Annotated in this window: 93 protein-coding genes, 4 tRNA genes and 4 pseudogenes (2 of these 101 cut by a window edge); 49 read left to right on the forward strand and 52 right to left on the reverse strand. The window is 70.0% G+C overall.

Annotated features, from left to right (window positions below; all coding sequences use genetic code 11):
- Nucleotides 1-2,140: the start of an NACHT domain-containing protein gene (locus PV396_RS21740; RefSeq protein WP_319206933.1), read on the reverse strand. It extends 2,855 nt beyond the left edge of the window; only the first 2,140 of its 4,995 coding nucleotides appear in the window; its start codon is at nt 2,138-2,140; its stop codon lies off the left edge, out of view.
- Between the two features lie 191 nt (nt 2,141-2,331).
- On the opposite strand from PV396_RS21740, the gene PV396_RS21745 reads away from it, so the two are divergent.
- The 6 genes from PV396_RS21745 (at nt 2,332) to PV396_RS21770 (ending at nt 10,548) form a co-directional block, all read left to right on the forward strand.
- Entirely contained in the window at nt 2,332-3,615 is a 1,284-nt protein-coding gene (locus PV396_RS21745) for a toll/interleukin-1 receptor domain-containing protein (RefSeq protein WP_319206936.1), read from the forward strand.
- Between the two features lie 2 nt (nt 3,616-3,617).
- Nucleotides 3,618-4,607, forward strand: a complete 990-nt coding sequence (locus PV396_RS21750; protein ID WP_319206938.1) for a MoxR family ATPase — start codon at nt 3,618-3,620, stop codon at nt 4,605-4,607.
- Nucleotides 4,608-4,612: 5 nt separating this feature from the next.
- Entirely contained in the window at nt 4,613-5,590 is a 978-nt protein-coding gene (locus PV396_RS21755) for a hypothetical protein (protein ID WP_319206940.1), read from the forward strand.
- Nucleotides 5,591-5,670: 80 nt separating this feature from the next.
- Nucleotides 5,671-7,887, forward strand: a complete 2,217-nt coding sequence (locus PV396_RS21760) for a hypothetical protein (RefSeq protein WP_319206942.1) — start codon at nt 5,671-5,673, stop codon at nt 7,885-7,887.
- 1 nt (nt 7,888) lies between these two features.
- Nucleotides 7,889-10,228: a toll/interleukin-1 receptor domain-containing protein gene (locus PV396_RS21765; RefSeq protein WP_319206944.1), complete on the forward strand. Its 2,340-nt coding sequence runs from the start codon at nt 7,889-7,891 to the stop codon at nt 10,226-10,228.
- A 2-nt stretch (nt 10,229-10,230) separates the two neighbouring features.
- Nucleotides 10,231-10,548, forward strand: a complete 318-nt coding sequence (locus tag PV396_RS21770; RefSeq protein WP_319206946.1) for an NIPSNAP family protein — start codon at nt 10,231-10,233, stop codon at nt 10,546-10,548.
- Between the two features lie 50 nt (nt 10,549-10,598).
- Here PV396_RS21770 and PV396_RS21775 read toward each other — a convergent pair whose 3' ends face one another.
- Nucleotides 10,599-13,241: a hypothetical protein gene (locus PV396_RS21775; RefSeq protein WP_319206948.1), complete on the reverse strand. Its 2,643-nt coding sequence runs from the start codon at nt 13,239-13,241 to the stop codon at nt 10,599-10,601.
- 246 nt (nt 13,242-13,487) lie between these two features.
- Here PV396_RS21775 and PV396_RS21780 point away from each other — a divergent pair, with 246 nt between their 5' ends.
- The 4 genes from PV396_RS21780 to PV396_RS21795 all read left to right on the forward strand — a co-directional run bounded on the left by PV396_RS21780 (nt 13,488) and on the right by PV396_RS21795 (nt 17,922).
- Nucleotides 13,488-14,429, forward strand: a complete 942-nt coding sequence (locus PV396_RS21780) for a hypothetical protein (RefSeq protein ID WP_319206950.1) — start codon at nt 13,488-13,490, stop codon at nt 14,427-14,429.
- Nucleotides 14,430-14,533: 104 nt separating this feature from the next.
- Nucleotides 14,534-16,072 (forward strand): class I adenylate-forming enzyme family protein, encoded by a 1,539-nt coding sequence (locus PV396_RS21785; protein ID WP_319206952.1) that lies wholly within the window; start codon nt 14,534-14,536, stop codon nt 16,070-16,072.
- Nucleotides 16,073-16,165: 93 nt separating this feature from the next.
- Complete coding sequence (locus PV396_RS21790; protein ID WP_319206954.1) at nt 16,166-17,272, forward strand: GAF domain-containing sensor histidine kinase; 1,107 nt, start codon at nt 16,166-16,168, stop codon at nt 17,270-17,272.
- Complete coding sequence (locus PV396_RS21795; RefSeq protein WP_319206956.1) at nt 17,266-17,922, forward strand: response regulator transcription factor; 657 nt, start codon at nt 17,266-17,268, stop codon at nt 17,920-17,922. Before PV396_RS21790 ends, PV396_RS21795 begins: the two co-directional genes overlap by 7 nt.
- A gap of 287 nt (nt 17,923-18,209) precedes the next feature.
- Here the strand turns inward: PV396_RS21795 and PV396_RS21800 are convergent, their stop codons facing one another.
- Both PV396_RS21800 and PV396_RS21805 read right to left on the reverse strand, forming a co-directional pair.
- The gene (locus PV396_RS21800; protein ID WP_319206958.1) at nt 18,210-19,229 is read right to left on the reverse strand and encodes a hypothetical protein; all 1,020 of its coding nucleotides are present in this window, start codon (nt 19,227-19,229) and stop codon (nt 18,210-18,212) included.
- A gap of 138 nt (nt 19,230-19,367) precedes the next feature.
- Entirely contained in the window at nt 19,368-20,843 is a 1,476-nt protein-coding gene (locus PV396_RS21805) for a beta-1,6-galactanase (RefSeq protein ID WP_319206960.1), read from the reverse strand.
- Nucleotides 20,844-21,084: 241 nt separating this feature from the next.
- Here PV396_RS21805 and PV396_RS21810 point away from each other — a divergent pair, with 241 nt between their 5' ends.
- The 4 genes from PV396_RS21810 to PV396_RS21825 all read left to right on the forward strand — a co-directional run bounded on the left by PV396_RS21810 (nt 21,085) and on the right by PV396_RS21825 (nt 24,248).
- Nucleotides 21,085-21,933, forward strand: coding sequence for a class E sortase (locus tag PV396_RS21810; protein WP_319206962.1), 849 nt, complete (start codon nt 21,085-21,087; stop codon nt 21,931-21,933).
- A 92-nt stretch (nt 21,934-22,025) separates the two neighbouring features.
- Nucleotides 22,026-22,349 (forward strand): DUF6412 domain-containing protein, encoded by a 324-nt coding sequence (locus PV396_RS21815; protein ID WP_319206964.1) that lies wholly within the window; start codon nt 22,026-22,028, stop codon nt 22,347-22,349.
- 142 nt (nt 22,350-22,491) lie between these two features.
- On the forward strand, nt 22,492-23,289 hold the full coding sequence (locus PV396_RS21820; RefSeq protein WP_319206967.1) for a YidC/Oxa1 family membrane protein insertase: 798 nt from the start codon (nt 22,492-22,494) through the stop codon (nt 23,287-23,289).
- 101 nt (nt 23,290-23,390) lie between these two features.
- Nucleotides 23,391-24,248: a fumarylacetoacetate hydrolase family protein gene (locus PV396_RS21825; RefSeq protein ID WP_319206969.1), complete on the forward strand. Its 858-nt coding sequence runs from the start codon at nt 23,391-23,393 to the stop codon at nt 24,246-24,248.
- Here the strand turns inward: PV396_RS21825 and PV396_RS21830 are convergent.
- The 4 genes and pseudogenes from PV396_RS21830 to PV396_RS21845 form a co-directional block, all read right to left on the reverse strand.
- Nucleotides 24,235-24,705: pseudogene (locus PV396_RS21830) on the reverse strand (hypothetical protein); the annotation flags it as partial. The gene PV396_RS21825 and the pseudogene PV396_RS21830 overlap by 14 nt on opposite strands.
- 157 nt (nt 24,706-24,862) lie before the next feature.
- Entirely contained in the window at nt 24,863-25,750 is an 888-nt protein-coding gene (locus PV396_RS21835; protein WP_319206972.1) for an LLM class F420-dependent oxidoreductase, read from the reverse strand.
- Nucleotides 25,751-25,877: 127 nt separating this feature from the next.
- Complete coding sequence (locus PV396_RS21840) at nt 25,878-26,420, reverse strand: heme-degrading domain-containing protein (RefSeq protein WP_319206975.1); 543 nt, start codon at nt 26,418-26,420, stop codon at nt 25,878-25,880.
- The gene (locus PV396_RS21845) at nt 26,417-27,499 is read right to left on the reverse strand and encodes a Gfo/Idh/MocA family oxidoreductase (protein ID WP_319206977.1); all 1,083 of its coding nucleotides are present in this window, start codon (nt 27,497-27,499) and stop codon (nt 26,417-26,419) included. Before PV396_RS21845 ends, PV396_RS21840 begins: the two co-directional genes overlap by 4 nt.
- 56 nt (nt 27,500-27,555) lie before the next feature.
- Between PV396_RS21845 and PV396_RS21855 the strand changes: the two genes are divergently transcribed.
- From PV396_RS21855 to PV396_RS21885, 7 genes are all read left to right on the forward strand, one after another.
- A complete protein-coding gene (locus PV396_RS21855) occupies nt 27,556-29,172 on the forward strand; it encodes an ROK family transcriptional regulator (protein ID WP_416071452.1) in 1,617 nt (538 codons plus the stop codon).
- A gap of 53 nt (nt 29,173-29,225) precedes the next feature.
- A complete protein-coding gene (locus PV396_RS21860; RefSeq protein ID WP_319206979.1) occupies nt 29,226-29,651 on the forward strand; it encodes a hypothetical protein in 426 nt (141 codons plus the stop codon).
- 151 nt (nt 29,652-29,802) lie between these two features.
- Nucleotides 29,803-30,618, forward strand: coding sequence for a hypothetical protein (locus tag PV396_RS21865; RefSeq protein ID WP_319206981.1), 816 nt, complete (start codon nt 29,803-29,805; stop codon nt 30,616-30,618).
- Nucleotides 30,619-30,748: 130 nt separating this feature from the next.
- Nucleotides 30,749-31,528 (forward strand): HAD-IIA family hydrolase, encoded by a 780-nt coding sequence (locus PV396_RS21870; RefSeq protein WP_006373991.1) that lies wholly within the window; start codon nt 30,749-30,751, stop codon nt 31,526-31,528.
- A gap of 151 nt (nt 31,529-31,679) precedes the next feature.
- Nucleotides 31,680-32,300: a hypothetical protein gene (locus tag PV396_RS21875; RefSeq protein WP_319206985.1), complete on the forward strand. Its 621-nt coding sequence runs from the start codon at nt 31,680-31,682 to the stop codon at nt 32,298-32,300.
- Nucleotides 32,301-32,306: 6 nt separating this feature from the next.
- On the forward strand, nt 32,307-32,978 hold the full coding sequence (locus tag PV396_RS21880; protein WP_319206987.1) for a class F sortase: 672 nt from the start codon (nt 32,307-32,309) through the stop codon (nt 32,976-32,978).
- Nucleotides 32,979-33,484: 506 nt separating this feature from the next.
- Nucleotides 33,485-34,510, forward strand: a complete 1,026-nt coding sequence (locus PV396_RS21885; protein ID WP_319206989.1) for a glycoside hydrolase family 6 protein — start codon at nt 33,485-33,487, stop codon at nt 34,508-34,510.
- A gap of 196 nt (nt 34,511-34,706) precedes the next feature.
- Here the strand turns inward: PV396_RS21885 and PV396_RS21890 are convergent, their stop codons facing one another.
- From PV396_RS21890 to PV396_RS21900, 3 genes are all read right to left on the reverse strand, one after another.
- The gene (locus PV396_RS21890; RefSeq protein WP_319206991.1) at nt 34,707-36,644 is read right to left on the reverse strand and encodes a galactose oxidase-like domain-containing protein; all 1,938 of its coding nucleotides are present in this window, start codon (nt 36,642-36,644) and stop codon (nt 34,707-34,709) included.
- Nucleotides 36,641-38,683 (reverse strand): glycosyltransferase family 2 protein, encoded by a 2,043-nt coding sequence (locus tag PV396_RS21895; protein ID WP_319206993.1) that lies wholly within the window; start codon nt 38,681-38,683, stop codon nt 36,641-36,643. Before PV396_RS21895 ends, PV396_RS21890 begins: the two co-directional genes overlap by 4 nt.
- 513 nt (nt 38,684-39,196) lie before the next feature.
- Nucleotides 39,197-39,270: transfer RNA gene (locus PV396_RS21900), tRNA-Lys, on the reverse strand.
- Nucleotides 39,271-39,451: 181 nt separating this feature from the next.
- Between PV396_RS21900 and PV396_RS21905 the strand changes: the two genes are divergently transcribed.
- The 6 genes from PV396_RS21905 (at nt 39,452) to PV396_RS21930 (ending at nt 47,479) form a co-directional block, all read left to right on the forward strand.
- Nucleotides 39,452-40,963 (forward strand): peptidoglycan-binding protein, encoded by a 1,512-nt coding sequence (locus PV396_RS21905; protein WP_319206995.1) that lies wholly within the window; start codon nt 39,452-39,454, stop codon nt 40,961-40,963.
- Between the two features lie 116 nt (nt 40,964-41,079).
- Nucleotides 41,080-42,207: an SPFH domain-containing protein gene (locus PV396_RS21910; RefSeq protein ID WP_319206997.1), complete on the forward strand. Its 1,128-nt coding sequence runs from the start codon at nt 41,080-41,082 to the stop codon at nt 42,205-42,207.
- A gap of 121 nt (nt 42,208-42,328) precedes the next feature.
- Nucleotides 42,329-42,934: a lytic polysaccharide monooxygenase gene (locus tag PV396_RS21915; protein ID WP_319206999.1), complete on the forward strand. Its 606-nt coding sequence runs from the start codon at nt 42,329-42,331 to the stop codon at nt 42,932-42,934.
- A 113-nt stretch (nt 42,935-43,047) separates the two neighbouring features.
- The gene (locus PV396_RS21920) at nt 43,048-43,587 is read left to right on the forward strand and encodes a DUF3592 domain-containing protein (RefSeq protein ID WP_319207002.1); all 540 of its coding nucleotides are present in this window, start codon (nt 43,048-43,050) and stop codon (nt 43,585-43,587) included.
- Nucleotides 43,588-43,627: 40 nt separating this feature from the next.
- Entirely contained in the window at nt 43,628-45,280 is a 1,653-nt protein-coding gene (locus tag PV396_RS21925; RefSeq protein ID WP_319207003.1) for an AMP-binding protein, read from the forward strand.
- A gap of 228 nt (nt 45,281-45,508) precedes the next feature.
- The gene (locus PV396_RS21930) at nt 45,509-47,479 is read left to right on the forward strand and encodes an SGNH/GDSL hydrolase family protein (RefSeq protein WP_319207004.1); all 1,971 of its coding nucleotides are present in this window, start codon (nt 45,509-45,511) and stop codon (nt 47,477-47,479) included.
- Nucleotides 47,480-47,556: 77 nt separating this feature from the next.
- Here PV396_RS21930 and PV396_RS21935 read toward each other — a convergent pair.
- The 7 genes from PV396_RS21935 to PV396_RS21965 all read right to left on the reverse strand — a co-directional run bounded on the left by PV396_RS21935 (nt 47,557) and on the right by PV396_RS21965 (nt 52,762).
- Nucleotides 47,557-47,630 (reverse strand) — tRNA-Lys (locus PV396_RS21935).
- A 102-nt stretch (nt 47,631-47,732) separates the two neighbouring features.
- Nucleotides 47,733-48,497, reverse strand: coding sequence for an IclR family transcriptional regulator (locus tag PV396_RS21940; RefSeq protein WP_319207005.1), 765 nt, complete (start codon nt 48,495-48,497; stop codon nt 47,733-47,735).
- Nucleotides 48,498-48,698: 201 nt separating this feature from the next.
- The gene (gene ehuA / locus PV396_RS21945; protein WP_319207007.1) at nt 48,699-49,484 is read right to left on the reverse strand and encodes an ectoine/hydroxyectoine ABC transporter ATP-binding protein EhuA; all 786 of its coding nucleotides are present in this window, start codon (nt 49,482-49,484) and stop codon (nt 48,699-48,701) included.
- Entirely contained in the window at nt 49,474-50,124 is a 651-nt protein-coding gene (gene ehuD / locus PV396_RS21950) for an ectoine/hydroxyectoine ABC transporter permease subunit EhuD (protein ID WP_319207009.1), read from the reverse strand. The genes ehuA and ehuD overlap by 11 nt, the downstream gene beginning before the upstream one ends.
- Complete coding sequence (ehuC, locus tag PV396_RS21955; RefSeq protein WP_319207011.1) at nt 50,121-50,789, reverse strand: ectoine/hydroxyectoine ABC transporter permease subunit EhuC; 669 nt, start codon at nt 50,787-50,789, stop codon at nt 50,121-50,123. The genes ehuD and ehuC overlap by 4 nt, the downstream gene beginning before the upstream one ends.
- On the reverse strand, nt 50,786-51,715 hold the full coding sequence (gene ehuB / locus PV396_RS21960) for an ectoine/hydroxyectoine ABC transporter substrate-binding protein EhuB (protein WP_319207013.1): 930 nt from the start codon (nt 51,713-51,715) through the stop codon (nt 50,786-50,788). The genes ehuC and ehuB overlap by 4 nt, the downstream gene beginning before the upstream one ends.
- A gap of 78 nt (nt 51,716-51,793) precedes the next feature.
- Entirely contained in the window at nt 51,794-52,762 is a 969-nt protein-coding gene (locus PV396_RS21965; protein WP_319207015.1) for a D-2-hydroxyacid dehydrogenase, read from the reverse strand.
- A gap of 172 nt (nt 52,763-52,934) precedes the next feature.
- Between PV396_RS21965 and PV396_RS21970 the strand changes: the two genes are divergently transcribed.
- Entirely contained in the window at nt 52,935-53,639 is a 705-nt protein-coding gene (locus PV396_RS21970) for a decarboxylase (protein ID WP_319207016.1), read from the forward strand.
- Nucleotides 53,640-53,841: 202 nt separating this feature from the next.
- Nucleotides 53,842-54,960, forward strand: coding sequence for an LLM class flavin-dependent oxidoreductase (locus tag PV396_RS21975; RefSeq protein WP_319207018.1), 1,119 nt, complete (start codon nt 53,842-53,844; stop codon nt 54,958-54,960).
- 530 nt (nt 54,961-55,490) lie between these two features.
- On the opposite strand, the gene PV396_RS21980 is transcribed toward PV396_RS21975, so the two are convergent.
- Nucleotides 55,491-57,419, reverse strand: a complete 1,929-nt coding sequence (locus PV396_RS21980) for a putative bifunctional diguanylate cyclase/phosphodiesterase (protein ID WP_416071453.1) — start codon at nt 57,417-57,419, stop codon at nt 55,491-55,493.
- A 450-nt stretch (nt 57,420-57,869) separates the two neighbouring features.
- Here PV396_RS21980 and PV396_RS21990 point away from each other — a divergent pair, with 450 nt between their 5' ends.
- Nucleotides 57,870-59,312, forward strand: coding sequence for a M6 family metalloprotease domain-containing protein (locus PV396_RS21990; RefSeq protein ID WP_319207021.1), 1,443 nt, complete (start codon nt 57,870-57,872; stop codon nt 59,310-59,312).
- A 70-nt stretch (nt 59,313-59,382) separates the two neighbouring features.
- Here the strand turns inward: PV396_RS21990 and PV396_RS21995 are convergent.
- The 7 genes from PV396_RS21995 to PV396_RS22025 form a co-directional block, all read right to left on the reverse strand.
- A tRNA-Lys gene (locus PV396_RS21995) sits at nt 59,383-59,456 on the reverse strand.
- Nucleotides 59,447-60,130, reverse strand: a complete 684-nt coding sequence (locus PV396_RS22000) for a hypothetical protein (protein ID WP_319207023.1) — start codon at nt 60,128-60,130, stop codon at nt 59,447-59,449. The genes PV396_RS21995 and PV396_RS22000 overlap by 10 nt, the downstream gene beginning before the upstream one ends.
- A gap of 155 nt (nt 60,131-60,285) precedes the next feature.
- The gene (locus PV396_RS22005; protein ID WP_319207025.1) at nt 60,286-60,684 is read right to left on the reverse strand and encodes a hypothetical protein; all 399 of its coding nucleotides are present in this window, start codon (nt 60,682-60,684) and stop codon (nt 60,286-60,288) included.
- Nucleotides 60,685-60,851: 167 nt separating this feature from the next.
- A complete protein-coding gene (locus PV396_RS22010; RefSeq protein WP_319207026.1) occupies nt 60,852-62,201 on the reverse strand; it encodes an AAA domain-containing protein in 1,350 nt (449 codons plus the stop codon).
- Nucleotides 62,202-62,397: 196 nt separating this feature from the next.
- A complete protein-coding gene (locus PV396_RS22015) occupies nt 62,398-64,017 on the reverse strand; it encodes a hypothetical protein (protein WP_319207028.1) in 1,620 nt (539 codons plus the stop codon).
- On the reverse strand, nt 64,008-65,222 hold the full coding sequence (locus tag PV396_RS22020; protein WP_319207030.1) for a hypothetical protein: 1,215 nt from the start codon (nt 65,220-65,222) through the stop codon (nt 64,008-64,010). The genes PV396_RS22015 and PV396_RS22020 overlap by 10 nt, the downstream gene beginning before the upstream one ends.
- A complete protein-coding gene (locus PV396_RS22025; RefSeq protein WP_319207032.1) occupies nt 65,173-66,138 on the reverse strand; it encodes a phosphatase PAP2 family protein in 966 nt (321 codons plus the stop codon). The genes PV396_RS22020 and PV396_RS22025 overlap by 50 nt, the downstream gene beginning before the upstream one ends.
- Nucleotides 66,139-66,427: 289 nt before the next feature.
- Between PV396_RS22025 and PV396_RS22030 the strand changes: the two genes are divergently transcribed.
- Complete coding sequence (locus PV396_RS22030) at nt 66,428-67,024, forward strand: histidine phosphatase family protein (RefSeq protein ID WP_319207034.1); 597 nt, start codon at nt 66,428-66,430, stop codon at nt 67,022-67,024.
- A gap of 145 nt (nt 67,025-67,169) precedes the next feature.
- Here the strand turns inward: PV396_RS22030 and PV396_RS22035 are convergent, their stop codons facing one another.
- A complete protein-coding gene (locus PV396_RS22035) occupies nt 67,170-68,618 on the reverse strand; it encodes a hypothetical protein (protein WP_319207036.1) in 1,449 nt (482 codons plus the stop codon).
- Nucleotides 68,619-68,908: 290 nt separating this feature from the next.
- Here PV396_RS22035 and PV396_RS22040 point away from each other — a divergent pair, with 290 nt between their 5' ends.
- Nucleotides 68,909-69,367 (forward strand): hypothetical protein, encoded by a 459-nt coding sequence (locus tag PV396_RS22040; protein ID WP_319207038.1) that lies wholly within the window; start codon nt 68,909-68,911, stop codon nt 69,365-69,367.
- Nucleotides 69,368-69,431: 64 nt separating this feature from the next.
- Nucleotides 69,432-70,301, forward strand: coding sequence for a fused MFS/spermidine synthase (locus PV396_RS22045; RefSeq protein ID WP_319207040.1), 870 nt, complete (start codon nt 69,432-69,434; stop codon nt 70,299-70,301).
- A gap of 18 nt (nt 70,302-70,319) precedes the next feature.
- On the opposite strand, the gene PV396_RS22050 is transcribed toward PV396_RS22045, so the two are convergent.
- The gene (locus tag PV396_RS22050; protein ID WP_319207042.1) at nt 70,320-70,877 is read right to left on the reverse strand and encodes a hypothetical protein; all 558 of its coding nucleotides are present in this window, start codon (nt 70,875-70,877) and stop codon (nt 70,320-70,322) included.
- 120 nt (nt 70,878-70,997) lie between these two features.
- Between PV396_RS22050 and PV396_RS22055 the strand changes: the two genes are divergently transcribed.
- Together PV396_RS22055 and PV396_RS22060 are read left to right on the forward strand one after the other, a co-directional pair.
- Nucleotides 70,998-71,702 carry a response regulator transcription factor gene (locus tag PV396_RS22055; protein ID WP_319207045.1) on the forward strand — a complete coding sequence of 235 codons (705 nt, stop codon included), beginning with the start codon at nt 70,998-71,000 and terminating at the stop codon, nt 71,700-71,702.
- 38 nt (nt 71,703-71,740) lie between these two features.
- Entirely contained in the window at nt 71,741-73,120 is a 1,380-nt protein-coding gene (locus PV396_RS22060; RefSeq protein ID WP_319207048.1) for a HAMP domain-containing sensor histidine kinase, read from the forward strand.
- A 235-nt stretch (nt 73,121-73,355) separates the two neighbouring features.
- Here the strand turns inward: PV396_RS22060 and PV396_RS22065 are convergent, their stop codons facing one another.
- From PV396_RS22065 to PV396_RS22080, 4 genes are all read right to left on the reverse strand, one after another.
- Nucleotides 73,356-74,786, reverse strand: coding sequence for a GH1 family beta-glucosidase (locus PV396_RS22065; RefSeq protein ID WP_319207050.1), 1,431 nt, complete (start codon nt 74,784-74,786; stop codon nt 73,356-73,358).
- Between the two features lie 155 nt (nt 74,787-74,941).
- Complete coding sequence (locus tag PV396_RS22070) at nt 74,942-75,856, reverse strand: carbohydrate ABC transporter permease (RefSeq protein WP_319207052.1); 915 nt, start codon at nt 75,854-75,856, stop codon at nt 74,942-74,944.
- Complete coding sequence (locus PV396_RS22075) at nt 75,853-76,872, reverse strand: sugar ABC transporter permease (protein ID WP_319207054.1); 1,020 nt, start codon at nt 76,870-76,872, stop codon at nt 75,853-75,855. The genes PV396_RS22070 and PV396_RS22075 overlap by 4 nt, the downstream gene beginning before the upstream one ends.
- A complete protein-coding gene (locus PV396_RS22080; RefSeq protein WP_319207056.1) occupies nt 76,869-78,197 on the reverse strand; it encodes an ABC transporter substrate-binding protein in 1,329 nt (442 codons plus the stop codon). Before PV396_RS22080 ends, PV396_RS22075 begins: the two co-directional genes overlap by 4 nt.
- A 416-nt stretch (nt 78,198-78,613) precedes the next feature.
- On the opposite strand from PV396_RS22080, the gene PV396_RS22085 reads away from it, so the two are divergent.
- Entirely contained in the window at nt 78,614-79,669 is a 1,056-nt protein-coding gene (locus PV396_RS22085; RefSeq protein ID WP_319207058.1) for a LacI family DNA-binding transcriptional regulator, read from the forward strand.
- A gap of 85 nt (nt 79,670-79,754) precedes the next feature.
- Here the strand turns inward: PV396_RS22085 and PV396_RS22090 are convergent.
- The 4 genes from PV396_RS22090 to PV396_RS22105 all read right to left on the reverse strand — a co-directional run bounded on the left by PV396_RS22090 (nt 79,755) and on the right by PV396_RS22105 (nt 82,745).
- Nucleotides 79,755-79,827 (reverse strand) — tRNA-His (locus PV396_RS22090).
- Nucleotides 79,828-79,940: 113 nt separating this feature from the next.
- Nucleotides 79,941-80,546, reverse strand: coding sequence for an oligoribonuclease (gene orn / locus PV396_RS22095; protein WP_319207060.1), 606 nt, complete (start codon nt 80,544-80,546; stop codon nt 79,941-79,943).
- Between the two features lie 247 nt (nt 80,547-80,793).
- The gene (locus PV396_RS22100; RefSeq protein WP_319207062.1) at nt 80,794-82,062 is read right to left on the reverse strand and encodes a helix-turn-helix domain-containing protein; all 1,269 of its coding nucleotides are present in this window, start codon (nt 82,060-82,062) and stop codon (nt 80,794-80,796) included.
- 386 nt (nt 82,063-82,448) lie between these two features.
- Nucleotides 82,449-82,745 (reverse strand): hypothetical protein, encoded by a 297-nt coding sequence (locus PV396_RS22105; protein ID WP_319207064.1) that lies wholly within the window; start codon nt 82,743-82,745, stop codon nt 82,449-82,451.
- 347 nt (nt 82,746-83,092) lie between these two features.
- On the opposite strand from PV396_RS22105, the gene PV396_RS22110 reads away from it, so the two are divergent.
- A complete protein-coding gene (locus PV396_RS22110; RefSeq protein ID WP_006376589.1) occupies nt 83,093-83,620 on the forward strand; it encodes a universal stress protein in 528 nt (175 codons plus the stop codon).
- Between the two features lie 291 nt (nt 83,621-83,911).
- On the opposite strand, the gene glmS is transcribed toward PV396_RS22110, so the two are convergent.
- Both glmS and PV396_RS22120 read right to left on the reverse strand, forming a co-directional pair.
- A complete protein-coding gene (gene glmS, locus PV396_RS22115; protein ID WP_319207066.1) occupies nt 83,912-85,729 on the reverse strand; it encodes a glutamine--fructose-6-phosphate transaminase (isomerizing) in 1,818 nt (605 codons plus the stop codon).
- Nucleotides 85,730-85,775: 46 nt separating this feature from the next.
- Nucleotides 85,776-86,033, reverse strand: a complete 258-nt coding sequence (locus PV396_RS22120; protein ID WP_319207068.1) for a hypothetical protein — start codon at nt 86,031-86,033, stop codon at nt 85,776-85,778.
- A gap of 164 nt (nt 86,034-86,197) precedes the next feature.
- On the opposite strand from PV396_RS22120, the gene PV396_RS22125 reads away from it, so the two are divergent.
- Nucleotides 86,198-87,769 (forward strand): metallophosphoesterase family protein, encoded by a 1,572-nt coding sequence (locus PV396_RS22125; protein ID WP_319207398.1) that lies wholly within the window; start codon nt 86,198-86,200, stop codon nt 87,767-87,769.
- 97 nt (nt 87,770-87,866) lie between these two features.
- Here the strand turns inward: PV396_RS22125 and PV396_RS22130 are convergent, their stop codons facing one another.
- The 8 genes from PV396_RS22130 to PV396_RS22165 all read right to left on the reverse strand — a co-directional run bounded on the left by PV396_RS22130 (nt 87,867) and on the right by PV396_RS22165 (nt 97,592).
- On the reverse strand, nt 87,867-88,718 hold the full coding sequence (locus PV396_RS22130) for a DUF4429 domain-containing protein (RefSeq protein WP_319207070.1): 852 nt from the start codon (nt 88,716-88,718) through the stop codon (nt 87,867-87,869).
- Between the two features lie 50 nt (nt 88,719-88,768).
- A complete protein-coding gene (locus tag PV396_RS22135; protein WP_319207400.1) occupies nt 88,769-90,538 on the reverse strand; it encodes an IucA/IucC family siderophore biosynthesis protein in 1,770 nt (589 codons plus the stop codon).
- An 11-nt stretch (nt 90,539-90,549) separates the two neighbouring features.
- On the reverse strand, nt 90,550-91,095 hold the full coding sequence (locus tag PV396_RS22140; protein ID WP_319207072.1) for a GNAT family N-acetyltransferase: 546 nt from the start codon (nt 91,093-91,095) through the stop codon (nt 90,550-90,552).
- Nucleotides 91,092-92,396: a lysine N(6)-hydroxylase/L-ornithine N(5)-oxygenase family protein gene (locus PV396_RS22145; protein ID WP_319207074.1), complete on the reverse strand. Its 1,305-nt coding sequence runs from the start codon at nt 92,394-92,396 to the stop codon at nt 91,092-91,094. The genes PV396_RS22140 and PV396_RS22145 overlap by 4 nt, the downstream gene beginning before the upstream one ends.
- 10 nt (nt 92,397-92,406) lie before the next feature.
- Entirely contained in the window at nt 92,407-93,852 is a 1,446-nt protein-coding gene (desA, locus tag PV396_RS22150) for a lysine decarboxylase DesA (RefSeq protein WP_319207076.1), read from the reverse strand.
- Nucleotides 93,853-94,002: 150 nt separating this feature from the next.
- Nucleotides 94,003-94,878, reverse strand: a complete 876-nt coding sequence (locus PV396_RS22155; protein ID WP_319207078.1) for a siderophore-interacting protein — start codon at nt 94,876-94,878, stop codon at nt 94,003-94,005.
- Nucleotides 94,879-94,994: 116 nt separating this feature from the next.
- Nucleotides 94,995-96,074, reverse strand: coding sequence for an ABC transporter substrate-binding protein (locus PV396_RS22160; RefSeq protein ID WP_319207080.1), 1,080 nt, complete (start codon nt 96,072-96,074; stop codon nt 94,995-94,997).
- A gap of 261 nt (nt 96,075-96,335) precedes the next feature.
- Nucleotides 96,336-97,592, reverse strand: coding sequence for a right-handed parallel beta-helix repeat-containing protein (locus tag PV396_RS22165; protein WP_319207082.1), 1,257 nt, complete (start codon nt 97,590-97,592; stop codon nt 96,336-96,338).
- Between the two features lie 318 nt (nt 97,593-97,910).
- Between PV396_RS22165 and PV396_RS22170 the strand changes: the two genes are divergently transcribed.
- The 6 genes and pseudogenes from PV396_RS22170 to PV396_RS22195 all read left to right on the forward strand — a co-directional run bounded on the left by PV396_RS22170 (nt 97,911) and on the right by PV396_RS22195 (nt 103,157).
- Nucleotides 97,911-98,297: a hypothetical protein gene (locus PV396_RS22170; protein ID WP_319207084.1), complete on the forward strand. Its 387-nt coding sequence runs from the start codon at nt 97,911-97,913 to the stop codon at nt 98,295-98,297.
- A gap of 152 nt (nt 98,298-98,449) precedes the next feature.
- Nucleotides 98,450-98,836, forward strand: a complete 387-nt coding sequence (locus PV396_RS22175) for a hypothetical protein (protein ID WP_319207085.1) — start codon at nt 98,450-98,452, stop codon at nt 98,834-98,836.
- Nucleotides 98,837-98,868: 32 nt separating this feature from the next.
- Nucleotides 98,869-99,201 (forward strand): annotated as a pseudogene (locus PV396_RS22180) (hypothetical protein); the annotation flags it as partial.
- A 210-nt stretch (nt 99,202-99,411) separates the two neighbouring features.
- Nucleotides 99,412-101,043: pseudogene (locus tag PV396_RS22185) on the forward strand (IS200/IS605 family accessory protein TnpB-related protein).
- 5 nt (nt 101,044-101,048) lie between these two features.
- Nucleotides 101,049-101,300, forward strand: a pseudogene (locus PV396_RS22190) (hypothetical protein); the annotation flags it as partial.
- A gap of 84 nt (nt 101,301-101,384) precedes the next feature.
- Nucleotides 101,385-103,157, forward strand: coding sequence for a hypothetical protein (locus PV396_RS22195; protein ID WP_319207086.1), 1,773 nt, complete (start codon nt 101,385-101,387; stop codon nt 103,155-103,157).
- Between the two features lie 110 nt (nt 103,158-103,267).
- Here the strand turns inward: PV396_RS22195 and PV396_RS22200 are convergent, their stop codons facing one another.
- On the reverse strand, nt 103,268-103,573 hold the full coding sequence (locus PV396_RS22200; RefSeq protein ID WP_319207089.1) for a hypothetical protein: 306 nt from the start codon (nt 103,571-103,573) through the stop codon (nt 103,268-103,270).
- A gap of 497 nt (nt 103,574-104,070) precedes the next feature.
- Entirely contained in the window at nt 104,071-105,417 is a 1,347-nt protein-coding gene (locus PV396_RS22205) for a hypothetical protein (RefSeq protein WP_319207091.1), read from the reverse strand.
- Nucleotides 105,418-105,530: 113 nt separating this feature from the next.
- On the opposite strand from PV396_RS22205, the gene PV396_RS22210 reads away from it, so the two are divergent.
- Complete coding sequence (locus PV396_RS22210; protein ID WP_319207093.1) at nt 105,531-106,835, forward strand: molybdopterin-dependent oxidoreductase; 1,305 nt, start codon at nt 105,531-105,533, stop codon at nt 106,833-106,835.
- A 346-nt stretch (nt 106,836-107,181) separates the two neighbouring features.
- On the opposite strand, the gene PV396_RS22215 is transcribed toward PV396_RS22210, so the two are convergent.
- Genes PV396_RS22215 through PV396_RS22225 form a run of 3 tightly spaced genes read right to left on the reverse strand, consistent with a single transcriptional unit; the run spans nt 107,182 to nt 109,525 of the window.
- A complete protein-coding gene (locus PV396_RS22215; RefSeq protein WP_319207096.1) occupies nt 107,182-108,114 on the reverse strand; it encodes a class I SAM-dependent methyltransferase in 933 nt (310 codons plus the stop codon).
- Nucleotides 108,111-108,755: a DUF2064 domain-containing protein gene (locus PV396_RS22220; RefSeq protein ID WP_319207098.1), complete on the reverse strand. Its 645-nt coding sequence runs from the start codon at nt 108,753-108,755 to the stop codon at nt 108,111-108,113. The genes PV396_RS22215 and PV396_RS22220 overlap by 4 nt, the downstream gene beginning before the upstream one ends.
- Entirely contained in the window at nt 108,752-109,525 is a 774-nt protein-coding gene (locus PV396_RS22225) for a glycosyltransferase family 2 protein (RefSeq protein ID WP_319207100.1), read from the reverse strand. Before PV396_RS22225 ends, PV396_RS22220 begins: the two co-directional genes overlap by 4 nt.
- A gap of 104 nt (nt 109,526-109,629) precedes the next feature.
- Here PV396_RS22225 and PV396_RS22230 point away from each other — a divergent pair, with 104 nt between their 5' ends.
- Both PV396_RS22230 and PV396_RS22235 read left to right on the forward strand, forming a co-directional pair.
- On the forward strand, nt 109,630-110,457 hold the full coding sequence (locus tag PV396_RS22230) for a response regulator transcription factor (RefSeq protein WP_319207102.1): 828 nt from the start codon (nt 109,630-109,632) through the stop codon (nt 110,455-110,457).
- A gap of 2 nt (nt 110,458-110,459) precedes the next feature.
- A complete protein-coding gene (locus PV396_RS22235; RefSeq protein ID WP_319207104.1) occupies nt 110,460-111,572 on the forward strand; it encodes a HAMP domain-containing sensor histidine kinase in 1,113 nt (370 codons plus the stop codon).
- 114 nt (nt 111,573-111,686) lie between these two features.
- On the opposite strand, the gene PV396_RS22240 is transcribed toward PV396_RS22235, so the two are convergent.
- Nucleotides 111,687-112,694, reverse strand: coding sequence for an NAD-dependent epimerase/dehydratase family protein (locus tag PV396_RS22240; RefSeq protein ID WP_319207106.1), 1,008 nt, complete (start codon nt 112,692-112,694; stop codon nt 111,687-111,689).
- A gap of 255 nt (nt 112,695-112,949) precedes the next feature.
- On the opposite strand from PV396_RS22240, the gene PV396_RS22245 reads away from it, so the two are divergent.
- Complete coding sequence (locus PV396_RS22245; RefSeq protein WP_319207107.1) at nt 112,950-114,116, forward strand: polyprenyl synthetase family protein; 1,167 nt, start codon at nt 112,950-112,952, stop codon at nt 114,114-114,116.
- On the forward strand, nt 114,113-114,640 hold the 5' portion of the coding sequence (locus tag PV396_RS22250) for a biliverdin-producing heme oxygenase (protein WP_319207109.1). 162 nt of this gene lie beyond the right edge of the window; 528 of the gene's 690 nt are visible here — the first part of the coding sequence; it begins with the start codon at nt 114,113-114,115; the stop codon falls past the right edge of the window. Before PV396_RS22245 ends, PV396_RS22250 begins: the two co-directional genes overlap by 4 nt.

Below are 114,640 nucleotides of genomic sequence, written 5' to 3' on the forward strand. Positions count from 1 at the left end.
CTTCGAGTTCGGCGTCCGTGCGGGGCGGGAGAAGGCGCGCCGCACGCTCCAGCACTTCCTGGCGCACCGACGGATCGATCTCGAACGCGAACTCGAGACAGGACAGAGCCAGCAGCGTGAGGCGGGACGAGACGCCAACGTCCGTTTCGCCACGGGACAGCAACCGCGTCAGAAGCTCGGCCCGCTCGCTTGGGCGGGACTGGGCGACAGCGAACCGGAAAACGTCCTCCCACCGAACGTCGTCGGCATTCCTGACGAGCAGGTCGAAGTCGCCCTCGGCCACGACGGCCCTCGCCGCCAGGTAGTCCCGGAGGGTGCGGCTGACGAAACTCACCATGCCCGCGGCCGGTTCGTTCAACAGGCCGCTGCGTGCCAGAAGGAGATCGAAGAGGCTCCTCGCGTCGTCGGCGACCGGCAGAGCGGGCAGAGCCTCGTCAATGAGCTGGACCACCGCTTCCTGTGGTGCGTCCATTCTGCCGTTGCGGACCAGCCAGTAGGCGATCCGTCCAAGGAGCAGCAACTGTGACTGCTCGGAGAGCTGCGTGGAGACATCGATGCCCCGCTCCCGGTCCCGCCGCGACAGCAGCATGGAGAGCGCCGCCTGGTACAACTCGATTTCTCCCGAAGGAAGAGACCCTCTGCGGTCGGTGTGCAACGCACAGACGAGGCTGCACATGAGCGGACTCGTCGCGAGCCTCCGCAGGGTGGGACTGGAGTGGAACGTGGTCAGCAGCCGTGCTTCGAACTCGTCGAGGAGTACCGCCTGCTGCGGATCCGTACTCACAGCCCGGGCTGCGTCATGCCAGCGCGTGATGAAGCCGACGATGTCGTCGTCGCTCATCCGGGAGACGGCGTACGAGGTGAATCCGGCTTCCGCGAGCCACGCGTCGTCCACAGCGGAAGGGCGTGAGGTGATCAGCCAGTAATTGGCCGGGAAAGCGGTGAGCAGGTCGGTCAGCCAGCTCTTCACCCGCGCCCGGTCGTGTTCCGCGATCTCGTCGACACCGTCGACGAGCAGCAGTCCGCGCCCGGCTGTCAGTACCCGATCGACCCAGCCGGCCGGCTGGGTACCAGCGAGTGGGGATCGCGTCGTCGACAGGAACTCTTCGGGCAAGGGAAGTTCACCTTGCCGAACGAGCGTGCGCAGAGGGAGTAGGAAGGGCACGCGGTCCTGTAGGTACCGCGACTCCGGATCCTGTCGGGCAGCGGTCACCACAAGCCGTTGCACGAGCGTCGTCTTCCCTGACCCGGCCTCACCTCGCAGGAGTATGCGAGGGTGCCGGGTCAGTGCCTGCTCGACGGGGACCCGGGGGGCCGGCTCCGAGAGAGCACCGGCGTCCTGGACGGTCTCGGTGGCTCTGAGTTCGAGGTAAGCCTCATCCAGCGGCCAGGTCTGCCGGGACCGGTCGTTGAGGTCGAGTCCGAAGATGGCCAGGTAGCTGTGGCGCTTCTCCAGATAGTCGGCGTAGCGGCGTTCGAACGTGAGGTCCGGCGAGAGCGTCAGAAGCCGTGGCCGCGCGTGGAGCTGGGAGATGAGGCCGGGCTGGTCGAGAAGGGCTGCTGCGGGGAGTACCCGCAAGTCGTTCGGCCGGTTCTCGGGATGGCTGGTGATGATGCCGATGAAGACATCTTCCGCGAAGACGGCGGCGCCTGACATCCCGGCCCAGGGGCTGGACCAGGGGCCGGGCGTGGCAGGCAGGTACTGGGGGGTGAGAACGTAGCTGCCGCTCAGCAGCCCTGCTCCCGGCCGCAGGGCGCCGGTTATCTGTTCCGTATCCAGGCTCCGCCCGCTCGCCGAGCCCTGGACCGGGGCGAAACCGATCGCCTGGCAGTCGGACACAGGTGTGAGCGACCCCGGCTTCCCCCAGTTCAAACCGCGGAAGCTGGTCAGGAGCCCCTGCGGGAGGATGTCCTCCCGCGCGCGCAGCAACGCGGCATCGCAATCGTCCTCATGACCCGACCAGACGAGATCACAGTCGACAAACCCAAGCCCACCGACGGCGGCGATTCGAATGTCTCCGCCGCGCCGTACGACGTGCGCGGCGGTCAGGACGAGCCGGGGCTCGATCAGGTAGCCGCTGCCTTGCGAGCCCGCTACGAGCACCGCAGCGACGCGCTCTCCGGCGGGACCGCCCAGCACGTTCCCATCACCCCCAGTCGTGCGGCGTGTTGCGCTCCGTAGATGCGGTCATCGTATGACGCGTCGTTAACTTACGTCTCCCCCATGGGCTTTGCCCGTCGCCAGGCTGTCGGCCAGAATCATGTCGTGCAGGCATACGGGGGCGAAGCCGCGACGAGGTCCCTGACAGAGCGGAACGGGGTGCCGTCGCCGTGACCCAGGTGTTCATCAGCCACAGTTCCAGGTCGGACCCACTCGCCGAGAAGGTGCGCGAACAAATTTCGAAAGGCCTTGCGGAGAGGAACTACGAGGTCAAGGTGGACACCGACGCCCTCAAGCCGGGTGACGACTGGTGTCCGACGCTGTACAAGTGGCTGGCGGAATGCGACGCGGCGGTGATTCTTTTCAACCAGGAGGCCATCGATTCCTTCTGGGTGAGACGCGAGGTCAACATCCTCATGTGGCGCCGGGCCCTGAACCCCGGCCTGCTGATCATTCCCGTGCTGATCGGCGGCCTGACGTCGTCGGTCCTGAAGGACAACGGATTCAGTGACGTCCTCCCCGTGGAGTTCGCGCGTACGTCTCCCGAAGTGGCGGACGAAACCGCTGTCGAGCGGCTGGTGAACCAGGTTCTCGAGGAATTCGGCACGCTTCCGGACCTGAGCGGCGAGCCCGACAGCATGCGGAAATGGATCGGTGTGATCGCGGACTACCTTGAGCGTACGGACAAGAAGGCGGCCCTGACCGAAGCGGGCCGCGCCCTCGGAATAGCCGACGAACATCTGCAAAACAATGCGCAAGCAGGCGTCGGCCAGTTCCTCGCCCAGCAGATGCTTGACGCGGCCCCGGGTGAACACCTCAAAAAAGCCTTGTGGAAAATCGCGCCCTATCTCGACGGGGACTCGCTGCAGCGGCTCATCACCCAGGTGACCCCGGCCTGGATCAGCGGCGAGGTGGCCCGTCATATTCTGCCGCCGGTGCCCGGCGACGCATCGCACCGGCGGACCGTGGCGCTGAACGCGTGCGAGAGCGGGACAGCACGTCAATTCGTCGACCGGGCAATGTGTCTGGATTTTGGTCACTACTGGATCGGAGCCGCCGGCGGTGTGCCGGTGGGCGAGGACCTGGTGCTGGAGACCCTCGACCAGTGCTTCAGCGCTGTCAGACGCATCCTGGGGATGCCCCCTGACTGGCCTCTTGAGAAGCTGAGGTTCCGGCCGGACTGTTTTCATTTCCTGACCCTCGCCATGCACAAGCTGAAACCGGAAACCGTTGCGGAAGTCGTCGAAGAGCTGCATCGCGTGGTTCCGCAGCTGATCATCATCCTTCTCACCGGGGACAACCCGTCAACCGCGGAATCCCTACGGGAATTCCGTCTGGACGAAGTGATCGTCCTCTCCCCGCCACTCGGTCCGGATGAGGAAACGCTCGGATTTCAACTGGCCCATGATCTCCGGTCGATCCCCGATCGGCTGAACGGCTATGGAGGCAACTGATCATGCCCGACGAAGGTCCCGCACGGACGGAACGGGACGGCAGCCCGCGGCTGTTCGACTCCCCGGACCGCCGGGACGGCCACGTGTATGTCATGCTCGACGACGTGTCGCTGGCGGTGAGAGTCGCTCTGGCGACCGGCCGTCCCCTGCTGCTGAGGGGCGATCCAGGCTCAGGCAAGTCCTCGCTGGCTCCGTCCATCGCACTGCGCCGGGGCTGGCGCTACTACGAACATGTCGTCACCTCCCGTACCCAGGCAACCGATCTTCTGTGGACCTATGACCACGTGCGCCGCCTGAGCGACGCTCAGGTACGTGCCCCGGGACATCCGCTGGTGGATCACCGTTATGTCACCCCCGGACCCCTGTGGTGGGCTTTCGCGCCCAGGTCCGCGGCGCGTGCCGACGACCCCCGTCCGGACCGCAGACACCGCGAGGATCCCTTCCACAAGATCAACGAGACGCGGTCGCCCCACCATGCGGTCGTGCTCATCGACGAGATCGACAAGGCCGAGCCGGACATGCCGAACAGTCTTCTCGTGCCGCTCGGTTCGAACGAGTTCACCGTCGCCGAGACAGGAGAACAGGTCCGGAAGGAGCGAGCCTCCAGCGCCGCGGGTGACGCGGAGAATCGCCACCTCGTCATCATCACGACCAACGAGGAACGTGAACTCCCACAAGCGTTCCTTCGCCGTTGTGTGGTCGCCTGGCTTCCCCAGCCCGACAGTGGCCGTCTCGTGCGGATCGCACAGGAGCATTTCACGCAGTACGACGGCGGGTTCACAGAGACGGACAGGGAACTCGCCGAGAAGCTGGCGGAAGAACTGAAGAACGCCCGTGCCACGGCGAAGAAGCAGGGCCTGAGGCCACCAAGTACAGCAGAGTATCTGGACGCCCTTCGTGCCTGCCGCAGCATTGGCATAAGCCCGGACGACGAGCGGTGGGACCTGTTGCAGCGACTCGTTCTGCTCAAGCCCCAGCAACCGGACGAGTGACGGCCATGCGGAGCGATGTGTGGATCGGCGATCTGCTGCGGGCACTCCCTTTGGTCGAGGGGCAGGGCGAGGCAGCCCAGCGAAAGATCGCCAGGCTCCTGGGCTTCGACCTCGTCGCCCAGGACACCGACTCGCAGACCGCTGGGGCGGACGCCGGCCACCCGGCGGCCGGTGAGGTCACCGGCCCGGCTCTCCTTTCGGAGGAACGCACGCCGGAGACCGCTTCCCGTCCTCGAACGCCCGACCTCATCGACCGGGGCACGGTCGGCGAGGAGAACTCACTGCCGTTGCTCGTACCTTCGGGCCAGGAGCCCTCCCGTGCTCACGAGTGGACCGCTCCCTCTCTCCCTCTGCCGGACAGGAGCCGTGTCCGGATCCCTCTTCCGCACGAGCCTCTGCTCGCCCCTCGCTCGACATCGGCCATGCTTCACCGGGCACTGTCCAAGCCTGTGGAACAGGGGCAACTGGATGTTCGGCGGGTCGTCGACCGGCTTTCCAGGGGGCTCCCGCTCGAAACTCTTCCGCGTCGTCCCGTCCGCACGCTCCGGTTCGGTGTACAGGTCTTGGCCGATCTCGGACTCGGCATGGAACCCTTCAGCCGGGATCTGCACGACACCATCGGCCAGGTGACGGCCACCGTCGGGCGCGAGCACACAGAGGTCGTCTACTTCGACCAATGCCCTGTTCGGGGGGCCGGTCCGGGGCCTCGGTGGACCTGGGGGGACTATGCGCCTCCGGCAGCCGGCACCCGGGTACTCATCCTCAGCGATCTGGGGACGGGCGGTCCGAGCCTCGACCCGCGCCGCAGCACCAGAGCCGAATGGGAACGTTTGCTTCAGCTGCTTTCGTACGCGCAGTGCACGGCCGTCGCCTTCGTGCCTCTGCCCGAGAAACGCTGGCCGTCGTGGGCGGCCAATCTTTTGCCGCTTGTGCCCTGGGACAGGCAGACCACTGTCGGCTGGATCGCGGCACATATGACGTGAGCCGGGGAAGTCGGGGGGGCGATGAAATGATGCGATCACCTGATACAGGCGCTTGTCGTGGGATCTAATGACGCATGGCCGTGAACAGACCAGTTCCCGACATCGCTGTGGTGGCCGTGGCCGAGGATGCTGCCATCGATCAGGCCTTACGCGATTTCCTCAGGGCCGCGGGGTTGCCCCTGGCCGACGACGGGCCCGCCGACGTGGTGGTCGTCCTCATCTCAGCGGCATCGGTGGATGATCCCGAGTGGCGGCAGCGGGTCGAGAAGCACCGGGGGGTGCGGCTCATCCCGGTCCGTGTCGATGGGGTAAGCAGTAGCCGGGCGCCCGAACATCTGCGCCCCATCAACTGGGTGACGTTGAACCCCGCCTCGCCCGTCACCGCCTTCGGTACCGTCCTCGCCGCCTCCCTCAGCGACCCCGAGCACGTACGTGAACTGCGGAACCTGCGCGCTCAGACCGAGGCCTGGGTCTGGGGAGACCGACGCCCGGACCGCCTCATCGCGGATCACCGACAGGCGGCCGAGGCCCACGAACTGATGGCCGTGCTGCGTGAGGACGGCTATCTCGACACCACAGGAGTCGTCGGCGAGTTCGTCGAGGTGTCATACCGGCACACCAGGAAGGCGAGAAACCGGAAACGGCGGCGGCGCGTCTTCGGTCTCGTGTTCGGCGCCGTCATGGCGCTCATCGTGGCCGTCACGCTGCCGCGCATCCTGAAGGTCAGAGGAACGGACTTCAACGCCCTTGTGTCCTTCGGGGATCCCGCGAGCGCACGCGTCCTGCCCGAGTGGATGTCGTTGCAGTCCGCCTCGTTGTTGCTGCGGGGCAACGCCCACCAGAAGGCGCTGGCCCGTCAGACGCTGACTTCGCTGCTGTCCGTGCAGTGGTCGCTCGGCGGCCCTGCCCTGGGGCTCGGTGATCGCTCCGAGACCCTCGACGGACTGGCGGTGCTGCCCAACGGGCGTCAGGCGGCCCTGCTCGTACGCAATGTGTCGGACGGCGTCGCAGGCCTCGGTCTGTACGACATCCGCGAGGGAGAGGTTCGCTGGCAGGTACGCCTAGGGCCGGGGTACGCGGACATAGCCGCCGGAGCCGATGGCCGTACGGTCGTGGCGGTGGGGAACAAGGGCAGTGCCGTCGTCGATCTGGATTCCCGGAAGGTGCGACGCCTCGCCCACGTGGAAGACGGATACGCGACCGTTCGCCTCACCCGGCAAGGCGACGTGGTCGTGGGACGCGCCCACCAGCTCGTCGTCGGCTCAGTCGCGGACGGGCGGTTTCGCACGGTCGGCGCCCGATACGACAGCCTGCTGGACGTACAGGCGACCACAGACGGCGGCGCCCGGGCTCTGGTGACCGTGGCGCCTGGGCGGTATCGACTGCTGAACGCGCTCACCGGGGCCGTCCTGGCAAGCGCAGATGTCAACAAACCGCTCATCGCGGCCGGTGCTGTCGCACCCGACCAGACGTACGCGGTGTTCACCGGAGCCGACCGCCAGTTGTGGCGGCTCAGCAGTGGCGGCCACCCGGCTCCTACCAGTATCGCCGTGCCCGAACGGACCGAGACAGTCGGCCTGTTGAGTGGTGGACGGGTGATTGTCGGTGGACAGGACCGGCCGGCTCTTGTCATTCGCCTGGCTGACGGCGGTGAACTCGGGGTGGTGTGCCGAGATGTGCCCCAGCTGGAACATCTGTACATGTCCCCCTACGGGGATCTGCTCGGCTGCTGGGGGCCGTACAACGCCACTCTTTGGCAGGCGCCGGCCGGACCGCGACGCGAACTCGCCGCTGACGGCGACCTGCGTACCGGAACCAGCTCGGTCGGCAGAGCGATCGAGGTGCGCGGTGACGGTGGCCGTGTCCTGGTCGAGCCGAGCGGAGGGACGGGCTTCGCGATGCGGCTGTTCACCGATGATGTGGTGGACGCGTTGGCCCTGTCGCCCGACGGCTCTCAGTTGGTGGCAGCGACAGGGCGTGGAGACGTGGCCGTGGTGTCCCTGCAAATGTCGGACGGTTACGCGCGCGTGGTGGCACGCTGGCGGGTTCCGGCCGCTGTTCCCGCTGTGGCCGTCGGTTGGTCGGACGCCACCCCACTGGTGAAGGCGCGGGACGGCAACATCTGGCAGGCGCCCTCCTGCCCCGGCTGCACCACCGACGAGGGGTTGATCGCTCGTCTCAAGGCACGTCTGTCCGGCTGTTGGACTGCCCGTCAGCTCACGAATGTGGACGACGACACCCGCCGAGTGCTCGGTGTGAGGGAATGCCGTCCGTCGCCTGAACCGGTGGAGGACTGAAGTGCTGCACCACGTCTTCATCTCCTACAGCAGACGCGACAGCGCGTGGGTGGATCCGTTGGTCCGAGGGCTCACGGAAAACGGCGTGAAGTGCTGGATCGACCGGGAAGGGATCCCCTTCTCGGTGCCATGGCGCGAGGAAGTGGAGGACGCGGTCCAGGCATGTGACCTGTTCCTCGTCTGCGACTCCGAGGACTGGCGCACCTCACCCGCATGTGCCACTGAGGCGGCCTACGCGCTGCGGTTCGGAAAGGTGCGCCTGGAAATATCCGTCGGCCAGGACTTCCGCGCCGCGGTGGAACAGACGGCCCGCGCCTGGCGCCACGCCACCCGGCGGCACGGAACGGCGACCGAACTGTCCGTCAGGGCCAGGGACTGGCACGGCGACGGTCGTACGAGGAAAGGGCTGGCGTCCTGGCGGCTGCGCCGGCGGTTCGAGGTGCTGCACAAAGATCGCACCCTGTCACAGATCGAGTTGGCCTATCTCACCGCCAGTCGGCGCCGTAACCGGCGCCAGGCAGCGGTGTCCGTGGCCCTCACGCTGCTTCTGTTGGTGGCGTACCTGTCCGGCAGGGTCGCACCTGGTGTCGAGAAAGAGGTCAACAAGCGGCTCGCGGAGCAGGCCACGCGATACTTCAGCACCCTCGCCGCGCTGACTGTGATCAAAGACGATCCCTACGAGGGACTTCAACTCGCCGCCGGCCTCGGGGACAACGAATCCTTCGCGGACGCTGAGGTCCTTGAAGGGGCGCTGGAGGTGGACCTGCCCGACGACGCCTTCACCCTCCCCGGCGAGGGCCGGCGATTCACCGACCCGACAGTAGGCGCCCAGGTACGTGTCACCGCAGGGGACGGCACGATCTGGGGCAGGGGAGCAAGCGACCGTACACGACGGTCGGCGGCTCGGTCGCCCGGCAACGCGGCTGATCCGGCGGCCGGTGCCGGCACCGCCCCTGAGGTGAGTCTGCGCTGGCAGGCCGGCAGAGCAACGATGCGGGTGCTGCGCCAGGGCAAGCCGTGGCGCGCTGTCGTCCTCGAGTCCGCTGTTCGGGCGGCTCAGCTGTCACCGGACGAGAGGTGGGCTGCAGTCGCCACGGATGCCGGAGTCGCCCTCGTCGATCTCGTCCGCGGCACGGTTCGGGACGTCCTGCGTGGGGCGCCCGGGCCGGTGACGAGTCTGGCGTGGACGGCACGGGGCGACCGGGTCTGGGCATTGACCGGCCGGTCCGTCGTCTCCTGGGACGTCGCCGACGGAGACGTGGTTCTCGACCAGCCGGAAGAGTGGTTCCAAGACGTTTTCCCGGCAAGCGACAACGCGCACTTGTGGGTCGCGAACCGGGACGGCGAACTGCGTCTCTTGGCCCGTGCCTCGGGAGCCGTCGTTCGTTCGCTGAAGGTAGGGGGTTCGATCAGTTCCGCCGTGAGCGACCCGAGTGGGAAGGCGGCGGCCGTCGTAGGCACGGACAACTCACGGCTTTGGACCGTCGACCTCACTACGGGCACCGCACGCACCGTCGGGATTCCGTCCACATGCTCGACCGCTCGCCCCGTCTACTCGCGTGACGGACACACTCTGTACGTGCCCTGTCTGCAAGGCGACGTGCTTGTTGTGGACGCCCGCTCCCGTCGGGTGGCAGGCAAGATCGACGTGCCTGAGCGGGGTGCCACCGCTGTTGCCTTGGCGCCGTCCGGAAACCACCTCTTCCTCGCCACGGGCGGGGGCCATGTCTACACCGTCGACATCGGCTCGAAGTCAGCACCGGAATTTGTGTACCGCGTGTCGTGCGGGCCTTACATCAATGCCATCGCTACCGCGCCCGGTCCCCGGATCCTGCCGGTCGGCGAAGGAACCGGCCTGACCGGCTGCACCCAGGTTGCCCGTACCAAGGACGACGGCACCTACCGGTGGGACGCGTTCATCGATTCCCCACCCGACTCGGTCCTCGCGCTCGCAGCCGCATACGACCCGACGGCGAAGGCGTTCGCCATCGGCTACAGCGATGGGTCCGTCATCCTCCACCCCAGCGACAACATCATGCCGCGCCAGGTGCTGTCCCATATCGCCGGAGGTGTGCGCTCCATGCTCACTCTCCCGACGGCGGGGCCCGGGGAGAAAGCGGGGGATCTCTACGTGGCCACTCGGGCCGGACTGCTGATCCGCATTCCATGGTGCACGGATTGCCTGAGCAACAAGGCCATGGCACACGCGGCCGAGGAGAGGTTGCGGCAGGCCGAATCCCTCGGTCTGTACACACCTTCAGCGGCCTCACCTACGCCTTCGCGCGCACAGGAGAGCATGCCGACAGCGGGGGTGTCGACGACCGGGCGGCGCATCATGTAGGCATGATCACCGTTCATCTGACTTACGAGATCGACGCCGACAAGATCGAGGACTTCGAGGAGTACGGTCGCCGCTGGGTCGGGCTCGTCAACCGTTTCGGCGGGACGCACCACGGCTACTTCCTGCCGAGCGAGGGCGACAGCGACATCGCCTACGCCCTCTTCTCGTTTCCCAGTCTCGCCGCGTACGAGCGGTACCGCACGGACAGCGCGTCCGACCCGGAGTGCCAGGAGGCGTTCGAACTGGCTCGGCGTACGCGGTGCATCAAGCGGTACGAACGCCGCTTCCTCCGGCCGCTCGAGGGCGTTTCCCAGGGCTGACTTGCTGACAGTCCGGCGTATCACCGGATCGGCGGGCCCCGCTCCCCGCATCACGGAGTCGTGCCCCCGCAGTTGCCCCCGCATGTCACCAACTCCCCTCCGCCTCCCACGAGTTGCCTCAGCAGTCGATCCCGCAACAGAATCAACCGCTTGTCCGTCGAGTACCCCCGGTGGCCGTCGATCGGCGGGAACACCGGCTGTTCCTCGGTGCGTGGGCACAGGTCGAACGTCGTGCCCTCGCCGCGTTCGGCGTCGTCGCTCCACTGGACGTCCACGCATCCCATGTCCATCGGGCCGCCCAGGGGGTCGGTGTCCCGCCAGACGTTGATCCACGCGCCGAGGCGCTCCCTGGTGCCGCAGGGGGCGAGCCAGCGGATCGAGTCGACGCAGACGAAACCCGGGTACTGGCGTACGAAGTGCTTGCGTACCGGGCAGCCCGAGCTGAGCAGGCCGATGCGCAGCCGTTCGTCGGACTCCAGCTGCCAGACCGCGGCCAGCACGAGGACCGCCCCCATCGACTCGGCCCGGATCAGCACCAGCCGGTGGGGGTCTCGCAGGAGGAACCGCAGTCGGCGTACCAGCTCGGGCACCGCCCGCACCGTCCAGGACGGTGGGGCGAACGGGTGCACGGCGCGTGGCCAGAACGCGCCGAACGCCCAGGCCAGACCGGCGTTCTGGCGCATCTCCGGGCGGAGGGCCAACGTGCGGAACGCCAGCACCATGAGCGTGGCGAGGGCGGCGAGCAGCGGGATGCTGGCCATGCCCAGCAGGTCGTAGAGGAAGGTGCTCGCACCGTCCCGGGGGTCGTCGACCCAGTCGACGCGGTCGAACAGCACGATCAGGGTCACGACGGCGAGCGCCGTCAGCCCCGTCAGCCAGTCCAGTTCCCGCAGCAGATAGCAGTGCCGCCGCCGGGCCGCGGTGACCTCGCTCAGATGACGCCGGTCGTCCTTCTCCAGGCGGGCTTGAGGGCGATCCGGCTCCTCGGACCCCGGTGGGTCGGAGCGGGCGGGCAACGGCAGCAGTCGTACGACGACACTGATCGCCGCCCAGCACACCGCCGCGATCAGCAGCACCGGCAGCAGGATCATGCCCATGCGTTTCACGGGCTCGGTGACCACCGGCCCCTCGTGTTCGCCGGCCAGTCCGGAACTCGCCCACTGGCCCAGCGCCACGGTGTAGATCCAGCCGAGGAAGCAGGCGTGCACGGCGACGGCCACCCCCGCGTGCCCGAACAGGGCCATGTCGCGCCTGCTACCGCCCGTGGGCAGGAACACGCTGCCGAGCAGCAGCAGGAGGATCCCGATGCCCTGCGTCACCAGGAGGAGGGTCGCCTGCCCGTCGATCCCGGGCAGCCGGCCCGTCACCGTCCAGTCCCGGTCGGGCCACAGGCAGTAGAGCACCGCCGCCACGTTGACGCCGCCGCAGCAGATTCCCGCGAGGACGGGGTAACGCGTCGGCCAGAGCGGCAGTACGGCCACCTCGTCGCCGTAGCTGTCGCCGTAGCTGTCGTCGGCGTCGTGGCCGTCGCCTCGGCCGGTTTCGTCGTCGGCGGGGCGGGTGAACTTCTTTCCCTCCAGGTACGGGACCCGTGCCACCCACGCGGCCCGCCATGACGCTTCGGGCAGCCTGATCCCGAACCTGCGGTGCAGCACCGGCACGGACATGACGACGACCAGGGACATCGCGGAGATCACGCAGAACAGCACGATCCCCAGGACTTTCGCGAGGCTGCCCCGCGGACTCTCGTGCAGGGGAGTCCAGGTGAGGAGCGCCGCCGTGGTGAGCAGCCCCGCCCACACATGCTGGGCCGCTATCCCGGGGTCCCTGCGGTTGTGCTCCCAGAAGCCACGCAGTTCCAGCGGATGTCCGTCCTCGCCTTCGGCGGACCGTCTGCGCCGCGCGTTCTCCGTCTCGCGCGCGCTCACGGTCTCCAGCACCGGCAGGTATTCCTGCTTGGTGTCCCGGGCCACCAGGAGCAGTACGAACACCACGACGGCGGGTACGAGAGCCGCCACCGCCAGCGCCGCCTGCGAGCCGCCCGGCAGGCCCCGTACCGCCGCCACCGCCTGCTCGCCGCACATCGCGGTCGCCGCTTCCGGGGAGCACTGCCAGGCGAACTGGTCCATGGCCACCTGGCCGAAGGTGCCGACCACCAGCACGGTGAGCGTCAGCGCGAGGAGCCGCGCCCCGAACTCGTACAGCGCGCCCGCCGCTTTGGTCAGCCGCCCGTCCGCGCCCGACGGCCAGCGCGGCTGCATCCAGGCCACCCGGTTGACCAGCAGGAAGGGCAGCAGGAACAACCAGAGTGCCCGAGAGGCGCCGCCGATGGTGAGCCTCGTCCAGTCGTAGACCTCGCGGACGAGCGGTTGCCCCGGTGTGCCCGGTACGACCCCGGTGTCGGGCTGTCCGGCCCGGTACAGCCCGGCCTTGTTGTCGCCCGAGATCCGGTCGACCCCCCTGGGCCACAACAGCGCGTCCCGGTCCACCGGGCCCAGCCCCGGCACCAGCAACTCGACGACCTCGACGACCTCGACGGCGCCGGCCTCCGGCTCGCCCGCCCCGGCCGCCGTCCCGTCTCCCGCCGCCCCGTCTCCCGCCGTCCCGTCCGTCGCCGTCCCGTCCGTCGCCGTCCCGTCGGTCTTCGTCCCGTCCGTCTTCGTCCTGATCCCGGCCTTCGCGACGTCCCCCATCGCGGGACCCCCGTCCCCCGTCGTGCCTCACGTGTGCCTGTGGACACGGTGACAGGGCCAGGGATGTCACGCAATGGCGTCGAAGTACGAGAAAAACTCACCCTCCGTACAGAGTTGACCAGTTGGGCGGGCAGCCGAAGCGGCCGTCGGCGCCCGCCCCCGCCACCGGCGTGATTTCTTACGCAAGGGCCTTACCGGCCACGGCTACCATCCGCGTCCTCAATGTGATGGCGATGGGGGACCCTGATGGGCATATTCCGACGCGGAGACCGTCGTGACGGGACGGATGTGCCGCGCGACGCCGAGTTCACCTTCCTTTCCGAGGCGGAGGGCGCCCGGCTGCGCGCCCTCGTCCGTGAGGCGTTCGCGCAGCGAGGTATCGAGGTGACGGTCGAACCGGGGCGCGTGATCACGCACCTGGGCTGGCGGCTCGGCCTCGACAACATCGCGGCCGTGTGCCACAACGACAGCCGTGGCCCCCGGCGTTGGCAGGCGCTCGTGGACGAACACGTCGACCGTGTCGTCCGTTCGCTGAACGGGCCGCAGGCGCTCAAGGCCCTGCCCCGCGAACAGCTCCTGACCCGGCTCCACCCCCGTTTCATCTCCAGCGATCCCAAGAGGCTGAAGGCCTTCGGGTACGGTCCCCCCTCGGTCCCGGGGCTGCTGGAGGTGCTGGCGCTCGACCTCCCGCAGACCGTCGACATGCTGACCGGGGACGCCCTCTCCGAGCTCGGTGAGATGACGGCCCTCCGCGACCGGGCGTTCCAGAACCTCCGGGCCGTCCGCGTCGACAAGCACGAGGTGCTCCGGGACAAGGACGGCACCCGCGTCGACGTGCTGACGGGCGGCTCGTACTTCGTCGCCAGCCTCGCCCTCGTCCTCGACGAGGTCGTACGCCGCTACGACAAGGACGCCTCGGCGGCGCCGCACGGAGTCCTGGTCGCGCTGCCGCACCGGCACCAACTCGCCTTCCACGTCGTCCGCGACGCGGGAGTGGCCCCCTCGCTGCAGGCCCTGGCCGGCTTCGCCGCCAGGGGGTACGAGGAGTCGCCGGGCGCGCTGAGCCCCTCGGTGTTCTGGTGGCACGAGGGGAGGTTCACCCACGTCGCCAGGCAGGACGGTGCGCGGCTGAACGTCGAACTCGACCAGGAGGCAATGGAGCTGACCGCCCGATTCATGGGCGCCTAGCAGGCACCCGCATAGTTGTCTCGCGGAGCCCGTCTCACCCATTCGGGTGTGCCTGACCGGCTGGATCTGCGGTCTCCTCGGTCCAGAAGACGAGGAGGTGCGCGGTGGACGATGTGGTCTCGCCCGGAGGCATCCTGCGCCATGCGGCGGCGCGCTACAACGACAAGGTCGCGCTGGTGACGGCGGCCCGCACGATGACGTACGGCGAACTCGACACGGAGAGCGACCGGGTCGCCGCCGCGCTGAACGCGCGCGGTGTGCGGCCGGGGCAGCCCGTGTCCCTGTACGCGCAGAACCGGTGGGAGTGGGTCGTGGCCTACCACGGCGCGCTCAGGGCGGGGGCGGTGGTGAACCCGGTGAACGTCATGCTCACCCCGGAGGAGCTGGCGTTCGTACTGCGTGACTGCGACGCGGCCGCGGTGTTCACCAGCTCCGCGCAGGCGGCCGAAGTACTGGCGCTGACCCGGGACCTGCCGCAGCCCGACGGCCCGGGCATCACGGTCGTGGCGTTCGACGAGTCGCCCGAGGGAGCGGTCGGTTTCGCCGAGCTGCTCGCCGACGACGGGCCGGTCCCCGCCTTCGCCCCGGACCCGGCCGCCCCCTGCACGATCGGCTACACCTCCGGCACCACCGGGCACCCCAAGGGCGCCGTGCAGAGCCACCGGGCCGTGCTGCTCAACTGCGCCCTGACCGCGACGATGCACGGCCGTACGTCCGCCGATGTCGTGGTGACCGCGCTGCCCGCCCCGCACGTCTACGGCAACGTGGCGATCAACGGGACATTCCTGGCCGGCGGCACCGTGGTGCTGATGGAGCGGTTCGCCGCGGCGGAGGCGCTGCGGCTCATCGGCGAGCACTCCGCGACGATGTTCGAGGGCGTGCCCGCGATGTACGCGATGATGCTCGCCGACCCGGCGCTGGCGACGGCCGACCTGTCCTCACTGACCCGGTGCACCGTCGGCGGCCAGACCATCCCGCTGTCGACGATCGAGCGGTGGCAGTCCCGCTCGGGCGCCCCGCTGATCGAGCTGTGGGGGATGACGGAGATCGCGGGACTGGGCACCACCCACGCCCTCCACGCCCCGCCCGTCCCCGGCTCGATCGGCGTGTCCCTGCCCGGCGTGGAGGTGCGCGTCGCGGACCTGGACGACGTCACGCGCGACGCTCCGCGCGGCGAACCCGGCGAGCTGATGGTGCGCGGCCCGATCGTCATGCTCGGCTACCACGGCAACCCGCGGGCCACCGCCGAGACCATCGAACCGGACGGCTGGCTGCACACCGGCGACATCGCGTCCATGACCGACACCGGCCACGTCTTCATCGTCGACCGCCGCAAGGACATGATCATCACCGGCGGTTACAACGTCTACCCGGCCGAGATCGAGCGCGTCCTGGCCGCGCACCCCGCCGTCGCCATGGTCGCCGCGGGTCCGGTGCCGGACCCGGTCAAGGGCGAGCTGGCCTGCGCGTACGTGGTCCTCGCCCCGGGAGCGCACACCACCGAGGAGGAGCTGCTCGCCTTCGCCGGGCGGTCGCTGGCCGCGTACAAGCGTCCCCGCGCGGTCCTCTTCGTCGACGACCTGCCCAAGACGTCCACCGGCAAGATCATGCGCCGCGAGCTGATCAAACGGTACGAGCGGTGACAGGCGCGGCAGGCGCCGTGACAGTGGCGGCAGGGCCGTGACAGTGATGGCAGGGCCGTGACAGTGACGGCAGGTGCGGTGTTTGATGACGAGATGCCGGACCATCGCCCCCTGCTCGAGCTCAGCGAGCAGTACGCGGAACTCCTCGTCGCGCTGGATCGCGGGGAGGCTCTTCGCCGGGCCCTCGCGCTCCTCGCGGACGACGCGGAGGTGGCGTGGGCGGCCCGGCCCGGCGCGGGGGAGGCGCTGAGCATCGAGCAGGTCGTCGGCCAGCGGACCGGCATCCTCCGGGCGCTGCGGGTACCGCCCGGCACGGGCCTGACCGGCAAGGTGCACCGGTCGGGGCGGGCGGAGTGGGTCGACGACTACTTCGGCAGCGTCCGGATCACGCACACCTTCGACTCGCACATGGCCACCGAGGGCGTACGCAGGCTCCTGGCCGTGCCGCTGCTCCGGGACGGCGAGTCGCTGGGCGTGCTGGCCGTCGGGCCCCGCCGCGACGGGGCCTTCGGTGACCGCGAGATCGAACGCGCCTCACAGGTCGCCACGCAGGCCGCCCTCGCCCTGTCGCTCGCCGAGCGGGCCCGGCTGACCCGGGAGATCGCCGTCCACGAGGAACGGCGGCGCCTGGCGGCCGAACTCCACGACAGCGTGGGCGCGTTGCTGTTCGCCATCGGCTCCGGGATGGCCAATCTCGCCGATGCGGCGAGCACCGACCCCGAACTGAGCGCGCGGCTGGACCGGCTGCAGGGCCAGGCCGCCGACGCCACCAGCGCACTGCGCGAGTCCCTGCGCATGCTGCACTCGTCCCCCGCCGCACTGGCCCTCGGAGTCGCCCTGCGCGCGGACTGCGCGGCCTTCTCCGACCGGGCCGGCGTCCCGGCCGAACTGATCATCCTGGACGAGGAGCCCGCCGAGCTGCCCGCGTCCCGGACGGAGGTGCTGCTGGCAGCGGTACGGGAGGCCCTGCTGAACGTCGAGAAACACGCGCGCGCGAGTGCCGTGACCGTGTCGGTCGGCCGCAGTGGCCCACTGCTGACGGTCGCCGTGCACGACGACGGCGTAGGGCTGGGTCCCGATCACGAGCCGGGCCTCGGCCTCACCAAGAGCGCCGAGGCCCTCGGCCGGCTGGGCGGCACCGTCCGCGTCGTCTCCGACCCCGACGGCGGCACGATCTGGCGGGCGCGACTGCCATGCTGACGACCCCGCCGACCCCGCCGACCCCGCCGACCCACCCGACCCGTCCCACGCGGATCGTCGTGGTGGACGATCACCCGGTCGTCCGCTACGGCGTCGCGGCACAGCTGAACGGCTACCCGGACCTGCTCGTCGTCGGTCACGCCGAGACCGGCGCGGACGCCGTCCGGCTGTGTACGGCGGAACAGCCCGACATCGTCCTGCTCGACCTACGGCTCCCCGACCGCCCCGCCGCCGACGTCGTCGCCGGGGTCCACCGGGTCAGCCCCGACAGCCGCGTCCTGCTCTTCACGGCGTTCCCCGAACACGCCGCCGTCGCACCGGCGTTGGCTGCGGGAGCCTGCGGGCTGCTGGTCAAGGACGCCGGCGGTACGGCGGTGCGGGACGCGATCCGCAGCGTCGTCCGTACGGGTACGTTCCGCACCGGCACCTTCCGCAGCGGGCGGTCCGCCCCCTCCGCGGCCCCGGTCACCGCCCGCGAGTACGACGTGCTCCGGCTTGTCGCGGCCGGGTACACCAACCCGGAGATCGGCGAGGAGCTGAACCTGTCGGTCAACACGGTGAAGACGTACCTACGGGAGATGATGCACAAGCTCGCCGCCCGCAACCGGGCCCAGCTCATCTCCAATGCCCGCACACACGGACTGCTCTGACGGCAGCACCGCTGCCCGCTTCAGTCTCCGAGGACGCCCCGCTGCGCGGTGAGCGCGACCCGGGCAAGCAGCTCCCGGAACTGGGGCGGCGGCTCTTCCTCGCGCAACTCCGCGAGCAGCCGTGATCCAGCCTCCAGCTGCCCCCGGCCTGACCGCCCCCGCCTGATCGGGCCTGATCGCCCCCGTCCGGGCAGGGGCCGACCGCCCCCACCCGATCGAGCACGACAGCCCCCAGCTGGGCGGAACCTGGCGGCCCCTCGCTGGTAGGGGCCCGCCAGCCCACCCCCCTACACCGTCACCTGCCCATGGCACCCCTCGTAAGCCGTCCCCGACCCGCACCAGCACACCGCACCTCGCTGCGGAGGCCAGCTCACCGCCAAGCCCCGGGCCGCCAGCGTCGTCGCATACTGCGGCAGCAGCTCGGTCTCTCCCGGAGACGCGCCCTCGGACGCCGCGAACGCCTCGTAGGAGGGCACCGTCCCGGTGACGATGCCGAGGTTCGCCGTGCCGGAAGCGGCCAGTTCCCGCAGTGAGGCCTCTATCGTCGCGAGGTGCTCCTCGTGGGAGGGGTATTCCTCCGTCAGGCCCGGATACGCGGCGACCAGCTCCGCCAGTTCGTCCGTCGGCCAGTGCAGCACCGCCACCGGGAACGGGCGGGACAACGCCTCCCTGAACGCGCCCAGTTCCGCCCGGAGACGGGAGATCTCCGCCTGCAGCTCCGCCGGATTGTCCGAACCGAGGGACCACACCCGCTTGGGGTCGTGCAGCTCGTCCAGCGACACCGGCGACGAGTGCAGGGTGTCCGCGAGCCGGTCCCAGTCGTCGTGGGCCACGCCCAGCATCCGGCGGACGCGGTGGCGGCCGTAGAGGAGGGGGTGGGTCGAGTACGGGGGTTCCTGCGCGTCCCCGACCAGCAGACGGGCCCCCTCCGTGAACGTCTCCTGGGCCGCCTCCAACTCGTCGTGCGACTCCAGGGACTCCGCGACGATCACCCAGGGCGCGGGGTCGCGCGGGCCGGCCGCGCGGACGCCGTCGATGATCGCCCGGGCCTCCGCCTCGTGGCCGTACTCCCACAGGTTCGACGCCTTGAGGGCCCGTACGAGATGGGGGTTCTCCAGGGTGATCGGGGATTGCAGCAGACGGTCGTACAGGGCCGTCGCGGCGGGGCGGTCGCCGGCCAGTTCCCAGTGGGCCGAGGCCTGCACGAGCAGGTGTTCGGCGTCCTCGGGATAGAGGCCGGCGGTCCGCTCCAGGCGGGCCGCTTCGGCGATGTGGTCGACGTTTTCCGGAGGCGTGTCGGGGCGCATGGGATCACCGTACTGCCGACGACCGACAAAGCAGAGGGGCGGTCAGGAGAGTGGCCGGCGGTGTGAGGGGAGGCACCTCGACCGGTGCCTCCCCTCCTAAGCGACTCGTCAGTAACTCCGCGGCGAATCCTCAGCGGCTCAGATGGTCACACCGTCCACCTGCAGCGTCTGCACCGCACCTGCCGCGAACGGCACCGCCACCGTCTTGCCGCTCAGGAACCGGTCCGAGCGGGCCGTGTAGAGGTCGCTGCCGCCACCCGTCACCGTGGTCCAACGGGGGACCACGCCGCCCGAGCCGCCCGTCACCGTGGTGAAGTTGCCGAGGTTGAAGGTCAGGGTCTGGGCCGACGTGGACTTGTTGAGGGCCACGATCACCAGCCGCTTCGCGCTCGCGTCGTACGCCGCCACCGCGTAGTCGACGCCCGTGTCGAGGATCGTCATGCCGGGGCGGATGTGGCGGCTGAACTGGGCCATCACATAGTGCTTCGTCTGGACGGTCGTCGGCTGGAGGGTGTTCTCGTCGTAGGCGACCATCGCCCAGCCCGCCGTCGGGTCCATGACCTGCCAGTACACCCAGGCCGTGGGGTGCAGCCAGCGGAAGTCCAGGAGGAGGTTCGACGCCAGGGTCAGACCGGTCCCGTCCTTGTCACCGGTCTCCGAGTTCCACAGCTTCTTGCCGGACGTCGTCACCACGTCCGTGTAGAGGAGGTCGCGGCGGCCCCCGGAACCCTGGTAGCCGTGCACGTTGACCTGGTTGACCAGGGCCTTCGTCGACGAGTTGAACGCCGCCCAGGTCGAGCGGGCCACGTCGTAGTTCGTCTCGTCCGAGGCCGAGATCCTGATCCCCGTCAGGCCGCGCTTGTCCAGCTCGCTCCGCATGTACGGGAGCACGGCGGCCTGGACCGACGCGTCCATGTGGCAGCCCTCCTGCGTGCCGGTGGCCGTCCACCAGTTCGCCGAGGGCTCGTTGAACGGGTCCACCGTCGCGAAGTTCACGCCCCAGTTGTTCTTCGCGTAGAGGGCCACGGCGGCCAGGTGCGAGGCGTGCTGGCGGTAGTTCCAGGTCTGGAGGTTGTTGCCGCCGCCCGACGCGCCCGACGGGTTGTGGTTCGAACACATCCACCACATCGGCGAGTTGGCGAACAGTTCCGTCGTCGCGCCCCGCGCCACCGCCTTCGTCAGCGCGGCCCGCTGCTTGGCGTCCACGGACCAGTTCCAGGCCGAGGACGTCGGGTCCTCGTTGTTCCAGTCCTGCCAGTAGCCCTCGATCTGCTTGAACGCGGGGATGTTCGGCGACGCCACCATGGTCGCGCCGCCGACGCTGTTCCAACTGCACGCGCCGAGGTTGTAGCGGGCGATGTTCAGTCCCAGACCGGGCAGCGACTTCCCGCTGTACGTCACCGACTTGGTGGTGAAGAAGAGGTCGGCGAAGTCGTCCCGGGCGCCGAACACATTCGCCCACCAGGCGAGCGAGGTGCCCCAGCCCTCCCACGTCCCGTACTTGGCAGCGGGGTTGACCGTGATGGTCGCGTCGGCTCGTGCGGTGCCCGTGGCCAGGGCGCTGCCGAGGACCGTGCCACCTGCCGCAGCCAGCAGGGATCTGCGTCGGATCATGACTTCTCCGTCCGGATTACGACCTTCCGTTCATGTCACGAGGAAGCATCAGGTGTGGTGGGTGGGGTTGTCGAGAGTTCTGACAGCGCTTTCTAAAACCACTGGACGAAGTGGGCCCACCGGGACCGGTCGGGACAGATGCCCCGGCGGGCGTGTAGCGGGCCTGGGACGGGCCTGGTCACTTCGAGAGGTCTGGCCTATCGTGCAGGCGACCCACGTGAGGCGCGGAGGAGGCGTACGCATGCGGGCTCGGGCTCCTGCGGCACAGGTGGTACGGCACCGCACACTCCGCCGGCGCGCTTTCCGCCGCCGCGCGCTGTGGACCTGCGGCGAACTCCTCGTCACCCTCGGCACGGTCCTCGCGCTCCTCGTTGTCCACCAGCTGTGGTGGACCAACCGCCAGGCCGAGCAGGGCGCCCGGCAGGAGGTACGGGCCCTGGAGCGGGAGTGGGGCAGTTCGGCGGGCGGCTCCGATCCCGCCGACGACACGGACGGTACGGACGGCACCGACGGTACGGATGCCACGAGCGCGGCAGGGGCTTCCGGCTCCGGCGGCTCCGGTGGCTCCTCGGACTCCTCCGGCGGCGCAGGAACCGGCAGCACCCGCCGCACCAACTCCGGCTCAGATCAGCCCAGTTGGTCCCAGGCGTACGCCATCCTCACCATCCCCCGTCTCGATCTGCGCGTCCCCGTCGCCGAGGGCGTCAGCAAGCCGGACGTCCTCAACAAGGGGTATGTCGGCCACTACCCGGGTACGCAGCAGCCGGGCCAGGCCGGGAACTTCGCCCTCGCCGGGCACCGCAACACCCACGGCGAACCCTTCCGGTACATCAACCGGCTGCGACGCGGGGACGCCGTCCAGGTCGAGACGGCCGACGCGGTGTACACGTACACCGTCGACCGGACACTCCCGCAGACCTCCGCCCATGACGACGGCGCGATCAGGGCCGTACCCCGCTCCACCGTCAGACCGGCCTACGGCTACCGCACCCCCGGCTACTACCTCACCCTCACCACCTGCACCCCGGAGTACACGTCCCGCTACCGTCTGGTCGTCTGGGGCAAACTCGCGTCGATGCGGCTCCGCTGAACCCGAAGCCGGGCATCCTGTATAACGAACAGCAGGACATGTAGCAGACACGTAGTCTGACGCAGGGACGAGCGAGAGAGGGGGGCGTGCGCATGATCCGGAGCTGGAATCCGGTCCTGGTGAACCCGCGTACCGCCGCCGCGCTGTTCCTGCTCCTCGTCGAGGTCGCGCTGCTCGACGCCGGCAGCCTCTCCGCCGCCGTCGCCCTCGCGGCGACCGCCGCCGCCGGGTCCGCGTTCGTCGCCTGCTCGCTCATCGCCTCGCGCCTCGCGCCCGCCGTACCGCCCACCCGGGTCCGTACGGCCATCCGCGACCGGGCCCGCCGTACGGCCTTCCTGCCGCAACGCGACCCGGACGCCCGCGGCCGAACCCGCCCCCGCGCCCCCGGACGCACCCTCCCGGCGACCACCGCGTAGGGCAGGCACGGCAGCACCGACAGCCGTCAGCCGACACCCCCGCGCGGGTCGTCATACCGATCATCCCTACCGAACTCCGCGTCCATGGAGTCCCGGTACATCCCGGTACGACGAGACAGACCCCCGGAGGGCTCACTCACCCATGTCCACCTTCCTGACCGCTTTCGCGAACCTGGTCGAGCATCTCGCCGACCTGCTCCAGCCGCTCTTCCACGGCTCCTCGGCCGCCGCCGCGATCATCCTGTTCACCGCGTTCGTACGACTCCTCGTGCACCCCCTGTCCCGCGCGGCGGCGCGTGGACAGCGGGCGCGCGCCGCCCTGCAGCCGAGGGTCGCCGAGCTGCGGAAACGGCACGCGAAGGACCCGAAGAAGCTCCAGCAGGCCGTCATGGCACTGCACGCCGAGGAGAAGGTCTCGCCACTGTCGGGATGCTTCCCGAGCCTGTTCCAGCTGCCCGCGTTCTTTCTGCTCTACCACCTCTTCTCCAACCCGGAGATCGGCGGCCGGACCAACGGCCTTCTCACCCACCGGCTGCTCGCCGCGCCGCTGGGCGACCGCTGGGCCGACGCGCTCACCGGGGACGGGCTCCTCGGGCCCGCCGGGCTCGTCTACCTCGGCCTGTTCGCCCTGGTCGCTGCCGTCGCCACCTTCAACTACCGGCGCATGAAGCTGGTCATGGCGGCCAACCCGATGTCGGTGAACGCCGGTGGCGGCGGCGAGGCGGTGCCCGGACTGGCCTCCGCGGCCAAGTTCGCGCCCTTTGTGTCCTTCTTCACACTCTTCTCCGTGGCCGCCATGCCCCTGGCCGCCGCGCTGTACATGGTGACCAGCACGACCTGGAGCGCCGCCGAACGGGCCCTGCTGTACCGCTGGCAGCTCACCCCGCAGACCGATGCCCGACCCGGTACCCGAACCGGCGGTGCACAGTCCAGTACGTGAACCGGGTATTGCGGACCGGACGCCCAGCTTGGACGATCGACCAGTCCTCCGATGAATGGTGACCGGGGGAGGTAACAGCGGGACAGAGGGAGAGAGCGACCATGAAGCTGCTGCGAGTCGGTACGGCGGGGTCGGAGCGGCCCGCGCTGCTCGACGCCGAGGGAACCCTGCGGGACCTGTCGGGGATCGTCGCGGACATCGACGGGCAGCTGCTCGCCGACGACACGGCTCTCGGCCGGATCCGCGCCGCCGCCGACGCCGGTGAGCTGCCCGCGCTGGACGAGACCGGTCTGCGGATCGGGCCGCCGCTGGCCGGCGTCGGCAAGATCGTGTGCATCGGGCTCAACTACCACGACCACGCCCGCGAGACCGGCGCCGAGCCGCCCGCCGAGCCGGTGATCTTCTTCAAGGCGGCGGACACGGTCGTCGGGCCGTACGACACCGTGCTCGTGCCGCGCGAGTCGACGAAGACCGACTGGGAGGTGGAACTCGCGATCGTCATCGGACGTACCGCCCGCTACCTCGGCTCGCACGAGGAGGCGCTCGCGCATGTCGGCGGGTACGCGATCTCGCACGACGTCTCCGAGCGCGAGTTCCAGCTCGAGCGGGGCGGGACCTGGGACAAGGGCAAGAACTGCGAGACGTTCAACCCCCTCGGCCCCTGGCTGGTGACCGCGGACGAGGTCCCCGACCCGCAGGCTCTCGGACTGCGGCTGTGGGTCAACGGCGAGCTGAAGCAGAACGGCACGACCGCCGAGCAGATCTTCGGGGTCGCCGAAGTCGTGCGGTACGTCAGCCAGTTCATGACCCTGTACCCGGGTGACGTCATCAACACGGGTACGCCGGCGGGCGTCGCGCTGGGTGAGCCCGAGCCCCAGCCGTTCCTTCGGGCGGGGGATGTGGTCGAGCTGGAGATCGACGGGTTGGGGAGGCAGCGGCAGGCGTTCAAGGACGCGTGAGCGCTCCGCTGGGTTGGGGGGATTCGGGTGCGGGTTCGGTGGGGGCTGGTCGCGCAGTTCCCCGCGCCCCTGAGACGGCGCTTCGCGCCTGTTCAGGGCGCGGTGCCGCTGAGACGGCGCTTCGCGCCTGTTCAGGGCGCGGTGCCTCGCGTGCCACCGAGGTGATCAGGTCTCGCAGTCTGGATACGTACAGGCGCATGTTCTTGTGGGCCACGTCTGTGTCCGGGTAGCGGGCGGCGAACTGGAGGCCCTCGTGCAGGCGGGTGATCCAGGCGCAGACCTGGTCGCCGTACGAGACTCGGATCAGGCCGTACGCCTTCAGGTCATCCCACCTCTCCGAGCCCGCGATGTCCCGGGTGTCCACGAACGAGGCGATCGAGTACAGGTCCGGTGAGGTGGGCCGGAAGTCGGAGCCCAGCAGTTTCAGCACCCGGGCGATCGGCATCCTCGACAGCTTGCCGTCGCACCGGGCGATGAAGTTCCGCCACTCCGCGACGATCGAAAAACGACCGACCGCGTCCGGAGGAAACGCGCCCCCCTCGGGACCTGGGCAGATCCCCTCCAGTCCCTTACGTCTCTCTCACGTCTCCCGGACCTCCTGGACCCCCTCCCGACTACTTCAGGAGGTCGGCCAGGCGGCGCCAGCCCTCGCGGGGGAGTGCGCCCCTGGACCTGTCCTCGACGACCTGGAGGGTGACATGGTCCGCGCCCGCCGTGTGGAAGGCGTCGACGCGCTCGCGTATCCGGCTGTCGTCGCCCCACGCGAACACCGCGTCGATGAGACGGTCACTGCCGCCGTCCTTGAAGTCGTCCTCGGTGAAGCCGATACGGAGGAAGTGGTTGGTGTAGTTGGGCAGCGTCAGATACATGGCGAGGGTGCCTCGGGCGGTCGTCCGGGCGCTGTCCGGGTCCGTGTCCAGTACGACCTTCAACTCCGGTGCCAGCAGCGGGGTTTCGCCCAGCGCGGCGCGGGCCTGCGCGGTGTGTTCGGGGGTCACGAGGTACGGGTGCGAGCCGGCGGCGCGGTTCCGCGACAGCTCCAGCATCTTCGGGCCGAGCGCGGCCAGCAACCGGCGTTCGGCGGGCTGACCCGCCGCGTCCAGGGCGTCGAGGTACTCGACCATCGAGGCGTACGGGCGACGGTACCGCTCCGCCATCCCGGCGTGACTCACCCCGAGGCCGAGCAGGAAGCGGCCGGGGTGGCTCGCTTCCAACTCCGCGTAGACGGACGCCGTTTCGGCGGCCTCGTAGTCCCAGATGCTCTGGATGCCGGTGGCCACGACTAGCCGCGAGGTCGCCTCGACGAGCGGGACGGCGTGCCGTACGCCCGGACTGCCGCCCAACCAGAGGGCCGGGAAGCCCAGTTCCTCCAGTTCGGCGGCGGCCTCGGCGCGCTCGGTGGCTCCCTCGGGGTCCTCCGCACGCATCCCGAAACTCCAGATGCCGTACCGCCCGACGGTTTCCTTCAGTGTGCCGAGCTGTGAGGCGCTGACCTGGTTCATCGGTTGTCTTTCCCTCCGAGTCCGGATGCCGTGCTACGGCTCGGTGAAACGGAGGGACCCTCGAGATAATTCCCGGCAATGCCCGGGGACGTGATCCCGTGACCGCTCCCGGCTCCCCCTACACCTTCTACACCTTGAGGAACGTCTCCAACGCCTCCACCACCATGCGGTGGTCCTGGAGTTGGGGCAGCCCCGACACCGTCACCGACCCGATCACGCCGACGCCCTCGACCGTGATCGGGAACGAGCCGCCGTGGGCCGCGTAGATGTCCGGGTCGAGCCGTGAGTCCGCCTCGAACGTCGTGCCCTTGGCGCGGAACCGGGCGCCCACCAGATAGGAGGAGGCGCTGTACCGCTCCACGACCCGGCGTTTGCGGTCGATCCAGGCGTCGTTGTCGGGGGTCGAGCCGGGCAGGGCGGCGTGGAAGAGCTGCTGGCCGGCCCGGTGGATGTCGATGGCCACCGGCGCCTGCCGCTCCCGCGCCAGCTCCACGAGCAGCGAACCCAGGGTCCAGGCGTCCTCGTGCGAGAACTGCGGGAACACCAAGTGCCGTTCCTGTGCTTCGAGTTCCTCGACGCTCGGGGTGAGTTCGGGCGCGATGCGCGGCCCGAGGGACGGTTGTCCGGTCGCCTTGTGGCCGAGGTGCTGGCCGGGCTTCTGGCTGGTCATCGCAGGGTCACCGTCACCTTCTCGTTCGCGGAACGCCGAGCCGCTTCCAGTACGTCGAGCGCGGCTGCCGCCTCCAGCGCGGTCACCGGGTTGGGGCCGCCGTCGCGCAGGGCCGCGGCGATCGCAGAGTAGTACTTCTCGTACGCGCCGGGCAGGGTCGGCTCCGGCCGCCCACCACCCGTGAGCGGGGACTCTCCGGCCCCGACCCGCCCCCACATGCTCTCGGGCTCGAGCCCCCAGCCGGCGTCCCCCGGCCGCCCGCCCGACTTCAGGGTGTCCTCCTGCGGGTCGAGGCTGTACTTCACGTACCCGGCGCGCGAGCCCAACACCCGGAAGCGCGGACCGAGTTGGGCGGTGGTCGCGGAGACGTACAGATGGGTGCGTACACCGCTCGAGTGGGTGAGCGCGATGAACGTGTCGTCGTCGGTCTCGGCGCCCTGGCGGCGGATGTCCGTCTCGGCGTAGACGGAGTCGACGGGACCGAAGAGGGCCAGTGCCTGGTCGACGACATGGCTGCCGAGGTCGTACAGCAGTCCACCGAACTCCGCCGGGTCGCCGGACTCGCGCCAGCCGCCCTTGGTCTGCGGACGCCACCGCTCGAACCGCGACTCGAACCGCCAGACGTCACCCAGTTCGCCCTCCGCGAGCAGCTTGCGCAGGGTGCGGAAGTCGTGGTCCCAGCGGCGGTTCTGGAAGACGGAGAGAAGCAGTCCGCGCTGGTCGGCGAGGGTGGCGAGGTCACGCGCCTCGGCCGCCGTGCCCGCCACGGGCTTGTCGACGACGACGGGCAGGCCGGCCTCGAGGGCGGCGGTCGCCAGCGGGACGTGCGTCTTGTTCGGGGACGCGACGACGACGAGGTCCAGCTCGTCGGCGCGGGCGAACAGCTCGTCCGGGCCGCCGGCGATCCGTACGTCCGGGAACCCGGCGCGGGCCCGCGCCTGCCGCTCCGGGTTCCCGGTGACGACCGTGTCGAGGACGAGGCCCTCGGTGGCGGCGATCAGCGGGGCGTGGAAGACGGAGCCCGCGAGGCCGTAGCCGACGAGGCCGACGCGGAGGGGTGTGCCAGTCGTACCAGTCATGCCGTCCACTTTCGCAACGCTGTTGCCAAAGTGCAAGCAGTGGGGACAATGTTCACGTGACCAGCGTGAACAGGACGAACGCCCGCCCGAACCGCGGCGGGGACCCCGCCGTTGCGGCCCCGGGGGTCAACCTGCCGGCCCTGCGCAGCCACAACACCGCGCTCGTCCTCGACCTCCTGCGGGCGGCCGGCCCGGAGGGCATCAGCCGCCTGGAACTGGCCGAGCGAACCGGCCTGACCCCCCAGGCGGTCAGCAAGATCACCGCCCGCCTGCGCACCGAGGGCCTGTCCGCCCAGGCGGGCCACCGAGCCTCCACGGGCGGCAAACCCCGCACGGTACTGCGCCTGGTCCCGGAGGCGGGCCACGCGGTGGGCGTCCACCTGGACCGCGACGAGGTGAGAACGGTGCTGGTCGACCTGGCGGGGACGGTGGTGGAGGAACGCAGAGCCCCCCTGAACCTGGGCGCGGGCGCGGAGACAGTGATCGAGGGGGTGGCGGGGGAGGTGGGGGCGCTGCTGCTCGGCTGGGGGGCGGGAGGGCCTGGTGGGTCCGGGGAGTCCGGGGAGTTCGGGGAGTTCGGCGGGTCTGGCGGGTCTGGCGGGTCTGGTAGGCCCGGGGAGTCGAGTGGTTCCGGGACGGCCCGTAGGTCTGGTGGGGCCGACGTGCTTGGGGAACTCGGCAGGTCCAGCCGGGTCCAAAGGCCCAGCGGAGCCGGGGGGTTCGGGGGGTCTCGGGGGTTCAGGGGTTCCGCAGGGTTCGGCTGGTCGAGCGGGGCCATGGGGGCCGACGGGGCCGAGGGGCCCGGCAATCTGGGCGGTCCCGGCGGTCCCGGCGGTCCCGGCGGTCCCGGCAGTGCCGGCAGTCCCGGGGGTTCCCGGGAGCCCGGCGGGCATGGTGGCCCCAGTGGGCCCGGGTCCCCGGGCGGGGCCCCCGGCGGGCATGGTGGCCCCGGGTCCCCGGGCGGAGCCCCCGGCGGGCATGGTGGCCCCGGTGGGGCCGGGTCCCAGGTCAGGGCCCTGCTCGGGGTCGGAGTCGCTCTGCCCGGCCCGCTCGATCACGCCCGGGGCGTCCTGCATCGGGTGACCGGGTTTCCCCAGTGGGACGGGTTTCCGTTGCGGGACGCGCTGGCCCGGCGGCTCGGGGTGGCGGTCGCCGTCGACAAGGACACCAACGCCGCCGCGCTCGGGCTGGCCGTCGGGGGCGAGGGCGGCTCCTTCGCCTACCTGCATCTCGGTACGGGGCTCGGCGCCGGTCTGGTGATCGGCGGAGCGCTGCACCGGGGGGCCAGGACCGGCGCCGGGGAGTTCGGGCACCAGGTCATCCAGCTGGACGGACCCCCCTGCGGCTGCGGCGACCGCGGCTGCATCGAGGCGCTGTGCCTCGCCGCGGTGGCTCGCGGCGACCTGGACGAGGCGGCCCGGGTGCTCGGCGCCGGCGCCGCCAACCTCGTGGGGCTGCTCGACATCGACCGGGTCCTGCTGGGCGGCCGTACCGTCGCCGCGCAGCCGGAACGGTTCGTACGAGGAGTCGCCGCCGTTCTCGCCGAGCGCGCCCGGCGCGAGGGGGCCGACCGGGCGGTGCCCGTAGAGGTCGCCCCCGGCGGGGCACGCGGAGTAGCGGAGGGCGCGGCCCAACTCCTCCTCGGACCCCTGTTCGGGCGGGCGGAGGGATGAGCGCGGGACGAAACCCGGGGGGGCCGGCCGCCCCGCCCTGCGATCCTCGGTCCATGACCGCTCGCAACCGGCGCAGGCGCCCCGGACGAAGACTTCCCCAGCACCTGGCCTGGCCGCTCACGACCACCGACGTCAACGAGTCTCTCGGTGAACTCGCCTCGCACATAAGGGAGTTGCGCTTCCTCGCCGGGCGCGACAGCGGGACGGTCGTCCTCGGAGCCGGCTGGCTCGCCCCCGAGTCACGCAACTACGGCCGAGGCGTCCACCCGGACAGCGTCGGCTTCTCCGTGGACGTTCACCCGGTCGACTCGGCCGAGCGCGCCGCGATCCGTGCCGTCCTGAGGGAAACCGCCCTCCCGCGACTCCACGCCTGGATGACGCAGGGCCTCACCGGTGCCGAGACCTGGCGCCAGACCTCCCACCTCCGCCACTGGCACCTCACCGACGGCCGGCTCACCCACACCGACGAGGCGGCATGAGCCGACGACGAAGAGCCGACCACGACCGAGTCCGCGGAGTGTGCCGAGTCCGCCGATCGGGCGCATTCGCGGGCCCGTTCGGGGCGTAGCACCGCACACCCCGGAGCGGTGTCGCCCGACACCCCCACCTCTCCGGCATGGTCATGTGTTCATGCGACTGTGTACCTGCGTCACCAACACCATCACCGCAACGGTCACCGCAACCGCGACAGCCGCCCTCCTCGCCGCACCGGGAGCCCTGGCCGTCCCCGCGCACGCGGCCGGCTGTGCCGCCGCCACTCCCACCGACCGTGACTTCCCCCTCACCACCCGCATCCACGGCGGCCCCGCCGCCTACGGAGCCGGTGGCGAGCACCGGACCTGGCGGCTCGACCTCACCAACAACACCGCCCGGACCTGCACGGACATCCACCCCGTCCTCGTACTCGTCGACGAACGCCGTGCCCTGACGGCGGCCCAGCCCCGCCTGGAGTTCTACGACGGACACCGCGCCCGCCCCTACCCCGTCCGGTTCGAGGCCACGGACGCCGACGAGACCATCGGGGTCTTCGACGGCGACGGGTTCCCCGGGTTCACCGTCGAGCCGGGACGGACCCTCTCCGTGGAGGTGCGGCTCGCCATCGGCGCCGGAGCGGTGGCCAACGACATCGTCGCCAACGCGGCCGTCGTCCAGCGGCACGCCGACGACGGCGACTGGGTCGGCCAGTCCAACGACTACCACTTCCGCGTCCTCGCCCCGGACCAGGCGTCGAAGTCCGAGCCGCAGCCGGAGTCGAATTCCGCGTCGCACTCGCCCTCGGCCCGTCCCGTACCCGGCGTACGGGACGGGCCGGCGCGCACCGGTGAGCTCGCCGGCACCGGTCGCCGCGAGGCCGCGCTCCGCCTCGCCGGTATCGCGTGCGTGCTGCTGCTGACCGGCGGCGGCGTCCTGCTGATCGCCCGGGTCCGAGGCGTGGGACGGACCTGAACCGGCCATTCCCCCAAGATCCGGCCTGTGACAGTCTGGGGCGCACGCGCCATCTCGTACGCGTGTACGGCAACGCGGCGCGACCACCGCAACGCAACGCAACAAGCAGTGCAGGAGCAGGAGACCGGACATGGCAGACCGCAAGCCCATCGACTCGTGGCTCACCGACATGGACGGTGTGCTCATCCACGAGGGCGTGCCGATCCCCGGCGCCGATGCCTTCATCAAGAAGCTGCGCGAGTCGGGCAAGCCGTTCCTGGTGCTCACCAACAACTCGATCTACACCCCGCGCGACCTGCACGCCCGCCTGCGCCGTATGGGCCTCGAGGTGCCCGTGGACAACATCTGGACCTCGGCGCTCGCCACCGCCAAGTTCCTCGACGACCAGCGCCCCGGCGGCACGGCCTATGTCATCGGCGAGGCCGGCCTGACCACCGCCCTGCACGACATCGGGTACATCCTCACCGACCACGAGCCCGACTACGTCGTCCTCGGCGAGACCCGCACCTACTCCTTCGAGGCCATGACCAAGGCCGTACGCCTGATCGAGGGCGGCGCCCGTTTCATCGCCACCAACCCGGACGAGACCGGCCCCTCCACCGAGGGCCCGCTGCCCGCGACCGGTGCCGTCGCCGCGCTGATCACCAAGGCGACCGGCCGGAAGCCGTACTTCGCGGGCAAGCCCAACCCCCTCATGATGCGGACCGGGCTGAACGCGATCGGCGCGCACTCCGAGACCAGCGCGATGATCGGCGACCGCATGGACACCGACGTCCTGGCGGGCATCGAGGCCGGCATGCAGACCTTCCTGGTCCTGACCGGCCTGACCGGCCCCGACCAGGTGGAGAACTTCCCGTACCGCCCGTCCAAGATCGTCGACTCCATCGCGGACCTCGTCGACCGAGTCTGAGCCCACCCTCGGGCGGCCTTCCAGCAGATCTTCCGGCGGCCCTTCGGGTACGCCGCCAAACCCGTCGCAACCCGTACGGAGCAGCCGTACCCGCTCCGGAGATGCGGACCGCCGCCCGGAGGAGGAGTCTCCAGGTGTCTGGAGGTTCACGATGAGTTCCATGCGACTCACTCTCTGTGCCGGTGCCGTGGTCGCCGCCGCGCTCACCGCCGTGCCCGTGGCGTACGCGGCCGGCGGGGGCGTCACGGTGACCCCGGCCTCCCCGGCGCCAGGCACCGACGTACGGCTGGTCGTGCGCGGCTGCACGGGAAAGACGGGGACCGCGAAGTCCGAGGCGTTCGTCGCCGATGTGCTGCTCGCGGCGCGGGGGCCGGACGGCGCGCTCGTCGGCGGGTCCCGCGTCCGCTCCTCGCTCGCGCCGGGCACGTACGACGTCACCGTCGGCTGCGACGGACAGAACGGCAAGGTCAAGGGCGCGCTCGCCGTGTTCGCGAAGGGAGGACCGGGTGAAGGGGCCGGAAAGCCGTCCCCCGGCCGTCCCTCCACGAACCCCTCGGCCGGGCCCTCGCGCGGCGCCGCCTCACCCGTCGCTCCCGTGCCCGCCGGTGGCGGCGGCGCGGCGGAGGAACTCGCCGCCGCCGAGCGCCTCGCCGACGACGCGCGGGGCGCGGGCCCCGGCACCCGGCAGGCCGTGGTCGGGCTGGTCCTCGCGGGCGTCGCGGCGGTCGTCGTGGCGGTGCGCGGATTCCGCCGGGGCCGTGGGACGGACTGACCCGTCATGTCCGACGCCGACGACGAACGCTCTTCCGGCACCGCGCGCCTGACCATGGGCGTGGCCTGGGCGCTGCTGCTCCTCGGGCTGTGGCTGTGGGGCCGCGAGGTGACCGACGTACGCCACGGCATATCCGCGCCCACCACCGGCGACATCGCCGCCGTGGGCCGCCCTCCGGACCCCGAACTCCCGCCCGCGCACGAGCCGTTGAGCGGCGCCCTGCCGCAGCGCGTGGACATTCCCGCACTGGGTGTGCAGGCCCCGGTGGTGGCCCGCGGCCTCGACCGGCGCGGCGCGATCGACCCGCCGCCCTTCGACCAGGCGGGCGTCGTGGGCTGGTACGGATCCGGTACCCGGCCCGGCGCCGCCGGTGCCGCGCTCCTCGTCGGGCACGTCGACACCGAGAGCCGCCCCGCCGTCTTCTACAAGGTCAGCACCCTGCGGCCGGGCGCGACGATCCGCGTCACCCGGTCGGACGGCAAGGTCGCCGAGTTCACCGTCGACGACATCCGAGTCCTGCCGCGCGAACGCTTCGACGCCCAACAGGCGTACGGCACCCGGCAGTCGGGCCGCGCGGAGCTACGGCTCATCACCTGCGGCGGTACGTTCGACCGGGCCACCCGCACCTACACGGCGAACGTGATCGTGTCGGCGTACCTGACAGGAATGGCAGCCTGAACCCGTGTCTCCGGAGAGTCACCCCATGCCCCCGCCCTGCCCGGTCGGCGACCCGCTCCCCCCATGGCCGCCGACCGGGCCGGCCCTCGACCGCGCGCGCTCGGGCTGCGGGAGTAACCCGGCGACCGGCGCGGGAGGTTCCGTTACCCGCCCCCGAAACGCGGACGGTGAACTGTTGGCCCGGGCTGGGGCCGCCCGGGACGACTGTAGAACGGATGAGCGCCCAGGCCTAGGGGAGATTAACGCCAAGTCCCCGTGCGGTGGCTCTGAGTCATCCACGCAGGTACGCGGGTAGTGGACGGCTCAACGAACCGTCCCTCAGCCGCCGCCCCCGGCCCCGCCGTTCGGGGCCGGAGCCGTCCGGATACCCCGCCCGAACACGCTGTAACAGCTAGCCGACAACGAACGGGCGATCTCGTGGGCGCCCGGCCACCTATGTCAGGATTGAGGCTTACGCCACTGCATCCAGGGAGGGGACCAGGACAGTGCACCCGAGGGGGAGTTCGATGTTCGGCAGTAAGGGGGCGCCCTGGGGGAGGGCGTCCGTGGCAGTGCTGGGGGCGGCACTGCTGTTCACCGGTTGTTCCTCCGACAAGGGGGACGGCGACGAGCCGGCCAAGGAGGCGGCAGCCAGGATCACCCAACAACCGAAGGGGACCAACCCGTTCTGGGTGAATCCCGACGGCAACGCGGCGGAACAGGTCGCCGCGTACGTCAAGAACGACAAGACGACGGACGCCGAGCAGATCCGGAAGATCGCCGAGCAGCCGACCGGCGAGTGGATCAGCCCGGAGAGCCCGGAGGCGGAGGCCCGCGGCTTCACGGAGGCCGCGCAGAAGGCGGACCGCTCCGCACTCCTCGTCCTCTACAACATCCCGCACCGCGACTGCGGCCAGTACTCCAGCGGAGGCGCCGCCGACGGCGACAGCTACCGCGCCTGGATCGACGGCGTCGCCAAGGGCATCGGCGACCGCGCGGCCACGGTGATCCTGGAACCGGACGCGATCCTCCACCTCGTGGACGGCTGCACGCAGGAAGAGTTCCACGAGGAGCGGTACGACCTGCTGAACGGGGCGATCGACACGCTGTCGGCGCTGCCGAACACCAAGGTGTACCTGGACGCGGGGAACGCCGGGTGGACGCATCCCGACCAGATCTTCGAACCCCTCAAGTGGGCCGGGATCGAGAAGGCGGACGGGTTCTCCGTCAACGTGTCCAACTTCTACTCCACGGCGGACTCCATCGCGTACGGCAAGGAGCTGTCGGCGAAGGTGGGCGGCAAGCACTTCGTGGTGGACACGTCCCGCAACGGGAACGGGCCCTACACCGGAGGAAAGGCCGAGGAGAACTGGTGCAACCCTCCTGGGAGGGCGCTGGGGGAGTCTCCGACGGTGAAGACGGCTGATCCGCTGGTGGATGCGTATCTGTGGGTCAAGCGGCCGGGGGAGTCGGACGGGGAGTGCAAGGGGGGGCCCAAGGCCGGGCAGTGGTGGGCTTCTTATGCGCTCGGGCTTGCGAAGGCGAGTAAATGACCAAGGGGGGTGGGGGTTCTGTGGTGGGTCGGCTGCGGGCCGTCCGTGGCTTGTCGCGCAGTTCCCCGCGCCCCTAAAAGCGACTCGGCGCCCCTTGCCAACAAGGGGCGCCGATCACCTACCTAGGGGCGCGGGGAACTGCGCGACTAGCCCCCACCGGCCCGCAGCCGACAACGCACCCTTTGACCCGAGTGGATCAAGGCACCTTCACCCACTGAGCCTTGCTCGGAGTCCCCTGGTCGTCCGTCACGAACAGCATGTACCAGCCCGACTCCACCAGGTTCCGGTTCTTCGGGACCGTCACCGTGATGGTGTCCTTCGTCTTCTTCAGGTCGAGGGCGATGGAGCGCTGGTCGACGTCCGTCACGTGCGTCGACGCGCTCGGGCGGATCAGACGCGCCGTCTTGATCGTGGACGCGTCCGCGGACTTGAAGGTGCCCGACGCGCCCCGGGCGATCGTCTGCGGGCCGCCCGACAGCGAGGGCTGCGCGTCGTGGTACAGGTACGGCGGCGTGTAGATCTCGATGCGCTGTTCGAACTTGCCCGGCTTGGTGTCGGCCTTGTCCGCGTACAGGGAGTCCGAGCCGAAGAACATGATCCGGCCGTCGGGCAGCAGGATCGAACCCGAGTGGTAGTTACGGCCCACCAGCGGGTCGGCGACCCTCCTGAGCTTCCCGGTCTGCGCGTCGTACATATGGGCCTGGAGGATGTTGGAGGCGCCACGGCCCCGGTAGTCCTCCGAGCCGCCCGAGATCATCACCGTGTCGTCGGGGAGGATCGAGTACTGCGGGTAGCGCGTGCCCTTCTCCAGTGACGGCCCGTCCGTGAACCTCGGGTCGGCCGCCAGGAGGTCGATCAGGCGGGTCTTCTTGCTGGAGAGCTTCGACTCGCCGACCCCGCCCCCGCCGATCACCATGTACTTCTCGTCCTGCGCCGGCGGCAGCAGCACCGTCCCGGCGGTCTCCAGCATGTTGGGGTCGCTCAGCCCCTTCAGCTTGGTGAACTTGTTCGTCGCCACGTTCCAGATACCGGGGTCACGGCCGACGTTGTCGGGTCCGTAGCCCGCGTTCGCGCCCGAGTAGAACATCTCGCCGTTCTGCATCAGCGAGATCGCCGGGTACGTCGGGAACTGGCGGGTGTGGGTCGTGTACGTCCACTTCTTGGTCTTCGGGTCGTACATCTCGTTCTTGCCCGGCACCAGCTGGCCGATCTCGTCCAGGCCGGAGAGGCTCAGGATCTTGCCGTCCGACATGGTGGTGAGCGTCGGGTACCAGCGGGCCTCGTTCATCGGGTCGACCTTGATGTACTTCTCGGCGACCGGATCGAACTCGAAGGCGTCGCGGATGCCCTGGAAGTCCTTCTTGTCCAGGGCGAGCTTCTCGGCGATGCCGTACGTGTTGCGGGAGTCGGCGCCCGACAGGCCCTGCACGCGGTAGTTGTCCTGCGTACCGGTCTCGTACTTGGCGCCCTTCTTCTGCGCCTCGACATAGATCCGGCCGAGCCCCGGCTCGTTGCGCAGGAACGCGCCCGTCGCCTTGTCGAAGACCTTCGTCGCGCGCTCCACGACGACCGGGTCCTTCGACACGAACGTCTTGCCGTTCTCCTTGCCGGTGAACTTGGTGCCCGCGGGCAGGGTGATCGGCTTGTCCGGGTTCTCGTTGTGGACGACCATCAGGCCGCCCGCCTTGGTGACGTCACCCTTGAGCTTCTCGTACCGCTTGGTGCCGCCCGCGATCAGCAGGTTGCCGTTGGCGAGCTGCGTGTGGCCGGTGCAGAACAGGTCGGCGGGCGTCGGGATCTTCTTGATCGTGCCCTTGACCGGGTCCCAGATGCGGGTGTCGAACTTCTTCGCGTCGAAGTTGTCCGCGTTGTTGCCGGAGCCCGCGACGAGCAGGACCTTGCCGGTGTGCAACAGGGCCGCGTGGATGGTGTTCTGCCGGTACTTCTCCGGGAAGTTCACCACCTCCCACTTGCCGTTCTCGGCCTTGTACTCCGGTCTGTTGATCTTGTAGTCGTGGTACTTCTCGGTGCTGAAGCGGTACACCCACGGCCCGTTCATCCCCGCCAACGCGAGGACCACCGCCGTGCCTATCGCGAGACGACGGGCGCGGCGGCGGCCTGCACGGTCTTTCATTCCTTACGTCCCCCAAGTCCACCAAGGGCAATCTGCATGGTCTGGTCGTTGCCCCCGCTCCCCACGCTGCCTTCGCCCGTCCCGCCCGATGCGGCCCACTGGGGCTTGTGCTGCGGCGCATGGGTGGAGTGGGGGGCGTGCGGGGCGTGCGGGGCGTGTGGCGTCTGTGCCGTCGGCTGGGCCGGCACCGTCGGGTACGGCGAGGGGACGGCATCCTGCGGCTCGGCGGCGGCGGCCGGACGGGCGGCAAGCTTCTTCTTCTCCTGGCGCAGCATGAGCCGCCAGACGATGATCGGGGTCGCGGTGATCCCCGTGGCGAACGTCGCCCAGATGATCATCGCGGGGTGCGAGTGCCCGAAGGCGAAGCCGGCCGCGATCGAGCCGCCGAAGATCAGGATGAAGTACCAGTGGTACCTGAACGTCCCGAACCAGCGGTCCGGGCTCGCCGAGTCGCCCTTGGGTGTGACCACGAACTTGCTCTTGCGCCGCAGCGCGGAGTCGATGAGCGCCTTCGCGTAGAGCGGCGCCGACAGCGCGGACATCACCATGCCCGCCACACCACCCGAACCCTCCGGCTCGTGCGGGGAGACGTTGTGCCGCCGGTTCCAGATGTACAGGCCGATCTGCAGCGCCGAGGCGTTGCCGTAGAGCATCAGCCACACGGTCGGGTCGATGTTCACACCCGAGGCGCCCAGGCCCAGGAACAGCGCGCAACTCAGCGCCGCGAGGATCCAGTTGAGGGCGGACATCGGGTAGAAGATGATCATCATCGTGTAGTTGAAGAGCTTGCTCGGCGGCAGCGAGTACCAGCCCTTCCAGTACTGCGTGAGGATCGTCTCGTACGTCCCGCGCGACCAGCGCATCTGCTGCGTGAAGAAGTCCGTCCACGCGCTGGGACCCTCACCGACCGCGAGCACGTCCGGCGTGTAGACCGAGCGCCACTTCTTGCCCGTCGCCGGGTTCTTGTGGCGGTGGATCTCGAAGCCGGTCGCCATGTCCTCGGTGATCGAGTCGTACAGTCCGCCGATCTGCTTCAGCGCCCTGATGCGTACGGCGTTGCTGGTGCCCACGAACATGGGCGAGCCGTAGCGGTTGCCGGCCCGCTGGATCAGCGCGTGGAAGAGGAACTGCTGCGACTCGGCGGCCTTGGTGACGAAGTTGTCGTAGTTCCCGTAGACCTGCGGGCCGATGACGAAGCCGATGTTCGGGTCCCGGAAGAAGCCGAGCATCCGCTCCAGGTAGTTGGGCAGCGGGACGTGGTCGGTGTCGACGGAGGCGAAGAAGTCGTAGTCGTCGCCGTGCGCGTCGAGCCAGGCGTTGTAGTTGCCGTGCTTGGTCTTGGCGCGGTGCGGGCCCTTGGGCTGGTTCCACTTCGCGACGCCCTTGCGGGAGAAGTGGTGCACGCCCAGGCGCTCGCAGACCGCCTTCACATCCGGGTCGTCGCCCTCGTCCAGCAGCCAGACATGCATGAGGCCGCGGTGCCGGATCCGCACCGCGGCTTCGAGCGTCTTCGTCACCATGTCCAGCGGCTCCTTGCCGGGCACGAAGGAGGTGAGGAAGGCGACTCTGGTGCCGGTCTCGGGCACCACCGGGATCGGGTCGCGGGCGACCAGGGTCGCGTGCGCGTTCGACAGCACGTTCAGGCAGCGGAACAGCTCGATCAGACCGATCGAGACGAGCATCACGATGTCGAGCGCCGGCAGGAAGTCGTAGGCCGGGTAGTCGCGTTCGGTCCAGTGCGCGGGCTGGAGCAGCCAGACGAGCAGGACGATGGAGAGCAGCGGAGCGGCTCCCAGCATCAGCGCGGCTCGTAGGCGGTGCGGCTCCTGCGAGAGCAGGGACCGGTACTTGACCGTGTACGGCTTGGTCGGGTCGGGCTGTGTGAGGGGTCCGGCAAGCCGGCTGTAGTGCTCGTAGTCGTACTTCGGCAGGGTCTTCTTGATCCGGCGGAAACCGCCGGTCCGGTTTGACGGCAGCCTGAGCTGGGTCGTCTGTGATCCGTCGAAGTTGTGCCGGGCGCCCGTCGGCGTCGACGTCATGAGTCATCCCCCCACACGCGGGTCACCGCGTGTTTGTCGGTTCCTATGCGTTCGCTCGGCCCCCCTCGGCCTTCACAAACGCATCAGTAATGGACCACTGCCCCCACGTCATCCACACTCTATAGACATGGAAGTGTGCCCTTCCGGTTGCATGATGCCCCCCTCGGCATCTGTTCATGAACGGGGCCCCATCCCCGTGTCAACGCAACCGGTCCCGCCCCCAAGTGCCGCGTATCCGCAGCATCTTGCAGCCCAGGGTTCTATGCCGTTCAGCATGATCGCAAGACGCGAAACACGGTGTTTACCGGTCATACGCGCTCATTGTGACGGCTGTTGAGCCCGATTGGTGTGACTGTGGCCGGTTGTGCGCGGATGATGTCGAAGTGCTTACGAATTGTCTCCCTGGGTGTTCGAGGAAATCCCCGGCGGTCTTCCGAGGCGCGTACTGCCGGGCGCGACGCCGGGCGGACGCGAACAGGCCCCCCGCTGAGCGGAGGGCCTGTCGTGTGTCTGTGCGCCGCCAGGGACTCGAACCCCGGACCCGCTGATTAAGAGTCAGCTGCTCTAACCAACTGAGCTAGCGGCGCGCGGTGACGTCGACAACTCTACCCGACCCCGGTGCATGGTCCGGACCACCGGAGTGTCGCGCCGGGCCGTGGGCCCGCTGTACATCATTCGGACCGTCAACATGCGACAGCGGGTGACAGTTGAGAAACTGCGAGCGTGGAGAAGCGCGCAAGTCATCGCCGGGTGAGTGAGGGGAATCGTATGGCGACTCCGGTATTCGAGGAATTCGATCCCGCGAGCGACTGCGAATGCCCCGGATGTGTTCACGGGCGAAGGGCCGCACCCTATTCGGGCCCGGTGTCGGGCACGGGTCCAGGACCCGCCCGTACGGCCGTCAGGCGGACCCTCGTCGTCGCCGCCGCGGCCTCCACCGTCCTCGGCGCCGGCCACGCCCTGCCGGCCGCGGCCGCCCCGCACGCGCCCCAGCGTCCGGGCGTACCCGCAGGTGACGAGCCCGACACCCCGCAGGGAGGCAAGGCGCCACTGCACGGCCCGTCCGGCAAACCGGCGTCGGGCAAGCTGCGGGTGACGACCCGCGCGGAGATCGTCAACCGGGCCAGGACCTGGGTCGCGGCGCGGGTGCCGTACAGCATGAGCACCTATTGGGGGGACGGCTACCGGCAGGACTGTTCGGGCTTCGTCTCCATGGCCTGGAACCTCGCCGGGAACGAATGGACGGGCAGCCTCGACAAGTACGGCGTGCGGATTCCCAAAGAGGATCTGCAGCCCGGCGACATTCTCCTGTTCCACAATCCGTCGGACCCGGAGAAGGGCTCACACGTCGTCATTTTCGGCGGCTGGACGGACTACACGCACACCTATTACATCGCCTACGAGGAGACCCGCCCGCACGCCCGCAGGCAGGCCACCCCGCTCGCGTACTGGAGCCACTCGGACCGCTATCAGGCCTACCGCTACAAGGGCCTCGCCGCGAGCACGGGCGGCACCTCGGACCCGGACGACCCGAGTGAGCCGGGCGACTCGAGCGACTCCGGAGGTACGGACGGCACGGGCGGTACGACGGGGGGCGCGGCCCCCGTCGCCTCCCCGGACACGGTGACCCGGTTCCCCGGCTGGACCTACTTCGGTCCGGGCGCGAACAACAGGTATGTCACCCTGCTCGGCCGGATGCTCGTGGCGCGCGGCGGCGCCCGCTACTACACCTGGGGTCCGGGCCCGCGCTGGTCGGACGCGGACCGCAGGGCGACCCGGGCGTTCCAGCGGGCCCAGGGCTGGACGGGCTCGGCGGCGGACGGACTGCCGGGACCGCGCACCTGGGCACTGCTGGTGAGCGGGACGGGCCGGGACATCGGCGACAACCGCGGAGGGCCGGCGCCGCAGACGCCCCCCGCGACCCGGCCGGGAACGACCCCCGCGACCACCCCGGGCACGGCTCCCGAATCCCCTACGGGTACGCCTCCGTCCGCCACGGCCCCCGGCGCGGCCGGCCCGCCCTCCGCCGGCCAGGCGGTCCCCGTGTTCCCGGGGCGGGCCCTGTTCCGGCCGGGCGTCGACGGCCCGCACATCAGCCGGCTCGCACAGCAGCTGGTGTGGAAGGGATTCGGGCGCTACTACACGACCCGCCCCGACTCGCGCTGGAACGAGGAGGACCGGCGCGCGGTCCAGGCCTTCCAACGAGCCCAGGGCTGGCGGGGCGGCGCGGCCGACGGCTACCCGGGCCCGGAGACCTGGCGCCGCCTCTTCTCCTCGTAAACACAAGGCTCGTAAACACAAGGCTCGTACGCACAAAGCTCGTACGCACAAAGCTCGTCAGCACGAGGCAGGAACGCAAGGGCTGAACGCATCTGGCGCGGAGGCTGGAGGCATACATGGGTACGACGACCGAACAGACACCGGAACCCGAGGGAGCCCCGGACAGCGGCCCCCGGCCCGCCCGGCTCATCCAGAACGAGGCGACCACCGAGATCCCCGTCCACCTCCTGTTCCGCGACGAGCCCGACCCGACCCCGGTACCGCTGAGGCCGGCGGTCGTGGGGCGCAGACAGGATACGGGTGAACAGCCGCGCATCCGCAGGCCCGCACAGGCTGCTCCGCGCCCGGCGGCCCCGACCCTCGACGCCGACCTGGTGGAGCGCCCGGCGCGGGTGCTGCCCGGCGCGGTGGGTGTGCTCGCCGGTGCCACCGGGGTGGCCGGGGGCGTGCTCACCACTTGGTGGGCGGGTGCGCTGCCGCCCGTCGCGATGGCGGCGCTGCGCCTGCCGGCGGCCTACGCGGGCGCCGGTCTCGGTCCCGTCCAGTGGGCGGCGTACGCGGGGGCGGGCGCGCTCGGGCTGTTCGGGTTCGGCGGGCTGGCGCGCGGGCGGACCGGGCGGGCCTGGGTGCTCGGCCTGTTCGGCCGCTACCGGGGGACGGTCCGGCGCACCGGGCTGCTGTGGGTCAACCCGCTGCAGCTGCGCGCCCGGGTCGACGTACGGCTGCGGCACTGGCGCGGCGAGCCGATGCCGGCGGCCGACGCGAACGGGGTCGCGCTGCGGGTGGTCGTCCTCGTGGTGTGGCGGGTGCGGGACACCGCGCGGGCCACGCTGGGCGTCGAGGACCACGAGGCGTATCTGCGCGAGTGCGTCGAGGCGGCGCTCGTCCGGGTGCCGGTGGAGATGCCTGGCGCGGGACGGCGGGCGATGGAGACGGCGGGGGACGCGCTGACCCGCGTCGTCGCGGCGGACACGGCGGCGGTCGGCCTGGAGGTGTTCTCCGTACTGCCGGTCCGGGTCGAGTACGCCCCCGAGGTCGCCGCCGCGATGACGCGCCGCCGCATCGCGGCCCTGGACGCGCAGCAACGGGCCGCCGCGCTCACCTCGGTCGTCGACTCGGTGGAGGACACGGTGACCCGGCTGACCATGCGCGGCCTGGTCGAACTGGACGACTACGAGCGCAAGGTGCTGGTGAAGGACCTGACGGTCGCGTTCTGCGCGGGACGGAGCGAGCCGGGGCCGTGAGGGTGGGGGAGTCGGGCCTGTGATTGGTCTGGACATGCTCAACGGGCAGTAATAATCTGGTACTTGGTCTAGACCTGCACGCCTCACTTGAACCTCCCCCACGTTCAGCAGGAGCGGCAGCATGCGCGAAAAGACCAAGTTGTGCGCTGCGGTGGTCGGTCTGGCCACCACCGGCGCCCTCGTCCTCACCGCCGGCGGCGCCAGCGGTCACGGTTACACCGACCTCCCCATCAGCAGGCAGAAGCTCTGTCAGAACGGCACCGTGACGGGCTGCGGCGACATCCAGTGGGAGCCGCAGAGCGTCGAGGGCCCGAAGGGCTTCCCGGCGGCGGGACCGGCCGACGGCCGGATCTGCTCGGCCAACCACGCCAACTTCGGCGCGCTCGACCAGCCGAAGACCCCGTCCGGCGGCACCTGGCCGGCGACCACGGTGACGGGCGGTCAGAGCTACACCTTCCGTTGGCAGTTCACCGCCATGCACGCCACGACCGACTTCAAGTACTACGTCACGAAGCCGGGCTGGAACCAGAACCACGCCCTCACCCGTTCGGACCTCAATCCCACCCCGTTCCTCACGGTCCCTTACAACGGCCAGCGTCCGCCGGCCACGCTCTCCCACACGGGCACCCTGCCGGCCGGGCTCAGCGGTCGGCATGTGATCGTCGCGGTGTGGACCATCGCGGACACGGCCAACGCGTTCTACGCCTGCTCGGACGCCAGATTCTGAGCTTCCCTTGAGTAAATCCACGTCCCCCCACGGGTACGTTCCCCGTACGCCCCCAGGACCAGGTGAGGCGGCGTACGGGGAACCGTACCGAGCGAGAGACCGGGGGAACGGTCATGGACTTCATGTTCTACGGGGTGCCGACACTCATCATCGCGGTGGCCGTCCTGATGGCGACGTTCGTGATCCGCCGGGTGCTGCGGATGCGCCGCGCCTGGAACAGCGGCCTGACGGCCGAGGCGCGCTGCCTGCGGACGTACACGACCACGAGCGGCGGCTCCGGCGACAGCTCCGTGCACACGACGCTGCACCACGTCTACGAGTTCGTCGCGCGCGACGGCCGCACCGTCCGCTTCGACGAGCCGCACGGCTCCGGCGCGGTCATCGAGGGCGACTACGTCACCGTCTTCTACAGCGAGGGCGAGCGGATCAACGCCACCGCCCACCGCCCGAGCCCGGTCCGGCACGGGCTTGCCCTGGCAGGCATCCTCGGGTTCCTGGGCGTGATGGTGGTGTTCTGCGTCGGGTTCATGGTGACCTACAGCCAGATCTTCGACCCGATCGGCGACGTCTTCTTCGGGACGAACGACGGGTACGTGGTCGACGAGCAGACGGGGGAGACCTTCCCGGCCGACCAGTTCGCGGAGATGCCGTGACCCTCCACATCTGACGATGCGTCAACTACCGTGCGCGCCCATGGAGTCCAAGGACAGGAAGCGTACGGTCGCGGAACTCGTCGAGGCGCGGTGGGGCGACCACCGGCCTGGGCTGTGGTGCGAGGACCGGACGCTCACGCATCACGAGGTGGCCGCGGGCGCGGCGGCCAGGGCCGCGCTCCTGACGGACCTGCTGCCGCCGGGCGCCGAGCCGCACGTGGGCATCCTGCTCGACAACACCCCCGAATACCCCCTGTGGTTGAGCGCGGCGGCCCTCGCCGGTGCCGCCGTCGCCGGTATCAACCCCACCCGCCGGGGCCCCGAACTGGCCCGCGACATCCTGCACACCGAGTGCCCGGTCCTGCTCACCGACCGCACCCACCTCCCACTCCTCGCGTGCCTCGAACTCCCCGGCGTACAACTGCTGTTGACGGACACGGAGGAGTACGAGGCACTGCTCGCCCCCTACGCGGGCGCGGCGCCCGACCCCTCCCGAGCCACCCCCGCCGACCGCCTCCTCCTCTACTTCACCTCGGGCTCGACCGGCGCACCCAAGGCGGCGATCTGCACCCAGGGCAGGCTCGCCGCGGCCGGGCGGACACTGGCCGAGAACTTCGGGGTGCGCCCGGACGACGTGCACTACGTCTGCATGCCGATGTTCCACGGCAACGCGGTGATCGCGGACTGGGCTCCGGCGTTGGCGGCGGGCGCCGGGGTCGCCCTGCGCCGCCGCTTCTCGGCCTCCGGTTTCCTGACGGACGTACGCCGGTACGGGGCGACCTACTTCACGTACGTGGGCAGGGCCGTCCAGTACCTCCTGGCCACCCCCGCCCGGCCCGACGACCGGAACAACCCGCTGCGGCTCGGCTTCGGCACGGAGGCCGGGGCGGTGGACGCGGCGGCCTTCCAACAGCGGTTCGGCGTACGGCTGGTGGAGGGCTACGGATCCTCGGAGGGCGGGGCGGCGGTGCGATGGACGCCTGGCACCCCGGCCGGCGCGGTCGGCCGGGCGGCACCGGGCGACGACCTCGCGGTGGTCGACCCGGCGACCCGCGCCGAGTGCCCGCCGGCGGACCTGGATGCCTTGGGCCGGCTGCTCAACGGCACCGCCGCGATAGGGGAGTTGGTGAACCGGGGCCCCAACCCCTTCGAGGGCTACTGGCGCAACCCGGAGGCGGAGTCGGCCCGCCGCAGGGACGGCTGGTACTGGACGGGCGACCTCTTCTACCGGGACCCGGACGGCTTCCTCTACTTCGCGGGCCGCTCCGACGACCGGCTGCGCGTCGACAGCGAGAACCTGGCCGCCGCGACGATCGAGAACATCCTCGCCCGGTACGAGGACGCGGTGGCCGTCGCGGTGTACGCGGTGCCGGACCCGGTGGCCGGCGACCAGGTCATGGCGACGCTGGCCGGCACCTTCGACCCGGCGGCCTTCACCGCTTTCCTGGCCGCGCAGCCCGACCTGGGGACGAAGATGGCCCCCAGATTCGTACGGGTCGTACCGCGCATGCCGGTCACCGCGACCAACAAGATCCACCGGGCGGGCCTCAGGCGAGAGGGCTTCCGCTGCCCTGACCCGGTGTGGTGGCGCCCACCGGGCGAGGAGACGTACCGCGTACTCACCTGCGACGACGTGACGGGCCTGGTGGAGCGGTACCGGGAGCGGGGGCGTGAGGAACTGCTGACCAGATAGATGGCGAAGGACCTCGAGCGGCTGCGAGAGGTCTTCCACCGGGAAGCGGCCACATCGGCGAGCCGCCCCATGACTCAACGCGATGACTTCCTACTCTGTGTCACGATCGATTTGCAGGGTGAGGCAGTGTGGCTGCTTCGGGTGCGGCCGGACGTAGAGTGCCGACACCTCGACCCGATCTCAGCACCGGGCTGTCGACTGCCCGGACTGAGACAGGGGTCGATGCACATGAGCGACGACGGTGCCGCACCGAACGGCGGCGGCCCGACCGGCGGCGGGTGGGGCGTTCTGATCCGGTGGGGCCCACGGCTGCTGTTCCTCGCGGCCGCCATCGTGCTGACCACCCAGTCGGCCCGTGGGGCGCCGAGGTCGGAGCTGAACTGGGCACTGGGCTTCTTCGCCGCCTGCAGCCTCCTCCTCGCCTGGCGGCAACTGGCACGGGGAAACGATCCGGACGCCGCCGGCAGTCCCGCGCGTCTGCTGATCGGCGCCGGAGCCGTTCTGTGCGCCGGAGGGGCGACGATGCTGATCCTCTCCAGGACGGGCGTGGAGGCGGACACGCTGCCGCTTGTCGGCTCGGTCGTGCTGGTCCTCGGTCTGGGCTGCTTCGTCGAACTGTGGCGACAGCAGGACGACAGGGCACTGCTGCTGCCGGGTGCGCTTCTGCTGGGGATCGTGGGAATCGTCCTGGTCGTGGTCCTTCTCGTGCTGCGCGGGGGCGGGAACGGTCTGTCCACGGGGCTGCTCGTCGCCCTGGGAGTGGCGGTCCTCGTGTGTCTTCCCCTGGGGCTCAATGCCCTGTCCGAGTGGGGCTTGCGTGCGCTGAGCGGACACTGGGCCGAGGAGGGCCGCCGGGGTCCCCTCGTCCTGTCCGGCGGGCTCGCGGGAGCGGTCGTCGTCGCCGGGGCCACCGGCTTTGCCGTGTGGCTGGCGTCCCACGACTGGGTGCTGACAGCGATCCTGGTCGGTTCGGTGCTGGTGCTGCTGGTCGCCATCGTCTCCAACACGCACGCGGACGTAGCCCTCGTACTCGCGGGGCTCTGCCTCATCGCGGCGGCCCCTCCGGAGCAGCCCGCGCCCCCGCCGGGAGGAAACAGGGTGCTGGTCGCGGTCGGCGACTCCTACATGTCGGGGGAAGGCGCGGGCACCTACATCGAGAACACCAACGATGCCGGCGGCGACCACTGCCGCCGGGCGCCGTCCGCGTACGCGGTGAAAATCGCCGCACAGGACTCACGGTTCGACGGCCTCCGGTTCGTCGCCTGTTCCGGCGCCCGGACCTTCCATGTCATCGCCGACGCGGACGACAGGCGCGCTCATCCGCAGAGGGGAGTGCCGGACACCCAGATCGATCAACTGAAGAAAATGGGATCGTCGCTTCACCCCGCCCTCGTCATCGTCTCGATCGGAGGCAACGACGCCGGCTTCTCCACCGTCGGCGAGGCGTGTATCGCACCGGGCCCCTGCGAGACCCAGAAGTCCCTGTTCGAGGGCAACCTGGACAGCGTCAAGGACGCCGTGGCAGCGACGTACCTCTCTCTTCGACGAGCTCTGCCCGCCGACGTGCCGATCGTGGCCGTGCCCTACCCGCAGCCGATCGCCGATGGCGTCAAGTGCAGCGGAGTGGCCCTGACGACGGCCGAGCGCGCTTTCATCCGTGATTTCGTGCACAAGCTCAACATGAAAGTCGAGGAGGCGACACGGGAGGCGCAGGGCATCTTCTATCTGAAGAAGATGGAGGACACGCTCGCCGACCACCATCTCCAGCTGTGCGACAGGAAGAAGAGGGCGGCCGGCGTCAACTTCGTGGGTCTCAAGTCCGTCAACGGAACCTCGGTGCAGCGCTTCAACCCGGCCCACTGGCTCCACAACAGCCTGCACCCGAACGAGCGTGGTCACGAAGCCATGCGTGCGACGTTCGAAGACTGGTTGAAAGAAAAACCGAAGCTCCTGGAAGGAGGGCCGGCAACCGAGAAACCCGACACTTCCCTTCCCGCACCCGAACGCGGGGCAGTGGAGAAGCCCGATCCGCAGTGCCCCCTGGCCCAGATCAACCGCTCGAAATGCCAGTTGGCACTCCGCGACTGGGAAATGCGGCAGATCACCAATCGCTGGCCCGTGCTGCTCGCCGTGCCGCTGCTCCTCCTCGTCGTCTGGGCAGCGGTCATCGCCGGCCTCGCCTGCTGCCGCAGGCAATAGGCGAGGGCGTCTTCCGATGTGACCCCGAAAACCACCAAGGGCACCCTCCTCAGGAGGGTGCCCTTGGCCATACTCTGTGCGCCGCCAGGGACTCGAACCCCGGACCCGCTGATTAAGAGTCAGCTGCTCTAACCAACTGAGCTAGCGGCGCATGACCCTCGCCGACCGCTTTCGCGGTGGGCGACAGAGAAAATACTACCTGGTCCGGGAGGGTGCTCCGGACCAGGTGGCAGGGGCGTCCCCGCGGCCCTCGCTACGCCTGGATCGCCAGCGACAGCAGCACCGGCGCCGCGCTCCGGTTCAGCCGGTCCGCCGCCTGGCGCAGGCGGTGGGCCTGGCGGAGCGGGAGGGAGAGGGCGAGGCAGCCGACGGTCGAGCCGGCCGTGATCGGGACCGCCGCGCAGACCGTGCCGACCGCGTACTCCTGGAGGTCCAGGACCGGCACAGTGGGCGGCTGGGTCTCCAGGCGGGAGAGCAGGAGCCGCTCGCTGGTGATCGTGTGCGAGGTGAGGCGGGCCAGCTTGTGGCGGGCGAGATGGTCGCGGCGGCTGTTGTGGTCGAGCTGACCCAGCAGGCTCTTGCCGATCGCGCTCGCGTGCGCGGCCGAGCGGAAGTCGACCCACTCGTTGACCGCCGGGGTCGCCGCGCTGTCCGCGCACTGGGTGACATGGATCTCGCCGTCGACGTACCGGCTCATGTAGACGGCCGCGCCGACCGAGTCGCGCAGTCGGTCGAGGGTGTGCTGGAGCTGGGCGCGCAGGGCCTGGTCATGGCCGTGCGTGGAGCCGAGACGGCTGAGGGCCGCGCCGGTGACGTACGAGCCGTCGGCGGCCTGTTCGACGTACCCCTCGCGGCGCAGCATGCGCAGGAGTGGGGTGAGCCGGTCCGTGCCGAGGCGGGTCTGACGTGCGATTTCGGCGTCGGTGACACCGGCGGAGTGCCGCGCCACTGTCTCCAGGACGCGCAGGGCGTCCTGGGTCGAGTGGTGCGGCGCGGTCGGCTCGTGCTTGAGAGCCACGGTGTTCCCCCTGGCTTGCTTTTAGCCGTTATCCGGACAGCCAATCCCCTCCACGATAGCTGCCAAGTGGTCCGTATGGAGGGGGCGTTGACGAGATTGCCGCCCGGGGCCCGGCCTCTCAGCAGGGGAACTGTTCATCTGGCATATGCCATCGGCATCAAAAAGATCGCAAGGATCCCCATGACTCTCCCTCTGTCACGGTCAGAGCACCGCACTGAGGAATTCGCGCGTCCTGTCCCGCTCCGGGTCGCCGAAGATCTGCTCCGGCGGACCCGACTCGATCACATGGCCAGAATCGAACATGAGCACTTGGTCGGATATGTCCCGGGCGAAGCCCATCTCATGGGTCACACAGAGCATCGTGATGTCCGTGCTGCGCGCGATGTCCCGCAGCACGTCCAGGACACCCGCGACCAGCTCCGGGTCGAGCGCCGAGGTCACCTCGTCCAGCAGCAGCACCTGCGGGCGCATGGCCAGCGCCCGCGCGATCGCCACCCGCTGCTGCTGCCCGCCCGACAGCCGCGACGGCCGCTCGTCGCACTTGTCCGCGAGGCCCACCAGTTCGAGCAGCTCGCGCCCGCGCGCCTCCGCCTCATCCTTCGGCAGACCGAGGACGGTCACGGGCGCCTCGGTGATGTTGCGCAGCACGCTCATGTTCGGGAAGAGGTTGAAGTGCTGGAACACCATCCCGATCTTCTTGCGCACCTCACGCACCTGCTTCTCGGGCGCCGGGAACAGCGCCTCCCCGTCCACGGTGATCGTGCCCTCGTCGGGCTTGGCCAGGGTCATCAGCAGCCGCAGGATCGTCGTCTTGCCCGACCCGGACGGACCGATGAGCGTGACATGCCGACCCGCCTCCACGGAGAGGCTCAGCCGGTCGAGGACGGTCTGCTCACCGAACCGCTTGGTGACCTGGTCGAGGCGGACCAGCTCGCGGGCGGGGACGGACGCGGGGGTGTCGGAGATCTTCTCGGTTTCAACTGGCAAGGCGTCGCTCCAAAGCTCGTACGAGGAGGGAGGCGGGAAAGGAGATGAGGACGAAGGCGACGCCGATCACGGTCAGCGGCTCGGTGAACTGGAAGTGCTCCTGGGAGAAGAGCCGCGCCTCACCGAGCATCTCCAGCACGGTGATCGTCATCAGTAGCGGCGTGTCCTTGAGCATCGCGATCACGTAGTTGCCGAGCGCCGGTACGACCCGGCGCACCGCCTGCGGCAGGATCACCGCCGTCCAGGTGCGCCGCAGGGGCAGGCTGAGCGCGGTGGCCGCCTCCCACTGGCCCGGCGGCACGCCCTCGATGCCGGCCCGGTAGACCTGCATCGTGTACGTCGAGTAGTGCAGCCCGATCGCGACGACACCGGTGGTCAGCGCGGAGGCGGCGACGCCCCACTCGGGCAGGACATAGAAGAGGAAGAACAACTGCACGAGCAGCGGGGTGTCCCGCACGAACTCCGTGACCACCCCCACCGGCCAGCGCACCCAGCGCGTCGGCGTCCGCATCAGCAGCGCCCAGACCAGCCCCAGCGTGAACGAGATCAGTGATCCGAGGGCCAGGGCCTGGAGGGTGACCAGCAGCCCGTCCCAGAAAGTCGGCAGGAAATCGCGTACGGCGCCCCATTCCCACTTCACGCGGCACCTCCCGCCGGCTGCCCGGCCAACCGTTCCTTCAGCCGCTTCTCCAGGCCACGCATGAGCCGGGCGAGGAGGAAGGCGATCACGAAGTAGATCAGCAGGATGTACGAGTAGATCTCCGCGCTCTCCTGCAACGCGAGCCGTACGAGGTTGCCGCTGAAGGCCAGATCACCCATGCCCATGACGGAGACCAGCGCGGTGCCCTTCAGCAGCTCGATCAGCAGGTTCCCGAAGGAGGGGATCATCTCCGGCACCGCCTGCGGCAGCAGGATCAGCCGCATCCGCTGCCAGGGCGTGAACCCGAGCGCGATCCCGCCCTCCCGCTGCGCCGGCGCGACGGCGTTCAGCGCGCCGCGCACGATCTCCGTGCCGTACGCCCCGTAGGTCAGCCCGAGCGCGAGCGTGCCCGCCCACATCGGCACCAGCTGCCAGCCGAAGGCGGGCGGCAGCACGAAGTACACCCAGAAGATCATCACGAGTGCCGAGGTCCCGCGGAACACCTCGGTGTAGCAGCCCGCGAGGAAGCGCACCCACCGGCTCCGATGGGTCCGCGCGATCCCGACGACGAAGGCGACGACACCGCCCAACAGGGCGCTGAAGAAGAGGAGTTGGACCGTGACCCAGACTCCCCTGAGCACGATTTCCCAGAGTCCGGAGGTCATCCGCCGCACAACTCCTTCGCGGTCAGATCGGTCATCTCGTCCTGGGTGAAGCCGAACGGACGCAGGATGCGGAACACCTCGCCGCTCTTCTTCAGCTTGTGCAACTCGACGTTGAAGGCGTCCCGGAGCCTCGTCTCGGTCATCCGGAACGCGAACGCGCCCCCGTCGACCCGCGGTTTGCCGTCGATGATCGGGGCGAAGGCGTCGGCGGCCTCCGCCTTGCGGGAGTTCTTCGCGACCAGCCGGACGGTGACCGCCGTACCGGAGAACGCGTCGACGCGGCCCGCCTCGACGGCGTTCAGCCCGGCCACCTGGTCGGGCACGATGAGAAGGTCGCTCTCCTTGTAACCGGCTTCGACGGCGTGCTGGATCTGCGCATATCCGGTACCGGTAGCGAGCTTGGCCTTCTTCTCGACGATATCCCGGTAATTGTGAAGATCCTTGGGATTCCCCTTGCGGACAATGAAGGAATCGAGCATCTGGTAGTCGGGATCGGCGAAGATCACCTGTTCACAGCGTTCCGGATTGACATACATACCGGCCGCCACGACATCGAACTGCTGTGAATTCAGCCCGGGTATGAGCGAACCGAACTCGGTGGGCACGGGCTGGAGCCGGTCCACCCCCAGCCGCTTGAAGATGACCCTCGCCAACTCGGGCGCCTCACCGGTCAGTTCACCGTCCTTGTCGATGAACCCCTGGGGAATCTCACCGGCGATACCGAGCCGCACGACACCCTGCGCCCGCAGCCGGTCCAGAAGGTCACCGCCGTCGACCCCGGAGTCGGCGGACACCCGGCTGCACCCGAGAGTGCCCAGGGAGCCGACCGTACCGAGCGCGCCGAGCGCCGCCACCCCCGCGAACAGCGACCGGCGTCTGAGACTTGGCGGTGGGGTTGCTGCGGTTGATGCGATTGATGGAGCCATGGGCGCGCGGCTACCCGAGTACGCACAAGTTATGCGCCAACAAATGGCTGAAGAGTTTCCGGCCCCGGCAGTCGGGTGTCAGTGCCCCGGTACATATCCGCGCTGCTTGTCCACGACATTGGTCAGCGTTTTCCCCGATTCCCACCGCTCGTAGAACTCCACGAACTGGGCACTGAGTTCATCGCGCCAGCCCATCGTGTCGCCGCTCATGTGCGGGGACACGATCAAGCCGGGTACCTCCCACAGGGGGCTGTCCGGCATGAGCGGCTCCTGCTCGAACACATCCAGGGCGGCGCCCGCGATCCACCGCTTCGACAGCGCCTCCGCGAGCGCGTGCTCGTCGACGAGCTGACCCCGGCCCACGTTGACGAAACGGGCCGAGGGCTGCATGACACCGAAGCGGCGCGTGTCGAACATGCGGTGCGTCTCGGCGGTGAGGGGAGCGGCGCAGATCACCCAATCGGCGCGCGCCATCAGCCGGTTGAGGTCGTCCGGCCCGTGGATTCCGGTACGCGGTACCCGCCCGACGATCGCCGTCGTCACCCCAAGTGCCTTCAGATACCGGGCGATCGCCCGCCCGATGGGCCCGGACCCGACCACACACGCCTTCGTCCCGGCGACCCGCTGCGACTCCCGGTGCCGCCACTCGTGCCGCTCCTGGAGATGCAGGGTCCTCGGCAGGTCCTTGGCCATGGCGAGGACGAGGGCGGCGACGTACTCGGCGATGGGCTGGTCGAAGATGCCCCGCGCGTTGGTCACCACGGTGTCGGACGCGACGAGTTCGGGACACATCAGATGGTCGACCCCGGCACTCGCCGTGTGCACCCAGCGAGGACGAGCCCCCTCACCAGGCCAGGCGTCCAGCACAGCGCGCGAGGTGTAGTCCCAGACAAACAGGACGTCGGCGTACGGCAGTCGCGCGGCGAGAGTGGACTCGTCGGCGTGCACGATCCGGGCCCGGCCCGTGAGCCGGCCGAGGCGGGGCGGGGGATCGGCGTCCAGGACGAGGAGTGTGGGGAGCGGGGGCATCGGAGGTGTCGGGGGCATCGGGGCCGTCTCCGATCAAGGACGCGGGAGCGCGGATTGACACGCTCGCACCCGGGCCTCCCTCCGTCAACACGGAGGTAAACGTTCACGACGTGGGCAGCGCAGCGTGAACGGGGTACCCGGGTCGCGGACACGCCGAAAACCGGCAGACAGCAAGAGCGGGAAGGTTGACATGACGGCACTCGGATTCCTCCACCCGGGCCACTCCGCCGAGGACGACTACCAGCGCATCGAACAGCTTCTCGGCACCGATATCCGGCTGGATCTGGAGAAGGGCTCCGCGGACCGCCTCACGGCGGGCGTCGAGGCGCTGCGGTTGTCGGGCGCGGAGGCGGTGGTGTGGGCATCCACCAGCAGCAGCTTCGGTTACGGATGGCAGGGGGCCCACGACCAGGTACGCACCCTCGCCCTGGCCGCGGGCCTGCCGGCGTCGTCGACGTCGTTCGCCTTCGTGCACGCGGTACGGGAGCTCGGGGTGCGAAAGGTGGCGATCGGCGCGACGTACCCGGCGGACGTGGCGGAACGCTTCGCGGAGTTCCTGAGGGCGGCGGGGATCGAGGTGACGGGGGTCCACGCGGCCGGGGTCGCCACCCGGGCGGAGGTGGGGGAGTGGGGCCCACAGGACGTGACCTCGCTGGCCGAGAAGGCATCGGCGACGACCGCGGAGGCACTGCTCCTCCCGGACACGGCACTGCACACGGCGTCCCACATCACCACGCTGGAGAAACACCTGACCAAGCCGGTCCTCACGGCCAACCAGGTCTCGGTCTGGGAGGCGCTGAGGCTGACGACCCGCAAGGTGAACGCCCCATCCCTGGGCACATTGTTCACGAGGGAATCCGTGGTCCAGGCCACTTCCAGCCCATCCGGCGTTTGAGGACGCCAGGCCCCACCCCCAGCCCGTCCGGCGTTTGAGGACGAGGCCGTTCAGGCCGAAGCGGGGGTCTGGGGGCGGCAGCCCCCAGGGATGGGACGGGTAGGGGCGGCGGGGGCGAAACCACTCGGGGAATAAACGGAGCCACCCTCCTGTTCCCCGTCCGGAGGACCCCGCACCGACCCAGTCCCAGGAGGCACCCACAGTGACCGCAGACCCGACGGCAGACCCGACGGCAGACGAGATCCGGGGCAAGACTCAGGGCACAGCCCCAGTCCCCCTCTCCGCCCTCGACCTCGTCACCGTAGGCTCCGGCCACACCGCCACAGACGCCCTGCAAACCAGCGTCGCCCTCTCCCGCCTCACCGAATCCCGCGGCTTCCACCGCTACTGGGTCGCCGAACACCACTCCATGCCCGGCGTGGCCTCCTCCTCACCGGCCGTGATCCTCGCCCACCTGGCCGCCCACACCCACCGCATCCGGCTGGGCTCCGGCGGAGTCATGCTCCCCAACCACGCCCCCCTCGTCATCGCGGAGCAGTTCGGCACCCTCGAGGCGATGGCACCGGGCCGCATCGACCTGGGCCTCGGCAGAGCGCCGGGCACGGACGGGGCGACGGCCGCAGCGCTCCGCCGTACCGAACGCCTCAACGAAGGCGCCGACGACTTCCCCCAGCAACTCGCCGAGCTGACCCGCTTCCTGGACGACGACTTCCCGACCGGCCACCCGTACCACCGCATCCACGCCATCCCCGGCCCGATCCAGTCGACGTCCCCGGGCGGAGTCCAGTCGCCCCACCGCCCGCCCATCTGGCTGCTCGGCTCCTCCGGCTTCAGTGCTCGCCTGGCGGGCGTCCTGGGCCTGCCCTTCGCCTTCGCGCACCACTTCTCCGCGCAGAACACCGTCCCGGCGCTGGACCTCTACCGTCAGTCCTTCCAGCCGTCGGCCGTCCTCGACGCCCCGTACGCCCTGATCGGCGTCTCCGCGCTCGCCACGGACGACGAGAACGAGGCCCGCCGCCAAGTGTTGGCGATGGGCCTCAACATGGCCCGCCTGCGCTCGGGCCGCCCCGGCCTGTTCCCCACCCCGGAGGAGGCGGAGGCATACGAATTCAGCCCGATGGAACGGGAGTTCATCGGCTCATGGATGACAAACATCGTCCACGGCACGGCAGACGAGGTCCGCACGGGCCTGGACGACCTCCAAAAGCGCACGGGAGCAGACGAGTTGATGCTGGTCTCACACGCCCACCGGGGCGACCTGCGCCTACGCTCGTACGAACTCATCGCGGACGCCTACGACTTGCCCAAGACCCCCAACTGACGAAAACACCCACACCTGGACGGGTTCGGGCCTGGGGGCCGGGGCTTCCCGGATCAGGCCGGGCCTGTGCTCCGACAGGGGTCGGGCCTCCGCCTGGTATCGCTGGACGGGGACCGGGCCACGCCCGGGTAGGGACCGGGCCGCCGCCCGGATAAAGCCGGGCCTCCGGCCGAACAGGGACCCAACTCCGCGCCGGCCGGAAACTGCGGGCCGGTGGGGGCTTGTCGCGCCGTTCCCCGCGCCCCTAAAAGCCCGCCCCCCCCGCTGCGTCCCTGGGTGACGCGCTCAGCCTGCGGGCATGCGTGCCGCCTGGGGCGGCACGGGTGGGCGCGGGCGGCACCCCGTACAGGGCCGGGCTGCGCGACCCCACCCGGCTGTTAAGCCGTCAGGTGGCAGGTCTCTGTTGCTGGGGCGTTGCCGAACTCCGGGTCGGCCAGAGACTGAACCTTTGGCCGGCCGGAAACCGAACCCGGGCCAGCCAGGGTCCCAGCCCCCCGGAGACAGACCGGCCCCTCCGGGGCCGAACCACCTCACCCCCGCCGACAAGCACTCCCCCCCATCAGCACCGAGATCCGATCCGCCCCCACCGGCCGTGAGTAAAGCCACCCCTGCCCCGTATCGCACCCGATACGACGCAGACGGCCGGCCTGCGCGGCCGTCTCCACGCACTCCGCGGTGACCGTCAGACCCAGTCGGTGCGCGAGCTGGATCATCGCCTCGACCACGATCTCGTCAGCGGGGTTCGGCGCGACGCCCTCACCCTCGTACTGGAACCCCCGGACGAAAGAACCGTCCAGTTTCAGTACTGACACCGGCAGCCGACTGAGGTAGGCGAGGTTCGAGTACCCCGTGCCGAAGTCGTCGATGGCGATGCGCACGCCCATGTCGCTGAGTGCCTGGAGTGCCTGGAGGGGCCGACCGGCGGAGCCCATGACCGCGGACTCCGTCAGCTCCAGCTGCAGCAGCCGGGCCGGCAGACCGGTCTCCGCGAGGATCTCCGCCACGTCCGCCACCAGGTCCGAGTCCCAGACCTGACGCACGGCCACGTTCACGCTCACGAAGATCGGTGGCTCGTCCGGGCGTTCGAGCTGCCAGCGCCGCGCCTGACGGCAGGCCGTGGCGAGGACCCAGCGCCCCAGCTGCACGATCGAGCCGTCCTCCTCGGCCAGCCCGATGAACCGGTTCGGCGTGAGCGTGCCGAACTGGGGGTGGTGCCAGCGCACCAGCGCCTCGACACCGTGCACCCGACCGTCCTCCATGCCCACCAACGGCTGGTAGTCCAGGGCGAATTCACCCCGCTCGATGGCCGGCCGGAGCGTGGAGGAGAGGGCCTGGCGGGTCATGCGGTGGGCGTTGCGCTCGGGGTCGAAGAGCGTCCACCGGGACTTGCCATCCGCCTTCGCCCAGTACAGCGTCGTGTCCGCGGCCTGCATCAGACCCGTGGGGGTCGTGCCCGCCGCATGCCGCTCCACGACGCCGATGGACGCGGAGACCGACACCCGCTGACCGGCGAGGTCGAAGGGAAGCTGGAGCGACTTCAGTACCGACTCGGCCAGGTCCGCGAGTTGCTCGGTGCCTGTCGAGTCCTCGATGAGCAGCGCGAACTCGTCGCCGCCCAGCCTCGCCACCAGCGGAGCGACCGCGCCGGGGTTCCGCCGCGCCAGACCCGCCTCCTCCGCGCACCGGGTGAGCCGTTCGGCCACGGCGGCGAGCAGCCGGTCGCCGACGCGGTGGCCGAGGGTGTCGTTGACGGCCTTGAAGCCGTCGAGATCGAGGTAGCACAGGCCGATCCGGCCCGTCCCGCTCTGCTCGTACGACTCCGCCTCCAGGGCCGCCGACAGCCGCTCGAAGAACAGTGTGCGGTTGGGTAGCCGGGTCACCGGATCGTGCATCTGCAAGTGCCGCAGCCGCGCCTGGAGTTCACGGCGCGCACTGATGTCGGCCACGGACAACAGGACGCCCTGGCCCCCGAATCCCTCGTCCGACGCGTCCGCCGGCAGCGGAGTGACCGTCACCTGGGCCCAAAGGGAGTGCCCGTCAGGGTGTTTGAGGCGGCGTGTGCAGCGCAGCCGTGTCTGTCGGCCGCGCAGCACCTCGCGATAGGCGTGCCACGCGCGCGTGTCGGACGTCAGGTCCACCAGATCGGCGGCCACCTTTCCACCCGCCACCGCCGGATCGATGCCCAGCAGCGCGCCCAGCGACTCGTTCGCCGCCACGACCAGGCCCTCGCGGTCCACCACGGCCATCGCCAGCGGCGCCGCGGCGAACGCGCCCGGCATCAGGCCCGTACCGACAGCGACCGGGGACGACGTCGACGGCGCGGACGACGACGCGGACGACGACGTGGAAGAGGTGGTGGACGTGGACGAGGACGTGGAGGACGCGCCGGAGTTACTCTCTGTGACGGCCGGCCGGACGTGATCTACCGCGGGCGCCGGCCCTTGGGACGTTCCGCTCACCGCTCGCTCCCGCAGTGCACTCGGTCTTCATGTGGATCCCGTCGGGCGGCCGACCGGGCGGCAAACCGCCGCCCCGGCCCAGTCCGTGCAGGAAAGTGTCAGGGAAGTGCCAGGAAAGTGTGCCGATCATAGAGGCTGGCCGGAAGCCCTTCCAGCCACTGTCCAGTGTCCATGAACGACCGGCACTTCTGACAGATCGTTTCTGCCCGCGCCTGGACGGGTTCCTTCGCTCGCGATCGGTTGTGACGGTCCGTGAGTGTTTCGGGGTGTCGTTCCACAAAGGGTGAGCTCTCGCATGCTTGGCCGCCTAACCACCCGCCCGGGATCGTCGCTGGTCACCGCCTCGATCGCCGCCCAATCACCCTTCTGGTGCAGACAAACAGGGCATTTAAACGCAAGATCACCCAGGCTGGGCTGCGGTATCCCCGAATCCCGCACCCGGAGGTCCGCGTGCCGCGTCAGCTCCCCCTCAAGGGGCTCACCCGTGATGCCCTGACGGGATTCAAGGGGCTCACGTGCGCCGGAGCGTACCCCCGCTTGCGCAGCACGGCCGCCGTACTCACCACCATGACGGCCCTCGCAGCGACCTCCCTCATCGCGGGCCCCTCGGTCGCCGAACCCTTCTCGGCGCAGCCCTGCATCCTCCAGCGCACCGACGCCCATCACTCGGAGGGCCTGGACACCTGGAACGCCGCCTATCCGCGACCGTCCCGCGCCCTCGACGCCGTGATGATCTTCCTCTCCTTCCCGGACGCGCGCCCGCGCAACACCCCCGCCGCACTCACCGCCGACCACTTCCCTGCCACCAGCGACTTCTTCGCCCGTGCCTCGTACGGCAGGTTCACCCTGCGCCCGCACCCCCTCCGGAACTGGATCCGGATGCCGAAGCCGTCCACGCAGTACGTCATACAGCGGGACTGGAGCGCCGCCCACCGCGCCGCCTATCTGGGCGACGCGCTCGCCGCCGCCGACCGCTACGTGGACTTCTCGCGCTACGACATCGTCTACTTCGTGGCCGACCCGGACGCTCCCGGCGTCGACTCCGACGCGACGAAGGTCGTCAACCTCGACGTCCCGCTGCACGCCGACGGCACGGACATCCGCCGGGTCGTCACCGTCTTCGAGAAACACCCCCCGGACCGGCTCGTCCTCGCCCACGAGACGGGCCATGTCTTCGACCTGCCCGATCTCTACCACCGTCCCGTCGACGGAAAGGGTGACTGGGACACATACGTCGGCGACTGGGACCTGATGGGCAGCCAGTTCGGCCTGGCACCGGACCTGTTCGCCTGGCACAAGTGGAAACTCGGGTGGCTGGATCCGCGCCAGGTGGTCTGCGTACGCGGCCGAGGCTCCACCCGGCTGACCCTGGAGTCGCTGGGGGCGCATCCGTCCGCGACGGCGCAAGCGCGTGCGGATGCGGATACCGATGCGGATGCGGATCTGACGAACACGAACATGAACACGAATGCGAATACGAATGCGGATGGTGATGCGGTTACAGGTGTGGGCGGGGCCAGGGGTGCGGGAGCCGGGGCGCCCATCTTCGGGCAGGGGGACGGGGTGAAGCTGGCCGTGGTGCGCACCGGAGCCGACCAGGTGCTCGCCTTCGAGGCGCGGGGTGGGACGGGCAACGACCGCGCGACCTGCAAGCAGGGCGTCCTCGTCTACCGGGTACGCGGCGGGACCCAGTCGGGCGGGGGCCCGGTCGAGGTGATCGACGCCCATCCGCGTACCGAGGCCTGCTGGGAGGACTCCGTCTACCCGCCCCTCGCGGACGCGCCCGTCGCCCTCGGCGAGAGCTTCACGGTGCCCGGCGACGACGTCCGCGTGGAGGTGCAGAGCCGTACGCACTCGGGGGCCTGGACGGTGCAGATCACGGGCGCCGGCTGAGAGGTGTGGCTGGAGGTCCGGAAACGACGTTGGCGAGGCTGTTGGTGAACAGCCTCGCCAATCGACAACGTGCGCCGCCAGGGACTCGAACCCCGGACCCGCTGATTAAGAGTCAGCTGCTCTAACCAACTGAGCTAGCGGCGCCTGCTGACGTCGTAGACCTTAGCACCCTGATCGACGGGAGGAAAAATCGATATCCGCACCCCGCCGGAGACCGCGGCACGGGCCGCTCGTACGGCCGCCCAGAGCAGGATTTCCGGGCCCGGGAGCCACGGATGGCTGGTGTCGGGGGCGACCACCCAGCGCGACTCGGGGCGGGGATCGCCCGGCGCCTCCTCGTGCTCGGCGTCGTCGTTCACCAGGGCCGGGACCGTCACCGCGTCGCCGCGGCCGTGGCAGAAAAGCGGCGGAATCGAGTACCGGCGGCCGACGCGACTCTCACTGTTCTGGCTGTCTTGGCCGTCCTCGCCGATCCGGTCGCCGTGACCGTTCTCGCCGGCCGAGCCCCACTCCTCCCACCGCAGGAGCGACGGCAGCCGCTGGGCCGTACCCAGTGCCGCGAAAAGGAGAATCCGGCCCCGGTAGGCCGCGACCGGGCCCGAGCCGGGCCCGTCGTCCCAGAGGCGGTCGAGCATTCTCCGGCCGAAGACCGCGGGCACGTTGACGACGTCGAACACGGTGCCGCAGGGCAGGACGAGCGGGGCGGTGGGCCGCTCGGCCCAGAGGGAGAGCGTGCTACGCGGATACGTTCCTGCGGAGGCGAGCCAGACGGCGCCCTCCGAGGTGACTCCCGAGACGTCAGAGTGTGTGCTGCTCATGCGTCCAGATCTACCGGCAGTGAGCACCCGGTCTCCGACAGTTGCCGGAAACCGGGACAGGAGGGGGCGAGCTGGAGTACCTTGCCCTCCTGAATATGCCGCACGGACTTTCGATCACGCCCGGGCCGCGCCCCAGGGGACCGGCCCGGACCGGTTCACACCGGGTCGACGTGACCGCGTCCCTGTTCGCCGCCGCCGCCCCCGCTGGCGTTCTCGCCGCCGCCGCGCAGCAGCTCACGGCCGTACTCGACCATCTTCCGGGCGTAGTCCTCGGTCCACTCGGCGCGCTGCGCGATGTCGGCCATGGTCAGCCGGTCGAAGCGGCGCGGGTCGGCCAGCTGGGCCGCCGCCATCGCCTGGTACTCGACCGCGCGGTCCGTCGCCGCACGGAAGGCCTGGGTCAGCTCCGTGGCGCGGGTCAGCAGGGCGCGGGGGTCGTCGATCGACTCCAGGTCGAAGAAGTGCTCGGGGTCGTCGGCCACCTGCGCGGGCTCGAAGAGCAGGGGCGCGGGGCGTAGCCGCGGTTCGTTGCGATGCGGCGTTGGCTCCGCCATGTCTTGTCCTCCTCGTACGGTCCGCACCGTTCGTACGTGCCCTGCACGCCACATGGCATGTACGGCACACGGTCGTATGGCCCAGCCGTCCAGCCGGGCCACCGTCCATTGTCCCCTGCCCGCGCAAGTGGGCCCCGGCTCAGCCGGACAAGCCACCTGAGCTGCGCCTACGGCCGCCAGGCGATCCTGTGTTCGGCGAGATGCGACAGCACCGCGTGGTTGGCCTCCCAGCCGTCCGGGAACTTCACCGTCACTCCCAACTGCACCGGCTCGGTCGACGGATGGTCGTCCAGGAGTTCCGTCACGCCCGCCCGGCACACCACCACGCACGCGTGTCGGTGGCGGGAGGCCAGGACGCAGAGGCGGCCCGTCTCCAGGTGGAAGGCGGTGGCGTCGGGGCGGCCCGAGAGGGGGTGCAGGACCACTGTCACGTCGAACTCCCGTCCCTGGAGCCGGTTCGCCGTGTCCACGGTGACGTCCGTGACCCCCAGTTCGGCGAGCGCCGCCCGGACCGCCGCCGCCTGGTCCCGGTGCGCGGTGCCGACCGCGATCCGGTCGGCCGTGAGCGGCGTCGGCTCGGGCCCGCGCTCCGAGGTGGCCGCGCCGCCCCGGTCCAGCATGCGGCGTACGACCATGGCGACCGCGCGTACCGCCTCCGGGTCCGTACGAGGGGTGCGGCGGGCGGGGAGTTCCAGCAGGCCCCAGCCCGATTCGGCGGCCTCGTCGATCACCCGGTCCGGACCCGAGCCGTCCGACGGGACCGCGAAGGCGAGCCGCCGGTCGCCGTGGCCGGTGCCACTGCGGAACGGGGTGTACGGGTAGAAGGCGGCCGAAACGAGCGGCGCCGCCGAGGCCGGGAGCCGCCAGGACACCGGAAGGCGGTGTTGGGGCAGCTCGGGATTGTGGGCCAGCAATGTCGTGACCGCCGAGGCCGACGGGTCGTACGACAGCCCCGCCCACTGCTCCGCGCCGACGATCGAGAAGGGGTCCAACTGGCCCGGGTCGCCCACGAACAGCGCCCGCTCGAACAGCCCGGCGACGGCGAGCAGCGCGTCCGAGCGCATCTGGTACGCCTCGTCCACGATCGCGTGCCGCCACGGTTCGTCGACCTTGACATGCGCCCACTTCGCGGCCGTGGAGATCACCACGTCCAGGCCCGCGAGCTCGGCGGCCTTCGCGGACTTCCGTACGTTGGGCAGGTCGTCCAGCGCCTTGTCGTACGGGTCGGTGTCGCTGCTGTGCAAGCGGCCCACCGGCAGCTCGGGGTTCTTCTCGGCGAGGCGGACGACGAGGTCGTCGATCTGCGCGTTGGTCTGCGCGATGACCATCAACGGGCGCCCTGCGTCGGCCAGTTCGAGCGCGGCCCGGACGACGAGCGTGGACTTCCCGGCCCCGGGCGGCGAGTCGACGACGACTCCGCGGTGGGTGCCGTGCAGCGTGTCGTGGAGGATCGCGTCCGTGGCCCGGCCGGCGGCGGCACCGGGGTCGAAGGCGGCCGTCCGGGCGTGATCGGTCACTGAGAGTGCCATTCTCGCCACGGATGGTAGCCTCGTGGCGTGTTGAGCGAGAACCAAGCCAGCACAGCAACCTCCAATCTCTGGGGAAACCGGGCTGGTTCCAACCCGGCTGGTGTTGATCGCAGAAGACCCGATCGCTTGCTGAGCGTCCGGGCAGCGTGAGCCAGGAATCCCGCTCGTCCGCGAGGGGGAGGGTTCAAAGCACATCCTCCTCGGTCACCGGGTCGGCCGCCGGCAGGGTCGTCGTCGCTTCCTCGCCCGGCGGCCCGCCGTGGGTCCACGGGGTCTGGTCCGCGTCGGGGAGCTTCGCGCCGCCCCGCTGTTCGTGCTCGAAGAGCGTGAAGCAGATCAGGTCCCCCTTCTCGGGCACCGACCCGGCCTCCGGCTCCTTGCCGCGGCCCATCTTGTCGAGAACGCGCAGGACGATCACCGAATCCTGGGCGCCCGGGCCGTCCCCGTCCTCATGGCCCACGAACTCCGCCGCCTGCGGCTTGCCGCCCAGCGAGCGGTACACCTTCACCCGCTCCCCGAGCTGCGGACGGTCCTCCGTACGGACGGTCACCAGCGGGCGCGGACTCGGCCGCTTGCCCTCGCTGTACGTCATGACGACGTCCACGACCTCACCCACGAACGCCTCCCCGGACAGCCGCCGGCCCGCCATCACCAGCGGGTCGTCCAGGGCTTCCTGGGCCTCCAGCCGGGCCTGTTCACGCTCGCGCGTGGCCAGTTTGTTCGCCGCGGTCACCGCGTCGTCGCGGCGCGGCTGCGGGGGCTCACCCGCCACGACCCGGTCCCGGTGGCCGGTGAACGACCAGCGGTCGCGCGTCCACCGGTCGGCCGCGTGGGCGCCCTCCGGCAGCGCCCGCAGCAGGTCGAGGCCGCGCCACACCGCGTCCCAGGTGGGCCGCGTACGGCTCTCGACGAGTGCGCGGATCTCCCGCTCGGCGGCGGTGAGTTCGCCGAGCCGGTCGTCCGCCGACTCGCCGTCCTCGGCGGCGGCGAGCGCCGTCCGCGCGCGGTTGTAGTTCTCGATCGCGGGGGCGAGCAGCTTGTTGTCGAACGCCGGGTCGGTCGCCGGACCCGCCGGCGGCCACAGCAGCTGCCCCCGCGCGTCCCGCGCCAACTCGGCCCGCAGCGCGGCCTCCGCGCCCGACACGCCGTCCGGCGGGTCGATCCAGGCGAGCAGCGCACCCAGGTGCTGGTCCTCCAGCGTGGACTGCCCGGTGGCCCAGTGCCGCGACAGCACGTCGGTCGCCGCCAGCAGGAGGGCGGACCCGGGGACCCGGGCGCGCTCCCCGTAGTGCGTGAACCAGCGGCCGAGCAACGGCACCCGGGGCGGCGCGGGATGCGGCGTCTCCGGGTCCTGTTCCGCCGTACGCCGAAAACGCATCGAGCGCCCCAGCAGGCGTACGAACTCGATGCCGGCACGGCTCGGGACGATCAACTGGGGTGCGTCCGCGCACAGTTCGACCTCGACCTTGACGCGCTTGCCGGTCTCCGGGTCGACCTCGGTGCGCTCCGCGGCCTCCACGGCGTCGGCGTGGGAGTCGATGAACGGCAGGACGACATCGGCGAGTTCGGCGAGGAACGCGAACCTGAGATCGCGGTCGCGCGGCTGCGGTACGACGAGCAGGCGCGGCGCGTCCCGGTCGTCCCCGACCAGCGCGCCCAGCGGGGCGCCGGCCTCACCGGCGGTGGTGAGCGGTACGAGGACGAGGGGCCGCTCGGACAGATGGCGGTGCCGGACGGTGGCGACGGGCTGGGCACGGCCGGTGCTGACGGCCTCAAGACGGGCGAGGGTGGCGATCAGCGACATACGGCACCCTCCGGCTCCCGCTCGGCCCGCAACTGCGGCTGCGGCGGCGTGACGAATTCGGCGCCGCTCAGCGCCTCCGCGCGCAGGGCCGCCGCTCTCCGCAGGGCGGCGACCGTCGGGTCCTCGGGGTCACCGGACCGCCCGTGGGCCGCCGCCAGGACGTCGTCGACCGTGGTCAGCGCGCCCAGTTCGGCCCGTACGGAACGGCCCAGGGTGGTCACCGCGCCCCGCGCGCGGGAACGCTCGCGGCAGTGGAAGGCGAGCTCGCACGCGGACAGGCACTCCGGCGCGTACTCCGCGGGAACCGACTCGACAGCGGCGGTCAGTTCGGCGGCCGGCAGGTCCGGGGCGAAGCAGGTGCCCTCCGGGAGGGTGTCGGCGATGTCCTCGATCCGCGTCAGCCGGGACAGCTGGCGGCCGGTCACCGCGCGCTGTTTGCGGACATCGACCGCGGACGCGGCCGGGAGGTTGGAGAAGTCCTTGGGGCAGACCAGCAGCACACGGTGGCGCACGGTCGGCACCGGAGCACCGTCCTGGGTGAGCCGGGCGGCGACCTCCTCCAGCGCCAGCACGTACACCGCGGCCTGGCGGGCCGCCGCGCCCACCTTCGCGGGGTCCGCCGAACCGTCCAGCATCGGGAAGGACTTGATCTCCACGACCGACCAGCTGCCGTCCGGGTGCACGACCACCGCGTCCGGCTCCAGGAAGGCCGGGGAGCCCGCCACGTCGAGGGCGAGCATGGGATGGTCGAGGAACGTCCAGCCGCCGTTACCGCTACCGCTGCCCGCCCGCGCCGTGGTGGCGTCGCGCAGGGCCAGCGCCGTCCGCGCCGTACGGCCCTCCGGCCCGGTCGCCGTCAGGTTGGGAACCTCGGCCTCCGTCGGCGCCGGGGCGCCCGGGTCCAGCTTCTCGTGCACCAGTCGCAGCAGCTCCGCGCCGCCGTCGGCCTTGACCCGGGCCTCGAAGGTGTTTCCGCGCGCCAGGGCGAACTGGGACTGTCCGAAGGCGGACGGCGAGCCCAACGCGCTCGCCAGCGTCGCCTTGTTCACTCCCGCGCCGTCCAGGATCGCGCGCCTTCTGCAGCCCGGGTTGGCGGCGAGGGCCGCGAGGGCACGCGCGTCCAGCGCCTTCGGTGGTACGGCGGGACCGCGCAGCTCAGCGAGCCGCTGCCGCAGCGCCGTCCCCCGCGTCCGCGGAAGCGGCACCAGGCTCGGCCCCTGCCCCGGGGCCTGGTCCGAAGACGGACTCGCGCTGCCTTGGAATTCGCTCACGCGGGGCAGTCTGGCATCCACCACTGACAATTGAGGTTTCCGCGTCGGACGAGCGCGTTGCGACGGGTGCGACGCGGGCCGCGATCCACACCTTCGCCCGGTCCGCGTTCCGGATGACGAGCGGTGCCAGCAGCAGCCCGACGCCCATCACGGCGGCGCCCGCCGCCGCGTCGAGGAAGTAGTGGTTGGCGGTGCCCATCACCACGATCGTGGTGATCAACGGATAGGCGACGGCCAGGACCTTGGTGATACGCGAGCCGCCGAAGCGCCACAGCATCACTCCGCACCACAGGGACCAGCCGACGTGCAGGCTCGGCATCGCCGCGTACTGGTTCGTCATCCCGCCGAGCCCCCGCGGGGCGCTGGCCTGCCCGCCCCACCAGCCGTACGAGCTGTACTGGGCCATCGTGTCCACGAAGCCGTGGCCGGCGTCCAGCAGCCGGGGCGGGCAGGTGGGCAACAGGGTGAAGCCGATGAGACCGATGAAGGTCGAGGTCATCAACCAGGTACGGGCCGCCCGGTAGCGGACGGCGTGGGACCGGAAGAGCCAGATCAGGATGGCGGGGGTGACGAGGTAGTGCAGCGACGCGTACCAGAAGTCGGCCGGTATGCCGATCCAGGGTTCACGGGTGAACAGACGGTTGAGCGGGTGCTCCGCGTTCAGCCACAGGGACTTCTCGAACCTGAGGATCGCCAGACCGTGGTCGACGGCGGCCGACTCGTTGCCCCGCACCAGCAGGCGTCCGGCCGAATAGCACCCGTAGACCAGCAGGATCAGCGGCAGCTCGGTCCACCAGCGGAGGCGGGTGGGCGAGGCCGTCTCGGGCCGTGCAGTATCGGTCCGCGGCATCCGATCGTCTCTCCCACTCTCTGTTCCCCGTCCAGCTGCGCCTCCGGCGTCGGTGGCCTGTGGTTCGTCCGATTTTACGGTGTACGTGGACGCCCCGTGCGGCGCCCCTGTCACACAGGACGCAAAGATCGGCCCCCAGGTTGCCTCCGGACAGCGTGCGCGATGATGGAGGGGTTCCGCCTCGGTTTTCCGCCATTCGCTACCACTGATTCGCTTGACCGCCCCCTTTCATCCACCTTTCGCGGCATTCGGCACGCTTACCCTCTCAGTTCCCCCGGAAGGGCTCCTCATGGCATCGCGCATCCTGCTGGCCCGGCACGGACAGACGGAGTGGTCACTGTCCGGCAAGCACACCGGCAGGACCGACATCCCCCTCCTGGATGAGGGGCGACGCGGCGCCAAGCTGCTCGGCGAACGGTTGCACCGGCCGCCCTTCGAGGGCCTCGCGGAGGCCGAGGTGCGCACGAGCCCGCTGGCACGCGCGCGTGAGACGTGCGAGATCGCCGGGTTCGGCGAGCGCGCGACCGAGTGGGACACGCTGATGGAGTGGGACTACGGGGCGTACGAGGGCATGACCCCGGCGGAGATCCAGGCCGTGCGCCCCGGGTGGCTGATCTGGCGGGACGGGGTGCCGGGGGGCGAGACCCTGGAGGCGGTCACCGCGCGCGCGGACGAGGTGGTCGCGTGGGCACGCTCGGAGGACCGCGACGTGCTGGTGTTTGCACACGGCCACATCCTGCGCGCGATAGGCGCCCGCTGGCTGGGCCTCCCCCTGGACTTCGCCTCCCGCATCAGACTGAACCCGACATCCCTGTCAGTACTGGGCTGGGCCTACAACGCCCCAGCAATAGAAACCTGGAACGACACGGGCCACCTGACGGCTTAGCGCACAGTTTTTCAGGGGCGCGGGGAACTGCGCGGCAAACCCCCACCGGCCTGCAGTCAGGGACGCAGGGGGGCGGGCTTCCAGGGGCGCGGGGAACTGCGCAAATCAGCCCAGCCCCCGTCGGGGCCACCCCGGGAACGACACCTCAAGCCGTGCGCCGCACACTCGCATGGCGCTCAAGAAACGCCGAAACCCCCCCAGCCCGCCGGTGAGGCAACAGCACCCGCGCAGTCGCCGCCAACATCGTCTGAATCCGCGACGACTGAACCTCGTCCAACAGATCCAGCACCCGCATACCCGCCGTCGCCGCCTCATCGGGATGCCCCCCACGAGCCAGGTCGTCGGTGAGTTCGGCCGTGTAGAGCGCGATGTTCCGGGTGAAGTGCGGGTTCTGGAGATGCGCCGCACGCCGCGCGTGCCGAGCCGCCCGGGACCAGTCGCCCAGCGTCGACCAGCACTGCGCCTCCAGCCCCTCCAGCTCGGCCTCGCCGTAGAAGCTCATCCACTCCGGGTCGGCCTCCGAGGAGCCGCGCCCGTACAACGCCTGGGCCCGCGCCAGTGCCTGTTCGCAGCCGGCGCGGTCGGCGAGCCCCGCCCAGCCGCCCGCCTCGCGCAGCGCGAGCAGCGACATCAGACGGGGCGAGCCCAGTGGCCGGGCCACCCGCTGCGCGGCCTGCGCCGCTCTGACCGCCTCGCGCGGGCGACCCGCGTCGCGCGCGAGGAACGCCGTGTTGCAGAAGGCGTGGGCCTCCAGGGCGGCGTCCCCGGACATCCGGGCGGTCGCCAGCGCCTCCGCGTAGTGCGAGCGCGCGTCGTCGAAACGGCCCGAGTCGTGCGCCAGCCAGCCGACGGAGATGGCGAGCTCACCCGCGCCCGCGTGCAGCCGGTCGGCGGTGGCCTGCCGTACCGCGCCCGCGTCGAGCAGTTCGTAGGCGGCCCGCAGCGGGGCGGCAGCCCGCCGGTAGAGACCGTCGGCGCCGTGGCGGTCGTCGAGCAGTCTGATACGGCGTACGGCCTCTTCCAGGGCGCCCGCCTCACCGGCTCCGACGCGGCGCGTGGGACGGTCCGCGGCGGATGCCTCGTAGGCGAGCCCGAAGGGGCTCAGTGAGGCGGCTGCCACAGTGGCACCGCCCGTCATGAATGCGCGACGCAGCACGTCGCTCTCCTCGTAGTTGTCGTGCGTTTCGTACGGGTCCTGCGCGTCCTGCGTGTCATACGGCTCGTACGCCCCCGGCGTCTCACCGGTGCCGGGCGCGGGGATCGCGCAGTACCCGGGGAGCGCGTCCTCCGATTCGCGCGCCCCGCGTCCACGTACCGACGCGCGGGGCGCGAACCCCAGGTCGGCCAGGCTCCGGCCGGGGAACATATGCAGGAACACACGCTCGTACGCGTAGTTGGGACAGCGGATCTCACCCGCCTCGACCCGACCGACGTAACGAGCGTCACAGCTGACCCGCTCCCCGATCTCGCGGGCGGCCCGCCGTACCGCCGCGGCGAACTCGCCCGGAGAGCGCTGCCCGCGCAACTGCCGAAAGGCGAGGTTCGGCCGTGGCGGCCGGGGGGACTGCGACGAGGTCACCGCTGACGACGTCATGGCCGGGCCCTCTCTGCGAACCGTCGAACCGTGCCGGAATCCTGACGAGTTGGAAGAGTTGGAACAGTTATCCATCGGACGTCCTGTTTCCGGCGGGCAAGAACGTACCCGCTGTGCACGGTTCGCCATGCGGGGTTTGGCTACAAAGCGGATATCTCATCCACGATCTGCCATGAACTGCCATCCTTTGCGGCGGTCTTGTGCCGTAGCCGTTGACGTCCCGACGCGTTGAACCCGATGGACCGGGAGCCACCCGAACTCCCGACCCGCTCGTTTGCAGGAGGGGTTCCGTGGTGGAGGCCGGGATGGAGATCAGTCAGAGCGCCGATCCTTGTGCGTCGTTCGTGGGGCGTACATCAATCGCGTTGCCCGCATCGTCCGCGTCAAACGCGGCGTCCAACTGTGACTTGGTGACGGTGCCGGCGCGGCAGGGCCTGGAGGCGGTCGACATCCTGCGCCGGGGCGCGGGCGACGCGGTCGGCCCCGTACTGCACGACGACGGCTGCGACACCCTCGGATTCCTCGTCCCGCCCGGCACCGCCGCGGCCTGGGACGTGCCGGGCAGCACCTGTACGGAGACCAACGGACGTGGACTGAGCCTCGCGGCCCCCGATCCCGAGCCGCCCGTCGCGGGCTCGGACTGGCTCCTCCCGCCCAGGGACGCGGATCTGGCCACCGACCCGGCGGTGCTCCGCGCGGCCCTCGGTGAGGCGGCCCGGCTCATCGAGGCGGCCGACAACCGCCGCTGACCTGGCACGACCGTCGTACGGTCGCCATGGAGCCGGGGCGTTCACGCACCCCGATAATGGGGTAATGGGAAAGTCCAGAAACGCGCGGCGTGGACAGTCGGCCGCCGATGCCGTTGTCGAGACGGTGGACGGCGGGCTCGCCGAACTGATCCCCGACCGGGACCGGGCGCGCGCCTGGACACTGCTCATCGACGGCGCCCCGCAGTCCCACGTCGACCTCGACGACCCGGCGTACCTCTCCTTCGAGTACCAGCGTCGCCTCGGTCATGTGATCGACCTCGTCGCCCCGCCCGGCAAGCCCGTGCAGGTCGTGCACCTCGGCGGCGGCGCCCTCACCCTCGCGCGGTACGTCGCCGCGACCCGTCCCCGGTCCACCCAGCAGGCGGTGGAACGGGACGCGGCCCTCGTCCAACTGGTCCGGCGCGAGCTCCCCCTGGACCCCAACGCCCGTATCCGGGTGCGCTCCACCGACGCCCGCGAGGGACTCGCGAAGATCCCCGACGGCTGGGCCGACCTCGTCATCGCGGACGTGTTCAGCGGGGCGCGCACCCCGGCCCATCTGACGTCGGTCGAGTTCCTGACGGACGTGCGCAGGGTCGTGAACGACGCCGGCTGTTACGCCGCCAACCTCGCCGACGGGCCGCCGCTCGCACATCTGCGCGGTCAGATCGCCACCGCGGGCGCCGTCTTCCCCGAGCTGGCCCTGATCGCCGACCCGACGGTGCTGCGGGGGAAACGGTTCGGCAACGCGGTGCTCGTCGGCTCCGCCCACCCGCTGCCCATCGCCGAGCTGACCCGCCGTACCGCCTCCGATCCGCACCCCGCCCGCCTCGAACACGGGCGCGCCCTCGCCGACTTCACCGGCGGAGCGGTCCCGGTCATGGACGCGGCGGCGGTCGCCTCACCGGCCCCGCCACCGTCGGTTTTCCGCTGACGTCGGCAACCGGTCGGTTCAGTAGGTGAGGACCTGCACATGCGGCGGGCCGTCGTGCCAGGTGCAGAACACCGTCACGCGGTCCGCGCCCGCGGCGAACTCCACCCGGATCCACGTCTCGGTCTTCCACACCTGCATCGACCACCCCGCTCCGGGCGTCGCGGACACCAGCGTCGCGTAGTCCGCACCGAGGTCGAAGACGGCACGCCCGCCTTCGGTGTCGAACGCCTTCACCGTGGACGAGGAGTTGGCGGGCGTCGCACTCGCTGAGGGCGTGGGCGTGGGTGTCGGACGCGGAGTCGCATGCGGAGTCGGTGTCTGAGTCCCGCGGGTGGGCTCCGGGCTCGAAGTCGTGGGCGTCGGCTGCGACGTCCGTTCGCTCGGCTTCCGCGCGGCCGGCTCCTGCCCGGCCGACTCGTGTTCCTGCCGGGCCGTGTCGGCCGCCGTGATGGGGAGCGCGCGGGGCGGGTCGTACGCCGTTCCCGCCATCACCGTGTGCACACCCCACCACGTCATCGTGGCCGCCGCACCCGTGGCCAGCGTCCACGCCAGAAGGTGTACGAGTCCTCTGCGCATCGCCGGTCATACTGCCTCACCCGCCCCAGCGGTGTCGCCCGTAACCGACCGGGAGCGGTCGCCGTGGAGTTATCCACAGGCGCCGGACCCGGCCCGTCGGATTGGCGTACGGTGCGGCGCATGGCAAGTGTGCTCGTGGTCGAGGACGACCAGTTCGTGCGCTCCGCCCTCATCCGGCATCTGACCGATGCCGCGCACCTCGTGCGCAGTGTCGGCACCGCCCTTGAGGCGCTGCGCGAGGTCGCCCACTTCCGTTTCGACGTGGTGATCCTGGATCTCGGTCTGCCCGACCTCGACGGGTCCGAGGCCCTCAAGATGCTGCGCGGGATCACGGACGTCCCCGTGATCGTCGCCACCGCGCGCGACGAGGAGAAGGAAATCGTCCGGCTGCTGAACGCGGGCGCGGACGACTACCTCACCAAACCGTTCTCGGTCGAACACCTGTCGGCGCGTATGGCCGCCGTACTGCGTCGGGCCCGCACGACGCCCGAGGACACCTCGCCGTCCACGGTCATCCGCGTCGGCGGCCTCGCCATCGACCCGCTGCGCCGGCAGGCCGAACTGGACGGTGTACGACTTGACCTGACCCGCCGCGAGTTCGACCTGCTCGCCTTTCTCGCCGGCCGGCCTGGTGTCGTCGTCTCGCGCAAGGAACTGCTCGCGGAGGTGTGGCAGCTGTCGTACGGGGACGATCAGACCATCGACGTCCATCTGTCGTGGCTGCGGCGGAAGTTGGGCGAGACAGCGGCCAACCCCCGTTACCTGCACACCCTGCGGGGCGTCGGCGTGAAACTGACGCCGCCCGGAGTGGAGCCGCCGCTATGAGGTGGACGCCATGAGGTCGGCGTCATGAGGCGGGCGTCATGAGGTGGGCGCTCGTCAAGGTCTGTGTGGCGGTCACGGCGATGGTCGTGGTGGCTTTCGCCGTGCCGCTCGGCCTGGTCATCAGGGAGATGGCCCGCGACCGCGCCTTCTCCAACGCGGAGCGGCAGGCCGCGGCCGTCGCCCCCGCCCTCTCCATCACCACCGACCGCGACCAGCTCGAACGGGTCGTCGCCTCCGCCGGATCGGACGCGGGCCTGGCCGTGCACATCCCCGCGAGCGGCGGCACGAGCGCCGTCGACCTCGGACGGCAGCGAGCCACCGACACCGACATCGCGGCGATCCGGAGACTCGGCCGCGCCTCCACCACCGAGGTGTCCGGCGGCTCCGCGCTCCTCCAGCCCGTCGCACTCAGCTCCGGCGAGATAGCCGTCGTCGAGGTGTATGTCCCCGAGGCCGAGGTCAGCAACGGCGTCGGCCTGGCCTGGGCGGTCCTCGCCGGTGTCGGGGCCGTCCTCGTCGTCGGGTCGGTCGCCGTCGCCGACCGGCTGGGCGTGCGCATGGTGCGGCCCGCTCGGCGCCTTGTCGAAGGCGCGCGGGAACTGGGGGAGGGGAAACTGGGCGCAAGAGTGCCCGAGGAAGGACCGGCCGAACTGCGCCTCGCGGCGGTCGCGTTCAACTCCATGGCCGACCAGGTCGTCCAACTGATGGCGAACGAAAGGGAGTTGGCCGCAGACCTGTCCCACCGGCTGCGTACGCCGCTGACCGTGCTGCGGCTCAACGCCGCCTCCCTCGGAGACGGGCCGGCCGCGGAGCAGACCCGGGCCGCCGTCGCCCAGCTGGAGCGCGAGGTCGACACGATCATCCGTACCGCCAGGGAGGCCAAACCGCAGACCGCTCTCCCCGGACCGGGCGCCGGTTGCGACGCGGCCGAGGTCGTACGCGAGCGGATGGCCTTCTGGTCGGCGCTCGCCGAGGACGAGGGGAGGAAGGTGAGGCTGGCCGGTGTGGAGCGGCCCGTGCGCATACCCGTGGCCCGCGCAGACCTGGCCGCCGCGCTCGACGCCCTGCTCGGCAACGTCTTCCGGCACACCCCGGAGGGCACCGCCTTCGCGGTCGACGTCCACAACGGCGACGACGCGGTGATCGTGCTGGTGTCGGACGCGGGGCCCGGGATCACCGACCCCGAGGCCGCCATGGCCAGGGGGCGCGGCTCGGGCAACGAGGGGTCGACGGGCCTGGGCCTGGACATCGTGCGCCGGCTCGCGGAGTCGACGGGCGGAGACGTACGAATCGGCTCGTCGGTGCTCGGCGGCACGGAGATACGGATCTGGCTCCAGCTGACCGACCGCCCGCCGACACGCCGCGGACACCGGGGAAGAGGAACGCCCCGACGCCGCGGCACCGCCGCCCGGACGTGACCTCGACCGCCGTGCCCGAGGATCCGCGTCCCGACCTCCTGAATCGCCTCCTCCGCGAGCGATCTCACCGAGCAACTGGCCCGACTCAGCCTGCGCCTCGGCAACATCTCTCCCCTGCCCGGCTCCGCCGACAGGCAATGGCCAAGGCGCGGCACCCCCCTCCGGTGCCGCGCCCTGACCTGGCCTGGCCTTGCCTTGCGTGGGGCTCAGCCCCGTAGCCCCACGCCCCGGAGGGTTACTCGACGTTCGTCGTCGGGGGCAGGGTGCCGCTGCGGGCCGCTCGGCCGTACCAGAGGGCGCTCGACTTCGGGGTGCGGGCCAGGGTCGCGTAGTCGACGTACACCGCGCCGAAGCGCTTGCCGTAGCCGTACGCCCACTCGAAGTTGTCCATCAGGGACCACAGGAAGTAGCCGCGGACGTCCGCGCCCTCGGCGATCGCTCGCCGGACCGCACGCAGATGGCCGTGGAGGTAGGCGATCCGCTCGGGGTCGTGCACGCGGCCGTCGGACTCGGGCTTGTCGTCGTAGGCGGCGCCGTTCTCCGTGACGTAGATCGGCAGGCCCGGAGCCTCCTTCGTGTACCGCATGATCAGGTCGTGCAGGCCCGTCGGGTCGATCGACCAGCCCATCTCCGTGCGCTCGCCGGGGGACTGGTGGAAGAGGACGTCGTCCGCCGCCGGCCACGGCGAGAAGTCGCTCGCCCCGTGCCCGTCGGCGCGCGGGCCGCTCGGCTTCTCCTCGGCCGCCGACACCAGCGTCGGGGTGTAGTAGTTGAGGCCCAGCGCGTCCAGCGGCTGGTTGATCAGCGCGAGGTCGCCGTCCAGGACGTACGACCAGTCGGTGAGCGACGAGGTCGCGGCGAACAGGGTCTCCGGGTAGGCGCCGTGCAGCATCGGACCGTGGAAGACACCGTTGGCGAGGTCGTCGATCTTCTGGACCGCCGCCAGATCGGCCGGCGTCTGCGAAAGCGGCCTGACCACCGAGGAGTTGAGGCTCACGGCGACCGTGTTGCGGGCCGGCATCGACGCGCGCAGGGCCGAAGTGCCCAGCCCGTGCGCCAGGTTGAGGTGGTGCGCCGCCCGGAGGGAGGCCAGCGGCTCGGTGCGGCCGGGGGCGTGCACACCCGAGGAGTAGCCCAGGAACGCGCTGCACCAGGGCTCGTTGAGCGTGATCCACTGCTCGACGCGGTCGCCCAGCGCCTCACCCATGATCTGGGCGTACTCGGCGAACCGCAGCGCGGTCTCGCGCTCAGGCCAGCCGCCCGCGTCCTCCAGCTCCTGCGGCAGGTCCCAGTGGTAGAGGGTGACCGCCGGTTTGATGTTGTGCTCGAGCAGTTCGTCGACGAGGCGCCGGTAGAAGTCCAGACCGCGCTGGACCGCCGGCCCCCGGCCGGTCGGCTGCACACGCGACCAGGAGACGGAGAAGCGGTAGGCGGTCAGGCCGAGGTCGGCCATCAGCTTCACGTCGTCGCGGTAGCGGTGGTAGTGGTCGACAGCGATGTCACCGTGCTCGCCGCCGGCCGTTTTGCCCGGAGTGTGGCTGAACGTGTCCCAGATCGAGGGGGTGCGGCCGTCCTCCCGCACCGCCCCCTCGATCTGGTACGCGGAGGTCGCCGCGCCCCAGAGGAAGGCGGGAGGAAAGGTCACCGGGTTAACGGGCTCAGGCATGGAAGCGCTCCCATAGGAGGTCGTGGAGACCGACGGGTAGGAATGAGGGAAGTGGGGGGAGAGTGCGAAGGGGCCGAGGCGGCGGTGACCCGGCCCCTGAGAGTTCCCGTACGAAAATTCCCTGACGAAAGTCCCGTACGAAGTTCCTGCGCGGGTCAGCCCTTGATCGCGCCGTTCATGATGCCGCCCACGATCTGCTTGCCGAACAGAAGGAAGGCGATGAGCAGCGGCAGTGTGCCAAGGAGCGCGCCCGCCATGATCACTGCCTGGTCGGGCACGTAACCCGTACCGAGGCCGTTGAGGGCGACCTGGACCGTCGGATTCTGCTGGTTCAGGGCGATGATCGGCCACAGGAAGTCGTTCCAGGCGAACACGAAGGTCAGCAGCCCGAGCACGGCCATCGCGGGCCGCGCCGCCGGGAACACCACGTGCCACACCACGCGGAGGCTGTTCGCGCCGTCCATCCGCGCGGCCTCGATCAGCTCGGTGGGCAGCGCCTGCACCAGGTACTGGCGCATGAAGAACGTACCGAAGGCGGTGACCAGCGTCGGCAGGATCACGGTCTGCAACTGGTTGGACCAGCCGAGGTCGGCCATCCACAGGTACAGCGGTACGACGGCGAGCTGCGGCGGGATCATCATCGTGCCGATGGTCAGCAGCAGCAGCGTGCTGGAGAACCTGAACCGCAGCTTGGCGAAGGCGAATCCCGCCAGCGTCGAGAACAGCACCGTGCTGACCGTGATGGTGCCGGCGACGATCGTGCTGTTGAGCATCGCCGTGCCGAGGCCCACCTCGTCCCACGCGGCCTGCATGTTCTTGAACAGGTTCGCGCCGAACCACAGCGGCGGCGGCGTCTGGGCGAGCCGGGTGTTGTCACGGGAGGCCGCGATCGCCGTCCACAGCAGCGGGGCCAGCGAGATCAGCGAGAAGACCGTGAGGACGACATAGGTGACCGGGCCCGCGTGCAGTTGCTTGCCCGCGCCGATCATCCGGGGGCGCCGCGAGCCCTTGGCGCCCTTCGGCTTCGACTCCGGGTCCACCTGAGGAAGCGTCAGATCACTTGTGGTCATTGGGATTTCCTCAGACGTCGGTTGATCAGCATGTTGACCGCGGCGACGATCAGCAGGATCAGGAACATCGACCACGCGATCGCGGACGCCTTGCCGAGGTTGCCGATGATCCAGCCCTGGTCGTACATGTACAGACCGAGCGTCTGGTACTGGTGCTCGGAGCCGCCCTTGGACCCGCCGAACAGCAGGGGCTCACCGAAGAGCTGGGTGGCGCCGATGGTGGACACGACCACGGTGAACAGGATCGTCGGCCGGAGCATCGGGATCGTGACATGGCGGAACTGCTGCCAGCGGTTCGCGCCGTCGAGAGCCGTCGACTCGTACAGGTCGGCGGGGATCGCCTGCATCGCCGCGAGGTAGATCAGCGCGTTGTAGCCGGTCCACCGCCAGATCACGATGCTGGAGACGGCGAACTGCCCGCCCCAGTCGGACTCGCGCCAGTTGATCGGGTCGACCCCGACGAAACTCAGCAGCCAGTTGATCATGCCGCCGTCCCACGAGTACAGCAGGGTGAAGACCAGCGTCGCCGCCGCCACCGAGGTGGCGTACGGGGTGAGCATGACCACCCGCCACAGGGTCGAGCCGCGCAGCTTGTAGTTGAGCAGGTGCGCGATGCCGAGCGCCAGCAGCAGCTGCGGCACGGTCGAGATCAGACCGATGGTGAAGGTGTTCTGCAGGGCCTTCCAGAAGAAGTCCGAGGACCACAGGTTCTTGTAGTTCTCCAGGCCCACCCAGGTCTCGTTGTCCAGCGAGGACAGCTGCACGTTGTGCAGCGAGTACCAGCCCGTGTAGAGGAGCGGGACCAGTCCGAAGGCCCCGAAGACAAGGAAGAAGGGGGTGATGAACGCGTACGGCGACGCCTTCATGTCCCAGCGGTACAGCCGACTGCGCCACGAACTCGAGCCCGAAGGCGGCTTACCGCGACCTTGAGCGCCCCGGACCGCGCCCGGCTGGTCGCCGGGCGCGGTCTCGGCACTCGGCGCGGGATGCGCGAGAGCCTGCTTGGAGCTGGTCACTGGCCGAGCACGTCCTTGATCTCGTTCTTGGCCGCGTCCCAGCCCTGCTCAGGGCTCTTGCCCTTCTGCTCGACCTGGAGGATGCCGATGTCCGCGATCGCGGTGCCGATCGGCTGGTCCTTGAGGCCGAAGTACTGGACCGGGATGGTCTTGGCCGACGCCGCGTAGATCTCGGTGATCGGCGCGTTCGAGAAGAACTCGACGGTGGCGGGCTGCGGCTTCAGGGTCGCGTACGCCGACGGGGCCGACGGGAAGCTCGCCTGCTTGGCGAAGACCTTGGCCTGCTGCTCGGGGGCCGTCAGCCACTTGGCGAGCGCGATGGCCTCCTTCTGGTGCTTGCCGGCCACCGGAACGCCGATGAAGGCGCCGCCCCAGTTGGCCGCGGTCGGCGCCGCCGCCACGTCCCAGTTGCCCTTGCCGGACTCACCGGACTTCTCCTGGATGTAGCCGATCATCCACGCGGGGCAGGCCACGGTCGCGAAGGTCGCGTTCGCGAGAGCCTGGTCCCACGGCTTCTCGAACTGCTTCAGCTTCGCCGACATGTCGCTGGTCGCGACCTGCATCGCGGAGTCCCACGCGTCCTTCACGCCCGTGGACTTCTCCCAGATGGGGTTGCCGTCCTTGTCGTAGTAGCGCTCGCTCGCGCCACCCAGTACGGCGTTGTAGACCGAGGAGGCGGAGTCCACGAACTTGGTGCCGCTCGGCGCCTTCTTCATGTAGTCCTTGCCGACGGCCACGAACTTCGACCAGTCGCCCGCCCACTGTGCGGCGAGCTTGGTCCGGTCCGTCTCCAGGCCGGCCTTCTGGAACAGGTCCTTGCGGTAGCAGATCGCCATCGGGCCGATGTCGGTGCCGAGCCCGATCTGCTTGCCGTCCTTGGTGGTGGCCTGCGCGTTCTTCCAGTCCAGCCACTGGGACTTGTCGACCTCCTTGCCGAGGTCGACGAACTTGTCCGCCTGCGTCTGCACGGCCTCGGCGACGTTGCCGATCTCGATCGCCTGGATGTCGTCGACACCGGAACCGGCCTGCAGACGGGTGATCGTCTTGGGCCAGTACACGTCGGTCTTGGTGGTGACGTTCTCCTTGATGCTGACGTCCGGGTGGAGTTTCATGTACTCGTCGTAGAGACCAGCCTGCTTGTAACCGAAGACACCGAAGGTGCCGATGGTCAGCTCGGTCTTGCCGCCGCCTCCGCCGCCGCCTCCGCCGTTGTTCGGCTCGCCGTCGTCCGAGTCGTCGGCGCAGCCGGCCAGCAGCCCCGTCGTCAGTGTGGCGACGACCGCGAGGGTCACCAGTCTGCGGGACCCGCGGGTACTCGTGCGCATTGCGTCCTCCTGTTGCCTGACGTGCCGACCCCCCGGCCAACTGCGTTGTTGGGCCCGTTAGTTCTACTGCGGCGGCTCGGGCGGGGAACGTGCGGGATGTGTATGTGTCAGGTACCGTGGGAGCGCTCCCACAGGTGATGTGTTGAAGAGTCGTCGGTCCGGGCGGGGGTGTCAAGGGTGGAGACGCGGCGATGTGTCTTCGGTTATCGGGCTGTTAACTAAAGCTCCTGAAAGCGGAACGGAAGCCTACGGAAGGCCGGTTGGCGGACCCCGTGAACGTGCCGCCGGGCATCGGAGGATCCCCGGCGGACCGGGAAGGGGTGGCGCCGGGCCGCGAGAGGACTGTTGCCGGACTTCGGTCCGGAATGCGGGCTGTTAGATTCCAGACCAGACAAGCGGGTGACGGGAGACGGACCATGGTGGGCCACGGAGTGCGGGGCCGGAGTGGCGGGCGGCCGACCCTCGAAGAGGTCGCCGCGCGCGCCGGAGTGGGTCGCGGCACGGTCTCCCGCGTGATCAACGGTTCCCCGAGGGTCAGTGACGTGACCCGGGCGGCGGTCGAGGCGGCCGTCGCGGAACTCGGCTACGTCCCGAACACCGCCGCCCGCGCCCTCGCGGCGAACCGCACGGACGCGATCGCCCTGGTCGTCCCCGAGCCGGAGACCCGCTTCTTCGCGGAACCGTACTTCTCGGACATCCTGCGCGGTGTGGGCGCCGCGATCTCGGACACGGAGATGCAGCTGTTGCTGATCTTCGCGGGCAGTGACCGGGAACGCGAGCGTCTCGCCCAGTACCTGGCCGCCCACCGCGTCGACGGCGTCCTGCTCGTCTCGACCCACGCGGACGACCCGCTCCCCGACCTGCTGGCCCAGCTGGAGATCCCGGCGGTGATCAGCGGCCCGAGGTCGGCGGCGGAGACCCTCACCTCGGTCGACTCGGACAACTACGGAGGCGGACGCCAGGCGGCCGAACACCTGCTGTCCCGGGGCCGCCACAAGGTCGCCCACATCACGGGCCGCCTGGACGTGTACGGCGCCCAGCGCCGCGTCGACGGCTACCGCGACGCCCTGGAGGCGGCGGGCCACACGGTGGACGAGGACCTGATCGAACCGGGCGACTTCACGGAGGAGGGCGGCCGCCGGGCGATGACCCGCCTCCTCGCCCGCTGCCCCGACCTGGACGCGGTCTTCGCCGGCTCGGACGTCACTGCGGCGGGCGCCCGCCAGGTCCTGCGCGAACAGGGCCGCCGTATACCCGAGGACGTGGCACTCGTCGGCTACGACGACTCGGCCATTGCCCGCCACATGGACCCGCCCCTGACGAGCGTGCGCCAGCCGATCGTGGAAATGGGCCGGGCGATGATCGACCTGCTCCTGGAGGAGGTCGCGGACCGCCGCCCGACGGCGTCCCGGGTACTGGAACGCCGTCAGGTGGTGCTTCCCACGGAGCTGATGGCTCGTACGTCGTCCTGAGGGGTCGTGTTCCCGCGATGTTCCCGCGGGGCCGACAACGAAGAAGCCCTGGCCTGCTTTCGCAGACCAGGGCTTGATCTTTCAGGGTGAGTGACGGGACTTGAACCCGCGGCATCCTGGACCACAACCAGGTGCTCTACCAGCTGAGCTACACCCACCATGACCGGCTTGGGAAGTCCGAGTGGTCTTCCTGACCGGCCGAGAAAAAGTGTACAGGGTCCGAAGGGGTGCTCGCGCCCGGCTTTTCTCAGGCGTTCTCAGGCATGCGAACTCACTGTGCCGCGGGCAGCACGTGCTTCGCCGCGATCGTGCGCGCCGTGTCCGAGTCCGGGCCCGGCTGCGGTACGAAGATCGCCTCGCGGTAGTACCGCAGTTCGGCGATCGACTCGCGGATGTCGGCGAGGGCGCGGTGGTTGCCGTTCTTGTCGGGGCTGTTGAAGTACGCCCTCGGGAACCAGCGCCGGGCCAGCTCCTTCACCGAACTGACGTCCACGATCCGGTAGTGGAGGTACGCCTCCAGGGTGCCCATGTCCCGGAGCAGGAAGCCGCGGTCCGTACCGACCGAGTTGCCGCACAACGGGGCCTTGCCCGGCTCCTTGACGTGCTCCCGGACATACGCGAGGACCTGGGCCTCGGCGTCCGCCAGCGTCGTACCGCCGGCGAGTTCGTCGAGGAGCCCGGACGAGGTGTGCATCTGGCGCACCACCTCCGGCATCGTCTCCAGCGCCGAGTCGGGCGGACGGATGACGATGTCCACCCCCTCGCCGAGTACGTTCAGCTCGGAGTCGGTGACCAGTGCGGCCACCTCGATGAGCGCGTCGTCGGACAGCGAGAGACCGGTCATCTCGCAGTCGATCCACACCATGCGATCGTTCATGCGTCTCACCTTACGGGGAGGAGGCGCGCGGCGAACCAGTGGTGCGGTGCGGTTGCGCGGGGGGTTGGGCACCCGGCGTCGGTGTGGGCCTCGGCTGGGGGCTGCCGCCCCTGGACCCCCGCTTCGGCCCTTAAGGGGCCTCGTCCTCAAACGCCGGACGGGCTGGAGATGCGGGCCGGCACTTGAAAGTGCGGGACGGGCTGAGTGACGTACCCCAGCCCGTCCGGCGTTCACAAGTCACCTACCGTTATGTGCCGCTCCGCTGGCCCGGCAGGCTCGCGCGGTTTCCGACGTACGGATCCCGCCCGTGCTCCGCCGAGAGGCCGACCGTGCTCGCCGTGCGGCGGGCCTGGATCGGGACCGGGCTCTCCGGGTGCGGGGACCGGTCGTGGCCGTGACCCGGGCCGTGCCCGTGTCCCTGGCCCGCCGTGGTCGGCGTACCCATGCCGCCCTGCACTCCGCTCACCACCGGGTCCGGCTCGGACATGCGCTCACCCTGCGGCCTGCGCGCCCGGTAGGCCGCGCGGTACGCGGCCGGGGACGAGCCCAGCTGGCGGCGGAAGTGACCGCGCAGCGCCACCGGCGAACGGAAGCCGCAGCGGCCCGCGACCTCGTCCACCGAGTAGTCCGACGTCTCCAGGAGACGCTGGGCCTGCAGGACGCGCTGCGTGATCAGCCACTGCAGCGGCGCGCTTCCCGTGAGCGAGCGGAAGCGGCGGTCGAACGTACGACGGGACATGTACGCGCGTGCCGCCAGCGTCTCCACGTCGAACTGCTCGTGGAGGTGTTCCAGCGCCCAGGCGACGACCTCGGCGAGCGGGTCGGCGCCGATCTCCTCTGGTAAAGATCGGTCGAGGTAGCGCTCCTGGCCGCCCGACCGGCGCGGTGGGACCACCAGTCGGCGGGCCAGCGCACCGGCCGCCTCGTTGCCGTGGTCCGTCCGCACGATGTGCAGGCACAGGTCGATGCCTGCCGCTGTGCCGGCGCTCGTCAGTACGTCGCCGTCGTCCACGAAGAGTTCGCGTGGATCGACATGGACGGACGGATAGCGCTTCGCCAGCGTCGGCGCGTACATCCAGTGTGTCGTCGCCGGGCGGCCGTCCAGCAGGCCCGCCGCCGCGAGAACGAACGCGCCCGTGCACAGGCCTACGATCCGCGCGCCCTCTTCGTGGGCCCGACGCAGTGCGTCGAGCGCCTCCTCCGGTGGCGGCGCGGTGATCGAACGCCAGGCGGGCACGACGACCGTGCCTGCCCGCGCGATCGCCTCCAGGCCGTTCGGCGCGGTCAGTTCGAGCCCGCCGGTCGTCCGCAGCGGGCCCTCTTCTCCGGCGCACACCAGCAGTCGGTAGCGCGGCACTCCGGCGTCCTGGCGGTCAATCCCGAACACCGACAGCGGAATGGAACTCTCGAAAATGGGGCCGCCGCTGAACAGCAGCACCGCAACGATCTCCTTGCGGCGTCGCCCGGAGAGTTTCCGGGCCGCGGCTTCCGGCGCGGCAGTGGAGTCGTGGCTCATACTGCTAAGCCCCCCTCGGTGGTCGCGTCGCCCCTAACTTGTCGGGCCTGTCGCTCCAGCACGTTTCCCCTCGGTCCTGCACGAGTCCCCCGCCGTAGACAGTCAAGATCGAATCTACTGTGTCCCATGATGCCGAGATGACCAGTCCGTCACTGGACAGATTGTCGACTTGGCAACTTGGCGTAAAGCATTCGATCACGAAGCGTTGCACTAGTGGGCCGCGCAGGGAAGTGCGCCTCGTCGTAGTGGCCAATCCGCGTAGGGTGCGCGGCCCCGCCCAGACCCTTTCAGTGCAGGTGGAACGGGGGTTTGGGGGTTGTTCGGCCAAGGGGTGCACGGTGTCCGGAAGTTGGCTGAAAAGCATCGGGCGCGTGCGCGAAAACAGGTCAATCGACCGGTGTAGTTCCGCCGGAGTGTCGCGTGCCCCGATGCGAGCCCGAAGGGGCCCTGCAGTGCCGCCCCCGGTGCGGGGCGCCCTCCTCGGCCGGCATCCTCGCCGCACCGCGCTCGGACTGGCGCAGCAGCACCCGGCACACCGCCGTCACGGCCGCCAGCCCGAGCGCCGTACCGGCGGCCCCACCGAGCGAGGTGCCGTAGAGGACGAGCACCACGGGGACCAGGACGCAGCTGAAGGCCGCCCAGCGGACGAGATCGCTCGCGGAGTCCCGGCTCGGTGAGGTCATGGCTGCTCCCTGTGACGATGGGTCACGGGGTTCAACGCTTGTTCGAGCGGTCGGTCACTGGCCATCGTGTCCGGAAGATGTGCGCGAGCATGATCGACCCGGGTGAGATGTACGCGAACCCTGTGGAAACAGCCTGTACGTGGCAGCAACCATTGCGTTACGGGCACCCCCTCGGGCATGCTCCCTGGAACCCGTCCGGAGCATGGGCGGGCTATGGGCTACGGAGGCGTGCGGCCGTACCCTTGGGGGTATGGGGTTGGGAAGATGATTCCCGGACACAGCTCCGCCGCACAGTGTCGTCCCGCATCACGTCGTCCCACCACGAGGATCAAAACGCCGAGAATCCCATGGCCGGTCACGAATTCCTGGAACCCGCGGACCGCAAGCGCCCCGTCGCCGACCACACGGCGGCCGAGCCCTTGGCGGCGGAAGAACCACGTCAGTCCTGCGACCCCGCGTTCAAGCACGGTGTCGTCGTCGGTTTCGACGGCTCGACGTCGAGTGAGCGCGCCCTCGCGTACGCCATCGGCATGGCCCACCGCTCCGGTTCGGGCCTGATCATCGTGCACGTCGCCAATCGGCTCCCGACCACGGTGTGGGCCGGCTGTGAGCCGCCCGTCTTCGTCGACGTGCCGGACCACAGAACCGAGGTGCTCGGGCTCGAACTCGCCTGTGCGGACTATCTGGCCGAGGTGCCGTGGATCCTTGTCGAGCGTGGTGGGGACATCTGCCATGAGCTCGAAGAGGTGGGGCGGGAGTACGAGGCCGATGCGATCGTCGTCGGTTCGACCCATGGCATCGTCGGGCGGATCTTCGGGTCGGTGGCGGGGCGGCTTGCGAAGCGGGCTCAGCGGCCTGTTGTGGTCATTCCGTAACTCCCTCGCGGTGGGTGAACCTACTGGTGCGTAGAGGGTTTTGTGCGCTTGTGAAGGGCATATAGGGGGCATCGCGCCCGGGGTGTGACGGCCACCGGTTGCTGCGCAGGCCGGGGGTTGGGCGATCCCCGGCGAGTATGGGCGAGCCCCCTGTGTTCGGTGGCAACACGGGGGGCTCGTTTTTGTTTGTTGGTCTCTGCGGGGCGGTGGGGGCTTGTCGCGCAGTTCCCCGCGCCCCTGGAGGGCGCCCCTTCGGGGCTGCCCTCCAGGGGCGTCCCTGTAGCGGGCCGGCTACTCCACCGTTACCGACTTGGCGAGGTTCCTGGGCTTGTCGATGTCTCGGCCCAGGGACAAGGCCGTGTGGTAGGCGAGGAGTTGGAGGGGGATGCCCATCAGGATGGGGTCCAGTTCGTCCTCGTTCTTCGGGACGACGATCGTCTGGTCGGCCTTCTCCTGCTCCTGGTGGGCCACCGCGAGGATGCGGCCGCTGCGGGCCTTGATCTCCTCCAGGGCGGCGCGGTTCTTCTCCAGGAGGTCGTCGTCCGGGACGATCGCGACCGTGGGCAGCGCCGGCTCGATGAGGGCCAGCGGGCCGTGCTTCAACTCCGAGGCGGGGTAGGCCTCGGCATGGATGTACGAGACCTCCTTGAGCTTCAGGGAGGCCTCGCGGGCCACCGGGTAGCCCCGGACGCGGCCGATGAAGAGCATCGAGCGGGCCTCGGCGTACTGCTCGGCCAGCTTCTTGATCTCGTCCTCCTGCTCCAGGATCTCGGAGATCTGCCCGGGCAGCTTGCGCAGGCCCTCGATGATCCGCTTGCCGTCGCGGACCGACAGGTCGCGGGTGCGGCCCAGGTGGAGGGCGAGGAGGGCGAAGGCGACCGTGGTGTTGGTGAAGCACTTCGTCGAGACGACGCAGACCTCGGGGCCCGCGTGCACGTACATGCCGCCGTCCGCCTCGCGGGCGATCGCGGAACCGACCACGTTGACGATGCCCAGCACTCGCGCGCCCTTGCGCTTCAGCTCCTGGACGGCCGCCAGCACGTCGTACGTCTCACCGGACTGGGAGACGGCCACGTACAGGGTGTCGGGGTCGACGACCGCGTTGCGGTAGCGGAACTCCGAGGCGGGCTCGGCGTCGGCCGGGATGCGGGCCAGCTCCTCGATCATCTGGGCGCCGATCATGCCCGCGTGGTACGAGGTGCCGCAGCCCAGGATCTTCACGCGCCGCACGGCACGCGCCTCGCGGGCGTCGAGGTTGAGGCCGCCGAGGTGGACCGTGGAGAAACGGTCGTCGATCCGGCCGCGCAGGACCCGGTCGACGGCCTCGGCCTGCTCGTGGATCTCCTTGTGCATGTACGTGTCGTGGCCGCCCATGTCGTACGAGGCGGCCTCCCACTCCACGGTGGTGGGCTCCGCCGTGGTGCGGGTGCCCTCCGTGGTGTAGGTGCGGAAGTCGTCGGCCTTGAGGGTGGCCATCTCGCCGTCGTCCAGAGTCACTATCTGCCGCGTGTGGGTGACCAGCGCGGCGATGTCCGAGGCGACGAACATCTCCTTCTCGCCGATGCCCAGGACGACCGGCGAGCCGTTGCGGGCCGTCACGATCCGGTCCGGGAAGTCGGCGTGCATGACGGCGATGCCGTACGTGCCCTCGATCACGCGCAGCGCCTGGCGGACCTTCTCCTCCAGGGTCTCCGCCTGGGAGCGGGCGATGAGGTGGGTGAGGACCTCTGTGTCCGTCTCGGAGAGGAACTCGACGCCGTCGGCCTCGAGCTTCTTGCGCAGGTCGGAGGCGTTGTCGATGATCCCGTTGTGTACGACGGCGACCTTGTTGTCGGCCGACATGTGCGGGTGCGCGTTGTGGTCGGAGGGGGCGCCGTGCGTGGCCCAGCGGGTGTGGGCGATGCCGGTGGTGCCGGCGAAGCGCTTGGGGACCTTGGCCTCCAGGTCCCGGACGCGGCCCTTGGCCTTGACCATCTTCAGGCCGGTCGCCTTCGGCGAGGTCACGACGATGCCCGCCGAGTCGTAGCCGCGGTACTCCAGGCGCTGCAGGCCTTCGAGGAGCAGCGGCGCCACGTCACGCCTGCCGATGTATCCGACAATTCCGCACATATAAAAGAGTCCCTGTCCCTGTTGTACGTAGATGACGAGTAGATGACTAGCCGTAGACGATGCGGCGCAGCTGGCGGAGGGTGAGCTCCGCCGGTGCGACCGCGCGGTATCTGAGGTCCGCCTCGATCCGGTCGAAGATCTCCGCGTTCACCAGGCCCTGGCCCTGGAGTTCGCGGTGGCGACGACGGACATAATCCTCGGTGGTCTCGTCGAAGTAGGCGAGAACGTCCTGAATCACCCGCAGTGCCTCGCCCCGGGACAGGGGTGTGGTACGCGTCAGATGATCAACGAGGTCGTCGTGCACCTGACGATCCTGAGGTAAAGCGCGGGCAATCGCAACAATCCTGCCCGATATCGGGCAGCGGTCTGTTGAAACTCTTATGGGACCCTGTTCGGGGCCTGTTCACTTTGTGTCCTGCGCGGCGATGGGTACCCAGAGCACCGTTTTCAGCCATGGACACTCCTCGCATGGGCGTACCCGAGCAACTTGCCGAGCGCATGAGCATGGCCGAGCAGCACGAGTACCTTCGCGCCAAGTTCTCGCGGCGCACGATGATCAGAAGCGGCGCCGTCACCGTCGGCGCCGTCGCGGGCGGTGCGTTCGTACCGGGCGCCGCCCAGGCCGCGACGCGGACCTCCGTACCGACGCAGACGTACCCCCAGACCGAGAAGGTCGACGGCGCGCTCGTCGCCCCCTTCGGCCGGCACCTCGCCTGGGGCAACGACCCCCGCACGGAGATCACCGTCTCCTGGCAGGTCCCGGTCGCGGTGAAGAAGCCCTTCATCCGGATCGGCGCCCACCCCTGGGACCTCTCCCGCAAGATCGAGGCCGAGGTCCGCACCCTCTACACCCCGGCCGGCGTCGGCGCCAGCGGCGACCACACCCAGTACTACCTGCACGCCAAGCTCACCCACCTGCGCCCCGGCCAGACGTACTACTACGGCGTCGGCCACGCCGGCTTCGACCCGGCCGAGGCACACCTGCTGGGCACCCTCGGCACCTTCACCACAGCCCCGGACCACAAGAAGCCGTTCACCTTCACGGCCTTCGGCGACGAGGGCGTCAGCTACCACGCCCTCGCCAACAACAGCCTGCTCCTCGGCCAGAACCCGGCCTTCCACCTGCACGCCGGCGACATCGCATACGGCGACCCGGCCGGCCAGGGCAAGACCTCCGACACCGGCTTCGACTCCCGCGTGTGGGACCAGTTCCTCGCGCAGACCGAGTCGGTCGCCAAGTCCGTGCCGTGGATGCCCGCCTACGGCAACCACGACATGGAGGCCTGGTACTCGCCCAACGGCTACGGCGGCGAGGACGCCCGCTGGAACCTCCCCGACAACGGCCCGGACAAGAAGAACCTCCCCGGCGTCTACTCCTTCGTCTACGGCAACACGGCGGTCATCTCGCTCGACGCCAACGACATCTCCTTCGAGATCCCGGCCAACCTCGGTATCTCGGGCGGCACCCAGACCAAGTGGCTGGAGGCGCAGCTCAAGAAGTACCGCGCCTGCGGCGACGTCGACTTCATCGTGGTCTTCTTCCACCACTGCGCCTACTGCACCTCCACCGCGCACGCCTCGGAGGGGGGCGTGCGCCAGGAGTGGGTACCGCTGTTCGAGAAGTACACGGTCGACCTGGTCATCAACGGCCACAACCACCAGTACGAGCGCACCGATGTCATCAAGGGCGGCGCGGTCACCAAGAAGCTCCCGATCGGTGGGACTTCGTACCCCGAGACCGAGGGCGTCGTCTACGTGACGGCGGGCGCGGCCGGCCGCAGCCTGTACGCGTTCACCGCACCGCTGTCCTACGAGGGCCACGAGAACGAGGTCGACTCGGTCGCCTCCTTCATCAACACCAAGGACGGCAAGGTCAACGAGACGGTCACCTGGTCGCGGGTGCGCTACCTCGACTACTCGTTCCTGTGCGTCGACGTCACCCCCGCGTCCAAGGGCCGCCTCGCCACCCTGACGGTGCGCGGGATCGCGGAGACGGGCGAGGAGGTCGACCGTTTCACGGTCGCCCGCCGCGTACGCTGAGCATGCGCGTATGCCCAGAAGGCGGGGCGTACGCGTGAGTTACCGGTAACCGAGTGAGTCACCAGTAACACCGACAGGCGGTTCTCCGGCGCGTGTTCTACATGCGTTTGAGGACCGCCTGTTTGGCGTGCGCGAACTCGTCGTCCGTGAGTACGCCCGTCCGGTGCAGCTCACCGAGTTCACGCAGCCGGCGGAGCAGGGCGTCGTGGTCGTCCTGCCGCGGTCGCGGTGGTACGTCCGTCACGGTCGCCCCCGGATGCGGCAGGCGGGCCTGGACGGCCGCCGCGACCAACGCCATCAGCGGGTCCTTCTTGAAGCCCCACAGCTCGACGGAGTGGGGGTCGTACTTCGGCGGGGCCTCGGTCGGCGCGTGCCGCACGCCGAAGCGCAGGTAGCCGTTCTCCAGGCCCACCGCCGGATGCCACTCCACGGCTGTGATGTCGGCGACGGCCAGGGAACGGGGTCCGGCGGCCGCCTTCGCGTCCTCCGTCTTCCAGTTCCACTCCAGCCGGACGTGCTCCCCGTCGAAGGTCGCGGTGCCGTCCCCGGCCGACACGGACAGCGGTACGGCGGGCCCCGGCAGCAGATACCGGTCGACGGCTCCGGACGGCACCTCGTCGAGCAGCAGCCCGTTCCTGACCTCGTCCACGAAGTACTCGGCGACGCCGTACCGGTCGGACTCGACGTTCAGCTGGTACGGGTCGTGCGGTTCCGCCAGTTTGCCGCCGGTCGCCTGGAGCAGCGGGTCGGCGCCGTCGCGCAGCCGCAGCCTCAAACGCCCCGACTTCCGGCCCTGTTCGAAGGAGACACCGGCCAACGCGTCGAGGGGGACGGTGAGTTCGCCCAGGTCCTTGCGGAGCAGGCCGACGCTCTTGTCACGCCCCGGGGTGAGCCGCAGGGCGTCACCGTCGAAGACCCAGGTGCCGTCCTTCTGGATGATCTCCGCCATGAGGCAATTGTCGCCGACGCCCGGGTGCTCGGGGGAGCGGATGCCACTGCCTACAGGCCCGAGATCGGGTTCTTCAGGCTGCCGACGAGCTGGAGGGCGCCGGCCGGGTCCGTGAGGTCCACCATCTGCCTGTTGTCGCGGAGTTGGAGACGGTTGAGGCAGGACAGGGCGAACTCCGGCGCGAACATGTCGTACTGCCGGAACTTGTCGGCGAGTTCGGGGACGGACGCCTGGTAGCCGCGGACCGTGTCGGCGACCGTGCGCCAGAAGTCGTCCTCCGTCAGGACGCCTTCGGTGGCGAGGTTCGCCGCCAGGAAGCGGAAAAAGCAGTCGAAGACGTCCGTGAAGATCGACAGCAGTTTCCGGTCCTCCGGGACGTCCACGCGCAGCCGTTCGACCGTCGGCGGCAGCACCGCGTCCGCGTCCATGACGGCGATCTCCTCGGCGATGTCCTTGTAGATCGCGCGCTGCACTACGCCGTCCCGGAGGACGAGGATCACGTTCTCGCCGTGCGGCATGTAGACCAGGTCGTAGGCGTAGAAGCTGTGCAGGAGCGGGGTGAGGTAGGCGCGGAGGTAGCCGCGCAGCCACTCCTTCGGGGGCAGGCCCGACTGCTCGACGAGGGCGGCGGCGAACGAACGCCCTTCGTGGTCGACGTGGACGAGCGAGGCCATGGTGGCAAGCGACTCGCCGTCACCGAGGGACGACACCGGGCTCTCGCGCCAGAGCGCGGCCAGCATCTTGCGGTACGGGGAGTAGCGGTCGGTGGCGGCCTCGTACTCCAGGTGGCGATAGCCCACGGCCGCGCGCTCGCGGATGATCGACAGGCCTGTCGACTTCAACACCGGGTCATTGTCGATGAGTTGGGCCAGCCAGTCGTTGATGGCCGGGGTCGCCTCCATGTAGGCGGCCGAAAGCCCCCGCATGAAGCCCATGTTGAGGACCGAGAGAGCCGTTTTGACGTAGTGCTTCTCGGGGTCGGACCGGTTGAAGAAGGTCCGGATGGACTGCTGGGCGAGGTACTCGTCGTCGCCCTCGCCCAGGCAGACCAGGTGCTGCCGGGCGATCTCGGCGGCGAAGGTGACGCTGAGCTTGTTCCACCACTGCCAGGGGTGCACGGGGACGAAGAGGTACTCGGTGGGGTCGAGCCCCTGGTCGGACAGTTTCGTACGGAAGCGGACGACGGTCTCCTGGCCCAACTCCACGCGCAGGAACGCCTCGTACTCGATGCCGACGCCCGCCGTGAACGCGGCACGCGAGCGGTGCGCGGCCAGCCACACCAGCCGGACCGGGCTCGCCGTCTCGGGCGCGTACGACAGATACTCGTGCACACCGAAGCCGAGCCGCCCGTTGTTGGCGACGAAACAGGGGTGGCCCTCGGTCATCCCGGTCTCGATCTCCTGGAAGCCGCTCCTGACGAGCTCGGCGACGGGGACCCGCGGCTTGGTGAGCTTGTAGCAGGTGCCGGCGAGGGTGGAGGAGATCTCCTCCAGATAGACGGGCAGGATCTCGTCGCTCAGGCCCAGTGATTTCCGCAGCTCGATGAAGAAGTCCAGGGCGGCGAGCGGGAGTTCGGCTCCGTTGCGGTGCCGGGTGATCGAGTCGGCGTCGACCTGCCAGTGGTCGAGGGCGTGGCGGGTGGCGGTGAAGCGGTAGCTGGTCAGGCCGTCGTCGCCGAGTACGACGTACCCGTCCTGGTGGGGCTCGGGGGTGATCAGGCGTTCGTGGGCGAACTCGGCGAGGGCCTTGCGGATCAGGAGGCGGTTGGCCTGCTCCCAGCGTTCGGGGGAGAGATGGGCCGTGGCGTCGGCGAGGCTCAAACGGACAGGGCTCATATGGACATCGCCCTCTCGAACTGCTCGCGGGTGCAGAAACTCAGCAACGCCTTCTTCTCCGGCTTCTGTATCTCGCGCTCGGGCACGAACCCGACGGCTTCGTTCAGGGCGTGCACGGCCTTGTTGCCGATGTCCGGCTCGACGACGACGCGGGCGGTGCGCGGGTCCTCGAAGAGGTGCGTCATCACAGTCGTGATGACGGCCCTGGTGAACCCGGACACGGGTGTGTCCGTCGCCGGCACCAGGAAGTGCATGCCGACGTCACCGGGCTCGGGCTCGTACAGGCCGACCAGTTCACGGTGGACCGGGTCGTACCGCTCCATCAGGAAGGCGGGCACGCCGTCGTGGAGCCCGAGGAAGGCCTGCTGGTGTTCGTCGGCGGCGATCTCCATATAGGCACGCTCGATGTCCTCGAGCCGGGCGTCCTGCATCATCCAGTAGGCCGCTTTGGGGTGCGTGAGCCAGCTGTGGAGCAGCTCCGCGTCCTGGAGAGGGTCGAGCGGGCGAACGGCGAGGCGGCCCACGGCGGTTGAGGTGCTCATACGGCGAACTCCTGGAAGGCGATGGTCTTCTCCACCGGGTAGTACTCGCTGCCGAGCAGCTCGCCGATGATGAAGCTGTTGCGGTACGCCCCCATGCCCAGGTCGGGCGAGGTGATCGAGTGGGTGTGGACGCCGGAGTTCTGGAGGAAGACACCGCGTCCGGTGGTGTCGATCGCGTAGTTGCGGGCGATGTCGAAGTTGCCCTGGGTGTCGTAGCGCAGCCGGTGGCGGACCGGCTTCAGGAACTCGGGCTCGGCGTACTTGTAGCCGGTGGCGAGGATCAGGCCCTGAGTGTCGAGGGTGTACTCCTTCTCCTGCTCCTCCTGGCGCAGGCCGAGGGTGTACGTGCCGCCACCGTTCCCGCTTCCGCTTTCGTAAGTCACCGTGTTGAGGGCGGAGTTGGTCAGGAGGCGGGTGGGGACCGGCCCGGCGAGGTTCTTCCGGTAGAGCAGATCGAAGATCTCGTTGATCAGGTCGCTGTCGATCCCCTTGAACAGGCTCTTCTGCTCCTGCGTGAGCCGGTAACGGGTTCGCTCGGGCAGCGCGCGGAAGTAGTCGATGTACTCCGGGGAGGTCATCTCCAGCGTGAGTTTCGTGTACTCGAGCGGGAAGAAACGCGGCGAGCGCGTCACCCAGTTGAGCCGGTAGCCGTGGATGTCGATCTCGCTGAGGAGGTCGTAGTAGATCTCAGCGGCGGACTGGCCGCTGCCGACGATCGTGATCGACTCCTTGGCCTGCAACTCCCGCTTGTGCCGCATGTATTGGGAGTTGTGGATGAAGTCGCCCTCCAGGTCGGCGCACGCGTCCGGGAGGTAGGGGGGAGTGCCGGTCCCGAGGACGAGCCTGCGGGCCCGGTAGCTGTCACCGGCTGCCGTGCGGACGACGTACAGATCGTCCTCGTACGCGTAAGTGACCTCGGTGACCGTGGTGTTGAAGTGGACGCTGCGCAGTCTGTTCGCGGCCCAGCGGCAGTAGTCGTCGTACTCGACACGCAGGGGGTAGAAGTTCTCGCGGATGTAGAACGAGTACAACCGGCCCGATTCCTTCAGGTAGTTGAGGAAGGAGTACGGGGAGGTCGGGTCGGCCAGGGTGACCAGGTCCGACATGAACGGCGTCTGGAGATGGGCTCCGTCGAGGAACATCCCCGAGTGCCACTCGAAGTCGGGCTTCGACTCGAGGAAGAGGCCGCTGAGTTCGTCGATCGGCTCGGTGAGGCAGGCGAGACCGAGGTTGAAGGGGCCGAGACCGATGCCGATGAAGTCGTAGGTCGTTTTGGTGTTCGTCTTCGTCTTCGTCGTCATGGCTGCGGCTTCAGGAAGCGACGCGGTCAACGGAATCTCCCAGGTACTGCTCGGCGTGGCCGGCGATCAGGTCGAGTACGGCGGCGATGTCTTCCGTCGTGGTCTCGGGGTTGAGCAGGGTGAACTTGAGGTAGTGGCGCGCGCCGACCTTCGTCCCCGCGACCACGGCCGCACCGGAGGCGAACAGGGCCTTGCGGGCGTACAGGTTGGCGCGGTCGATCACCGAGGGGTCGGTGACGGCGGCGGGGATGTAACGGAAGACGAGGGTGGAGAGCGAGGGCTCGACGACGACGTCGTAGCGCGGGTCGGCGGCGAGCAGTTCCCAGCCCTCCTGGGCCAGGTCGCAGACCTCGTCGAAGAGCTCGCCGATGCCGTCGGCGCCCATCACGCGCAGGGTCATCCACAGCTTGAGGGCGTCGAAACGGCGGGTCGTCTGGAGGGACTTGTCGACCTGGTTGGGGATGCGCTCCTGCACCATCCGGCGCGGGTTGAGGTACTCCGCGTGATAGGTGGCGTGGCGGAGGGTGGCCGCGTCCCGGACCAGGACGGCGCTCGAACTCACCGGCTGGAAGAAGGACTTGTGGTAGTCGACGGTCACCGAGTCGGCGCGCTCGATACCGGTGAGGAGGTCGCGGCGCGTGACCGAGGTGAGCAGTCCGCAGCCGTAGGCGGCGTCGACGTGCAGCCAAGTGCCGTACTGGGCAGAGAGTTCGGCGATCTCGGGCAGTGGGTCGATGGAGCCGAAGTCGGTCGTACCGGCGGTCGCGACGACGGCCATGGGGACGAGCCCGGCGCGCTCGCAGCGCTCCAACTCGTGGGCGAGGGCGACGGTCTGCATCCGCTTGTCGTGGTCGACGGGGATGGAGACGACGGCGTCGGGGCTCAGCCCGAGGAGCTTCGCGGACTTCTTCACGCTGAAGTGGCTGACCTCGGAGGCGAAGATGCGCAGCTCGGCGGCGGACTCGCTCTTCGCCTCCTCCCGGGCCAGCAGCAGCGCCTGCAGGTTGGACTGGCTGCCGCCGCTGGTGAAGATGCCGTCGGCGGCGGGCCCGAGGCCGATGCGCTCGTTGGTCCAGTCGATCAGTTTGCGCTCGATGAGGGTGCCGCCGGCCGACTGGTCCCAGGTGTCCAGGGACGAGTTGACGGCGGAGAGGATCGCCTCGCCGAGCACCGCGGGTATGACGACCGGGCAGTTGAGGTGGGCGAGGTAGCGCGGGTGGTGGAAGTAGACCGCGTCGCGCAGATAGACCTCCTCGAGCTCGTCGAGGGCGGCGGCCTCGTCGAGGAGGGGCCGGTCGAGATCGATCCGGTCGATGCGGGGGGCGAGGGCGTCGACCGTGACGCCGGTGAACGGACGGTCCGTGGTGGCGAGTTTGGCCGCCACCCGCTCGACTCCTTCGGTCACGGTACGGCGGTACCGCTCCGCGGTCGTGTCATTGAGCAGGTGCGAGCGCATCGGGGAGCCTCCGGGGACAGGAGAAGGGGGAGGGGGTAGGAGGGGGGTAGGTGGGGAGAGAGGGGGCAGTCGGGCCAAGTGGATATTGATGACTTAGGTAAGGCTAACCTTACTTTCTATGAACTCCCGTGCCACCTGTCACGATGTGATCTAGGCCTCCCGCACGCGCAGCTCTTCCTCGCTGAGCCCGCGTCGCCAGTAACCGACGAAGGTGACGGCCCGGCGGTCGATCCCGCGGTCCCGTACGAGGTGTCGGCGCAACTCCTTCACGGCGGACGACTCACCCGCGATCCAGGCGTACGGCCGTTCGGCGGAGGGGAGTTGGGCGGCGCGGACGGCTTCCGCGGCACTCGGGGTGCTCGATGTGTCCGGGCTGGGCGGGTCGCGTACGAGCCAGGTGATCTCGGCGTCGGCGGTGGTCGCCAGGTCCTGGATGTCGCCGACGTGTCCGGCCTCCAGCCAGACCCGGGCCCGGAGACCGGCGGGCAGTGACTCGAGGATCGCGGAGGCGGCCGGTACGGCGGTCTCGTCGGCCCAGATGACGACCAGGTCGGTGCCGGTCGGCGGACGGAAGCGGATCGCGCGGTTGTCGGCGATCGCGGGCCCGAGCAGAAGGACACGGTCACCGGCGCCGGCCCGGGAGGCCCAGAGGGAGGCCGGTCCGGCGGGGACGAGGGCGCCGGGCTCGACGCCGTGCAGTACGAAGTCGATGTCGATCTCCGTCGTACGGCCAAGGGCGTCGGCGCGCAGGGCGCGGAGTGTGTACGAGCGCATCACGGCCCGTACGTCGTCCGGGAGTTCACGCCAGCCCTGCCACCATCCGTCGCCCAGCTCGACGGGCACGGCGGGGGCGTCCTGCCCGGGGTGCGGCAGAAAGAGGGAGAGGCTCTGGTCGCGCCCGTCGGAGAAGAAGGCCGACAGATCGTCGCCGGCGAAGGTGACCCGGACGAGGGAGGGGCCGAGGCGAAGGGTGCGCACGACGTGGAGGGCGAAGAAACGGAAAGGGGTGGTGGCGGCCGTCGTCATGACTCTCCTGAAAGGGATGTCAGGTGGCGCGGACGCGCCCCTGAAGGGGCGCGGGGAACTGCGCGACCAGCCACAACGGACCCGCGGTTCCCCACAACCGGTGAAAGCGCGGACTCCTAGCTGACCTTCTTCGCGTTCTCGATCGCCTCCGCGAGGCTCGTGAGAAGCGGCACGCACTTGTCGTAGGACAGAATCGGCTCGGGATTACGGGCGATCACCTGCCCCGCCTTCACCGCGGGCAACTGCTTCCAGGTCGCCTCGGTGATGTCGCCGGGCTGAATGGCCGAGGTTCGGTTGTCCATCATGATCACGTCGGCCTTGTACTTGTCGACGTTCTCCCAGCTGAGGCTCTCGTACCAGCCGCCGCTCGCCTTCAGGACATCGGCGGGGGGCTCGACGAAGTTCACGCCGAGGGCCTTGAAGTACTCGAGGTCGATGGAGAGGTTGGAGCCGGAGACGTAGAAGATGTCCTGGCTCGCGGAACCGGCCAGCACCTTGATGTCCGGCTTGGCCTTGGTGGCGGCGCGCAGCCGGGCCGCGGCGTCCTCGAACGCCTTCTTCGCGGCGGTCACCTTGGCGGAGGCGGTGTCCGCGCCGAGGGTCTTGGCCAGCTCCAGCATGCGCTGCAGCGGCTGGTCCAGCTGGATGTCGAACACGGAGATGCCGACGGTCGGGGCGCCGACGGCGAGGATCTTGTCCTTGGACTCCTCCGGGACGTACCAGAGGGTGCCCGCACTGTCGAACATCGTGGTGACGAGGAGGTCCGGGGCGAGGGACGCGTACTTCTCGATGTTGAACTGGCCCCACTCGTTGCCGAGAACGGTCACCTTGGTGACGTCCATGTCGCCGGCCTGGACGTCGGCCTTGCCGTCCTTGGTCGTGGTCGGGCCGAAGACGCCCTTGACCTCGACGCCGTAGTCGTACAGCGCGGCGGCGACGCCGGTGAACGCGACGATGGCGGCGGGCACCTTGTCGGCCTTGGCGGTCTGGCCTCGGTCGTCCTTGAACGTCCAGGGACCGGCCGGGGGAGTCGCGGCGCCCTTCGACGCGTTCGCGTTCGGACCCGCGCCCGCGTTGGCCCCACCGCTTTTCGCGTCTTCGTCCCCGCAGGCGGCGAGAGCGGCCCCGAGGCCGAGGGCGCCGCCTGCGGCGAGGATGCCGCGGCGGGAGAGGTGGGTGGCACGGGCGTTGGACATGAGATGGCTGCTTTCGAGCGGGGCGGTTCGGCCCGTCGGACAAAATTCGATTCTTAGGTTAGCCTAACCTCACTAGGTGTCCAGGGGGTGGGTGGGGGTGTGGGGCGCGGGGGCAGGGGGCTGGCGGGGAGCTCAGAGGTCTGATGCGTGGGTGGCGCTGAAAACGGCCACGAGGTCCCACCCGGTGCGGGTGGGACCTCGCGACGCCTCAAGTCGGGGCGGGCCGGACTGCTGCCCGGGGCCCGCGTGTTTCAGCCAGGTTCAGGACAGGACCACCGTGGTCCCTTTCTGGAAGAGCGTGTTGCCGCCGTCGTCGTGCCAGTCGACCTCCACGCCGTCGACGAAGCCCGAAGTGACCACCGTGCAGGCCGAGTTGCCAGCCGACACCCCTCGGGCAGGGGAGGCCCCCTGTGAACCGTCGTCGTCGTTCCCGGCGGTGACGATCAGACCTTCGGCGAGGACCTTGGCCGTGGTGTTCCGCACCTTGAGACCGGCGTAACCGCCGCCGCCCGTACCGCCGTTGCGGCCGTCGCGGGTCAGTCGGCAGCCGCTGAGCTGGAGGATGCCCTTGCGGTCGGTGTTCTCCACCTTGATGCCGTCGAAGCCGTTGCGGTCGGTGGAGCAGCCGCTGAACTGGATGACTCCCTGCCAAGTCCGCATCAGGAAGCCCTCCTTGGCCGACCACTCCGCCCGGCAGCTGGTGAACGTGGAGTTGCCGGCCCCGGCGATCCACCAGCCGGCGCCGTTGCCGCCGAGCACGTACACGTCGTGGATGACGGAGTCGGTGGAGTTGTTGAGCGCGATGCCGAAGCTCCCCGGCCAGAGGACGGAGACACGGTCGAAGTGCAGGCAGAAGGGCGCCTGGGGGCCGCTGGGCTCGGCCGAGTAGGTGGTGTTGATGCCGTGCCCGGTGACCTTCCGGACCTGTACGTCCCGCAGCTGGAGGTGCTGGACCTGCCCGACGGCCCGGATCCCGTCGACCTCGGCGCCGTTCGCGGGCAGCGCGCTGCCGTCGACGGTCAGCTGGAGGATGCGTACCTCCACCGACTTGGTGGCGTAACCGCCGCTCAGCTTGTCGAGCACGAGGATCACGGCGTCCCCGACGAACCCCGGCAACGGCTTGAGCCCGAACTCCGGGTCGACGGCGCCCCATTCGTTCTCACCGCCGCCGTGGGTGCCCTGAAGTGTGACGTACGGCGGTATCTTCACCGGCGCGCTCGTACGGTACTGCCCCGCCGGCAGGTACACGGTGTTACCGGGCTCGCAGGCGTCCAGGGCGGCCTGAATGGCGAGGGTGTCATCGGTGACGCCGTCGCCGGTGGCACCGTAACCACGTACGTCGTGCCAGCCGAGGTTGTTGAGCTTGGCTGCGTCTGCGTTTGTGCCTGCTTCGGCGGCGGTCGCGGTTGCCGCCCCGACTCCGGTGGCGGTGGTCAGCGCGGCGGCGGTGACTCCGGCTGCGGCTCCGCCGAGGAACAGTCTTCGGGTGCGGGGTGAGGTGTCCTGCGTGGTTTCCATGGCGTGGGTTCCCCCTTGGGATTGACGTCGGGGGTTACTCAAACATGGAGGGGATCTTTGGGATACTTGCGTTATCGCGTTTCCCGCTCACGGCGCAGCTCACACCGTGGCAGGCTCTCGACGGCGCTGACGGATCGGGCTGTGCTGGGCTTGGGGAAGGGGGTTGTGGTGGTCATCGTAGAAAAGGGCCGTTGTGTGGCAGTTCGGGCGGATGAGGCGTCTGCTGCGTACGTCGGTGTGGACGTAACGCGTTGCGAGCGCCCCGCTTCGTCTGAGCCTGGTCGTGCCGTGCGGGCAGTTGTGGAGTTGAGCCGGGCGTTGAGCGGGATGACGATGCGGGCCTTGCTCGGAGCCGAATTCTCGCCGGATCCGCACGCATCAGGGACCGTGTTTGAAGTGCCGTTCGGTGAGCCGATGGGACTTGACGCGGTTGCCGGGTGCGGCAGCGAACTCGGTGGTCCGCTGGTGGCCGGATTGCCGAGCGACTTCGCCGACGCCGCGCTCGCAGGGCTGGCCGGGGACGCCGAGGCCGAGGCTTTGCCTGCCGGGCTGCTGCGCGTAGACCGCGCGGGGTTCGACGAAACAGGTTCCTCCGAGATGGCGTTCAAGCTTGTAGGGGATCTGCTGCGGCGCGTGATTGCTGCGCAGCTGCACGACGACCGAGATCCACTGGCCGTGGCTCAGGCTGTGGTGCGCGGGTGGTGAGGTCAGGCCTCCGCTGTCGAGGATTGCTGGACGGAGCTGTACAGGACGACTCGGGCGCGTGGTCAGTCGGCCACCGCAGGATCAACTCATTTGAGTACGACACGTTTCTGACTGATCCTTGGCCCACTCTGCGAATGAAGGGGAGGGGCGGCATGGGGCTGATTCTGTTCCCTGGGGACGGGGATGCGAGCAGTCCGGACGTCGCCTGGTCCTGCACGGGCTTCGACGCGTTCCGGCGGCGGCTGGCACAGGCTGAGGGGTCCACTCTCGCCGAGATGCGGGGCTTCGGTGGAGAGCGGGCCTGGTGTGATGTCCCCACCGCGCTCGCGCCCCTCCTCAATCGCCCGGACAACGGCGGGGGCGAGCTCTCGTCCACCGAATGTGCCGCGATTTTGCCCCGGCTGGAGGCGATCGCCGACCAATGGCAGGACGAGACTGGCGACTCGCTTCTCCATCAACGGCATCTCGATGAGGCCCGACAACTGACGGCCGTCCTACGACTTTGCGTCGAAAAAGACGTCGATCTTCTGTTCCTATGACGTCCAGTAGATGAACAAGACCGGGGGAGATCGTGAGTCGACCGCTGCTGTTCCTCGACGTGGATGGGCCCCTCAATCCCTACGCGGCCAAGCCTGAGAGGCGCCCCGACGGCTACACCACACTCAGGGTGCCTCAGTTGAACCGAAGTCCGGACGAACACATAGGTCTCTCGGCCCGGCGTCGAACCCTGCGGGTCTGGCTCAACCCGGAGCACGGGCGAGCCCTGCTCCAACTCGGCTACGAGCTGTGCTGGGCCACCACATGGATGGACCTTGCCAACCAGTGGATCGCCCCGGTGATGGGCCTGCCCGAACTCCCCTTCGTCGACTTCGGCGACGCGTTGTTCCAGGACCGCCCCGACGGGTTTGGAGCTGTTGGTGCTGGAGTCCGTTGAAGTGCGTTCTGGTGAGCGGGAGTGACTGCTGCTGGTCTCTGTGTCTTGCCGCGTATGTCGGCCAGAGGGTCGGTTGCGGTGGGGAACTGACGTTCTCTCATCGAATACGTGACCTTCATGGGTGGTGCTCGTTTCCCATCGCGACGGGATCTTCGAGTGGGGCCGGGCGGGGGTGGCGGGGTGGGCGAGCTGCGGAGCATCGCGGCGCCGTTCGTCGTGTCCGGTCCCAGTGGTGTGGCCGTCCGGACCCGCCTCAAGTGCCTGACCTCGGACGATGAGAAGGTGCTGCGCCTGATCGGTGCGCATCTGGGGTCGCTGGCTTCGAGGGATCTCAAGGCGCGCTGCCGGGACGGCCTGGAGCATTCCGGGGAGATGTGGGCGGTGCGGAAGCGGGAGCTGACGCCTGCCTCGTCGTCGCGCTGGGCGGGGTCGATCACCAAGGCGTCGCATGACCAGTGGGCGTTGGCCCGGCGCTGCCAGTCGGCGCACCTCCAGAATCTGGAAGCGGGTATCCGCACCCTCGAAGCGCGGCTGGCGTTGCCGGTCGGGCAGAAGGGGACGAAGAAGGCGCCGGGAGGTTACCGGTCCAGGCGGGAGTGGCATGCGAAGTCCCGGCGGCTGCGGGTACTCCAGGACCGGCTGGCCGCCGGGCGGGCAGACCGTGAGGCGGGGATCGTGCATGTCGTGCGGGGCGGCAAACGGCTGGCCCGCACCCGCCACCACCTGGAGGCCGCGCAGCTGACGGAGTCGGGGTGGCGTGGGCGGTGGGAGGCGGAGCGCTGGTTCTGCCAGGCGGACGGCGAGTCCGGCAAGCGGTACGGCAACGAGACGATCCGTATCAGCCCCGACGGCGAGGCGAGCATCAAACTCCCCGCGCCGCTTGGGTACTTGGCGAATGCCCCGCACGGCCGGTACGTCCTGGCGTGCAAGGTGACGTTCGCGCACCGGGGCGTCGAGTGGGCGGATCGTGTCGCGGTCAACCGGTCCATCGCCTACCGCATCCACCTCGATACGAGCCGGGGGCGCTGGTATCTGACCGCCGCCTGGCAGATGCCACCAACCCCCACCCTTCCCATCGAGTCGGCGCTCGCCCACGGCGTGATCGGCGTCGACATGAACGCCGATCACCTCGCCGCCTGGCGCCTTGACACGCACGGCAACCCGACCGGCAGTCCGCGCCGCTTCTCCTACGACCTGACCGGCACCGCCGAACACCGTGACGCGCAGGTCCGCCACGCCCTCACGCGCCTCCTGCACTGGGCCCGAACCTGCGGCGTGAAAGCGATCGCCGTCGAGGACCTCGACTTCGCCGCCGAGAAGACCCGCGAGAAACACGGCCGCCGCACACGCTTCCGCCAGCTGATCTCCGGCATGCCCACCGCCAAACTCCGCGCACGATTGTCCTCGATGGCGGATCAGACCGGTATCGCGGTCATCGCCGTCGACCCCGCCTACACCAGCCGCTGGGGCGCCCAGCACTGGCAGAAACCCCTCACCAGCACCACCCGTAAGACGACTCGCCACGATGCTGCTGCTGTGGCGATCGGAAGGCGCGCCCAGGGATACCCGATTCGGCGACGGACGCCACCGCCCCCTGCTCACCGGAGTGATGAGCAGGGGCATCGGACCGTCCAGGCCGGACCAGGCGTCCCTGGGCGTGAGGGAACCCGCCGCCGCGTTCCCGGACCACGGACACGATCCGTCGGCGCCGGACGCGGAGCGAACGCGGGCAACCAGAACGCCCAACACCGTCCGGGGCGTTCGGCCGAGCACGAGACCTGGCAACAGGACTCACTCCCGCTCAGTCCCTAGGAACGGTTCACTGGAAGACCGGTCCTCTCGTGGACTACGCCGACGGCCGTCCCTTCGCCTGGGTGGACGACGAACAGAGCGATCTGGACCAGGCATACGTGACCGCCCACCACCGCGCGCCTGGTCTTCTGCACCACGTCAACCCGCGCATCGGTCTGCGCGAGGGCGACTTCCGTACGCTCGCCGACTTCGCCCGATCCCTGGGTGTTCCTCGGGCCACGGGCAGCGGCTCGTGGCGCTCTCCGGAGTTCGACTGAGCCTCGCGAGTCCTGCCAGTCCGTCTGGTGTCCCGCAGGGAAATGCGACGCCGGCCGGCTGACACGTACGAGATCATGGCCGCCATGTCCACGACCTCCCGGCGTCACCTCCTCACCGCCATCGCGGCCTCTGCCGCCTCCCTCCCCCTGACGGCCCTTGCCGTCGCTCCCGCACGTGCCGCCGGCTCCTCCACACCTGTCCAGCCCTTCGCCCCGCCGGCCGGCGCTGCCGCCAACGGCCTTATTACTGGCGCCCGTTCCGCCGTGACTTTCCCTCCGCTCAACGCCTCCTACTTCGCCCCGCTCACACTCGGCACCACCCTCACCGCCACCGTGCTCCCCGGAACCCCGGCCCGCACCGAGGTCACCTCCGGCGGGCAGCGCGTCGCGCTGCTGACGCACGGTGCCCGGACCGTCGTACTGCCCGGCCCGCAGCGCACGTTCGTCGAGAACAAGCGGCCCTTCGTGGACGAGTTCCAGCGTGCCCTGCCCGATCTGACGCTTCCGGAGTCGAGCCGGGCCTACTGGGGTACCTCGCCCGGTGGTGGCAGTTGGGCCACTGTCGGGGGTGCCGACACCGACTTCTCGGTGGTGCAGGGGGCCGGGAAGATCGCCTTGACCACCGAGAACGTCAGTCGGCATGTCAGCCTGCGGGACGGTGAAATCACCGATGTCGATGTGCGCGCGGTGGCGTCCTTCGACAAGGTGCCTGCCGGGGAGGCGTGTTCGTACGCGCTGTCCTTCGGTTATCAGGACACGCACAACAACTACCGGGCCCGGCTGTCCTTTCTCACCACGGGCGCTGTGCAACTGCGGGTCGAGAAGGAAGTCGCCGACGTAGTAAGCCAGTTGGCCTCTTCTGTGACCTTGGCCATGGGGGTGGGGGCTGGTACGCGGTGGACTATTCGGGTGCGGCGGGAAGGGGCGGTCATCCGGGTCAAGGCGTGGGCCTCTGGCTCGGTGGAGCCGGCCGCCTGGGCTGTCGAGGTCAGCGACTCGACCTTCGGCAAGGGGCGCGTGGGGCTGCGTGCCTTGGCCAATACGGGGTGCACCAACCTGCCCGTCACGCTTGCCGTCAGCCGCTTCCAGGTCGACGCCGCCAACTGGGACGTCCCGCCGAGTGTCACGCACGGCGACTGGGTGCGAGTGCTGCCCCAGCCCTTCGACGGGACGTGGAGGGAGGAAACAGCGTCCGCCATACGGGGGTGGGTCGGGTCCACCGCGCCCGACGTGCTCGCGTACGCCGCCATGTTTCTCGGAGGTGCGCCCGTCGTGACCGCCGGGGCCGGGCCTGCCCAGGGAAAGCAGGTGCTGGGTGAGGCCGGGTACGGGTATCTCGATCCCCAGGGCTACCGCTATGAAGGCGCCGACTTCCATGAGTACATGAACGTCGGCTGGACCTTCGACGACGGCGTCCACACCGGGCCGTCCAGCAAGCAGGTCGGCAATCTCGACTGCTCGGGCTACGCGCGCATGGTGTACGGCTATCACCTGGGCGTTCCGATGGCCGCCGGAGAGGACACGAGCGGGCTTCGTATCCCGCGCAAGTCACGGCACATGGCCGACCACGCCCCGGGTGTGCGCATCGACCGTACCGACGGTACGAACCCGCCTCCTGCCGCGCTGCTCGCGCCCGGTGACCTGGTCCTCTTCAACGCCGACTCCGGGGACGACAACCCGACGATCACCGTCGATCACGTCGGCATCCACCTCGGCGTCGACGCGGCCGGCAAGCGACGGTTCCTCTCCAGCCGCAAGACCGTCAACGGGCCCACGATGGCCGACCTCGGCGGCGCCTCAGTGCTGGACGGGGCGGGGACGTACGCCAGTACGTTGCACACCGTGCACCGGATCTGAGTGGGGTCGGCCCTCGCCGGGGCGAAAAGGGCGTCCTGAGTGTTTTCCAAGCGGCGGGCCGCGTCGCCCGTGGACTCCGTCGACGCGGCCCTTGTCGGCGGTTCCGGTGACTACGCCTCGGCGAACAGGTCCGCCGTGTCGGCGGCTGTGAGTGACCGGTCGAACCAGGTGCCAAGGGTGTCCAGGTCGGTGCAGCCGTTGATACGTTCGCGGGCGGACTCGGGGACGTCGATGCCGCGGAGGTCGAGGACGCGGAGGATGTCCTGGGCCCTGCACAGGGCGCGGCCTACGGCTTCGCCCTTGGCCCTGCCCTCGGCCTCACCCTTGGCTTTGCCTTCGGCTTCGCCCTGGGTGTAGCCCTTGATGCGGTACTCCTCCACGATCGTGCCGCTGCCGGGGAAGCGGCTGGGACGCATGGCCACGAGGTTCCTCCAGAGTGCGCGGGCCGGGGTGTCACCCAGGCCGATTTCGGTGTATTCCGCCCAGTCGTCCAAGGCGTTGCCGCCGACGTTGGCGAGCGCTGTCGCCAGAGCCTCCAGAATCTCAGGGTGGCGAGCAGATATCCCTCGTCGTCCGCCGTGCTGATCCGTAACAGGGTGTCCACGCGCCGCTCCAGCGTCTTGATCTCGGTGAGATCGGTGTCCAGGAACTGGATCGACCTGGGTGCGGGGAAGGGAATGCCGACTTTCGGGAGGGCGCGGGCGAACAGCTCCGGGTCCTCCCTGAAGATCTCGTGCATCGCCTCGTGCGGTGAGCCGGCCATGTGACGGAAAGTAGTGGAATGAATGCGCCCACTGCGGCGGCAAGGCGGCACATTCGATCGTACGAGTGACTTTGCCGATGAAAATTGCCAGCCGACTATGCCTCCTGGTAGCCGCCGTCCCCATGCCCGCGATCTTTAAGCGCGCGTGCCCTACCAGGCCGTCAGCAGCAGGTGGTTGATGAGCAGGGCCAGGGTCGCCTGGGCGGTGAGCCAGGCTCGGGGGTGGGTGAGGAACGCGCAGGCCGGGAGTAGCCACATCGCGAAGGGAAGCCAGATGCGTTCCGTCTCCGCCTTGCTCATGCCGGACAGGTCCGCGATCAGGACCATCAGCAGGGCCGCGAACACCAGGAGGGCCAGGCGGGGTTGGGGTTCCAATGTGCGGGTGCGGGTGCGGGTGCGGGTGGGACTGGTGAACGGTGCCGCCAGCGCCGCCTCCGGCAGGGCCGCCGCCCCTGCCGGGCCCACGATGATCGCCGTGCAGGCGAGGTTCGCCCATACCCAGTAGCCGTACGGGCGTACCCCGCCCGCGCCCTGGTAGTAGCGGTCGACCAGCAGGTGGTACGCCTCCCACCAGTTGAAGCCGAGCAGCGTGAAGAGCAGCGGTACGACCGTGAGGCCGGCGAGGACGTACGGGAGCGGGCGTCGGCGGTGGGTGCCGAGCAGGAGCACGGTGGTCGCCAGGACGGCGAACAGGGTGAGGCCGTAGGAGAGGTAGCAGGTCAGGCCCAGGAGCAGGCCTGCCGCCAGGCCTGTTGCCCGGGGGCGGTGGCCTGTGACCGCCAGGGCCAGGAACGCGATCGTCCAGGCGACCACCGCCGCGAAGTAGCCGTCCGCGGACGTGCCCGCCCAGACGGCGGCGGGGGACAGGACGAGGAACGGTGCCGCCCGTCTGGCGAGGGACTCGTCGGCCAGCGCGCGTACGGTCACCAGCACGGCCGTGGCCGCCGTCGCACCGACGACGATGCACCACATCCCGGCCCAGGCGCCGCCTCCGAGGCCGATCCGGTCGAGGAGGACGAAGGTGACGGTGGCCCCCGGCGGGTGTCCGGCCACGTGGGCCGGCCAGTTGTCCGGGGAGTCGAGCAGGATGTGGTGGGTGAAGTCCCGGAGGGTTGCCGGGATGTCATCGAAGCGGTCGATGACCTGGAGATACTCGTGCCGGGTGGTCAGCCGTCCGGCGATTCCGCGCTGCCAGCCGTCCACCAGCGCGAGCGAGAACGTCCAGGCCGTCGCCGTACCCCACGCGGTGGCGAGCAACGCGCGCCAGGGCAGCCGGGCGGCCAGTGACGGGCCGTATGTCACCACGGCGACCGCCACCGCGAGGGCGGCCGGGGTGCCGGGGCCGACATGCGGCAGCCAATTGGCGAGCAGCGGGGGCCAGTTGACGCGCAGGGTGCCGGAGTCGCGCTGGATGCCGGTGCCGACCAGCGCGGCCGTCACGACGAGGAGGGCGGCGGCGCCGACAGCACACAGGTTACGCAGAAGATCGCGGTTCACGCCGGAACCGTAGGACGGGCAGGGCCGTCCGGAGCCTCGGCGAACCCGGACGTCAGCGTTTCGTCATCAGTCGCCTCCCCTTTTCCGGGAGTCCGGAGTCCTACGGTCGGGGCATGCCCGAACTGAAACCCCCCGGTTCTCCCGCTTCCCCGGCTTCCCCGGCTTCCCCCGCATCCCCGACGTCCCCGACCTCCCCGGGGTTCTGGCGCAGCCCTGTGCGGGGCCCCTGGTTCACCTCCGTGCTGGGCGTGGTGCTGCTCGGCGGGATCACGGTGCTGTTCGTGACGGGGCTCGTGTCGTACGCCGCCTACAACCCGGACCTGTCGCCGGTGAACGACAAGACCCCGGACAAGGGCCTCCTCGGTTTCTACCTGCACCTCTTCACCTGGCCGACCGATCCGCCCTGGCTGTATCGGTTGACCCAGGGTGTCCACGTCACGCTCGGGATCGTGCTCGTCCCCGTACTGCTGGCGAAGCTGTGGTCGGTCGTGCCGAAGCTGTTCGCGCTGCCGCCCGTGCGGTCTCTCGCGCACGCGCTGGAGCGGATCTCGCTGCTGCTGCTCGTCGGCGGGGCGCTGTTCGAGTTCGCGACGGGCGTGCTCAACATCCAGCTGGACTACGTCTTTCCGGGTTCCTTCTACCCGCTGCACTTCTACGGGGCCTGGGTGTTCATCGCCGGGTTCGTGACGCATGCGGTGCTGCGGACACCGGAGGCGCTGCGGAATCTGCGCGACATGCGTAACGGCCGTGTGGAGAAAGGGGAGTTGGTCGCCCCGGAACCGTTCGAGCCGACCGTCTCGCGGCGCGGTGCCCTCGGGTTCGTCGGCGGCGGGTCGCTGCTTCTGTTCGTCACCACGGCGGGGCGCAACTTCGACGGGCCGCTGAGGGAGACGGCCGTTCTCGCCCCGCACGGCGGTCCCGAGCCCGGCGGCGGTCCCGGCGGGTTCCAGATCAACAAGACCGCAGCGTCACGCGGGATCAGCGCGGTGGAGACGAGCGAGGAGGCGTGGCGGTTGGTCGTCGAGGGGCGTGGGCGCCGGACTGTCCGGCTGAGTCGGGACGATCTGCTCCAACTCCCGCTGTACAGCGCAGCGTTGCCCATTGCCTGCGTGGAGGGCTGGTCGACGTCCGACCAGTGGTGGCGGGGAGTACGGCTGCGGGATCTGGCCGGACTCGTCGGGTACGAGGACGGCACGGCGCCCGACGTGCTGGTGGAGTCACTTCAGCGGCACGGCGCGTTCCGTCGGGCGGCGCTGCGCGACAACCAGGTGCATGACGGTCGCTCCCTGCTCGCCCTGTTCGTCAACGGCGAGCCCCTGACCCCCGATCACGGCTACCCGGCGCGGGTGATCGTCCCGGCGGCGCCCGGGGTCCTCAACACCAAGTGGGTGGCCCGTATGACGTTCGGAGACCTGTGATGACGCGGCGACGAGCGTACGTCCCCAACGTCCCCCACGTACGGGGTGCTGTGGGCAGCCCCCTCCAACTTGTGCTGCTCGCCTGTTCGTTCGCGCTCGCCGGGTATGCGGGGGTGCGGTTGCTCGCCGGTGACTGGTTCGGTGTGGCGCTGTGGTTCGTGGGGGCGGCGCTTGTGCACGACCTGGTGCTGCTTCCGCTGTACGCGCTGGGAGACTGGGCGCTTGTGCGGGCGTTCGGCGCGGTCGGCCGACGGGGGTGGGTCCAGTACGTGCGGGTGCCCGCCGCGCTCTCCGTACTTCTCCTGCTGCTGTGGTTTCCGCTGGTCAGCGGGCGGGTGGCGGCAGGCTACGAAGCCTCGACCGGCCTGTCCGGCGACGGATTCCTGGCCCGTTGGCTGCTGATCACGGCCGTGCTGTTCGGGGGCTCGGCGGTGCTGTTGGTGTTGCGGATGCGGTTGCGCAGCGCGACGAACGAACGGCCGCCCGACATCCACTGACCGTCCGGGCGCCAGCCCGCCGGCGCCGCGTGCCGCAGCAGGGGCAGGGCGCCGAGCCGGGCCCAGGGGAAGCTCGGCCCGCTGGTGCGGTGAGCGTCGGAGGTGAGATCGACGAGGCGGACACTGACCCGCTCGTCCACCTCCTCGGCCGTGACGATCTCCTCGGCCTCGCCGAAGCCCCCGGCGGCCCCGACGTCCCCGGCGTCCCCGGCGGTGACGGTCTCTACGATCAACAAGCCGCCGGGGGCCAGTAGTTGGGCCATCCGGCGCAGCAGGGCTGCCGGGTCGCCGCCGATGCCGACGTTGCCGTCGAGGAGGAGGGCGGTGTCCCAGCGGCCCTCACCGGGCAGCGGCTCGAAGACGGAGCGCCGCAGGGCCTGGCCACCGAGCCGCAGGGTGTGGTCGACGGCTGCCTCGCTGACGTCGATGCCCAGCACCGGCCGCCCCTGGACCGCGAGTTCGGCGACGAGCCGTCCGGGCCCGCACCCCACATCGAGCACGGCACCCTCGCAGAGTTCCAGTACCTGCCGGTCCACCTCGTCGGCCCGCGCACACCACCGTTCCACCTCCAGCGGCAGCAGCCAGCCGTCCGTACGACGGAGGAAGAGTGGACCGCGTCCGGTGTGCAGGGCCTGGGAGTAGGGGTCGGCCGACCAGGGGCGCGGGGCGGTGTCGGGCGAAGTGGCGGCAGGGCTGTTCGGGGCGCTGTCGATCCTGTGCTGGGCCGAGTCGCGGGTCGCGTCCGCCGCGTGCCCTGTCGTTGTCTCGTGTGTGATGCTCATCGGCCCGTGACCGCCCTGTGGCGCTGGAGCTCCGTGGCGAAGCGGGTCCTCGGCGCCGCAGCGGCGACCGCCTCCGCGTCCGCGACCGTGTCGACGTCCCGCAGCCGCGGCAGCTCGCGTACCCGCAGGCCCGCCGCGACGAGCCGCGCCCGCTGGACGGCGCCCGTCGTGCGCGTCGACATGGGCACGCCCCGCAGCAGGCCGGGCTCGGGTTCGGCGAGTCCCAGGGCCCAGAAGCCGCCGTCCTCGGCCGGGCCGAAGTACGCGTCGCAGTCAGCGAAGTCCACGGTGAGCAGGTCGGGGGTCACTTGGGGGGTGTCCATGCCGATGAGCAGCGCGGGCCCGTCGCAGTCCGCGAAGGCGCAGGCCAGCCGCTCGTCCAGGCCGCCCGCGCACTGCGGTACGACGTCGAAACCGGGCGGCAGCCAGCGCCCCGGCGACCCGTCGAGGACCAGCACACGTCGTCGCGCGGGGGTCGCCGCCACCGTACGCAGGGTGTCGATCAGGGCGGCCTCGGCCAGCGCTGCCGCCGCCTCGGGTGTGAACGGCGGTGTCAGCCGTGTCTTCACCCGCCCCGGCCGGGGCTCCTTGGCGATGACGAGCAGAGTGGTCGCAGCGGTCGTGGTGGTCGCAGGGGTCAACGGGAGTCCTTTCCTCGTGCGGCATCGGCCGGGGCGGCCGGAGCGACCGAGTCGGCGGAGGCAGCGGGGGCGACGGGCGCCTCGGCCAGGACGCGGCTCATGTCCCGTACGGCGTGCCAGGTGCCGCGCCAGGTGCCCGTCACCTTGGAGGCGCCGGTGCGCGGCAGATAGGGGACGTCGTACTCGGCGACGCGCCAGCCGGCGTCGGCCGCGCGCACGACCATCTCCAGCGGGTAGCCGCTGCGCCGGTCCGTCAGGCCGAGGGCGAGCAGCGCCTCCCGGCGGGCGGCGCGCAGGGGGCCGAGATCGTGCAGCCGCAGGCCCGTACGGCGGCGCAGCATCCGGGCGAGTACGAGGTTGCCGGCCCGGGCGTGGGCGGGCCAGGCCCCCCTGCTCTGCGGGCGTCGCCGGCCGAGCACCAGGTCGTCCTCGTCCGCGCGTACCCGGTGGACGAAGGGGACGAGGTGCGACGGGTCGAGCGAGGCGTCGCAGTCGCAGAAGCAGACGATGTCCGCGGTGGCGGCGGCCAGTCCGGCGTGGCAGGCGGCACCGAATCCCCGGCGCGACTCGTGGACGACGGTCGCGCCGAGCGAACGGGCGAGGTCGGCCGAGCCGTCGGTGGAACCGTTGTCCACGACCAGCGCGCGCCAGCCGGGCGGAATCCGGGCCAGGACCCAGGGCAGCGCCTCGGCCTCGTTCAGACAGGGCAGGACCACGTCAACGGGCGGAGTGGTCGAAGGCGTCGTGGGAGAGGTCTTCACGGGCTTCACCCTACGGAGACAAAAAGCGCGTAACGGACTTCGGCTCCTTACGAAACACGGACGTCGGGGATCGCCACCCGCTGCCGAGGGGCGCCCGGTGGGACGCTGGAGGCATGCAGCAGCCGTACGAATCCCCAGGTCCTTCGGGTGCCTCAGGCGCCCCGGGTGCCGGACGTGTCCTCGTCGTCGACGACGACCCCACCGTCGCCGAAGTCGTCTCCGGGTACCTCGACCGGGCCGGCTACGTCGTGGACCGCGCCGCCGACGGTCCCTCGGCGCTCGCCCGCGCTGCCGCCCACCAGCCCGACCTGGTGGTCCTGGACCTGATGCTGCCCGGCATGGACGGCCTGGAGGTGTGCCGGCGGATGCGCGCCCGCGTCCCCGTCCCGGTCATCATGCTCACCGCCCGGGGTGACGAGGACGACCGGATCCTCGGCCTGGAGGTCGGCGCCGACGACTACGTCACCAAGCCCTTCAGCCCCCGGGAACTGGTCCTGCGGGTGGAGTCCGTACTGCGCCGCACCCGTCCCGCCGGCCCGCCGTATGCCCCGCACGCCCAGCCCCGCACCTTGAGCGCGGCCGGTCTGAGTGTCGACCCGGCAGCCCGCCGCGCCACCAAGAACGGCATCGCACTCGCCCTCACCATCAGGGAGTTCGACCTCCTCGCCTTCCTCCTCAGGCATCCCGGACAGGCGTACGGGCGAGAGGAACTGATGCGGGAGGTGTGGGGCTGGGACTTCGGTGACCTGTCCACCGTCACCGTTCATGTGCGTCGGCTGCGGGGCAAGGTCGAGGACGATCCGGCCCAGCCCCGGCTCATCCAGACGGTGTGGGGCGTCGGCTACCGCTTCGACGCCTCACCCGCCGCGGACACGGACACGGCCACGGGCACGGAAACTGCCGGGGATGCCGATGCCGATGGCGATACGGGGGCGGTCTGACCATGCGGGACATGCTGCTCATCGCTCTGTTCGCCTTTCTGGGAGCCGCCGCGGCCGGGCTGCTCGGTGCGGGTGCCCTCTGGCTGATCCGGCGCCGCTCACTGACCACGTCGCTCACAGTCGTCGCCGCCGTCACCGTGACCGCGATGCTCGCGGGCACGCTGGCCGTGGCGCAGGCGATGTTCCTGTCCGCGCACGACCTGAGCGTGGTCACGACGGTCGTCGCGATGGCGGCGGTCGTCTCCCTGGCCACCGCGCTGCTGCTGGGTCGCTGGGTCGTCGCTCGCAGCCGGGAACTCACCCGCGCCGCCCGTTCGTTCGGCGAAGGCGGAGCGTTCGCCCCACCCGCCGGTCCGGCCACCGCCGAACTGGAGGCGCTGAGTCGCGAACTGGCGGCCACCAGCGCGAAACTCGTCGAGTCCCGTGACCGCGAGCGCGCTCTCGAGTCCTCCCGCCGTGAGCTCGTCGCCTGGATCTCGCACGACCTGCGAACCCCGCTGGCCGGCCTGCGCGCGATGTCCGAGGCCCTGGAGGACGGCGTGGCCGCCGACCCCGACCGCTATCTGCGCCAGATCCGCACCGAGGTCGAACGACTCAACGGCATGGTGGGCGACCTCTTCGAACTCTCCCGTATCCACGCCGGCGCCCTGGCCCTGTCCATGTCCCGGATCTCGCTGTACGACCTCGTCGGCGACGCCCTCGCGGGCGCGGATCCGCTGGCCCGGGAGCACGGCGTACGGCTGGTCGGCAATCGCGTCGAGCCCGTGCCGGTCGAGGTGGACGGCAAGGAGATGAGCCGCGTCCTGGGCAATCTGCTGGTCAACGCGATCCGGCGCACTCCGGCGGACGGTACGGTCGCGATCGCCGCCGAACGGTCCGGCGAAGGCGTCGTCCTCTCCGTCACCGACGGCTGCGGAGGCATCCCCGAGGAGGACCTGTCGCGCGTCTTCGACACGGGCTGGCGCGGCACCCATGCCCGTACGCCACCGGGCGGAGCGGGTCTGGGCCTCGCGATCGTCCGCGGCATCGTCGAGGCCCACCGAGGGCAGGCCGCCGTGCACAACGTCCCCGGCGGCTGCCGCTTCGTGGTGACCCTCCCCACGGCCCAGGCGTAAGCGCGGGGCCGGCCGTGCGGCCCGCCCCCGCCCCTGTTCCTCCCGCCCCTGTTCCTTCCGCCCCTGTTCCTTCCGCCCCTGTTCCTTCCGCCCCTGTTCCTCTCTCCCCTCCGCCTACTCCGCTTCCCCGCGCAGCCTCGCCGCCGCGAACTCCCGCATGCCCTCCACGAAGCCGACCTCGGCCTTCCAGTCCAGTTCGTCGCACAGGCGCGACGAGTCCGCCGTGATGTGGCGTACGTCGCCGAGCCGGTACTCCCCGGTCACCACGGGCTCGGGACCGCCGTACGCCGAGGCCAACGCCCTGGCCATCTCGCCGACCGTGTGCGGCACCCCGCTGCCGCAGTTGTATGCGGTGAGGGCCGCGCGCCGGCTGCGCGAACCCGCCTCCAGCGCCGCCACGTTGGCCGCCGCCACATCCCGTACATGGACGAAGTCCCGTCGCTGCCCGCCGTCCTCGAAGACGCGCGGCGCCTCACCGCGGGCGAGCGCGGACCGGAAGAAGGACGCGACCCCCGCGTACGGAGTGTCGCGGGGCATCCCCGGCCCGTACACGTTGTGGTAGCGCAGCGACACAGCCGTGCCGTCCGTGGACTGGGCCCAGGCCGCCGCCAGGTGTTCCTGGGCCAGCTTGGTCGTCGCGTACACGTTCCGGGGGTCGACGGGGGCGTCCTCGCCGACCAGACCCGGCGTCAGTTCGGCACCGCACTCCTGGCACCGGGGCTCGAACCGGTGGGCGTCCAGGTCGGCGACGGCCCGGGGCCCGGGCCGGACCACCCCGTGCCGCTCGCACAGGTACCGCCCCTCGCCGTACACCACCATCGACCCGGCGAGCACGAGTCGCGGGACACCCGCCTCGGCCATCGCGGTCAGTAGTACGGCGGTTCCGAGGTCGTTGTGCGAGACGTAGTCGGCCGCGTCGCCGAACCCCGTCCCCAGGCCGACCATCGCCGCCTGATGACACACGGCGTCCACGCCGGGCAGCGCGGCGGCGACCGCCCCGGCATCCCGCACGTCCGGCCCGTCCCGCAGATCGAACACGATCGCCTCGTGCCCACGCGCGGTCAGCGCCTCGACGACATGTGACCCGATGAACCCGGCACCGCCGGTGACCAGTACTCGCATGCCCCGAACGCTAGGACCCGGGTCGCACCGCGGGGCAGCACCGCGCCCGGTACGTCACGGGTCCGTAAGCTTGTCGCCGCCGTCTTCTCGGCACACCGCAGTCATGTTGGCCGCCAGGGGCTGATTTCCGCCATATCTGCGCTGCGGATGGCTTCAACTGGCTTCGAACTCCCTTGCGACTCCTGTCTGTTGCGATCACGCTTCAGCCTGTCGACGGGGGTCGGGGCGGGGACGGAAGTGGAGGCTGGGGCGGGTATGAGTGCCAAGGAGAGGGCCGTCGGCGCGGCAGGGGGAGCGGCGGAACAGGTGGAAGCGGTGGCGGCGGTCGTGCGCGGTGACGCCGCTCTGCTGGAGGACGATCTGGCCGAGTTTCTCGGTTCGCTGACCGCTCCCGCGACGGTTGCCTCGCAGTCCGTGTACGAGGGGGCGCTGCGGCGGTCCCTCTACGAGCCCGTCGCCGACGCCGTCGGGTCCAAGGTGGGCCAGGAGGCGCTGCCCCCGACCGCCGACGCGCCCGGCGGCAACCGGGCTCCGCTGCGGCCGTCCATGGTCTATTGGGCCTACCGCAACTACCGGGGCTTTCCCCACGAGACCGGGAGCGAGGCGTTCTCCGCCGACATGGCCGTCGTCCGGCGCGCCGCCGTGGCCGTACGGGTCATGCTGAAGGCGTTCGTCGCGATCGACGACATCCAGGACGGCAGCGAGGTCCGCTACGGCGAACCCGCGCTCCACGTCACCCACGGTGTCCCGCTCGCGCTCAACACAGGCTCCTGGCTGATCGCCGCCGTCCTGCGGCACGCCGCCGATCCCGCTGTCGTGGACAGTCTGGTGCGGGCCGTCGAAAACGGCTTCACCGGTCAGGCCGTCGATCTGTCCACGCGTACGGCCGAAACCCGCGCCGAGTTGATCGCCGCGCCCCTCGAGGAGCGCGCGGCCTACTGGGAGTCGCTGGCCGCCCTCAAGACCGGCACCCTCTTCCGGATGCCGCTCGACTCGGCACTCGCGGGGCTGCGCGTCGTCGAGGACGAGCAGTACGTCCTGGACGCCGCCATGCGCCAACTCGGCCTGTCGAGCCAGCTGTTCAACGACCTGACCGACTTCGTACCGGAGTTCGGCGGGGGCCGGATCCACGAGGACTACGACGGGCTCAGCAACCGGGTCTTCCTCGAGTTGCTCGATCAGGACTCGTCGAACCTGACCGGCGAGCGGCTCAAGGCGTACGTTCTCGGGCATCCCAAGCTGGAGTCGACGCTCCGCGCGCTCGCCGGTGAAGCCGTCCGGCTGAAGCGCGAGGCCAAGGAGAGCGTGTACCGCGTGTGCCGTTCCGACCTCAGCGCGGCCTACTTCGACCTCACCATCGAACGCAAGGGCCATCTCATCGACCGTCTCCACGAGACACTCCAGCAGCGGAGCGGCGCATGACGGCGGCCCCGGAAGCCCCGGACCCGGTTCCGGCCACGGTGGTCGAGCGGTTGCGGGCGAGCACCCGTGCCTGGCACGACTCCCTGGAGGCCACCCCGTTCGCGAGCGCGATGATCGCCGGCACGCTTCCCGTCGAGCGGTACGTCGGCCAACTCGCCGCCTATCGCCCGGTGTTGGAGACCCTCGAGGCGGACCTGTCCCGCGTAACGGGCTCTTCAGCCGACCCGGTGTGGTCCTCTGACCTCCGCAAGCTCCCCCTCATTGACCGCGACCTGGCCCACTTCGCGAACCTCGGCATAGCGCCCGGCCCCTCGGCAGCCCAGGAGGCGGAAGCCTTCACCGCCGAGATACGGGAGCGTGCTGCAGCCTCCGACCTCCCCGCCCTCCTCGGCTTCCTCTACGTCATGGAGGGCTCCACCCTTGGCGCCCTCGTACTCCACCCGTACGTCACCGCCTCCTACCGTCTCTCCGGCACCGACGGCGTCGCCTACTACACCAGCGGCGACCGCGACCGCTGGGCCCGC

The sequence above is a fragment of the Streptomyces sp. ME02-8801-2C genome, assembly GCF_033793965.1.
GTDB lineage: Bacteria > Actinomycetota > Actinomycetes > Streptomycetales > Streptomycetaceae > Streptomyces.

Excerpts from the sequence above, each read along its gene's own strand:
- PV396_RS22100 (WP_319207062.1), bottom strand. The coding sequence starts at position 82,062 with ATGAGCCACGACTCCACTGCCGCGCCGGAAGCCGCGGCCCGGAAACTC.
- PV396_RS21920 (WP_319207002.1), top strand. The coding sequence starts at position 43,048 with ATGGACTTCATGTTCTACGGGGTGCCGACACTCATCATCGCGGTGGCC.
- PV396_RS22060 (WP_319207048.1), top strand. The coding sequence starts at position 71,741 with ATGAGGTGGGCGCTCGTCAAGGTCTGTGTGGCGGTCACGGCGATGGTC.
- PV396_RS22195 (WP_319207086.1), top strand. The coding sequence starts at position 101,385 with ATGTCCACGACCTCCCGGCGTCACCTCCTCACCGCCATCGCGGCCTCT.
- PV396_RS21970 (WP_319207016.1), top strand. The coding sequence starts at position 52,935 with ATGACGGCACTCGGATTCCTCCACCCGGGCCACTCCGCCGAGGACGAC.
- PV396_RS22200 (WP_319207089.1), bottom strand. The coding sequence starts at position 103,573 with ATGCGTCCCAGCCGCTTCCCCGGCAGCGGCACGATCGTGGAGGAGTAC.
- PV396_RS22000 (WP_319207023.1), bottom strand. The coding sequence starts at position 60,130 with ATGAGCAGCACACACTCTGACGTCTCGGGAGTCACCTCGGAGGGCGCC.
- PV396_RS21870 (WP_006373991.1), top strand. The coding sequence starts at position 30,749 with ATGGCAGACCGCAAGCCCATCGACTCGTGGCTCACCGACATGGACGGT.
- PV396_RS22045 (WP_319207040.1), top strand. The coding sequence starts at position 69,432 with ATGGGAAAGTCCAGAAACGCGCGGCGTGGACAGTCGGCCGCCGATGCC.
- PV396_RS21750 (WP_319206938.1), top strand. The coding sequence starts at position 3,618 with ATGCCCGACGAAGGTCCCGCACGGACGGAACGGGACGGCAGCCCGCGG.
- PV396_RS21890 (WP_319206991.1), bottom strand. The coding sequence starts at position 36,644 with ATGAAAGACCGTGCAGGCCGCCGCCGCGCCCGTCGTCTCGCGATAGGC.
- PV396_RS22085 (WP_319207058.1), top strand. The coding sequence starts at position 78,614 with ATGGTGGGCCACGGAGTGCGGGGCCGGAGTGGCGGGCGGCCGACCCTC.
- PV396_RS21780 (WP_319206950.1), top strand. The coding sequence starts at position 13,488 with ATGGGCATATTCCGACGCGGAGACCGTCGTGACGGGACGGATGTGCCG.
- PV396_RS21825 (WP_319206969.1), top strand. The coding sequence starts at position 23,391 with ATGAAGCTGCTGCGAGTCGGTACGGCGGGGTCGGAGCGGCCCGCGCTG.
- PV396_RS22025 (WP_319207032.1), bottom strand. The coding sequence starts at position 66,138 with ATGCCGCGGACCGATACTGCACGGCCCGAGACGGCCTCGCCCACCCGC.
- PV396_RS21880 (WP_319206987.1), top strand. The coding sequence starts at position 32,307 with ATGTCCGACGCCGACGACGAACGCTCTTCCGGCACCGCGCGCCTGACC.
- PV396_RS22165 (WP_319207082.1), bottom strand. The coding sequence starts at position 97,592 with ATGGAAACCACGCAGGACACCTCACCCCGCACCCGAAGACTGTTCCTC.
- PV396_RS21800 (WP_319206958.1), bottom strand. The coding sequence starts at position 19,229 with ATGCGCCCCGACACGCCTCCGGAAAACGTCGACCACATCGCCGAAGCG.
- PV396_RS22230 (WP_319207102.1), top strand. The coding sequence starts at position 109,630 with ATGCAGCAGCCGTACGAATCCCCAGGTCCTTCGGGTGCCTCAGGCGCC.
- ehuC (WP_319207011.1), bottom strand. The coding sequence starts at position 50,789 with ATGACCTCCGGACTCTGGGAAATCGTGCTCAGGGGAGTCTGGGTCACG.
- PV396_RS21805 (WP_319206960.1), bottom strand. The coding sequence starts at position 20,843 with ATGATCCGACGCAGATCCCTGCTGGCTGCGGCAGGTGGCACGGTCCTC.
- PV396_RS22105 (WP_319207064.1), bottom strand. The coding sequence starts at position 82,745 with ATGACCTCACCGAGCCGGGACTCCGCGAGCGATCTCGTCCGCTGGGCG.
- PV396_RS22175 (WP_319207085.1), top strand. The coding sequence starts at position 98,450 with ATGGGGCTGATTCTGTTCCCTGGGGACGGGGATGCGAGCAGTCCGGAC.
- PV396_RS21865 (WP_319206981.1), top strand. The coding sequence starts at position 29,803 with ATGCGACTGTGTACCTGCGTCACCAACACCATCACCGCAACGGTCACC.
- PV396_RS22130 (WP_319207070.1), bottom strand. The coding sequence starts at position 88,718 with ATGGCGGAGATCATCCAGAAGGACGGCACCTGGGTCTTCGACGGTGAC.
- PV396_RS22160 (WP_319207080.1), bottom strand. The coding sequence starts at position 96,074 with ATGTCCAACGCCCGTGCCACCCACCTCTCCCGCCGCGGCATCCTCGCC.
- PV396_RS22065 (WP_319207050.1), bottom strand. The coding sequence starts at position 74,786 with ATGCCTGAGCCCGTTAACCCGGTGACCTTTCCTCCCGCCTTCCTCTGG.
- PV396_RS22005 (WP_319207025.1), bottom strand. The coding sequence starts at position 60,684 with ATGGCGGAGCCAACGCCGCATCGCAACGAACCGCGGCTACGCCCCGCG.
- PV396_RS22155 (WP_319207078.1), bottom strand. The coding sequence starts at position 94,878 with ATGACGACGGCCGCCACCACCCCTTTCCGTTTCTTCGCCCTCCACGTC.
- PV396_RS22125 (WP_319207398.1), top strand. The coding sequence starts at position 86,198 with ATGGGCGTACCCGAGCAACTTGCCGAGCGCATGAGCATGGCCGAGCAG.
- PV396_RS22210 (WP_319207093.1), top strand. The coding sequence starts at position 105,531 with ATGCCCGAACTGAAACCCCCCGGTTCTCCCGCTTCCCCGGCTTCCCCG.
- PV396_RS21860 (WP_319206979.1), top strand. The coding sequence starts at position 29,226 with ATGACCGCTCGCAACCGGCGCAGGCGCCCCGGACGAAGACTTCCCCAG.
- desA (WP_319207076.1), bottom strand. The coding sequence starts at position 93,852 with ATGCGCTCGCACCTGCTCAATGACACGACCGCGGAGCGGTACCGCCGT.
- PV396_RS21845 (WP_319206977.1), bottom strand. The coding sequence starts at position 27,499 with ATGACTGGTACGACTGGCACACCCCTCCGCGTCGGCCTCGTCGGCTAC.
- PV396_RS21965 (WP_319207015.1), bottom strand. The coding sequence starts at position 52,762 with ATGCCCCCGACACCTCCGATGCCCCCGCTCCCCACACTCCTCGTCCTG.
- PV396_RS22140 (WP_319207072.1), bottom strand. The coding sequence starts at position 91,095 with ATGAGCACCTCAACCGCCGTGGGCCGCCTCGCCGTTCGCCCGCTCGAC.
- PV396_RS21905 (WP_319206995.1), top strand. The coding sequence starts at position 39,452 with ATGGCGACTCCGGTATTCGAGGAATTCGATCCCGCGAGCGACTGCGAA.
- PV396_RS21930 (WP_319207004.1), top strand. The coding sequence starts at position 45,509 with ATGAGCGACGACGGTGCCGCACCGAACGGCGGCGGCCCGACCGGCGGC.
- PV396_RS22235 (WP_319207104.1), top strand. The coding sequence starts at position 110,460 with ATGCGGGACATGCTGCTCATCGCTCTGTTCGCCTTTCTGGGAGCCGCC.
- PV396_RS21885 (WP_319206989.1), top strand. The coding sequence starts at position 33,485 with ATGTTCGGCAGTAAGGGGGCGCCCTGGGGGAGGGCGTCCGTGGCAGTG.
- PV396_RS21840 (WP_319206975.1), bottom strand. The coding sequence starts at position 26,420 with ATGACCAGCCAGAAGCCCGGCCAGCACCTCGGCCACAAGGCGACCGGA.
- PV396_RS22030 (WP_319207034.1), top strand. The coding sequence starts at position 66,428 with ATGGCATCGCGCATCCTGCTGGCCCGGCACGGACAGACGGAGTGGTCA.
- PV396_RS22080 (WP_319207056.1), bottom strand. The coding sequence starts at position 78,197 with ATGCGCACGAGTACCCGCGGGTCCCGCAGACTGGTGACCCTCGCGGTC.
- PV396_RS21915 (WP_319206999.1), top strand. The coding sequence starts at position 42,329 with ATGCGCGAAAAGACCAAGTTGTGCGCTGCGGTGGTCGGTCTGGCCACC.
- PV396_RS21910 (WP_319206997.1), top strand. The coding sequence starts at position 41,080 with ATGGGTACGACGACCGAACAGACACCGGAACCCGAGGGAGCCCCGGAC.
- PV396_RS22070 (WP_319207052.1), bottom strand. The coding sequence starts at position 75,856 with ATGACCACAAGTGATCTGACGCTTCCTCAGGTGGACCCGGAGTCGAAG.
- PV396_RS21875 (WP_319206985.1), top strand. The coding sequence starts at position 31,680 with ATGAGTTCCATGCGACTCACTCTCTGTGCCGGTGCCGTGGTCGCCGCC.
- orn (WP_319207060.1), bottom strand. The coding sequence starts at position 80,546 with ATGAACGATCGCATGGTGTGGATCGACTGCGAGATGACCGGTCTCTCG.
- PV396_RS21775 (WP_319206948.1), bottom strand. The coding sequence starts at position 13,241 with ATGGGGGACGTCGCGAAGGCCGGGATCAGGACGAAGACGGACGGGACG.
- PV396_RS21835 (WP_319206972.1), bottom strand. The coding sequence starts at position 25,750 with ATGAACCAGGTCAGCGCCTCACAGCTCGGCACACTGAAGGAAACCGTC.
- PV396_RS22055 (WP_319207045.1), top strand. The coding sequence starts at position 70,998 with ATGGCAAGTGTGCTCGTGGTCGAGGACGACCAGTTCGTGCGCTCCGCC.
- PV396_RS21925 (WP_319207003.1), top strand. The coding sequence starts at position 43,628 with ATGGAGTCCAAGGACAGGAAGCGTACGGTCGCGGAACTCGTCGAGGCG.
- ehuB (WP_319207013.1), bottom strand. The coding sequence starts at position 51,715 with ATGGCTCCATCAATCGCATCAACCGCAGCAACCCCACCGCCAAGTCTC.
- PV396_RS21770 (WP_319206946.1), top strand. The coding sequence starts at position 10,231 with ATGATCACCGTTCATCTGACTTACGAGATCGACGCCGACAAGATCGAG.
- PV396_RS22050 (WP_319207042.1), bottom strand. The coding sequence starts at position 70,877 with ATGCGCAGAGGACTCGTACACCTTCTGGCGTGGACGCTGGCCACGGGT.
- PV396_RS22240 (WP_319207106.1), bottom strand. The coding sequence starts at position 112,694 with ATGCGAGTACTGGTCACCGGCGGTGCCGGGTTCATCGGGTCACATGTC.
- PV396_RS22110 (WP_006376589.1), top strand. The coding sequence starts at position 83,093 with ATGGCCGGTCACGAATTCCTGGAACCCGCGGACCGCAAGCGCCCCGTC.
- PV396_RS21790 (WP_319206954.1), top strand. The coding sequence starts at position 16,166 with ATGCCGGACCATCGCCCCCTGCTCGAGCTCAGCGAGCAGTACGCGGAA.
- PV396_RS21810 (WP_319206962.1), top strand. The coding sequence starts at position 21,085 with ATGCGGGCTCGGGCTCCTGCGGCACAGGTGGTACGGCACCGCACACTC.
- PV396_RS22215 (WP_319207096.1), bottom strand. The coding sequence starts at position 108,114 with ATGAGCATCACACACGAGACAACGACAGGGCACGCGGCGGACGCGACC.
- PV396_RS21820 (WP_319206967.1), top strand. The coding sequence starts at position 22,492 with ATGTCCACCTTCCTGACCGCTTTCGCGAACCTGGTCGAGCATCTCGCC.
- PV396_RS21815 (WP_319206964.1), top strand. The coding sequence starts at position 22,026 with ATGATCCGGAGCTGGAATCCGGTCCTGGTGAACCCGCGTACCGCCGCC.
- PV396_RS21755 (WP_319206940.1), top strand. The coding sequence starts at position 4,613 with ATGCGGAGCGATGTGTGGATCGGCGATCTGCTGCGGGCACTCCCTTTG.
- PV396_RS22145 (WP_319207074.1), bottom strand. The coding sequence starts at position 92,396 with ATGACGACGAAGACGAAGACGAACACCAAAACGACCTACGACTTCATC.
- PV396_RS22035 (WP_319207036.1), bottom strand. The coding sequence starts at position 68,618 with ATGACGTCGTCAGCGGTGACCTCGTCGCAGTCCCCCCGGCCGCCACGG.
- PV396_RS21895 (WP_319206993.1), bottom strand. The coding sequence starts at position 38,683 with ATGACGTCGACGCCGACGGGCGCCCGGCACAACTTCGACGGATCACAG.
- PV396_RS22245 (WP_319207107.1), top strand. The coding sequence starts at position 112,950 with ATGAGTGCCAAGGAGAGGGCCGTCGGCGCGGCAGGGGGAGCGGCGGAA.
- glmS (WP_319207066.1), bottom strand. The coding sequence starts at position 85,729 with ATGTGCGGAATTGTCGGATACATCGGCAGGCGTGACGTGGCGCCGCTG.
- PV396_RS22015 (WP_319207028.1), bottom strand. The coding sequence starts at position 64,017 with ATGTCGCTGATCGCCACCCTCGCCCGTCTTGAGGCCGTCAGCACCGGC.
- PV396_RS21795 (WP_319206956.1), top strand. The coding sequence starts at position 17,266 with ATGCTGACGACCCCGCCGACCCCGCCGACCCCGCCGACCCACCCGACC.